Genomic DNA, 115343 nt, shown 5'->3' with positions numbered 1-115343 from the left:
AGTAAATGTTTTTGGAGTTGCTAATTTGACTCGCATTTGTTTGCCTTATTTGCTAAAAGGAAGCCATGTAGTTACCATAAGTTCAATGGGAGGGATTCAGGGAAGTTTAAAATTCGCTGGACTGTCAGCTTATAGTTCCAGTAAAGGAGCGGTAATTACCTTGTCAGAATTGCTGGCTGAAGAATATAAAGAACGTGGAATCTCATTTAATGTTTTGGCTTTAGGTTCCGTTCAAACTGAAATGTTAACTGAAGCTTTTCCCGGTTATCAAGCTCCAATATCTGCAAGTGAAATGGCGGATTATATTTTTAATTTTACGCTGACGGGAAATAAATATTTCAACGGGAAAGTGTTGCAAGTATCTTCTACCAATCCTTAACTTAGAGTTGTAAAATTTAAGTTATGAGCGAAACACTTTCAAGATATTTACCGGAACATGCCGTAAAGCCCGTTTTCGAACTTATTGTTGCTAATCAAGTGCATCTTAAGATTGTCAACGAAAGACAGACGCGTCATGGCGATTATCGAAAAGGGTTGAGTGGAAAACATGAAATCACGGTCAATTCAAACCTAAATAAATACAAGTTTCTAATTACGCTGATTCATGAAATTTCGCATTTGGTTGCGTTTGAAAAATTCGGCAGAAATATTAAACCTCATGGTAACGAGTGGAAATATTCATTTCAAAGGTTGATGATTCCTTATATTCGGCCAGAAATTTTCCCGAATCACTTGTTGCCTTTGTTGGCGCGACATTTCAAAAATCCAACTGCCAGCAGCGATACTGATGCTACTTTAGCTTTGGCATTGAAACAATTTGATCAACAAAATGATAAAAATTATGTTTTTGAGATTCCTTATGGCAGTGTTTTTCGAATCCAAAATGGAAAGATTTTTAAGAAAATAGCTGTAAGAACCAAGCGTTTTGAATGTCTAGAAATAAGTTCGGGGAAAACGTATTTATTCAATCCTAATGCTGAGGTGGAGTTATTGAAAACCAGTTAAATTGACAGATGTTTTACTCTTTTAAGTACGCTTCACGTACTTTTTTGAATAAATTAGAAGAATAAACAAAGTCAACTACTGCTTGATTGTCTGTTCTGAAAATTTCTTCTTTAGTCCCTTCCCAAGCTTTTAAGCCGTCTTTTAGGAATAATATTTTCTCACCAATTTCCATCACGGAGTTCATATCATGCGTATTGATAACAGTGGTGATGTTATACTCTTCCGTAATTTCTTTGATAAGATTATCAATTAATATGGCTGTATTTGGATCTAAACCTGAGTTTGGTTCGTCACAAAACAGATATTTTGGGTTGTTTACAATCGCACGGGCAATCGCCACACGTTTTTGCATTCCTCCAGAAATTTGTGATGGTAATTTTTTATGTGCCTCCGTAAGATTCACTCTTTTTAAAACAAAGTCTACACGCTGCTGAATTTTTTTGTTATTGTCACGGGTAAACATTTTTAATGGAAAGCCTACGTTTTCGGCTACAGTCATAGAATCAAACAACGCGCTTCCCTGAAAAACCATTCCTATTTCAGTTCGTAATTCTCGTTTTTCATCTGCATTTAAGTCGCAATATACTCTTCCGTCAAATGAGATAGTTCCAGATTCTGGTTGATGAATACCAAGAAGACTTTTTAGTAGAACAGTTTTACCAGATCCACTTTGTCCAATAATTAAATTTGTTTTACCCGTTTCAAAAACTGTCGAAACACCTTTAAGAATTTTAACGCTGCCAAATGATTTTTCTACGTTTTTTACTTCTATCATTACGTTAATAGTAATTGAGTTAATATATAATTCATCAAAATAATGGTCACTGATGTCCAAACAAAGGAAACCGTACTTGCTTTTCCTACTTCAAGTGCACCACCTTTCATGTAATAGCCATGAAATGATGGAATTGTAGCCAAAAGCAAGGCAAAGATGAAGGTCTTTATAAAAGCATAAGCGATATGAAAGGGTAGAAAATCTCTTTGAATTCCATCGACAAACTCTGCACCACTTCCGAAACCGCCATATACACTAGCAATATATCCCCCAAGAATACCTAGAAACATAGCGATGCCAATAAGAAACGGATATAATAATAATGCCATTATTTTAGGGAAAACAAGATAGTTTAGAGAATTAACTCCCATAACTTCCAATGCATCGATTTGTTCCGTTACTCTCATTGTGCCAATGCTTGAGGTAATAAAAGAACCCATTTTCCCTGCCATTACAATAGAAATAAAGGTAGGTGCAAACTCTAATATTATAGATTGTCTTGTTGCAAAACCAATTAGGTATTTTGGTATTAACGGATTGGTTAAGTTTAACGCGGTTTGTATAGCAACAACTCCACCTACGAAGAAAGAAATAAAGGCTACAATACCTAAAGAACCAATTATTAAATCGTCGATTTCCTTAAAAATTAAATTTTTCATAACGGACCATTTGGTCTGTTTATTGAAAATTTCTTTCAGCATTAAGCAGTATCTTCCTATCTGCGTTATATATCTTATGAGCATCATAGTTTTTGAAATATTGGCTAAATTACGAAAATACTTAGCAGTTAAAAGTTTTCAATCAGGCGTTTTCTTTAGAAAAGTTTTTCTTTCATTTTCTTTAAACGGTATTTCCTTATGAATTTTGCTTGTTCTGGAGTTACCAATAAGGGGGTTTTAGCAGATTTTGCTTTTACGAAACCTTTTATGTAATCCAAAAACAGAAAAGGCTTTCTCTTCATCATTGCCAGTTTTGCCGAAGCAATTGATGTGATTAAAAATCCGTAGCCTAAGGTATAAAATGCTTCGCCTTGTTTGTAACGAGCGATTTTATTATAATTAGCTCCAGTTGGTTTTAAATGTTTTACGATTAAGGAAGCATCAGTAACGACTTTCCAACCATAAAATTTAGATAGCAATTCGTCAACAGTGTCCCAGCCCATTGCAGGTTTTAAGTTTCCTATTTGTTGAAAACACGCTTTTCTATAAGCTTTGAATGCGCCTCTGATATGGTCTTTGTCGGTGAGATTTTCCAGAATCCATTCGCCATTTTTTTCAATGTAAGCAAATCCGCCAGCCATTCCTATTGTAGCATCCTTTTTGAAAATGTTTAAAACAGTTTCAAAGTAATTTGTGGGTAAAATTAAGTCAGCATCCAATTTTACAATGATGTCATAATTTTCATCTAGTGTTTCGAAGCCTTTGTGAAAAGCTTGAATGACTTTACTTCCTGGCAAATGAATTGCTTCGGAGGTTTTGTTTACCAAAGTGATAAACGGATTTTCTTTGGCGAAAGCCGTTACAATTTCGGCTGTTTTATCAGTAGAATTATCATTGACAACAACTACTTTTTTAGGTAAAACGGTTTGTGAAATCAAAGAATTTAATGTCAACGCAATAAACGTTTCCTCGTTATGAGCCGGAATAACAATGTAGTACTCCATTATTTTATTTTTTCAGCGTAAACGATATAATATCTATTGGTGAACTTTCTCAGTAGAGGACGAAGTCCAAATTTCTTAACTGGATTTGTCCATTTTTCTCTGTCTATAATTTTCCATCCTGTTTTCTCTAAAAGCCAATCTAATTGCCAATCTTCAAACTCATGGTAATGTCTGTCCCACATATCTGTCTTGTTTCTATAGGCCGGTGAAAACCATAAACGCATGGGAATAGATATAAAAAGTTTGTCTGATTTTATTTCTTTTAAAATAGTGTACGGATTAAGCAAATGTTCAAAAATTTCGAAGGCAGTAACTATATCTGTTTTTACTGATTGAAATACAATTTGATTAATGTCTAAGTCTTCTCCGGTCGTGTTTTTAACTGAAAATCCTTCCTCTATCATTATTTTAGAAAAGGGATTTTGTACGCCTAAATCTAATATGGTATCTGAAGTTGAAATGTGTTTTTTTAGAAACTCTAAAGTATGTTTGAATCTTTTATTTGGAAACGTTTTTTCGTACATTTTTTTATTTTTTAACAACAAAGACGCAAAGGTACAAAGATATGGTTCTTTTTTGCAGAATTTTTAGCCCGGATAATAACGAGAAAGCCCACGACTCAAAGAATGTAGTTTTTATTAGCTTAAAAAAGCGACTGAAAGAAGCTCTTTTTAAGGTTTAGAAAAGCACATTTTTTGAGTGTGGACTTGAAATGTATAGCTGGATTAGCTTCAAATAAATTAATATCTGTAAACAAATGCGTTAACATTCATTCCTGCTCCAACGGAGGCAAAAAGTAGAATATCTCCTTTTTGTATCGATTGATTTTCAATTTCTCCTCGTATTAACAAGTCGAAAAGAGTAGGTACGGTTGCAACACTGCTGTTTCCCAGTTCATGAATACTCATAGGCATGATATCTTGAGGAACTGGTCTGTCATGTAATTTATAAAAACGTTGAATGATAGCTTCATCCATTTTCTCATTGGCTTGATGGATAAGAATTTTTTTAACTTCGTCTATCTTAACACCGCTTTTATCAAGACAACTCTTCATTGCTGCCGGTACTGTATTTAATGCAAATTCATAGATTTTGCGTCCGTACATTTTTATGTATCGGGTGTCTGGATCTAAATCTGCATTATACGATTTTCCAAAGAATAAATAATTGGCTTCGTCGTTCGCGTATGTGCCACTTTCGTAGGAAAGCATGCCGGTTTCATCGTCAGAAGCTTCAATTATAGCGGCTCCAGCTCCGTCAGAATAAATCATAGAGTCTCTGTCATGACTGTCAACTACTCTCGACAATGTTTCAGAACCAATCACCAGACAGCGTTTTGCCATCCCGGATGTGATAAAAGCATTTGCTTGAAGAACGCCTTCTATCCAACCTGGACATCCAAAAAGGATGTCGTAAGCGACACATTTTGGATTTTTTATTTGTAATCTATTCTTTACGCGAGTCGCTAAGCTGGGAAGCATATCAGATTGAATTGTTCCGTGTTTAACATCGCCAAAGTTGTGTGCAAAGATGATATAGTCTATAGTTTCAGAATCTATTGCTGCATTTTCTATTGCCTTTTGAGAAGCAAAAAAAGCTAAATCAGATGAATTGAAATGATCTTCGGCATAACGCCTGTGTTCAATTCCTGTTATTCCTTTAAATTTATTGATGATAACTTCGTTAGGATATCCAAATGCAGTTCCATCTTCATTTAAAAAAACATGTTCGCCAAAGTCTGTATTGCTTATTTTTTTCTCAGGAATATAACTTCCTATTCCAGTTATTTTTATTTTCATCGGGTTAGTTTTCCAAAAATTCATGCTAATTTAAACATAAAAAAACAATTACACTCACAATATTTACTATGCGTGCATATAATTATGAAATAGTAATTTATTGGCAAAAATATTAATTATTTTATTAGGAATTGCAAAAAAAGATGCGATATTTATTTCTTAATTGTTGCGATTTATAAAATGGATATTTTTATGAAAATGAGTTAAACCTTTTTTTAAAGTTTGGATATTTTTTTAAATGCAAAAAAAATGTCCCGATTTCTCGAGACATTTCTTTTGAGTTAATTTTAAAATTAGTTTTCCATGTAGGCTTCAATTGGAGCACAAGAACAAACTAAGTTTCTGTCTCCATAAGCATCGTCAGCACGACGAACAGTTGGCCAAAATTTATTTTCAGCAATATAGTCTAACGGGAACGCGGCTTGTTCTCTAGTGTAAGGGAAATTCCAAACATCAGTGGTAAGCATTGCTAAAGTATGAGGAGAATTTTTCAAAACGTTATTGCTATCATCAGCAGTACTGGCTTCAATTTCTTTACGAATTGAAATCATTGCATCACAAAAACGGTCTAGTTCTTCTAAGTTTTCACTTTCTGTCGGTTCAATCATTAAAGTTCCTGCAACGGGGAAAGAAACAGTAGGAGCGTGGAAGCCATAATCCATCAAACGTTTTGCGATATCTGTCACTTCAATTCCTTTTTGTTTGAAAGGACGACATTCTAAAATCATCTCGTGTGCCGCACGACCCATTTCTCCCGAATACAAAGTGTCGTAATGACCGTTTAATTTTTCTTTGATGTAGTTTGCATTTAAGATTGCATATTCGGTAGATTGTTTTAAACCTTCAGCACCTAACATACAGATGTAACCGTAAGAAATCAAACAAACTAAAGCAGAACCCCAAGGTGCCGCCGAAATAGCTGTGATGGCATTGTCACCGCCAGTTGCAATTACAGGATTGGTTGGCAAAAATGGTACTAGTTGTGGAGCAACACATATCGGTCCAACTCCTGGTCCACCACCACCGTGAGGAATAGCGAATGTTTTGTGTAAGTTTAAGTGGCAAACGTCAGCACCGATGGTTGCAGGATTTGTTAATCCTACTTGTGCATTCATATTGGCACCATCCATGTAAACTTGTCCACCGTTATCGTGAATCAATTGGGTGATTTCTTTAATAGCACTTTCAAAAACACCGTGAGTCGATGGATACGTTACCATTAAACAAGAAAGATTATCTGCGTGTAAAATTGCTTTTTCACGTAAATCTTCTACATCAATGTTTCCATTTTCTAATGTTTTGGTAACAATAACTTTCATTCCTGCCATAGCAGCTGAAGCCGGATTTGTTCCGTGAGCCGATGATGGAATTAAAGCAATGTTTCTATGGTGATCTCCTCTTGACTGGTGGTACGCGCGAATTACCATTAATCCGGCATACTCGCCTTGCGCACCGGAGTTAGGTTGTAACGTTGTTCCTGCAAAACCTGTAATAACATTTAATTGTTGTTCCAGTTTAGCCAACATTTCTTGGTATCCTTGTGCTTGATCAAGCGGCGCAAATGGGTGAATATTATTCCATTGCGCATTACTTAATGGCAACATTTCTGATGCAGCATTCAATTTCATAGTACAAGATCCCAGCGAAATCATAGAGTGATTCAAAGCCAAATCTTTTCGTTCTAACATTTTGATGTAACGCATCAAAGCGGTTTCCGAATGGTATTTGTTGAAAACATCATGTTGTAAGAAAGTGGATGTTCTGTTTGTGTTTTCTGGAAAATGATTGGTTTCCGATAAACTTTTAATTGTTGTTGCTTGAGTCGCTTTTGCGGTAGCAAAAACGGAAACAATTTTATTTAAATCAGCAATACTTGTCGTTTCATTCAAAGAAATAGAAACGGTATTTTTATCAATATAATAAAAGTTAATTTCGTTTTGTTCAGCAATCTCTTTTACTTTTTTGGCATCAGCCTTGATAACTATGGTGTCAAAGAAAGCAGTATTGATTTGTTGTAAACCTAATTTTTCTAATGCGTTTGCCAAAGTTGCAGCAGATGCATGAACCTTGTCAGCGATATATTGCAATCCTTTTGGACCATGATAAACCGCATACATTCCAGCCATAACTGACAATAAAACTTGCGCAGTACAAATATTTGAAGTCGCTTTGTCACGTTTGATATGTTGTTCACGAGTTTGCAATGCCATACGCAATGCACGGTTTCCATTTGTATCAACGGTTACTCCGATGATTCTTCCCGGCATGCTTCTTTTGTACTCATCTTTCGTAGCAAAATATGCCGCGTGCGGTCCACCATAACCTAACGGAATTCCAAAACGTTGTGTAGTTCCAAGAACTACTGCAGCGCCCATTTCTCCAGGAGGAGTCAGTTTTACCAAACTTAAAATATCAGCAGCAACAGCTACCTTTATTTCATTTTCTGTCGCTTTAGCTATAAAACAAGCATAATCATGAACTTGCCCAAATTTTCCTGGATATTGAAGGATTGCTCCGAAAAATTCAGTTGAAAAGTCGAACTCTTCATGGTTTCCAATTATTAATTCAACACCAATGGGAGTGGAACGGGTTTGTAAAACCGATAAGGTTTGTGGTAAAATTTCTTCTGAAACAAAGAATTTACAAACATTAGCTTTCTTTTGATCACGAGATCTTACGTCGAATAATAATGCCATTGCTTCCGCAGCAGCAGTTCCTTCGTCTAACAAAGAAGCATTGGCAATTTCCATTCCCGTTAATTCGATAACCATAGTTTGGAAATTCAAAATCGCTTCCAGACGACCTTGAGCAATTTCAGCTTGATAAGGTGTGTAAGCAGTATACCATCCCGGGTTTTCAAAAACATTTCTTTGAATAACCGCAGGAATAATTGCTTGATTGTATCCCAAACCAATATAAGATTGGAACATTTTGTTTTTATTTCCTAGTTTTTGAATATGATTTGCAAATTCATATTCAGTCATTGCAGGTTCTAAATCTAAGTCTGATTTCAAGCGAATGTCACTTGGAATAGTTTCGAAAATCAATTGATCCAGCGTTTCCGCGCCAATTGTTTTCAACATATGTTGTAGGTCGTTTTCTCTTGGGCCTATGTGTCTTAAAGCAAAAGCATCTGTTTTCATACAAAAATATAGGTGTTGTTTTTTAGTGGTGCAAAATTAAGTATTATTAATAATTTAAAAGGTGTTTTGTGGCGCCTATTTTGTCAATTTTTCAACTAAATGATGTATTTGTTCACAATTGACTAATTTTGTTTAATGAAGATTTTTAAACAAATATTTAATTTTTACATAGATAGTAGCATACACGTTGCTTTATCCTGTTATTTCTTGGTTAGGATGACGCAACATATGTTCCACATTTCTTTTGACGAAGCAATCGCTAATTTTGTTTTTTTCGGAACAATTGTAGGATATAATTTTGTAAAATATGATGCTTTGGCCAGAGCCAAAAAACTGCAAATGCGAATGGAATTAAAAATAATTGCATTATTTAGTTTTTGTTCTTTTCTGCTGGTTGGCTATTATTTTTTTCAATTGCATCGGATTACTCAAATTGTTGCGGTTGCTTTTTTGAGTATCACTTTGTTGTATACGCTTCCGTTTTTTCCTAATAGAAAGAATGCCAGAAACTGGGCAGGCGTAAAAATTTATATAGTGGCTTTGTGTTGGGTTGGAGTGACTTTAGGATTGCCTATTTTGAATGCAGAAATTGCTATTACTTCCGATTTTTATTTAAAATGCATCCAGCGATTCCTCTTAATTTTTGTCTTGGTTTTGATATTCGAAATTATTGATTTAGCAAATGATGATCCTCATTTGAAAACTGTTCCACAACAAATAGGAATCAAGCGAACTAAATTATTGGGGATATTACTCTTGATTCCGTTTTATTTTCTTGAATTTTTAAAAAGTAATTTCGATGAAAAACAGCTAATCATCAATTTGATTTTAGTTGCTTTAATTTCCTTATTTCTGCTTTTCGCCAATGAAAAACGTTCTAAATATTACACTTCTTTTTGGGTGGAAAGTGTGCCTATTATTTGGTGGTTATTACTTATTAGTTTCTAAAAATAGTATTTTAAAAAAAATGGTATTACTTCTTTTCTAATAAAATTCTCAATGTTTTATTTCTCAATAAGAAAATTAAACATTTGATTTTTTAAAAATAAATAATCAAATACTTTTCCAAATACCCCAAAAGGGACTTCGTAATATAATTTGTCTTTCATGACTGTCAGCCCATTTTTTTCTGTGAAAAAATGTTCATGTCGAAAAGATTTAAAATGTCCTTCTTCCCTTTCGTCAACAAAATAGTCATACAGATTCATCGCCGTTATTCTGCTTTTATGTTTTAAATAAACGCCAAAATGTTTGACTCGCCAAGTGACGGTCTCATTAAAATCAATCCGGAGGTTATTCCGTCAATTGTTGTTTCGTGATAAGTCAAAAACACATTGACGTGGCGCGTTTATTCTTGTGATAATTTTTATTACAGTCATTAAAATTAGATTTTTCTTTTGTCTTCAATGGTGATCTTCGAGCCAATAGCCAGAAAGACTGATGTTGGTTTTAATTCTTTAATGAACGCAAATTCCGGTCCGTAAACAGTCTCAAAATCTATTTCAGATTTATTGTTGATGACTTCAAGTTGCTTCCATCTCGGATGGGTAACTTGGTATTCAAAAGTTTCATTTTCGTTGATTTTGGTGTAACCAAAGTAATGCTCAGTTATAAACTCTGCTTCAGAGTCTACCTCAATCGCAATGGGATTTTTATTGGTTTCTACATGGATGGTGTTCCAATTGCCTTTTACTTTCCACTGATATATAAATTCCCGTGAGTTTTCATTCACTTTTAAAAGACGTTTCATGGGTAAAGTTTGATAATGCTCATTGTAGAATGTATTTGCTACAAATGATATAGCATATTTTGGAACAATTTCGCTGATAAAAACCGCGCCTCTTTTCCAAAATCCATTCTCAAAGCGTCTCACATAAAACCTAAGATTTACTTCTTCAAAATCAGAATGAAAAGGAATTTTCATTCCTAAAACTCGAACATTTTCGAATAAAAAACCAATAAAGCTCACATAACATTTGCCGTTGAACAAATCTATTTCGGTTCCTTGTGGAACGTATTTTTGTAATATTTCAGGATTAACTTCATAATTAATCATCGCTAAATTATTCCATTCGGCTTTTAAGAAACTCATAATTTGATTGAATTAGGTAGTAAAAAGAAAACCCGAAGTAAGTAAACTTCGGGTTCTAAATAGTTGTTATTTAAATTAATCCTGCTCTCTTTAACAAAGCGTCTGGGGAAGGTTCTTGCCCTCTAAAGCGTTTGTATAATAGCATAGGCTGTTCAGTTCCACCTTTTGAAAGTACATTTTCTTTAAATTTTGTCGCCACCTCTTTATTGAAAATTCCTTTTTCCTGAAAATAAGCAAAAGCATCAGCATCTAGAACTTCAGCCCATTTATAACTGTAATATCCAGAAGAATATCCACCTTGAAAAATGTGTGAAAATGAAACGCTCATGCAATTTTCGGCCACATCAGGATATAAAGTAGTATTTTCGAAAACTGCTTTTTCAAAAGCTTTTACATCCGTAATTCCGTTTGGATTGTTACTATGAAAAGCCATATCCAATAATCCAAAACTGATTTGACGCAAGGTTGCCATCCCTTCTTGGAAACTGGCGCTTTCTTTGATTTTCTCCACATATTCCTGCGGAATAATTTCTCCCGTTTGATAATGATTGGCAAATAAAGCTAAGGCTTCTGGTTCATAACACCAATTTTCCATAATCTGGCTTGGCAATTCTACAAAATCCCAATACACTGAAGTTCCTGATAAACTAGGATAAGTTGTATTGGCTAACATGCCGTGTAAACCGTGGCCAAATTCATGAAACAAAGTCGTTACTTCATTAAATGTCAATAAAGATGGTTTGGTTTCTGTTGGTTTGGTAAAATTACAAACATTAGAAATATGTGGTCTTTCGTTTATACCATCTTTAATATATTGTGATTTAAAAGAGGTCATCCAAGCACCATTTCGTTTGCCTTTTCTTGGAAAAAAATCAGCATAGAAAATAGCAACTAATTGATTGTTTTCATCTTTTACTTCGTAAGTCGTAACTTCGTCATGGTATTTATCGATGTCGAAAATTTCAGTAAACGTTATGCCGTATAATTTCTGAGCAACTGTAAATGCTCCATTCAAAACTTTTTCTAATTGAAAATACGGCTTTAGTTTTTCATCGTCTAAATTGAATAATTTTTGTTTCAATTTTTCAGAATAATAAGCGCCGTCCCATTTTTCTATATGGTCAATACCGTCAAGTTCTTTTGCGAAAGCAGTAAGTTCAGCAAATTCTCTTTCGGCTGCAGGTTTTGCTTTAATTAATAAATCATCCAAAAAGGATTTTACTTTCTCTGGATTTTGTGCCATTCTTTCTTCCAAAACAAAATGAGAATGAGTCTCGTAGCCGAGTAAATTAGCTCTTTCATGACGCAATTTGGCAATTTTTAACACATTTTCCTGATTGTCGAATTTATTGTTCTTGAATGCTTTTTTTCCTGCTGCAATGGCAATTTCTTTTCGCAGTTCTCTATTATCAGCATAAGTTACAAAAGGTATGTAACTTGGAAAATCCAACGTAAAAATCCAACCTTCTATATTCTTAGATTTAGCCAATGATTTAGCAGCTTCTGTCGTTCCTTCTGGTAATCCTTTTAAATCGGCTTCGTCTACAATAATTAATTCATAATTATTGGTTTCGGCCAGAACATTTTCACCGTAAGTCAGTTTCAGTTTGGCTAATTCAGTATCAATTTCGCGTAAGTGTATTTTTTTATCTTCAGAAAGTAAAGCTCCGTTTCTAGAGAAATTTTTAAATTTTTTATCTAATAATGTAGCTTGTTCAGGCGTTAAAGTCAAACTGTCTCTTTGCTCAAAAACTGATTTTACCTTTTTGAATAAATTTGCGTTCAAAGTAATATCATTGCTGAATTCTGTTAACAATGGTGAAACTTCTTGAGCGATTTTCTGCATTTCGTCTGAGGTTTCTGCCGAGTTCAAATTGAAGAATATACTGGATAAACGGTCTAGTGCATTTCCGGAAAAATCCAAAGTTTCTATAGTGTTAAAGAAAGTCGGGGACTCTGGGTTAGTTACAATTGCATCAATTTCGGCTTTTGCGGCTGTAATATTTTCAATAAAAGAGGGCTTGTAATCTTCCAATTTTACTTGTGAAAATGGTGCGGTATCGTATTTAGTCTTGAAATGTTGAGTAAGAATTTTCATTGTATAGTCGTTAATTGTCATTAATTGAAATGTAATAATTTCAATATACAAATGTAGGGATTTATTAAAAAAAAAGGTGGTTTTTAAAAGGATTGGTCAACTGTTAAACTTTATAAAACATCAGTGTGTCTTGTGGTTAAAAAGACCTACATTGTAAAAAAAGGTGGGTTAGTAAGCCGTTTAATTATAATAATGTTAATAAATTAAGTGCGATATGAAATATCAAGTTACAATAAAAAGTGCCTTTAGTGTAGATGAAATTGAAGACTATTGGACCAATGAAGATTATATAAGATTACTAGAAAAATTCGATTATCCAGATGCTGACGGCGATACAACCAGTTTAAAAGAGTTATTGTTTATGGCAATTTCTGATTTTGAACCTAAAGAAGCAGCTGTAATCGTATTGACTTATAAATTATCGGAACAATTGAATGAAGGACAAATTCAACAGATTTCTAATGACATGTTTTTAGATAAAGTTTGTGAAGAATATCCTGAAATCGGTTTGCATTCGAAACTGTTTCACGTTAATCAATTGCTTTTTAAGGCGTATAATGGAAAATTCCCTAATGCTAAAGCTACTATTATAAAATGTAGTTTCGTTACTTTGGAGGATGAAAACGTAAATGAGTTGACAAAGGAAGACGTCTTGAAGCTGTTAAGCGACGGATTATCTGAAAGTACTCTTATCAAGAGATTGTTTGATCAGGCGATGACTCAAGATGCTCCATTTCCAGAAGCAGAGGATATACTTTGGGATTTATCAACAACGGATAATGTCAATTATACTATTGTCACATCTGAATATTGGTTAAACAGAAATGATATTTTAGCTTCAGAATTTGAGGGTTTTTTAGAAGTTGTAGCGGAAGCAGAGTAAAATATTCAAGTGTAAAAAGAGAATTTTTAACTTGAGTTGTGAGAAATTTACAAAAAAATTCAAACACAAATTACACGTATTTACACGAACAGATTTGTGTAAATACGTGTAATTTGTGTTTTTTTTATTTTTGGATGCTTTCTGAAGCGATTATTACTGCTTCTTTCAATCCTGTTTTATACAATATGATTCGGTCGAGTACTGCTTTGCTGTGACTTCCAATAATTTGAGCGGCAAGAATTCCAGCATTTTTCGCTCCGTTTAATGCTACTGTCGCTACAGGAACGCCTCCAGGCATTTGAAGAATAGACAAAATACTGTCCCAACCATCAATAGAATTACTTGATTTTACCGGAACACCAATTACTGGAAGAGGTGACAAGGAAGCTACCATTCCGGGTAAATGTGCTGCACCGCCAGCACCGGCAATAATAACAGTAATCCCGCGATGATGTGCGTTTTTACTGAAATCAAATAGTTTTTCGGGAGTTCTGTGCGCAGAAACAATGTCAACTTCTGTTTCTATGTCAAATGCTTTTAAGATGTCTATCGCTTCTTGCATTACCGGCATATCAGATATGCTTCCCATTATTACGGCTACTTTCATTATTTTTTATTTAAAGATTACTTCGTCCGTTCGCATTACGGCTCGGGTGAAAAATTTAAAGATTGAAAAATTATTTAAAACGCTATTTAGCTTATTGCAATTTTTAAATCATTAAATCTTTTAATTATTCAATTTGTCACTGATTACTCTAATCGTATTCTTCACATCTTCAGCAATTCTTCGGGCTTCGCTAATGTTTTCATTTATTATAGTAACATGTCCCATTTTTCTAAAGGGACGCGTTTGTTTCTTTCCGTAAATGTGTGGCGTAACACCGTCCCATCCTAATATTTTTTCTATATTTTCATATATGACATTACCTGAAAAACCTTCTTCGCCAACCAAATTTACCATTATTCCAGCCACTTTACTATCCGTTTTTCCAAGCGGTAAATCAAGAATGGCGCGCAAATGGTTTTCAAATTGTGAAGTATAGCTGGCTTCAATTGAATAATGACCTGAATTGTGGGGGCGAGGAGCGACTTCGTTAACTATGACTTCGTCGTCTTCAGTTTGAAACATTTCAACGGCCAATAATCCTACATGATTGAATTTTTCGGAAACGGTTAAGGCAATTGCTCTTGCTTTCTCGGAAACTTTATCATCAATTCTGGCTGGGCAAATCACATATTCTACTTGGTTTGCTTCCGGATGAAATTCCATTTCAACCACAGGATATGTTTTTATATCGCCCGATGGATTGCGACAAACAATAACTGCTAATTCATTTTTGAACGGAATCATTTCTTCAGCAATGCATTCTACATTGGCTAAATTATCTAAGTCGGAGATTTGTCTAATGACTTTAACGCCATTTCCGTCATAGCCAAATTCCGTACATTTCCATACAAAAGGTAATTTTAGTTTAGAATCGAGAATATCAACAACTACGCTTTTTAAATTTGGAAATCGCTTGTAATTTGCAGTTGGTATACTATGTTGTATATAAAAATCTTTTTGAATCCCTTTATTTTGAATAAGTTTCAGTGTTTTAGGAGAAGGATAAACTTTCAATCCTTCATCTTCTAGTTTTGCTAAAGCTTCGAGATTAACCAGCTCGATTTCAAAAGTCAAAACATCAACTAGTTTTCCAAAATTGTAAACGGTCTCAAAATTCATTAAGTCGCCTTTGAAAAAATGGTCACAGGCTATTTTGCAAGGTGCCTCATCACTTGGATCAAGTACATAAGTTTGTATGTCGAATTTTCGGGTGTCATATAACAGCATTTTGCCCAGTTGTCCGCCACCGAGAATCCCCAGTTTAAAATCAGAAGAAAAATAATTCATCGTTGTATAGAAATTTGTCTGTAAAATTGATAATGCAAAGATACTTTTAAATGAGTAATAATAAAACAATACGAGTTGTAAAATAGTGATGTGGGTACGTCAGCATTACAAATATTATCTTCTCACAATTACTTTTTTTGAAAAATTACCGTTGGTGGTCTCAATTTTTAAATTATAAAACCCGGTTGATAGATTTTCAACATTTATTGAAAACTGAGGATTACTCAAAGGATTTTTATATTTTCCAATAAATTTGCCATCTATCGCGTAAATGGAAACTGAATAAATGTCATTGTTATTTGGTGAATTAATGGTAATTAGTTCCGAGGTTGGATTTGGATAAACAATAACATCGTAACTATTTTTGAATTCATTAACGGAAAGTAATTTATCAGAAAAACACGAAGAATTAGTTGCGTATTCAGTTTTTATTAAATCGGCTATTTTGTTATTTGTAAAGCCTGTATTTGTAGTTCGATTATAGAAAGTCAAGTCTAATGTTTGGTTGCTTGCTCCAAACCAATCTTGAAGAATTGTACTAAAAACTCTTCTGTTGTCGTGCTGTACAGTACGAACTTGATAATTATTTGCTAGTACGGCTTCGGATAAATTGATATTAATCCCGGAGATTCCGGGATTTATGGCGCTTCCAAAAACAAACATTGGGGCAATTTCTCCATGATCTGTGCCTAAGTTTGCGTTTTCTCCCGCTTTTCTGCCAAATTCTGAGAAGGTAACTGCCACAACATCATTTGCCATGTTTTGATTGTTCAAGTCCGTGATGAAAGTTGTAATGGCTTCTGATATTTGAGTCAAGAGAGTGGCATGATTACCTAAATGGGCTGTGTTGTTTGCCGCTACCTGCATGTCATGCGTATCAAATCCGCCTACTTTTACTAAATAGACTTTGGTCTGAAGACCGCCAGAAATAAATCGTGCCACTGTTTTTAATTGATTGGATAAACTAGTATTAGGATAGGTTAAAGTATTAGTCCCTGAATTAAAGGAACTCGATATGGTTTGAGCGTACGAATTTGCGGAAGTGTCATTGTTGATAATGTACTGAATAAGACCTCCATACTCTGAATCTGGTATATTTGCAGGCGGTTCCCCGCCCAAACCATTCACTACAGAATAAAATCCTGATAAATCCTGGCCACTAATGTTCAAAGACATTCCGTGCTCAACTTCCCCATGAAAACCGAGTGAATTATCATTGCTGCCGAGTTGAATTCCTAAAGGAAAGTTGGAGTTTAAAAAATCTGTATAATAATTCTCAAGAAAACGACCTGTCCATCCACTATCAAAATTATTATTGGCCATAGTGCCATCTCCTCCTGTTAGCCATAAATCAGTTGATTTAAAATGAGATTTGTCCTGGGATGGATAACCGACGCCTTGAATAACCCTCATGAACCCTTTGTCATAGAGAGATTTAAATCCCGTGAGAGAAGGATGTAGTCCTACTTGATCCGTTAACGCCAAAGTTGAATCAAGATTAATAATACCATTTGTCATCCCAATATTATTAAGTTTAATATTCGGTCGCAATGTAGCATAGGTGTCATATTGATTGATGGGTACGATGGTGTTTAATCCATCGTTAGCCCCAGCTAATTGAATTAAGACAATTTTTTTTGAGCTAGAGTTTGGGCATGTGGTCATGCCTGCTGAATTAAAAAGAGCAAAAACCTCAGTAGGCAATAATGATAGTGCGCTAGCTGTTGAGGTCAATTTAATGAAATTTCTTCTTTTCATAATATGTCTTGTTATTAATAAATAAAATAAACTAAAACAGTCGAGATTCGGGGTCTCTTAATACCTTGGTCGCTAATTTTTTTCTGAATAGTGTAAAATAATAGAGATTTAAGTTCTCTAAAATATTTTGATTTAAATGGGAATTTTAAATAAACTAGAACATTTGAGATTCGGGAGCTCTTAATATCTTGGTTACTAATAACTTTAATCGGGATTCTACAACTGTGCTGCTATTGGTACTGATAAAAGTATTCCAGGCTTCAGTCCAGGAATAATTATTGAGGCCCTGAAGGAGAAAAGAATTCATAAAATAGTTAATACGATCAGTATTGGCTTCCTGAGCAAAAAGGGCATTGCATAACTCAGTAGTTACTGCAATAGGGTCTGAAGGGTTTGATACAATTCCAGTTTTTTTTAATACGTCTGAAATGTTTATTTTTGCAACAATATTATTATTACCTGTAATCCTGTTTGTTCCATCAAGTAATGATTCTCCTAATCTGTATTTTGCTATTAAAGTAGAGGACGAAATCCAAATTTTATCATAATCAGGAGCCTGATAATAGGCAGCATGTCCAGCTACGTTTTCAGGATTAAATAATCCCATGTTGGATTTTGTTAGAAATGTATTATAAACAAAATCATTCCAAAAAGGACCGTAAAATTCTAAAGGTTTAGTTGAAGGATTTGGTAGGACGGCTTGTAAATAAGTGCATAATTCGGATAATTGCTGAATGGGAGATTTTATTATTCCTCCAATAGTCTCATCAGTTGACTTACTGTCATCTAAATCATAAAAATGTTGGCTTTCTAATAATTTTCTAATAATCGGAACAATTTCATAGCCATTGTCATAAAGATTTTGTGCCAAAGGATTTATAATGTCATTTTCAACCTCGAGGGAGATGTTGCTTTTTACAAAGTAGGTATATATCTTTCTACAAATATTTTTGGCTGTTGCCGGTTGGTTGAAAACCATTTCAATGTAATTGTCTAATTCTGTATCCATCGAGGCAGCGTCAGTCGCTGAATTGATTATTTTGCTGTTAAATGCGCCACTAAAGGATTTAGAACTGGTGTTGTGATCGGAGTATTGATTGTAGCCTCTTGGGATTCCGGTTTCAGTGTCAATTAGGGTTCGGTCATATTTTCTTTTAAATCCAGTTAATACTCTTGCGGCCTGCACAATATCAGATTCTGTATAGTTTGTGTAATTTCCAGGTGCAATTTGAACTCCTTTGCCAATGGTAAATAATTCTAGAAACTCACGTGCGTAATTTTCATTCGGAGAGCCTTTTACATTTGAAGAGTTGTTCAAAAAGCAAAGCATCGAATTATTAAGTGTCATTTTTTTTGCTAACTTTTTGTAATTCCCATAAGAATAAAATAAAAGCAAACGTATGTAGTCATAAAATTCGGTTGAAGATCCAAATACATCCGTATTTTTTATAACGGTAAATCGAGTGGAAAGAAAATGAGAAAGTTTGAATTTAAGTGTGGGAGTATTAATAGCATTGTACCACCACCAGCCGGTTACTATCGTTGCTTTTCCACCTTGATTAGCAAAGGAGGTTGCTAAATTTGTAGATTCTGTCCAAAAACCGTCTGGTGCAGATGTTGGTGTAGGGTCATAAGGAAGACTCAGTAGGGGTGGATTATCAATCAATAATAAATCTAAAGCTTGGTTTGAATTTAATTTAGCGTATTGGTCTATCAAAGCCTTGGTGTACACAAATGTGGCTCTTCGCAACAAGTGCTTAGCGTTTTTTACACCTAAAACTGTAGTATTTGGATTTAGTGAAGCCATAATTGTACGATTTTCATTATCCTCTACTTAAATTTAGCTATAAATAAATTTGATACAATATTTTTTCGATTAACAGATTACAATACTCGTTTAACTGTTTGTTTTTTAGAAAAGTATATATTTTTTTTAAGATTTTTAATCTAAGTTTTATAATTGTGTTATTAGGATAATTAGCGCATTCGATAGAACACATACAAAATAATGTCCATTTATCAATTGTCAAATTCGAATTCTGTATCTTTGTACATTATTTTAAACACGAAAATAATGATACAACTTAACGATAAACAATTTGTTCCGTTTATTTCCGCTAAAGAAATTGATTTTGCCATTGCTAAAATGGTTGCACAAATCGAAGATGATTTTGCTGATGAAACACCCGTATTTGTAGGTGTTTTGAACGGTGCTTTTATGGTCGTTTCTGATTTTATGAAACTTTATAAAAAACCTTGCGAAGTATCTTTTATAAAAATGGCTTCTTATGAAGGGACTTCTTCAACAGAAGAGGTTAAGCAATTAATTGGGTTGAATCAAGATTTAACGGGCCGTACAGTTATAATAATAGAGGATATTGTCGATACCGGTAATACTTTGGTAGAACTGAAGGCATTATTCAAAAAACAAAATGTTAAGCATTTTAAAATAGCCACTCTTTTCTTTAAACCAGAAGCATACACAAAAGACATCAAAATAGATTATGTTGGAATCAGAATTCCAAATAAATTTATCGTAGGATTCGGATTGGATTATGATGGTTTAGGAAGAAATTTACCGGAAGTATATAAATTGAAAGAATAACTACACAACAACATGACTAACATTGTTTTATTTGGAAAACCAGGAGCTGGTAAAGGAACTCAAGCCGAGTTTTTGAAAAAAAAATACAAATTAACACACATATCCACTGGAGATGTATTTCGCTATAATTTAAAAAACGATACGGAACTTGGCAAACAAGCAAGAGTTTATATGGATGCGGGTGATTTAGTACCGGATGAACTGACTACTAAAATGCTTATCGATGAGGTAAACAAACATCCGGAAACAAACGGAATTTTGTTTGACGGGTATCCGAGAACAATTTCGCAGGCTGAAGCTTTAGATGCTTTTCTAGCTACAATTGGATCCAAAGTTGCTGCAACAATTGCACTCGAAGCGGATGATGAAATCTTAATCCAAAGATTATTGGAAAGAGGAAAAACAAGCGGTAGAATAGACGATCAAGATGAAGAAAAAATCAGAAATCGCTATCAGGAATACAATGAGAAAACGGCTCCTTTAATGGAATATTACCAGGGGCAAGGCAAATTTCATTCCGTAAGCGGAATAGGTTCAATTGCTGAAATTACAGAAAGAGTAAGTAAAGTGATTGATAATTTATAGGAGCAGTTCCAGCTGTACATTACAAGTCCTCGCTCAAAAAAAATATTTTTCTAAGTCATATAAGGAGCTTCCTATGTTAGCTCTTTTATGGCAAGAAAAAACGACTTTTATCTGTGGGCTTTTCATTGCCATCTGGGCTAAAATCCAAGTTGTCGATTAATGAAAGCAAAGAGTGAAAAAATAAATTTTGATACATAAACGAATCAACTAAAAAATTGGAAATAGTAATAATATTTTTTCTAATACTGTTAAATGGCGTTTTCTCTATGTCTGAAATTGCATTGATTTCAGCACGAAAGAATAGATTAGAGACAGCAGCAAAAAAAGGAAATAAAAGCGCTAAAGTTGCATTAGATTTAGCAAATTCGCCTAATAAATTTTTGTCAACAGTACAAATAGGAATTACTCTGATCGGAATTCTTACCGGTATTTACAGTGGTGATAAAATAACTAAGGATGTTGAAGCATTTATAATAGGGTTTGAAATGATGAAACCATATGCACATTCTGTTTCTGTAGGTTTAGTCGTTGTGATTCTGACTTTTTTCTCCTTAGTATTGGGAGAATTACTGCCTAAAAGAATTGGATTAAATCACCCCGAATCCATTGCTAAAGCTGTGGCATTACCCATGAAAATTGTTTCGATTGTTACCGCGCCATTTATTTGGTTGTTAACTCATTCAACGGATTTCTTATTGAATATTTTACAAATAAAACCCACTGCTGATGGTAAAGTAACCGAGGAAGAAATAAAAGCGATTATCAAGGAAGGTACGGAAGGGGGAGAAGTACAGGAAATAGAACAAGATATAGTGGAACGTGTTTTTCATATTGGGGATAGAAAAATAAATTCTTTAATGACCCATAGAAAATCAGTAATGTTTTTGCCATTACATTCGAATAAGGAACAAGTTAAAGATTTTATGCTTAAAGAATTGCATTCTATTTATCCTGTATATGGGGATAACTATGATGATATTGTAGGCGTTGTAAACCTGAAAAATATTTTTGCTCATTTCGAAAATAAAAATTTCAATCTGGCAGATATAATGACGGAAGCTCCTTTTATGATGGAGCAAACGACCGCTTATAGAGCTCTTGAAAACTTCAAAAAAACAGGTATTCATTACGCATTTGTTTCTGATGAATATGGTGTTTTTCAAGGTGTAATTACTTTGAATGATATTCTTGAAGCTTTAGTAGGTGATGCCTCTGATTTTTATAAGGATGATTTTCAATTAATTGAAAGAGAGGATGGAACCTGGTTAGTAGATGGTCATTATTCATTACACGATTTTTTAACCTATTTTGAGTTGGATGAATTGATAAATGATTATGAAGTTACCACGGTCAGCGGATTAATAATGACAGAACTCTCGCATATCCCAAAACAGGGTGAAAAATTGATTTGGCAAAAATTTCAGTTAGAAGTTATTGATATGGATGGCGTTAAGATTGATAAAGTAATGGTGAAATCATTACAAATGTAAAAATAATTTATAGGATTGAAGAACTCAAAATGAGTACTGAATATTATAGTTGAAAAATTGAATATTAGAAAAGATGACAGAAGGGAATTTTGTAGATTACGTTAAAATATATGTTTCTTCCGGAAAAGGAGGAAAAGGATCTACGCATTTGCATAGAGAAAAATTTATTGAAAAAGGTGGGCCAGATGGAGGAGATGGAGGTCGCGGTGGACATGTTTATTTAGTTGGGAACAAAGGTCTTTGGACCTTGTTTCATCTCAAATTTGCGCGACATATTAAAGCAGGTAACGGCGGTGATGGTAGTGGTGACAGAAGTACAGGTGCGGATGGGGACGATAAATTTATCGAAGTGCCATTAGGAACTGTTGTAAAAGATAAAGAAACTGGAGAAATCTTGTTCGAAATCACCGACGATGGTGAAAAACAAATACTTTCTCGTGGTGGGAAAGGCGGTTTAGGAAACTGGCATTTTAGAAGTTCAACTAATCAAACACCAAGATATTCACAACCTGGATTGCCTGGAGCTGAGATGGATGTGATTTTAGAATTGAAAGTACTTGCTGATGTAGGTTTAGTAGGTTTTCCTAATGCGGGAAAATCAACTCTATTATCGGTGTTGACTTCAGCTAAACCAAAAATTGCGGATTATCCGTTTACCACATTAAAACCAAATCTTGGTATTGTTGCGTACAGAGATTTTCAATCCTTTGTGATTGCAGATATTCCTGGGATTATCGAAGGTGCTGCTGAAGGAAAAGGATTAGGACATTATTTCTTGCGTCACATTGAACGTAATTCAACTTTGTTGTTTTTAGTCCCCGTTGACACTCCTGATATCAAAGCAGAATATGATATTTTAGTTAATGAATTGACGAAATACAATCCAGAGATGCTTGATAAAGAACGTTTATTGGTGATTTCAAAATGCGATATGCTCGATGATGGGTTGAAAGCAGAATTAAAAGTGGAATTAGACGTCGCCTTTAAAGATGTTCCGTACATGTTTATCTCCTCTGTTGCCCAACAAGGATTAACAGAATTGAAAGACAAGTTATGGAAAATGTTGAATGACTAACACTTTATAATTTTATACTAAAAGGTGCTCTGAAAAGAGCACCTTTTATTTTTTATAATTCAGTTAGGATCATAAGTATCAAATAAAAACTGCAAGGTTTCGGGGATATTATTGGCTTGTATCTTCGGGTATTTTATGTGGGAATCAAGCCAATTTTCTATCATCAAATAAAAATCATCGCCCACATCATAAAGGACTGGTACACCCATTTTTTTCAGAGCCGCTGCATTGCATTCTTGTTCATAGTGCTGACGAATAGGTATAGAAAGTATTTTTTTTTCCAAATATAATGCCTCAGCTGGCGTTTCAAATCCTCCACCAGTTATGATTCCTTCACAATTTATGAGGCTTTTATTGAAGTAATCTTGATTTACGGGAAAATACGTTATGTTTTTAATAGTATGTTTAATTTGCACATCATTCAAAAACCAATGAAAAGAATAATTAGGCAGTTTATGGAATGCTTTTTCTAAACATTCTTTTTCAAAAGAAGGCAAATAAACGGTAATGTGACCTTCGTTTTTAGGTACCGCATTTACAATTTCATCTTTGATAATTGGCGGTAATATAAAGGAGTCGTATTTGTTAAAATGCAATCCAATATATTGAGGAGAGGGCGCATAATGTTTGAGAATCATTTCTCCCATAATACTTTTTTTTTCTGGTCTGGGAGTCAAAGGGGATAAAAAACTGGCTTGATGGCCAAATTGAAGCGAATGCACTTTTTGTAATTTACAAGCCAAAGAGGTAATCGAATCAAAATCATTAATGACCACATCATAGTTTTTCATTGGCAAAGAATTTGCGTCTTTATAGATTTGTTTTGGTTTAATATTTTTGGCAATATCCCAATAATTTAAGCCACCGCATTTACTGTAATGTAAGCTACAACCATTGCTTTTGAATTTTATAGGCAAGTTGACATCCAGACTGGCATTATTGCCACTCATAAAAAAATCAACTTCACCAAATTTTTGTAGATAAGGGTATAATTGAATCGCTCTGCTGATATGTCCATTACCTGTTGCTTGAATAGCATAAAATATTTTCATTACTTTATATTTATATTTTAAGGATGCTTGTTGTTTTTTGAATGTGCTTTTAGGAAAGAATTTTGTAAACAATATCATGAACTATTTTTTCCTCTAGGGTATCATGGTCTTTGTAATGCTGTGCTTTATACTGATAGAGGCTCCACTTTTCTTTTTTGTATTCTAAGGCGGTGAGGTTTTCAACCCAATCACCACTGTTTAAATACATAACTTTTCCGTGTTCGTTTTGGACTTCCTTCATTTGAGGTTTGTGAATATGTCCGCAAATCACATAACTGTATTTTTTTTGAATTGCTATTTCTGCGGCGGTTGTTTCAAAATTGGATACAAATGAAACTGCTTTCTTGACACTATCTTTAATCATTTTTGAATAGCTTCTTTTCTCCTTTCCTAAAAGCACTAAAAACCAGTTAATCAAACTGTTAATTAAAATCAATAAATCATATCCTTTTCCACCTAGTTTGGCTAATATTTTAGCGTAGCCTTTCGTAGAGGAATCAAATACATCTCCATGGAAAATCCAGGTTTTCTTTCCGTCTAAATCCAGAATTAGTTTATCAGCCAATTCAAAATTCCCTAAAATAAAATCAGAGTATTTCCGTAGGGCTTCATCGTGATTACCGGTAATATATATAACGCGGGTTCCTTGATTAGACATTTTTATAATTTGTCTCAAGACATTCATGTGAGAAGCTGGGAAATAGCTTTTGGTGAAACTCCACATATCAATGATGTCTCCATTTAAAACCAAAATTTTTGGTTGAATAGATTTTAAATATTGCAGTAATTCTTTGGCATGACATCCATATGTGCCAAGGTGTATATCACTTATGACCACCAGCGGAATTTTTCGTTTCCTTTTCATAATTAGTTTTTACTAAAGTAATTCCTGTATGTTAGGAAAACGTTTCAGGATTATTATCATATCTTTTTATTTTGTTGTTTGTATAAGTAGAACAAAATATGTTTATTGCTTTAAAATTTTCTTATTTTTGAAAGATGAAAAAAACAGTGTCTTTCTTTTTATTACTTCCTTTGATGATTGTGGCTCAATCCAATTTCGATAAGGGGGAAAAACTATTCAAAGAAGAAAAATTTGATCAAGCACGACCTATATTTGAAAATTTTCTAAAAAGTAATCCATCTAATCTTAAAACCATTGAGTATCTGGGAGATATTGCAGGACGAAATAAATCTTGGGATACAGCGATTGGTTATTATAAAAAACTAAAACAACTCAAGCCTTTAGAAGCCAATTATTATTATAAATATGGGGGTGTTCTTGGAATGAAAGCTATAAATGGCAATAAATTTAAAGCTTTGGGAATGATTGATGAAGTTAAAGGATCTTTTGAAAAAGCAATAATGCTGAATCCAAAGCATATTGAGGCACGTTGGGCATTAATTGAGTTGTATATGCAACTGCCGGGAATCGTTGGTGGAAGCCAGTCTAAAGCCATTAAGTATTCTAATGAATTAATGAAACTTTCACTAGTAGATGGATATCTGTCAAGGGGTCATATTGATGAGTATTTTAGAAGGTATACTGCAGCCGAAGTACAATTTAAAAAAGCAATAGCCATAAGCGGTTCAAAAATGAGCTATCAAAAATTGGCTAATTTGTACAAAAACAAAATGAATGAGCCTGAAAAAGCTAGATTAGTTTTGGAAGAATATAAAAATAAAAAAGGATAATAGGTCAAAAATCTAATTTTGACTTTTTCGAATACAACAACTATAAACCATAAACTAAAATGCGTACACATTTTATAGCGATCGGTGGCAGTGCCATGCACAATCTCGCCTTAGCGTTGCACAATAAAGGATATCAAGTTACAGGAAGTGATGATGCTATTTTTGAACCATCAAAATCAAGATTAGATAAAAAAGGGATTTTACCTTCAGAATTGGGTTGGTTCCCTGAAAAAATAACATCTGGTATCGAAGCAGTAATTCTAGGTATGCATGCTAAAGCTGATAATCCAGAGTTGTTGAAAGCACAAGAATTAGGATTGAAAATATATTCCTATCCTGAATTTCTTTACGAACAATCCAAAAACAAAACACGGGTCGTTATAGGTGGTTCTCACGGAAAAACAACCATAACTTCAATGATTCTTCATGTGATGCATTACCATAATATAGCAGTCGATTATATGGTTGGAGCGCAATTGGAAGGATTCGATACCATGGTGCATCTTACAGAGGAAAATGATTTTATCGTTTTAGAAGGGGATGAATATTTGTCTTCACCAATAGACAGAAGACCAAAGTTTCATTTGTACCAACCGAATATTGCTTTAATTTCTGGTATTGCTTGGGATCATATCAATGTTTTTCCTACGTATGAAAATTATGTGGAACAGTTTGAAATTTTTATTGGTAAAATTACCGATGGTGGGATTTTGGTTTACAACGAAGAGGACTCTGAAGTAAAACGTGTTGCCGAAGCTGCAACTAATCCAATCCGAAAATTAGCCTATCATACTCCAAACTATACCGTGAATGATGGCGTTACGCTTCTCGAAACGCCTGAAGGCGATATGCCCATAGAAGTTTTTGGAGCACATAATCTAAATAATTTGGCTGGAGCCAAATGGATTTGCCAAAATATGGGCGTTGATGAAGCCGATTTTTACGAAGCAATTGCAAGTTTTAAAGGCGCATCAAAACGATTAGAAAAAATCGCTGAAAGTAAAACTAAAGTGGCGTATAAAGATTTTGCCCATTCACCAAGTAAAGTGGCGGCAACTACAAAAGCTGTAAAAGAGCAATATCCAAATAGAACTTTAGTGGCTTGTTTAGAGTTACATACTTATAGCAGCTTGAATGCTGAGTTTTTAAAAGAATATGAAGGCGCATTAGAGTATGCCGATAAAGCAGTTGTTTTCTATTCACCAGATGCAGTAAAAATTAAGCAGCTGGAAGAAGTGACTTATGAACAAATAGCAAATGCATTCAATAGAAAAGATTTAATCATTTATACAAATCCAAAAGATTTTAAAGACTATTTGTTTAATCTTAATCTTGAGAATTCAGCTTTATTATTGATGAGCTCCGGAAATTATGGAGGATTGAATTTTGATGAAGTAAAAGAATTGGTACAATAGTAAAGTAGAATGAAGGATAAAATAAAAAGTATTAAAACTACCAGCGAAAATTCAGATTTTATTACTCTCATCGCTGCATTAGATAAAAGTTTAGGGGAACGTTATCCAGAATTAAAAACAAATTATTGGGGAAATAATATTCTAGCATTAAATCCGAATGTTGTGCTTATTTATTTCGAAGATAAGCCTGTAGCTTGCGGTTGTTTTAAAAAATATGATGAAAATACAATTGAATTAAAGCGTATGTTCGTTTCTCCTGAAGCAAGAGGGATGGGGTTTGCCCAAAAAATAGTAAAGGAACTGGAACTTTGGGCGCATGAGTTAGGGTTTTCTTACTCTGTATTGGAAACGTTGTATAAACAAAATGAAGCTGTGGGTTTGTATCAAAAGGTAGGTTATACTATTATTGAAAACTATCCACCTTACGTAGGTTTAGAAAATAGCATTTGCATGAAAAAACAAATTTAACAGATAAGCCTATGCCTGAAAATTCTTTTTTTCCAATCACCAATTGGTCCGAAGACGACAAACCACGAGAAAAACTGATGTTAAAAGGTAAAAGTGTCTTGAGTGATGCGGAACTAATTGCTATTTTGATTGGTTCTGGAAGTCGCAATGAATCAGCAGTTGATTTGAGCAAACGGATTTTAGGGAGTGTCAATAATAATCTAAATGCGTTAGGGAAATTATCTATTTCTCAATTGACAAATTTTAAAGGAATAGGAGAGGCGAAAGCTATTTCAATAATTGCAGCTTTAGAACTAGGTAGACGAAGAAGGGCAGAAGATGCTGTTGAATTGACAAAAATTACTTCCAGTAAAACTATTTTTGAAATCATGCAGCCTATTATTGGTGAATTGCCACACGAGGAATTTTGGATTGTGTATTTGAATAACTCAAATAAGGTTATTTCAAAATCACAATTGAGTAAAGGTGGAATAACTGGAACCTTGGTTGATGTGCGATTAGTTTTTAAAACAGCACTTGAAATGGGGGCAACAGGATTAATATTATGTCACAACCATCCTTCAGGAACTTTAATTCCCAGTGATGCCGACAAACAAATTACACGGAAGCTGAAATTAGCTGGAGATAGTTTAGAAATAAAAGTTTTAGATCATCTTATTGTGACAGAAACTAGTTATTATAGTTTTGTTGATGAAGGAATATTTTAGAAATAAAAAATGAAACATACCATTATAAAAGACGTTTTCTTTGATTTAGATCATACACTTTGGGATTTTGATAAGAATTCTGAATTAACGTTTGAGACTATTTTCAATAGAAGTCATCCAACAATTGAAACCGCAGCATTCATTGAAAAATATGTGCCAATAAATCAGGCGTGCTGGAAATTGTATCAATATGATAAAATTACTCATGCGGAATTGCGTTACAATCGACTGAAGCATTCTTTTGATGAATTGAATTATACTATTTCCGATGAACAGATTGAAGATATTGCTCAAGAGTACATTCAGCGATTACCGGAGAATAATCATCTTTTTGACGGGACTTTGGAGGTTTTGGAGTATTTAAATCAAAAATATAAACTGCATATTATTACCAATGGTTTTGCTGAGGTGCAGTTTAAAAAAATAAGGAATTCCAATATTGGTAGTTATTTCCAAACGATTACCAATTCTGAAATGGCCGGAGTCAAAAAACCAAATCCTATTATTTTCGAATATGCCCTTGATTTGGCCAAAGCCAAAAAAGAAAGTAGTGTTATGATTGGAGATTGCATTGAAGCGGATGTTCAAGGAGCTCTTAATGCAGGGTTAGATGCAATTTTTTTTAATGTAAGCAGCCTAAAAGTGGAACAAAATATTAAACAAGTCAATTATTTATTAGAGTTAAAAAAATATTTATAAATTATGAAATCGCTATGATTCCAAAAAACACAATCATAAATAAAGACGATATCATATTCCATTAAAAAAACACATATGAAAACAAGATTCCTATTCCTAGTAGTATTAATTTCAAGTTACTGTTTTGCGCAATCTTTAAATGATTATAAGACGGTGCTTATTCCATTAAAATTTGACTTCACTAAAACAGATAATCAATATAGACTGGCAACTTTATCTAAGTTTAATTTAAATAAGGCGGGTTTTCAAGCATATTATGACAATGAACAATTGCCAAAAGAAAATAATGACAGGTGTAGTTTGTTGTATTTTGACGTTGTAAAAGAAAAATCATTTTTAACAACCAAAGTCTATATTACTTTTAAGAATTGTGATAGAAAAATTATTTTTAAATCGGATATTGGTACAAGTAAAGAAAAAGATTATCAACTTGCTTATACCGAAGCATTGAATAAGGCTTTTGTATCTGTTTATGCCTTGCAATATAAATATAATAATGGGGGTTCAATGGTAGTTTCCGGACCAGATGTGCAAAATGTCTCTAAAGGAATAACCGAAGTTGGTGCGACGTCAGAGCCTGTAAAGCAAGTTGTAATATCACGGAATACAATTGTCGTTAGTTCGAAAGTGCTGTATGCACAACCTACAACTACAGGTTTTCAATTAATAGATAGTACGCCAAAAGTGATGATGAAAGTGTATAATACTTCTAGAAAAGATTCTTTCATTGCAACAAAAGGGAATACACAAGGTGTTTTAATTGCAATTGGTAATCAGTGGTTTTTTGAATATTACCTAAATGACATATTAATTTCTGAAAAAGTAGATGTTAAATTTTAGATTTTAATATCCATATTTATTCTTCCAACGGTTTTTCAGGAATTCCCGAATGGTGTTTTCTCGTGAGTTGTTGCCAGGATTGTAAATAGGTTTGTTGCTTAGTTCGTTTGGCAGAAATTCCTGTTCCGCAAAATTGTTGGCAAAATCGTGGGAATATTTATACTCTTCGCCATAGCCTAATTCTTTCATTAATTTGGTCGGAGCATTGCGCAAATGGATTGGAACAGGCAAATCGCCTGTTTGTTTCACTAATTGTTGTGCGGTTCCAATTGCCAAGTAAGAAGCATTGCTTTTTGGAGAAGTCGCTAAGTAAATAGCACATTGACTTAATATAATTCTGCTTTCAGGATATCCAATAGTTGAAACAGCCTGAAATGCATTATTGGCCATAATAAAAGCGGTAGGATTTGCATTTCCTATATCTTCACTAGATAGAATAAGCATTCGGCGTGCTATAAATTTTACATCCTCGCCACCTTCAATCATTCTTGCTAACCAATATACCGCACCATTTGGATCACTTCCCCGAATTGATTTTATAAAAGCGGAAACAATATCATAATGCTGTTCACCACTTTTATCATACAAAACGGTGTTTTGCTGCACCAATTGAAAAACCCGATCGTTGGTGATTGTAATTTCAGCTTCATCAGAGGCGTTTACGACAAGTTCAAAAATATTTAATAGCTTTCGTCCATCGCCGCCAGAAAGTCGCAGCAGCGCTTCCGTTTCTTTAAGTTTAATATTTTTTGTTCTTAAAAAAGTATCTGTTTTGATAGCACGTTGCAATAAGGATTCCAAATCAGCTTTTGTAAAAGCATTTAAAACATAAACTTGACAGCGTGAAAGTAATGCAGGTATAACTTCAAAACTCGGATTTTCGGTTGTAGCTCCTATTAATGTAATCCAACCTTTTTCTACGGCAGCTAATAAAGAATCTTGTTGTGATTTGCTAAAACGATGAATTTCATCTATAAATAGAATAGGATTTTTCGCGGTAAAAAGACCACCACTTTGTTTTGCTTTTTCGATAACCTCACGAATATCTTTAACACCAGAATTTATGGCACTCAAAATATAAAAAGGACGTTTTGACTCTTGCGCAATAATTTGTGCCAAAGTCGTCTTTCCCGTTCCTGGTGGTCCCCAGAAAATCAAGGAAGGAATAATTCCTTTCGCAATTTGTTGTGTCAGTGAGCCGCTTGGTCCTACCAAATGGGATTGACTTATGTAGTCTTGTAATTTTTGTGGTCGAATGCGTTCTGCTAATGGTGCTTCCATTTGTTTTTTAAATCTGAAATCTAATTAGTTAATCTTCAATCATAAATTTAAATTAACTTGGGTAAAATTACTATTTTTTTTGGAGCTATTCCAGCTGTGCACTGTATCTTTTTATCTCGTCCAAAAAACGAGATAAAAAGGATGCCGTTTCCATCTGGGCTAGGGATTTGTGATTTATATTTAAAAATAGTTTTAGTGACAAAATAGCATAAAATTACTTTTGGATAAATTATTGTCTTGTTTTTAAAAACTAAATGACCAAAATGGATAAACATTTTAAATTTACTAATTCAGTTGTAGGATTACCACTTTTTTTTGTGGTTTTTCTTTGGGTTATCTATTGGATCGAAATTCGATTTGATTTTGATTTTGCGCAGAATGGAATTTTTCCAAGAACATTTTCAGGTTTGCAAGGTATTTTATTTAGTCCATTCATTCATTCTGACATGAATCATCTTTATAATAATTCGCTACCATTACTAGTCTTATTAGCTGCTTTGCAATTTTTTTATGCTAATCAGTCCGTCAAAGTTATAGGATTGGGAATTTTACTTTCCGGAATGATTACTTGGGTTATTGGGAGGGAGAATTACCATATTGGTGCGAGTGGTTTGATATATGTTTTGGTTAGTTTTATTTTCTTCAAAGGGATTCAGACAAAATATTACCGTTTGGTCGCGTTGTCTCTTGCCGTAATTGTCGTTTATGGTGGTTTAGTTTGGTATGTATTTCCAAGTCCTGAGATTTCAGGTGGAAAAGCTATTTCTTGGGAAGGTCATTTGGCTGGATTTTTAACGGGTTTTATCTTGTCTTTATTTTATAAAACACCGGAGTATAGAAAGTTAATTAAATACGATTGGGAAAATCCAGATTTTGATTCTTCAGAAGATAAATTTATGCAACGTTTTGATGCCAATGGAAATTTTGTAAATCTTCCTCCTTCTGAAGAAGCAGAGGATTTGTCAAGCTATTATTCTTCTGATTTTCCGGTGGATTATAAAATAATTTTAAACAATAAAAACGAATCAAAACCGGAGTCATGATTCGTTTTTATTTATTCGTTTAGTCTCCTTTCCATTTGAGAAGGGCTGGAGATGAGATTAACTTCTTTGTCTTACCGCCTCATACAAGAATGCGCCACAAGCAACCGATACATTTAAAGAACCAATCGTTCCAAACATTGGTAGTTTTGCTTTTTCATCTACAATTTTAAGTACAGATGGATTTACACCACGATCCTCTGATCCCATAATGATTGCTACAGGTTCGTTTAATGAGATGTCATATATATTTTGATTTGTTTTTTCAGTGGCAGCTACTGTTTTAATTCCGCTTGCTTGCAAAAGAAAAATTGCGTCTTTAATATGTTCTACTTTACAAATTGGAATATTAAAAACGGCTCCGGCGGATGTTTTTACAGTATCTCCGTTTACTGGTGCTGAACCTGCTTTTTGAACAATGATACCATTTACACCTGTACATTCAGCGGTTCTAATTATAGCTCCAAAATTACGGGCGTCAGATATTTGATCTAAGATTAAAAACAAAGGTTTTTTACCATTTTCAATTACAGATTCTATCAAAGACTCTAAATCAAAAAAGGAGATAGGGGAGATTGTCGCTACAGCACCTTGATGATTATTTGGGGTAAGTCGATTTAATTTTTCAACAGGAACGTAAGAGAAGTTAATATTACCTCGCTTCATTACTTTCATCAAATCTTTCATCAGTTCGCTGCTCGCTTCCTTTTGAATATAGACTTTGTCTACTGTTGCGCCTGCTTGTATAGCTTCAATTATTGCTCTTATCCCGAATATTTGGTGTTCTTTTTCCATGGCGCAAATATACAAAAAAAAACCACCCCAAAAAATGGGATGGTTTTTTAAAAATTTTATTCTGGGATAATTAAAATTTATCCCAGAATATTTTTGATGTTAATTTATCTCCACCTGTAACTGTTGCAGCAGCAGCTGTAACATTTGTTGAATTAACAGTAGCTTCACCTGCAGGATAAGTTAATCTTGTAGGAACAGATTTGATATCGTTATATGTTGTAGCAGGAGCAAGTAATACTGGAAAATCTAATCTTCTCCATGAATTCCATGCTTCGAAACCTCTATTATATAAAGCGATCCAAGCTTGTTCTCCAATACTTTTTTTCCATGCTGCAGTTGATGTTCCGTTGTAAGGATTAGCAATTAAATATGCCGTTGCGTCAACGGCTGCTACACCCCAATTATCCATAGAGGCAGTAACAGCGCTATTGTAGTGTGTAGCTGCTACCCCAGCGGCAGCAATACCTCTTGCGGCAGCTTCGGCAAGTAAAAATTCTTGTTCACTGTATGTAAGTAAAGTTCCTGGAAAAGAGGGAGCTAAAATGGTACTATTAATTGTAGAAAAATTAGTGTAACTATTAGATGAACCGTATATTCCTCCTTTGTACAAAGTTGTACCAGGTGCAAATGTGAAATATTTAGCTCTTCTAGGATCGTTTAATGCATTTAATTTATCAGCAAATGTATCAGCGATTACAAAATCTTTTCTTCCACTTGCAACTATGTCTGCATATAATGGGTTTGCATTAGGTTGCGCACCTAAGTAATTCAAATTCGCATCATCACTACTACTTGTCATAATTCCTGCGTTAATTGCAGCGGTAGCTTGCGCAGAGGCGTACGCCGCATCTACATCCGACATGTTGATAGCAAGTCTTAATCTAAGAGTATTTGCAAATTTCTTCCATTTTGTTGCATTTCCATTATAGATTAAATCAGCAGAACCAAAGCTAGCTTCTGAGGTATTTAAAGCAGCTTGAGCGGCAGCTAATCTAGCAATAAGATCTTTGTATATCGTCTGTGCATCATCGTATTTAGGTAGTGGGTGTCCTTCGATATCTAAAGCTTCAGAATAAGGGACGTTACCAAAACTGTCTACTAGAACACTAAAAGTGTAAGCATTCATAATTTCAATAATTGCTTTTTTATTAGCCACAATGGCAGCTTCACTTGCGCCAGCAGTCACAACTTTGTTTAGTAACACATTAGACTCTTTAAAATCTCTAAGAACATCTCTGTAAAGAGTATTAAAGTGACTGTCAGGAATAGGTCTTGTGGTCAGATTGTACTGACTTTCATCTGGATAAGTTGTTTCTGTCCAGTGTTGTACTAACATTCTGAAAACGTTTCTGTTTACAGATGCGTTTACCATTTGGTCTACTAAAGTTTTTTGAGCATTTGTAAATAAAAACTCAGGTTTAGCAGAAGTTGGATTTTTTGTATCTGTATTTAGTCCAGTTATATCATCAGTACATGATACGGTTAGGGCTAAAAACGAGATTAATAAAATTATTTTTTTCATAATTTAAAATTTAAATGTTACGTTAACACCAACATTTCTTGTCGTTGGTAAAGAACCTATTGAATATCCTGCTGATGAAGCATTAGCACTTAATCCACTTTCTGGATCTGCATAAGGAAGATTTTTATCTATTATCCATAAATTTGAACCTACTATGCTAAATTTCATTTCTTGAAGATTCATTCTTGAAACTAGCGTAGTTGGTAAAGTGTAAGTAATATTTACCTCTCTTAGCTTAATGAAAGATGCATCATATACGAAAGCTTTGTTTGGAGCTCTTCTATAACCCGATACATTACCGTATTGGTTTGGAGATGGCGTTCTTACGGTGTTAGGAGCACCAGCAGCAGTAACACCTGGTAAGATAACACCACCACCATTGGCGATTGTATTTCTAATTGGGTTACCTAATTCATTATTTCCTGCAGTAACGTCATATAAACCGGTAGCTAAACCATACGATTGGTCAAGAGAAAATATGTCCCCTCCTTTTTTCATGTCAATTAAGAATCCGAATGAAAGGTTTTTGTAAGTAAATTTGTTACGAATACCGCCTAACCAATCAGGATTAACATCACCAATTATGTTGTTGGCAGTTTGATTTAGTACATATCTACCATTAGCGCCAACTATTTTTTCTCCGTTTAAGTACGTGAAGTCAGTACCTCTAAGTACACCAAAAGGTAGCCCCACAGCAGCGTTAAGAGTTACACCACCTTGAAAAGAATTTAATCTTAAGTTTTCAATATTCTCAGCTAACTTAGTAACTTTATTTTTGTTTGTAGACCAGTTTACAAAAATATCCCAAGCGAAATCTTTTGTTTTAAAAGGCGTAACGTTAAATTGAACCTCTAAACCTTTGTTTTCTACAGTTGCTGCATTAATATATCTTGCACTATTACCTGTAGCAGTTGAAAAAGGAACTTCGAAAGCTTCTCCGTTATTTACGTTTTTGTAAGCACTTACTTCAAAGCCAAGTCTTCTGTCTAAAAATTGCATTTCTAAACCAATTTCTGTAGTATTTGATATCACTGGTTTTAAGTTTGGATTGTTTTTAGTACTTCTAACAGAGTATTGTTGATTAGAACCAAAAGGGTCGTTCTTAACATAAGTATCTACTAAAGCTAATCCTGACGTACCCAAGGGGCTTTCAGAATATCCTGCTCTAATTTTACCAAAACTCAACCATGGCTGATCAATATGTTTAGTAAAAACATAACTTCCAGAAGCAGATAAAGTCCAGATTGCATTATTTCCAACTGGTAAGTTAGAAAAAGCATCTCTTCTTGCCGTTGCATCTACGAAAAAGAAGTCTTTGAATCCTAAAGATGCTGATCCATAGTAACTGTTAACTCCTTGGTTAATTTCCGATTCCAAAGGGAAAGGAACAGTTTGAACGGAGTTTGATAAACTGAACAAGTCTGGTACGATAAGACCTCCCTGTGTAGAATTTAATGTAGAAATAACTCTGGTTCTTACTGCTGTACCTCCAAGAAGACCAGTAAGATTAAAACTTTCAGAAAGGTCTTTTTTGAATGTTAATATAAAATCATAATTTTGTTCAGAAAAAGATCTTTGATATTTTTGATATCCAGATGTTTCATCTAATCGGTTGATACCAAACTGACCAGCGATCGATCCAAATGCTCTTCTTTCTTCGCGTAGTTCGCTATAAGAATCCGTAGATATTTTTGCTGTAGCAGTTACCCAGTCAGCAATTTTGTAATCCAATTTAGAGTATCCGATAAAACGGTTTCTTTCGTCAGATTGAAAGTTTTTATTTCTGATGAAATAAGGATTGTCCCAGTAAATTTGAGTTAAGTCAGATGGGTCAGTAAAGTTCCAGTTGATATTTTGTCCACCAGATCTTTCGTAAACTTGTTTCAATTCTTGAACGTCTACGTTTGTTTGCCACCACTGACGGAAATTTGACATAATGTTTTCATTGTATCCTGTTGAGTTTCTACCCACAGTGTTCTGAGCATTATAATTGGCAAAAACACTAGCGGTTAATTTATCAGTGAACTTATGATTAATTTTAGCACTAATACTATTCTTTTTCATATCACTGTTAGGAAGAATACCTGTTTGTTTTGAGTTAGTGTAATTCAATACAAAGTTAGTAGTGTCATTTCCATCTTCTATCGAAACAGAGTTGTTAAATGATGTCCCTGTTTGGAAGAATGTTGTTGGGTCATTTTTAGCGGCTACCCAAGGAGTAGCTTTACCATAACTATCAGAATAAGGAGTGAACGCGTTCCAATTGTAAACCATTAATTTTGGATCGAATGCAGCACCGTAAGAAGCGTCTTCTGATGTGGGAACAACTAAATCAGGAATACCATCTCCATTTATATCTCTTTCTAAGAAATATCCAGAAGCGTCTTCATAATAAGGGCCGTAACCTGCTCCGTATTTATCTTGATATTTAACGAAAGTAGATTTGTCAATCGTGCTTCCAACAAATTCAGAAGAAACGGTGATTCCCATTCCTTTTTTTGCTCTACCTTTTTTTGTTGTAATCATTACAACACCATTACCACCTAAATAACCGTAAAGTGCAGAAGCTGCTGCTCCTTTTAATATGTTTACACTTTCGATGTCTTCGGGATTGATATCCATTGCAGCATTACCATAATCATACGTTCCGCCTGCTCCTGAAGCTTGGTTTCCTGTACCACCAGTTACTAACGAGTTGTTGATTGGCATTCCGTCAACAACAATTAGCATTTCATTACTTCCGCTTAAACTTTTAACTCCTCTGGATACGATACTGGATGAACCACCAAAGTTGTTGTTTCTTTTGATATTAACACCTGCCACTTTTCCGGAAAGTTCGTTAATGAAATTCCCACTTCCTGCACCTGCATTTAAGTCTTCTGCTTTAACTTCTTGTGTGGCATATCCAAGAGATTTTTTTTCTCTTTTAATTCCTAAAGCTGTTACAACAACGCCTTCAAGTTCTAATGCGTCGCTCGCTAATTTAATATTAACATTTGCAGAACTTGCTACTCTTTCTTGGGTTTTCATCCCAATGTAGCTAAAAAGTAAGACTTGGCTTGGTGATGCTTTGATAGAGTATTTTCCATCAAAATCAGTTTGTGTTCCAGATTTAGTTCCTTTTACTAATACGCTCACACCTGGTAAAGGTAATCCTGCATTGTCGGAAACAGTTCCTGAAACGGCTCTTTCTTGCGCAAAAGTTAGTTGCGCCATAAGTACTATTAATAGTACTAAGAATCCATTGAACTTTAGTTTCATTTTTAAATATTTTGAATTAGTTAGACAAAAATCTTAATAATTTGTTAACTTTCCTAACATTTGAAATGATTTTTTATGTATGCATTCAAAATTTAACATTATAACATATGTGAACAATAGTGTTATAAAAATTTATTTTTTGATTTTTTGTGTTTCCATTTGCTAAAGCTAATTTCAGAAAGCCATTTTTTGTTTGTAGTCCCAGTCCCAGTCCCAGTCCTAAAAGTTCGTTTTTTTGGTTATTTTTATCTGATAATGTTTTGTCTTTATAGATGGCGTAATCTATGATGGAATGTATGTATAAACTTGGAGAAAGTATATAGCGGTATTCTGTTAAAAATGATGTTAATAAATGTCCTTGTAAGCTGTTTTCTTCAAAACCTCTTATGGAATTAATGCCGCCAAAGCGGAATAGTTCATTTGTTATATATTTGTCGCTTTGTAAAAAGTAATTTTGGGTCTTTAATTGAATGCTGTTTTTTTGATCTAAATAAAAATTATGTGATGCTAGCAGATCAATATAGAATTGCTTGTTTAGTCCGATTTCTTCAGATTGGTTGTTTCGATTCCTTTTTCCAAATCCTAGATTAAGTGATATAAAGGATTTTTTTGTAAAGAATGAACTGGCATTGTCCTTTTTTATGTATTCAAAATTTAAAGTTGCAAATGAATTTTTGTAGTCGCTTAATTGTGTGTTGTTGGTGTTTTGAATATCGCTGGATTCAGTGGATTGGTATCCTAGGTAAATTCTAGTATTGTAAGTAATGAAGTAGCCTAAATCAATTGCTGTTTTTGTGTTTTGGAAGGTGCTATCTTGTTTGAAAATGTTAATTTGCGCTTTCAAGCCTATCGGACTTTTAAATAAATAGGGTAATTCAAGACTAGTCTTAAATGCTCTTTGTTTCTTTCCGTCATTTTTCCAATAAAGAGAAAATAGTTCTCCGGTATGTAAGGTGTTTTCTAGAGTTATATCCAAATAGCCATTGAATGTTATGTTTTTGTTCTCGTTGTTGGAAAAACCAATAAATCCGTCAAAAACATTTGACTTTCTTTTTTCAAGATAAACATAAGCTTTGGTGGTGTCTGTCGTGAATAAAATTTCCGGATATTTAATCTGTTTTACAAATCCAAATTTTTCGAAATCATTACGAATTTGTTGAAGGATTTCTTTGTTGAAAGTTTTGTTAAGGTATTTTTTGTTTATTTGTTCTAAATAACCTTTTGGAAAGTTAGTTTTTCTTTCGTTTTCTGTAGTTTTAATGATGATTGAGTTCAGTGTTCTTTGTTTGTCTGTTTGAAAAATTAGATCTGCAAAAATTATCCCTTTTTTATTTTGTATGTTTTGTAGTTTTAATTTTGCTAAAGAATATCCTTTTTGTTCTAATTTGAATGTTGTGTTAGTCAAAAAAGCTTCCGTTTCTTCATATGGAATGACGATCGTGTCTGTTTTTTTGTTAGTTGTGATCAATTGCTTTAATTCAATATTTCTACCTATATATAGATGTATGTATTTTATTCTTTTACCTAATCTTAATTTTGAGATATAAATAGAATCCTCTGCTTTTGTGTTTTCTAGTATGAGGTTTTCAATGTATCCTATTTTCAACAGCTTTTCAGATACGCCATTTATCTCCTCATTTAAGGATTTTAAATTTTTGTGTTTTGAAATGTAATTTAAAGAATCAATAGTTTTTGTTTCGGAGTTGGAACTTCCAATTATGTGTAAGTGATAATTTTGAGCAGAACAACTCAATCCAAAATTTAAAAACAGAAAAAAAATAAGTAAAGATTTCAAATGAATATATGTTTTAATAAAAGTACTGTAAATATCTATGGTTTGTAATATAAATCAAATGAGAAAATAATCTTATTGAAAATTAATAGTTTAACGTTTGTAGAGTGAAAAATATTTTCTACATTTGCAACCCCGTAAAAAGCGGGAATTTAATATAATAAGAAATTTTTAGTATTAATTATGCCAACAATTCAACAATTAGTAAGAACAGGAAGAACTCAGATAACTAAGAAGAGTAAATCGGTTGCTTTAGATTCTTGTCCTCAAAGAAGAGGGGTTTGTACGCGTGTTTACACTACAACACCAAAAAAACCAAACTCTGCAATGCGTAAAGTAGCGCGTGTACGTTTGACAAATGGTAATGAAGTGAATGCTTACATCCCTGGTGAAGGACACAATTTACAAGAGCACTCGATAGTATTAGTTAGGGGTGGAAGGGTAAAAGATTTACCAGGAGTTAGATATCACATCGTTCGTGGTGCGCTTGATACGTCAGGAGTAGCAGGAAGAACGCAAAGAAGATCTAAGTACGGAGCAAAACGCCCAAAAGAAGCAAAAAAGTAATTTAAAAAGTTATTTCTTGTAGAGATGTGATTCGTCGCAATTCTATAGGTATGACATTTTATTAAAAAAAAGACATGAGAAAAAGAGCGGCAAAGAAAAGACCACTTTTACCAGATCCAAGGTTTAATGACCAACTGGTAACACGTTTTGTGAACAACCTAATGTGGGATGGAAAAAAATCGACAGCGTTTAAAGTATTTTATGATGCGATTGACATCATTGAGTCTAAAAAACAAGATGCAGAGAAACCATCATTAGAAATTTGGAAAGATGCGTTAACCAATGTTATGCCTCACGTAGAAGTACGTAGTCGTAGAGTAGGTGGAGCGACATTCCAAATTCCAATGCAAATTCGTCCAGATAGAAAGATTTCTATGGCGATGAAATGGTTAATTCTTTATTCTAGAAGAAGAAACGAAAAATCTATGGCTCAAAGGTTAGCTTCAGAATGTTTAGCTGCGGCTAAAGAAGAAGGTGCTGCCGTTAAGAAAAGAATGGATACTCACAAAATGGCAGAAGCTAATAAAGCATTCTCTCACTTTAGATTTTAATTCATAAGAAATGGCTAGAGATCTAAAATACACAAGAAATATTGGAATTGCTGCTCACATTGATGCTGGTAAAACAACAACAACGGAGCGTATATTATTCTATACAGGTAAATCACACAAAATAGGTGAAGTACACGATGGTGCTGCAACTATGGACTGGATGGCGCAAGAGCAAGAAAGAGGTATTACAATTACTTCTGCTGCTACTACTTGTGAATGGAATTTCCCTACTACACAAGGAGTGCCTTTACCGGAAACATTACCGTATCACTTTAATATTATTGATACCCCAGGACACGTTGATTTTACTGTTGAAGTAAATCGTTCATTACGTGTACTTGATGGTTTAGTTTTCTTGTTTAGTGCTGTTGATGGTGTTGAGCCTCAATCAGAGACTAACTGGAGACTTGCAGATCAATATAGAGTACCCCGTATTGGATTCGTTAACAAAATGGACCGTCAAGGTTCTAACTTTTTGATGGTTTGTCAGCAAGTTAGAGATATGTTGAAATCTAATGCAGTTGCTATTACTTTGCCAATTGGTGAAGAAAACGACTTCAAAGGGGTGGTTGATTTAGTTAAAAATCAAGCTATTGTATGGCATGAAGAAGGTTTGGGTGCGACGTATGATATTGTGCCTATTCCTGAAGATATGATTGCAGAAGTGAAAGAATACCGATCAATTCTTATTGAAGCAGTTGCTGATTATGATGAGAATTTGTTGGAAAAATTCATGGAAGATGAAGATTCTATTACGGAGGAAGAAATCAATACTGCTTTAAGAGCTGCTACTATGGATATGGCTATCATTCCGATGATTGCTGGTTCTTCTTTCAAAAACAAAGGAGTTCAATTTATGTTAGATGCAGTATGTAAGTATTTGCCATCTCCAATGGATAAAGAAGGTATCGAAGGGATTCATCCTGATGATGCTGATTTATTAGAAGAAGATCAAACTAAAATTTTACGTAAGCCTGATGTTAAAGAGCCATTCGCAGCTTTAGCATTTAAAATTGCTACTGACCCATTCGTAGGTCGTTTAGCTTTCTTCCGTGCTTATTCAGGACGTTTAGATGCAGGTTCTTATGTGTTGAACACTCGTTCAGGAAACAAAGAAAGAATTTCTCGTATCTATCAAATGCATGCTAACAAACAAAACCCAATCGATTATATCGAAGCAGGTGATATTGGAGCAGCAGTAGGATTTAAAGATATTAAAACTGGAGATACATTGTGTGATGAAAAACACCCGATTATTCTTGAGTCAATGAAATTTCCTGCGCCGGTAATTGGTATTGCAATTGAGCCTAAAACTAAAGCTGACGTAGATAAAATGGGTATGGCTTTGGCTAAATTAGCTGAGGAGGATCCAACATTTACTGTTAGAACGGATGAAGCTTCAGGTCAAACGATTATATCAGGTATGGGTGAACTTCACTTAGATATCTTGGTAGATCGTATGAAACGTGAATTTAAAGTTGAAGTGAATCAAGGGGAGCCTCAAGTTGAATACAAAGAAGCTTTTACAAGAAGTGCAACTCATAGAGAAACATATAAAAAACAATCAGGTGGTCGTGGTAAATTCGGTGATATCGTATTTAAACTAGAGCCAGCAGATGAAGTTGATGGAAAAGTTCCAAAAGGATTACAATTTGTTAATGCTGTAAAAGGTGGTAACGTTCCTAAAGAATATATTCCATCTGTGGAAAAAGGTTTCAGAGAAGCCATGAAAACCGGCCCATTAGCAGGTTATCAAGTAGACAGTTTGAAAGTAACTTTAACAGACGGATCTTTTCACCCTGTCGATTCTGATGCGCTGTCTTTTGAGTTAGCTGCCAGAATGGGGTACAGAGAAGTTGCTAAGGCTGCAGGTGCTGTAATTCTTGAGCCAATCATGAAAATGGAAGTTATTACACCAGAAGAAAACATGGGAGATATCGTAGGTGATATTAACCGTCGTAGAGGTCAGGTAAATGATATGGGTGACAGAGCTGGTGCTAAAACCATTAAAGCAGATGTGCCATTGTCTGAAATGTTTGGATATGTTACTACGTTAAGAACGCTTTCATCAGGTAGAGCAACATCTACAATGGAATTTTCGCACTACGCAGAAACTCCTGCTAATATTTCAGAAGCAGTAATCAAAAAAGCAAAAGGAAACGCTTAATCTTTAAGAAAATGAGTCAAAAAATCAGAATAAAACTAAAATCTTACGATCACATGTTGGTAGACAAGTCTGCTGAGAAGATTGTAAAAACGGTTAAGAGTACCGGTGCAGTAGTAACAGGACCAATTCCATTACCAACTCACAAAAAACTTTTCACTGTATTACGTTCTCCACACGTTAACAAAAAAGCAAGAGAGCAATTTGAAGTAATGTCATACAAGAGATTAATTGACATTTATTCATCATCATCTAAAACTATTGATGCTTTGATGAAACTTGAATTGCCTAGCGGAGTTGAAGTAGAGATCAAAGTTTAAGTAGTTTAAGAGTAAAAAGGACGCTGTTTTTAATCGAAAATTATTTTTTTGGTTTGTGTGTAAATAAGTTATACATTTGCACCCACTAAAAAAATAGGATTCGGTTAAAAGCTGCGTTCTATATTTATATTTAATAATTAATAATTAATAATTATGTCTGGGTTAATTGGTAGAAAAATCGGCATGACTAGCATTTTCGACGAGAACGGGAAGAATATTCCTTGTACAGTAATCGAAGCTGGACCATGCGTTGTTACCCAAGTCAGAACCAAAGGTGTTGACGGGTACGAAGCGTTGCAACTTGGTTTCGATGACAAAAACGAGAAACATTCCACAAAAGCGGCTTTAGGTCACTTTAAAAAGGCGGGAACTGTAGCTAAGAAAAAAGTCGTTGAATTCCGAGATTTCGCAACAGAACAAAATTTAGGAGATCTTATAGATGTTTCTATTTTTGCTGAAGGAGAATTTGTAGATGTACAAGGTTTATCTAAAGGTAAAGGTTTTCAAGGGGTTGTAAAACGTCACGGTTTTGGTGGTGTTGGTCAAGCAACTCACGGTCAACACAACCGTTTAAGAGCACCGGGTTCTGTAGGAGCTTCTTCTTATCCATCTAGAGTGTTCAAAGGAATGCGTATGGCTGGACGTATGGGAGGAGATAATGTAAAAGTTCAAAACCTTAGAGTTTTAAAAGTAGTTGCTGAAAAGAACCTACTTGTTATTAAAGGATGTGTTCCTGGAAGTAACAACTCTTATGTAATCATTCAGAAGTAATGGAAGCAAAAGTATTAGATTTCAACGGAAAAGATACTGGAAGAAAAGTTCAACTTTCTGATTCAGTATTTGGTATAGAGCCAAACAATCACGCAGTATACCTTGATGTAAAGCAGTATCTTGCTAATCAAAGACAAGGGACGCACAAAGCTAAAGAAAGAGCCGAAGTAGCGGGAAGTACACGTAAGATTAAAAAACAAAAAGGAACTGGTACTGCTCGTGCGGGTAGTGCAAAGAATCCATTGTTTAAAGGTGGTGGAACAGTTTTCGGACCAAGACCAAGAAGTTATTCATTCAAATTGAATAAAAGCTTGAAGCGTTTGGCAAGAAAATCTGCTTTCTCAATTAAAGCAAAAGAATCGAATATTATCGTTCTTGCAGACTTTGAATTTGAAACGCCAAACACTAAAAATTTCATCAACGTTTTGAAAGCTTTAGAGTTAGAAAATAAAAAATCCCTGTTTGTCTTGGGTGATACAAATAAAAATGTATATTTGTCGTCACGCAATTTAAAAGGCTCTAGCGTAGTAAGCAGCTTAGAATTAAGTACTTACGCTATATTAAACGCTAATAATTTAGTGCTTTTAGAGAGTTCTTTGGAGATAATTGAAGAAAATTTAAGTAAATAATAGGATATGAGCATCATAATTAAGCCTATAGTAACGGAGAAAGTAACCAAAGAAAGTGAAGTTTTAAACCGCTTCGGATTTGTTGTTGACAAAAAAGCAAACAAAGTGCAAATTAAGAAAGCTGTTGAAGCTGCTTATGGAGTAACTGTTTTGAGTGTTAACACAATGAACGTAAGGCCGGATAGAACTACTAAATACACTAAAAGTGGTTTAATCAGTGGAAAGACTAATGCAATTAAAAAAGCAATTGTTCAAGTACAAGAAGGAGAAACAATTGATTTTTACAACAATATCTAAGATAAAATGTCAGTAAGAAAATTAAAACCTATTACCCCAGGTCAGCGATTTAGAGTTGTGAATGGTTATGACGCCATTACAACTGATAAGCCGGAACGCTCTTTGATAGCGCCGATAAAAAACTCTGGTGGTAGAAATAGTCAAGGAAAGATGACCATGCGTTATACGGGTGGTGGTCACAAGCAGAGATATCGTATCATTGATTTTAAACGTACCAAAGAAGGAATTCCTGCGACGGTTAAATCAATTGAATATGATCCAAATCGTACTGCATTTATCGCTTTGTTGGCGTATGCTGATGGAGAGAAAACATATGTTATTGCTCAAAACGGATTGAAAGTTGGTCAGAAATTAGTTTCTGGTCCGGAATCTCAACCTGAAATTGGTAATACATTGCCTTTAAGTAGAATCCCATTAGGAACTGTTATTTCTTGTATCGAATTGAGACCAGGTCAAGGGGCGGTAATCGCTCGTTCTGCTGGAACATTTGCTCAATTGATGGCAAGAGATGGAAAATATGCTACAATCAAAATGCCTTCTGGGGAAACAAGATTAATCTTGTTGACGTGTTCGGCTACAATTGGAGCGGTTTCTAATTCAGACCACCAATTAGTTGTATCTGGTAAAGCAGGTAGAACAAGATGGTTAGGAAGAAGACCTAGAACAAGACCTGTTGCAATGAACCCTGTCGATCACCCAATGGGTGGTGGTGAAGGACGTTCTTCTGGTGGACATCCACGTTCAAGAAATGGAATACCAGCTAAAGGTTATAGAACTCGTTCTAAGAAAAACCCGAGTAACAAGTATATCGTAGAACGTAGAAAGAAATAATAAGATATGGCACGTTCATTAAAAAAAGGACCTTTCGTTCATTATAAGTTAGACAAGAAAGTTCAGGAAAACATCGCAGGTGGAAATAAAGGAGTGGTTAAGACATGGTCTAGAGCTTCTATGATTACTCCAGACTTTGTTGGACAAACTATCGCAGTTCATAACGGTCGTCAATTTGTACCAGTTTACGTAACAGAAAACATGGTAGGTCACAAATTAGGAGAATTCTCACCAACTAGATCTTTTAGAGGTCATGCTGGAGCAAAAAATAAAGGTAAAAAATAAGAAGCAATGGGAGTTCGTAAAAGAGAAACAGCAGATGCGAGAAAAGAGGCTAATAAGTCTATTGCTTTCGCAAAATTGAATAACTGCCCTACTTCACCTAGAAAAATGCGCTTAGTAGCGGACTTGGTAAGAGGTCAGAAGGTAGAAAGAGCACTAAACATCTTAAGATTTAGTTCTAAAGAAGCTTCAAGAAAATTAGAAAAATTGGTTTTATCTGTAATTGCCAACTGGCAAGCAAAAAACCCTGATGCTAATATGGAAGAAGCAGGTTTATTTGTTAAAACGATTACAGTAGATGGTGGTATGATGTTGAAAAGACTTCGTCCAGCTCCACAGGGTCGTGCGCACAGAATAAGAAAACGTTCTAATCACGTAACAATCGTGCTTGGATCTATTAATAACACACAAGCAATTTAATACAAGATGGGACAAAAGACAAATCCAATTGGAAATAGACTTGGTATCATCAGAGGATGGGACTCAAACTGGTATGGTGGAAATGATTACGGTGATAAGCTTGCCGAAGATCACAAAATCAGAAAGTATATCCATGCTCGTTTATCAAAAGCTAGTGTATCAAAAGTAATCATTGAGAGAACTTTGAAACTTGTAACCGTTACTATCACTACTGCTAGACCTGGTATCATTATCGGAAAAGGTGGACAAGAGGTAGACAAGTTAAAAGAAGAACTTAAGAAAATTACTGACAAAGAGGTTCAAATCAACATCTTTGAAATTAAAAGACCTGAACTTGACGCGTATCTAGTTGCTACAAGCATCTGTCGTCAAATCGAAAGCAGAATTTCTTACAGACGTGCAATCAAAATGGCTATTGCTGCTTCTATGCGTATGAACGCAGAAGGTATCAAAGTTTTGATTTCTGGTCGTTTGAATGGCGCTGAGATGGCTCGTTCAGAAGGTTTCAAAGAAGGTAGAGTTCCTCTATCAACTTTCAGAGCTGATATTGATTATGCACTTGCTGAGGCGCATACTACTTATGGTAGAATGGGTATCAAAGTGTGGATCATGAAAGGTGAAGTTTATGGAAAGAGAGATCTTTCTCCGCTTGCAGGAATGGATAAAAAACAATCCGGAACTGGTGGTGGTAAAGGTGGCGATTCTCCGAGAGGAGATAGAAAGCCTTTTAATAAAGGTGGAAAACCAGACGCTCGTAAAAGAAAGTAAATTTTTAAACTAAAGAAAAATGTTACAGCCTAAAAGAACAAAATACCGTAAGGTACAAAAGGGTAAAATGAAAGGAAATTCTCAAAGAGGACATGAACTTTCTAATGGAATGTTTGGTATTAAATCTGTACATGAAGATGGAATGTTCTTAACCTCTCGTCAAATCGAGGCTGCGCGTATTGCTGCAACTCGTTTTATGAAAAGAGAAGGACAATTATGGATCAAAATATTTCCAGACAAACCTATCACTAAGAAGCCTCTTGAGGTACGTATGGGTAAAGGTAAAGGTGCAGTTGAGTATTGGGCTGCCGTTGTTAAACCCGGAAGAATTATGTTCGAAGTTGGAGGAGTTCCTTTGTCAGTTGCAAAAGAGGCATTACGTCTTGCGGCACAAAAGCTTCCAGTAAAAACTAAATTCGTCGTTGCTAGAGATTTCGAAGCATAATTTATATTATATTATGAAACAATCAGAAATAAAAGATCTTTCTGCAGCGGAGTTGCAAGAAAAGCTTAGCCAGACTAAGAAAACATATGCTGATCTAAAAATGGCTCACGCTATTTCGCCAATTGAGAACCCACTTCAAATTAGAAGTGTAAGAAGAACAGTTGCTAGATTAGCTACAGAACTTACTAAAAGAGAGTTACAATAACTGTATTCTGCTGAAAGATGGAAGAAAAAAGAAATTTAAGAAAAGAAAGAGTTGGTGTTGTTACTTCGGACAAAATGGATAAATCTATTGTTGTTGCAGAAGTAAGAAAAGTAAAACACCCATTATACGGTAAGTTCGTGTTGAAAACTAAAAAGTATCACGCACACGACGAAAAGAACGACTGTAACGTTGGAGATACTGTAAGGATTAGCGAAACGCGTCCTTTAAGTAAAACTAAATGTTGGAGGTTAGTTGAAATCCTAGAAAGAGCTAAATAATTATGGTACAACAAGAATCAAGACTAAAAGTAGCAGATAACACTGGAGCAAAGGAAGTTTTAACTATCCGTGTTTTAGGAGGTACCAAAAGAAGGTATGCCTCTGTTGGTGACAAGATTGTAGTTTCTATCAAAGATACTGCTCCAAACGGAAGCGTTAAAAAAGGAGCTGTTTCAACTGCAGTTGTTGTACGTACCAAAAAAGAAGTGAGAAGAGCCGATGGTTCATACATTAGATTTGATGACAACGCATGTGTGTTATTGAATGCTGCTGGTGAAATGAGAGGAACTCGTGTTTTTGGTCCGGTAGCAAGAGAACTTCGTGAAAAACAATTCATGAAAATTGTATCATTAGCACCAGAAGTGCTTTAATTCGTTTTTAAGATGATAAAGCTAAAAATAAAATCAGGTGACATCGTAAGAGTAATTGCTGGAGACCATAAAGGTGCTGAAGGTAAAGTATTACGTGTTTACCGTGAGAAAAACAAAGCGATTGTTGAAGGTGTAAATATGGTTTCAAAACACACGAAACCTAGTGCAAAAAGCCCTCAAGGTGGTATCGTGAAGAAAGAAGCTTCTATACAAATATCTAACATCTCTTTAATTGATCCTAAAACTAAGGAAACAACTAGAGTTGGTATTAGAGTAGAAGGAGATAAGAAAGTAAGATTTTCAAAAAAATCTAATCAAGTACTATAGTAATGGCATATATACCTAGACTAAAAGAAGAATATAAGAGCAGAGTAATTGCTGCTCTTAAAGAGGAATTCGGATACGTAAACGTAATGCAAGTTCCAAAATTGGACAAAATCGTTTTAAGTAAAGGAGTTGGTGCAGCTGTATCTGATAAAAAACTAATTGACTATGCAGTTGATGAGTTGACAAAGATCACTGGACAGAAAGCAGTATCTACTATTTCAAAGAAAGACGTTGCGTCATTCAAATTGAGAAAAGGGATGCCTATTGGAGCAAAAGTTACTTTGCGTGGAGAAAGAATGTATGAGTTTTTAGATAGACTTATTACTTCAGCTTTACCACGTGTAAGAGATTTCGGTGGTATTAAAGCTACTGGTTTTGACGGAAGAGGAAATTACAACCTTGGAGTTTTGGAACAAATCATTTTCCCAGAAATTGATATTGACAAAGTAAACAAAATTTCAGGTATGGATATCTCTTTTGTAACTACTGCAAAAACAGATAAAGAAGCAAAGTCTCTATTGACAGAATTAGGATTACCTTTTAAAAAGAATTAAGACATGGCTAAAGAATCAATGAAAGCCCGCGAGGTTAAAAGAGAAAAAACGGTAGCAAAGTATGCTGAGAAAAGAAAAGCTTTGTTAGAAGCTGGAGATTTCGTAGGTTTGCAAAAGTTACCAAAAAATGCTTCGCCAGTTCGTTTGCACAATCGTTGTAAATTAACAGGTAGACCTAGAGGGTATATGCGTCAATTTGGTCTTTCACGTGTTACATTTCGTGAAATGGCAAATAACGGATTGATACCTGGTGTTAAAAAAGCATCTTGGTAAGACGTAATTTATTACGTCCTGATACAGACTTAACGAACGTTTTGTCTGTATCATAAACATTTATAAATTGGTTTCAGGTTCGATAAATAGTTTATCGAAAACCAAAACCGCAAATTGATACATATGTATACAGATCCTATTGCCGATTATTTGACAAGAGTTCGTAACGCTGTGGCTGCAAACCACAAAGTTGTCGAAATTCCTGCATCTAATCTAAAAAAAGAAATAACAAAGATCTTATTTGATCAAGGTTATATCTTGAGTTACAAATTTGAAGACAACGCTGTTCAGGGGTCTATCAAGATTGCTTTGAAGTATGATAAAGATACTAAAGAGTCAGTAATTAAAGATATCCAAAGAATTAGTAAACCAGGTTTACGTAAATATTCAAGTTCTTCAACTATTCCTAGAATTCTTAACGGATTAGGAATTGCTATTGTTTCTACATCAAAAGGTTTGATGACAGGAAAGAAAGCCAAACAATTAAATGTTGGTGGTGAAGTAATTTGTTACGTATACTAATTTAAAGACTATATAAGATGTCAAGAATAGGTAAAAGTCCGGTTGTAATCCCTGCTGGTGTAACTGTTGAAGTTGCAAATGGTATAATTACTGTAAAAGGAAAAAATGGTCAACTAACTCAGGAGTTTTCGGACGTTACTGTTACGGTTGAAGACGGTCAAGTTCAAGTAGATAGATCGTCTGATCACAAAGACCAAAGAGCAAAACACGGTTTGTACAGATCTTTAATCAATAACATGATTATCGGTGTAACAGATGGTTTTACTAAATCATTAGAATTGGTTGGGGTTGGTTATAGAGCTTCAAATCAAGGACAAAAATTAGATTTAGCACTTGGTTATTCTCACAATATAGTTTTAGAAATTGCTTCAGAAGTTGTTTTGGAAACGATATCTGAAAAAGGTAAAAACCCGATTGTGAAATTAACATCAATAGACAAACAACTTTTAGGTCAAGTAGCTGCGAAAATTAGAGGTTTCCGTAAGCCAGAACCGTACAAAGGGAAAGGTGTTAAATATGTAGGGGAAGTAGTAAGAAGAAAAGCAGGTAAATCAGCTTAAAAAATAAGATTATGTCATTAACAAAACCTGAAAGAAGACAACGAATTAGATTCAGAATTAGAAAAACAATTAGTGGTACTGCTACTAATCCAAGACTATCTGTATTTAGAAGTAACAAAGAAATTTATGCTCAACTTATTGATGACGTAAACGGTGTTACTATATTGGCGGCTTCTTCAAGAGAAAAAGAAATAGGTAACGGTACGAATATTGAAGTTGCTACAGCAGTTGGGAAATTAGTTGCTGAAAAAGCAATAAAAGCTGGGATAGAGGTAGTAACTTTCGATAGAGGAGGTTATTTGTATCACGGTCGTATTAAATCATTAGCGGAAGGCGCGAGAGCGGCTGGACTTAAATTCTAATATAGTATGTCTAATAGTAAATACAAGAATGTAGAGCTAGTAAAGCCAAGTGGTCTTGAATTAAAAGATCGTCTGGTAAGTGTTAATCGTGTTACTAAGGTTACAAAGGGAGGTAGAGCTTTTGGTTTTTCTGCTATTGTAGTCGTAGGTGATGAAAATGGAGTTGTTGGTCACGGATTAGGAAAATCTAAAGATGTTTCTGAAGCAATTGCGAAAGCAGTGGAAGATGCAAAGAAAAATTTAGTAAAAATTCCTTTGAATGGTCAATCAGTTCCTCACGAACAAAAAGGTAAATTTGGTGGTGCACGTGTATTTTTAATTCCGGCCTCTCATGGTACAGGAGTTATTGCTGGTGGAGCTGTTCGTTCAGTTCTTGAATCAGTAGGTATTCATGATGTATTATCTAAATCTCAAGGATCTTCAAATCCTCACAACGTAGTGAAAGCAACTTTTGATGCTTTATTACAAATGAGAAGTGCTTATACTGTTGCAAAACAAAGAGGTGTTTCTTTAGAAAAAGTTTTTAAAGGTTAATTCAAGGAAATTATGGCTAAATTATTAGTAAAACAAGTTAGAAGCAAAATCAACTGCCCTCTTACTCAAAAAAGAGGTTTGGAAGCTTTAGGTCTACGTAAAATGGGACAAATTGTAGAGCATGATTCAAATCCTACAATCCTTGGGATGATAAATAAAGTTAAACACTTAGTTTCTGTTGAAGAAACTAAATAACAAATACTGTTATGAATTTAAGTAATTTACAACCTGCTGAAGGTTCTACACACAATCAAAATAAAAGATTAGGTAGAGGAGAAGGTTCTGGAAAAGGTGGTACTTCTGCAAGAGGTCACAAAGGAGCAAAATCTCGTTCTGGTTACTCTAAAAAGATTGGTTTTGAAGGTGGGCAAATGCCACTTCAAAGACGTGTACCTAAGTTCGGTTTTACAAACATCAATCGTAAAGATTACGAAGGTGTTAATCTAGACACACTTCAATTATTGGTTGACAATGGTGTGATTAAAGATACTGTTGATATGACAGTTTATGTTGCTAATCGTTTGGCTACCAAAAATGAAATTGTTAAGATTTTAGGTAGAGGTGAATTGACAGCAAAATTAAAAGTAACCGCTCACAAATTTACTGCTACTGCAAAAGCTGCGATTGAAGCTGCTGGTGGAGAAGCCGTAACCATGTAATTTTTCAATTAGTATGAAGAAATTTATTGAATCAATAAGTAATGTTTGGAAAATCGAGGAGCTAAAAAATAGAATCTTAATCACGTTAGGACTTCTTTTAGTTTATCGTTTTGGGGCACACGTTACACTTCCTGGAATTGATGCAACTCAATTAAACAGTTTAGCTGGTCAAACCAAAAATGGTATTGGATCTATTTTAGATATGTTTACCGGAGGTGCGTTCTCTAAAGCTTCAGTTTTTGCTTTAGGTATAATGCCATATATTTCTGCATCTATTGTTGTTCAGTTGATGGGAATTGCGATTCCATATTTGCAAAAGCTTCAAAGTGATGGAGAAAGTGGCAGAAAGAAGATTAATCAAATTACCCGTTGGTTAACAATAGGTATTACTTTAGTTCAAGGTCCAACGTATATTTATAATTTGTACAGAACCTTACCTAGTAGTGCTTTTTTGTTAGGATTTAATTCATTTGAATTTTTATTTTCTTCAGTAGTGATTCTTGTTACAGGGACAATATTTGCCATGTGGTTAGGAGAAAAAATTACTGATAAAGGTATTGGAAACGGAATATCGTTGTTGATTATGGTTGGTATCTTGGCGAGATTGCCTCAAGCTTTTATACAGGAATTCACAACTAGAGTTACTAACAATAATGGTGGGCCAATGTTATTGGTTATCGAAATTATTATTTGGCTTTTAGTTATTATTGCTTGTGTATTACTAGTAATGGCGATCAGAAAAATACCGGTGCAGTATGCTCGTCGTACAACTTCAGGGGATTACGAACAGGATTTAATGGGTGGAAATAGACAGTGGATTCCATTGAAGCTTAATGCTTCGGGTGTTATGCCTATTATATTTGCTCAGGCCATTATGTTTATTCCAGCTGCAGTGGCGGGCTTATCAAAATCAGATGCATCACAAACAATTGTTGGCGCTTTTAGTAACATGTTCGGATTCTGGTATAATTTTGTATTTGCAACTTTGATAGTTGTATTTACTTTCTTTTATACGGCAATTACGGTTCCTACTAACAAAATGTCTGATGATTTAAAGAGAAGTGGTGGTTTTATTCCTGGTGTTAGACCTGGAGTTGAAACTTCTGATTATCTTGACAAAGTGATGTCTTTAATAACTTTTCCAGGATCTTTATTTCTTGCTCTGATAGCTGTGTTCCCAGCAATTGTTGTGAGTCTGATGGATGTTCAGCAATCTTGGGCAATGTTTTTTGGAGGTACTTCATTAATAATTATGGTTGGTGTTGCCATAGATACAATTCAACAAATTAATTCATACTTGTTAAACAAACATTATGATGGTTTAATGAAAAGTGGTAAAAATAGAAAAGCAGTAGCTTAACTTATGGCAAAACAATCAGCAATAGAACAAGACGGATCAATCATTGAAGCATTATCAAATGCAATGTTCCGTGTAGAGTTAGAGAATGGACATATTGTAATCGCCCACATATCTGGAAAAATGCGTATGCATTACATCAAATTATTACCTGGTGATAAAGTGAAACTAGAAATGAGCCCTTACGATTTGTCAAAAGCAAGAATTACTTATAGATATTAAAGGATATTCAAAATGAAAGTTAGAGCTTCAGTAAAAAAGAGAAGTCCCGAGTGCAAAATTGTGCGAAGAAAAGGGAGATTGTACGTAATAAACAAAAAGAATCCTAGATTTAAACAAAGACAAGGATAATTATGGCAAGAATAGCAGGGGTAGATATCCCGAAAAATAAGAGAGGTGTTATAGCACTTACCTACATCTTTGGATTAGGAAATAGTAGAGCTATTGAGATTTTAGAAAAAGCTCAAGTTAGCCAAGATAAAAAAGTTCAAGATTGGAATGATGACGAGATCGGAGCAATTCGTGAAGCAGTATCAGCATTTAAAATTGAAGGAGAATTACGTTCTGAGGTTTCTTTAAACATCAAACGTTTAATGGATATTGGTTGTTACAGAGGTATCCGTCATAGAACTGGTCTTCCTTTAAGAGGGCAAAGAACTAAAAATAACTCTAGAACAAGAAAAGGTAAAAGAAAAACTGTTGCTAACAAGAAAAAAGCAACTAAATAATAAGTAATATGGCTAAAGCAACTGCAAAAAAACGTAAAGTTATCGTTGAATCAACGGGAGAGGCTCATATTTCTGCTACCTTCAATAACATCATCATTTCTTTGACAAACAAAAAAGGTGAAGTTATTTCTTGGTCTTCAGCTGGTAAAATGGGTTTTAGAGGTTCTAAAAAGAACACTCCATACGCAGCCCAAATGGCAGCAGAAGATTGTAGTAAAGTAGCTCTTGAGGCAGGACTTAAAAAAGTAAAAGTTTATGTAAAAGGACCAGGAAACGGACGTGAGTCTGCTATTCGTTCTTTGCATAATGGTGGAATTGAAGTTACAGAGATTATCGATGTTACTCCAATGCCTCATAATGGATGTCGTCCTCCTAAAAGACGTAGAGTTTAATACTCAAAATATTTTTAGTATAACCTAGATAGAATATCGATTATCGAAGGATAAGACCTGAATTCATAATCTCTATCTTAAACAATTTAAAATGGCAAGATATACTGGTCCAAGTACAAGAATCGCTCGTAAATTTGGTGAGGCAATTTTCGGAGACGATAAAGCTTTCGAGAAAAGAAATTATCCACCCGGACAACACGGGATGGCAAAAAAAAGAGGTAAAAAGTCTGAATTTGCTATCCAGTTAATGGAGAAACAAAAAGCTAAATATTCTTACGGAATTTTAGAAAAACAATTCAGAGGTTTATTCAAAAAAGCATCAGCTACTAAAGGTGTTACTGGTGAAGTTCTTTTGCAATTATGTGAAGCAAGATTAGATAACGTTGTTTTTAGAATGGGTATTGCTCCTTCTAGAAGAGGTGCTAGACAACTTGTTTCTCACAGACACGTTACTGTTAATGGTGATGTTGTAAATATTGCTTCATACCACCTTAAACCTGGTGATAAAGTTGCAGTTCGTGAAAAATCTAAATCTTTAGAAGCTATCGAACGTTCTTTATCTAATTCAAGTCATGTTTATGAATGGATTACTTGGAATAACGATATCAAAGAAGGTACTTTCGTTTCTGTACCTGCGAGACTTCAAATCCCAGAAAACATTAAAGAACAATTAATCGTAGAGTTGTACAACAAATAATAATTGACTTAGTCGAAATTTATGGCAATATTTAATTTTCAGAAGCCCGATAAAGTTATCATGATCGATTCAACCGATTTTGAAGGTAAATTTGAATTCAGACCTTTAGAACCTGGTTACGGATTGACTGTTGGTAATGCACTTAGAAGAGTTTTGCTTTCAGCATTAGAAGGTTATGCAATTACATCTGTTCGCATTGAAGGTGTAGATCATGAATTTTCTACTATTCCAGGAGTTGTTGAAGACGTTACCGAAATTATCCTTAATCTTAAACAAGTGCGTTTCAAACGTCAAATTGAAGATATCGATAATGAAGCAGTTACTATTTCTGTTTCTGGTAAAGATCAATTAACAGCTGGTGATTTTCAAAAATTCATTTCAGGTTTCCAAGTTTTGAATCCAGAACTAGTTATCTGTAATTTAGATAGTAAAATCAAACTGAACTTCGATTTAACCATCGAAAAAGGTAGAGGATATGTTCCTGCTGAAGAGAACAAAAAACAGAATGCTGCAATAGGAACTATTTTTACGGATTCTATTTTTACTCCGGTAAAAAACGTAAAATACGCAATTGAAAACTTCCGTGTAGAGCAAAAAACGGATTATGAAAAATTAGTTTTTGAAATAAAAACGGATGGTTCTATTAATCCAAAAGATGCACTTACTGAAGCTGCGAAAGTTTTAATTCACCATTTCATGTTGTTCTCTGACGAAAGAATTACACTCGAGGCTGACGAAATTGCACAAACAGAATCATATGATGAAGAGTCATTACATATGAGACAATTGCTTAAAACTAAGCTTGTTGACATGGATTTATCTGTAAGAGCATTAAATTGTTTGAAAGCGGCTGAAGTTGATACACTTGGTGATTTAGTATCGTTCAATAAAAATGACCTAATGAAATTCCGTAATTTTGGTAAAAAATCTTTAACTGAACTTGATGAACTTGTTGCAGTTAAAAATTTGAACTTCGGTATGGATTTAGCAAAATACAAACTAGATAAAGAATAATCTAAGCCGGAAGGTTTAAATTTACATAGCAATGAGACACGGAAAAAAATTCAATCACTTAAGCAGACAGACTGCACATAGGAAATCTATGTTAGCTAATATGGCTTGTTCTCTTATCGAGCACAAACGTATTAACACTACTGTCGCTAAAGCAAAAGCGCTTAAACAATTCGTTGAGCCTTTAATAACAAAATCAAAACAAGATACGACTCACAATCGTCGTATCGTTTTTGCTTACTTACGTAGCAAATATGCTGTAACTGATTTATTCAGAGACGTAGCCGCTAAGGTAGGTGACCGTCCAGGTGGATACACTCGTATCATTAAAGTTGGAAATCGTTTAGGAGATAATGCTGATATGGCAATGATCGAACTGGTAGATTTCAATGAACTTTACAATGGTGGTAAAAAAGAAGTTAAAAAAGTGAAAAGCCGTCGTGGTGGAAAAGCAAAGAAAGCAGATGAGGCTACTGAAGCTCCAGCTGCTGAAACTGAAACTACAACTGACGCTGCTGAATAATTATGAAAATAATCATTCAATAAAAATCAAGGATAAGCTATTAGTAGTTTATCCTTTTTTTTTGATTTTTTAGGAGCAGTGTATTATATTCTTATAAGAATATTTGACCTGCTTTTCGCTATGTCTTTTTTCTTATTTTTTCTTTATCAGAATTTTAAAAAAAAGGATGCCGCTCCAATCAGGGCTATTTAGTATTTTTGTTTTTCATAGGAAAGTTCAAAAAAATATAATCGAGTCTTCAAAACTTATATTTCTTTTAATCCTTGCATCCATTGGTTTAAAGAATTAAATTTGTACAATATTTAACTACACATGAAATATACAACACGACAAAAAGCAATTCTTCTATTAAGTGACGGCACCATATTCCACGGAAAATCTATTGGAATCAGTGGGACTACTTTTGGAGAAGTTTGTTTTAACACAGGAATGACAGGGTACCAAGAAATATTCACTGATCCATCTTATTTCGGTCAATTAATGGTGGCTACTAATGCCCATATAGGGAATTATGGAGTAAATGAGCTAGAAGTTGAATCAGATAGCATTAAAATTGCTGGTTTAGTTTGTAAAAATTTTAGCTTTAATTATTCGCGTGAAGGAGCTTCAGGGAGTTTAGAAGACTATTTTATTAAACAAAACCTTATCTGCATCTCTGATGTAGATACACGTGCTTTGGTGAGCTATATTCGTGACAACGGCGCTATGAATGCTGTGATTTGTACAGATGAAACCACAATTGAAGAATTGAGAGATTTACTGGCAAAAGTTCCAGACATGAAAGGTTTGGAATTAGCTTCTAAAGTATCTACTAAGGAGCCTTATTTTTATGGGGAAGAAAATGCAACCTATAAAATCTCAGCTCTTGACTTAGGAATTAAAACGAATATTCTTCGTAACCTTGCCAAAAGAGATTGTTATATCAAGGTTTTTCCTTTTGATTCAAGTTATCAAGACTTAGCTGCGTTTAATCCAGATGGATATTTTTTATCTAATGGTCCTGGTGATCCGGAGCCTCTTTCTGGAGCAATTCAGATAGCTAAAGAAATTTTGGAGAATAATAAACCTTTATTTGGGATTTGTCTCGGGCACCAAGTAATTGGATTAGCAAATGGTATTTCAACGTATAAGATGTTTAACGGACATAGAGGAATCAACCATCCCGTGAAAAATTTAATTACTGGAAAAGGCGAAGTTACTTCTCAAAATCATGGTTTTGCAGTAAATAAAGAAGAATTGGACAATCATCCAGATTTAGAGATTACACATCTTCATCTCAATGATGGAACTGTAGCAGGAATGCGTATGAAAAACAAAAATTGTTTCTCTGTTCAATATCATCCTGAAGCAAGTCCTGGTCCTCACGATTCTTCTTACTTATTTGATCAATTCATTGAAAATATTAAGAGGTAAGATTTTGTTACGGTTATTCTATAAAATATAGAAATTTAAAACATTAAGGGTTTGATTTTTTAATTAAAGTCAAATCCTTTTTTTTTATTTAGCAATATAATGTTACATTCCAAAACGATAGGTTTCTGGGATTTGATTTCTTTGTCGTTGAATTTAGGTTGGATGTAATGCACTTGTTTCATCTAGGAAAATAAATGCATCATATTTTTTTGGTAAAATTGTAGGAACATAATTTCCAAATCTTTCATGTTCTGGATTACAAACAACTCCTATTGCACGATGACCAATATAGGACGATAGACATTTCTCCTCTTTTATTCATTAATAATAATCTGTTTTGTCCATTGCTTGCAAGATGAAAAGTTTGTTCCCAACTTCCTTCAACTGCTTCGGGAACTTTTATTTTTCGCATGGAATCGCTCCATTCTCTACCGGCAACACACTTTCTTTGTACGATGCAGATGCTACTGCAACAACTCCGTCAGTTGAATGTTGCTCTCTTAATCGTTGTCCTATATTACCCATTCCGTAGGATGCCATATCTGTAGCGCGTGTATCACCGATATGAGTGTTATGTTCGCAAACTATTATTTTCGAGTCCTTTCCATGGAATTTCATCAGTCGTTCTATAATGGAAACCATGTGCTCATCACAAATATTCCAAGAGGCGGAACCTCATTTTATCATAGCGGGATACTATTTTTTGGCGTTTCTTGCATTGAATGCATTTTGTTCTGTGCTTAAAATATTTTCAGCATTATGACTGTAATTTGGAACATTTCTTACTATTTCGGTAAGCATATGCAGGGTTTCTTTTTTAGATAATTCCGGAACATAGGATTAGGCGCGAGCATTGGTTAGTTCTGGTCTTTGCCATAAGGTTCAAAACATTTCATGACAATTTTTGCTATCGCTAGTGCTTGTGGATCATTTTTTTCTAAATAGTGAATAATGGAATTCATAGATTGTCTAAAACTGCATACTTCTAGCCCATAAAACCCGATTCTTTTGTCGGACGGAAGATCTATTTTGTAACCTTTTTGCCAATCTATAAATACTGCTATTTCCCAATTTGCCCATTTCCATGTTGTCCATCTTTTAAATTCATTTAGAACGGTGTAAACATCGGTTCCCGAATTTAGATATCCTTTTGTAAAACGATTCAATCGGTAGCAGTCCGGCCAATCACCTTTAACTCCTGCAAAAGAAAATCTTTTTTCCTGAATTAGCCTTTGTGTAATTTTAGCGCTCTATGTATAGTATGCGTGCGTTTCATATGAGGCGTTGTCTATAAGGACATATTTTGCATCTCCAATATAATTCATAAGTGGGTCAAGATCTGCGAGATTATCCATCGGAGTAGCTGTTTTCTTTAACAATTCTATAATTTCACTAGAATTGGTTAAATTGTTAAGGTTTTTAAAAGTTCTCATCCTATTTTTATTTTTTTTAATTAGTAGAGTGAATAGTTGAAATTTTTAAAAAGAAAGTTACGATATATCTTCTTTAGTGTTCTTTACATAGTATAAAATAAAGTTAGTCTATATTATTGATAATAAGGTAATTTCGGTTTTGTTTGAGACTTTATAATAATTTTTATTAATTAGAGATTGCAAATGATGGGTTGTGGTGAAAGCGTAATATTTTTTTTATTTTTAGCATAATTGAATAAAAAAATAGCAGATAATGTAAAAATAAATTATTGATACAGTCTAAATGTTTTGTTTGTCAAATAATTATAACGTTTTCGTTAATAACATTCGTTTTTTTCATAAAATCATTCGAAAAGATAGAATATATTTGTATTTTAAAATTTAAACTTTAGTATTATGAGTATAATTATCAAAATTCACGCAAGACAAATTTTTGATTCAAGAGGAAATCCTACAATAGAAGTAGATGTAATTACAGATAATGGTGTTTTAGGAAGAGCTGCTGTTCCGTCTGGAGCTTCAACTGGAGAGCATGAAGCAGTTGAATTACGCGATGGAGGAAAGGCATTTCTTGGAAAAGGCGTTTTGAATGCAGTGAAGAATGTTAATACCGTAATTTCTGAAGAGCTTTTAGGAGTTTCAGTTTTCGAACAAAATGTTATCGATCAAATGATGATTGATTTAGACGGGACACCTAATAAATCTAATTTAGGAGCAAATGCTATTTTAGGCGTTTCTTTAGCTGTTGCAAAAGCGGCTGCTAATGAATTAGGATTGCCTTTATACCGATATGTAGGTGGCGTTTCTGCTAATACATTGCCGGTTCCAATGATGAATATCATCAATGGTGGTTCTCACTCTGATGCACCTATTGCGTTTCAAGAATTTATGATTTTCCCTGTGAAAGCAAAATCTTTTTCTGAAGCAATGCAAATGGGAACAGAAATTTTTCACAGTTTAAAAAAAGTGTTACACGATAGAGGTCTTTCGACTGCTGTTGGTGATGAAGGTGGTTTTGCACCAAATCTTCCTGGAGGAACGGAAGATGCTTTAGATACTATCAAAAAAGCAGTTGAAAGTGCTGGGTATACTTTTGGAGATGAAATCATGATCGCTTTGGATTGTGCTGCAGCGGAATTTTATGTTAATGGTAAATACGATTACACTAAATTTGAAGGAGAAACGGGTAAGATTAGATCTTCTGCAGAGCAAGTTGATTATTTAGCAGAATTAGCAGCTAAATATCCAATCATTTCTATCGAAGATGGGATGGACGAGAATGACTGGGATGGATGGAAATTACTTACTGACAAAATTGGAGATAAAGTTCAGTTAGTGGGAGATGATTTATTCGTTACAAATGTAAAACGTTTGTCAACTGGTATTGAAAAAGGTATTGCTAATTCTATTCTTATAAAAGTGAACCAAATTGGAACTTTAACAGAAACTATCGCAGCAGTAAATATGGCCAAAAATGCGGGTTATACTTCAGTAATGTCACACCGTTCTGGAGAAACTGAAGATAATACAATTGCCGATTTAGCAGTAGCTCTAAATTGCGGTCAAATTAAAACAGGTTCGGCTTCTCGATCAGATCGTATGGCTAAATACAATCAATTATTAAGAATTGAGGAAGAATTAGGAAATACAGCGTATTTTCCGGGTTTAAATGCTTTTAAAATAAAATAATCTCGTATTTTTTTTTATCAAAAGCCATTCATGAAAATTGAATGGCTTTTTTAATATTTAACATATTGATTGGACTATTCTCTTTTTATTTAGTCTTAAATTCCCTAGATTTGGTAAATTATTATTTAAAAAAGTTTATTTCAATTATATTATGTCAAAAACAGCAATATTAGAGGTCAATGGTGAGAAATTTGAACTGCCTATTATCGTAGGAAGTGAGAGTGAAGCTGCTATTGATATTAGCAAATTACGTGATTTATCAGGAGTAATAACTCTTGATCCAGGTTACAAAAATTCAGGTTCATGTACCAGCGAAATCACTTTCCTAGATGGTGAACTTGGAATCCTACGTTACAGAGGGTATTCAATTGAGGATTTAGCCGGAAAAGGGCACTTTCTTGAAGTATCCTATTTAGTTATTTTTGGAGAATTGCCAACTGCAGCGCAACTGGAGCATTTTGAAACAAATATTAGAAAATACACTTTGGTCAATGAGGAAATGAAAAACATCATCGATGGTTTTCCTAAAACGGCTCATCCTATGGGTGTTTTAGCTGCTTTGACAAGTGCTTTGACAGCATTTAACCCAAAGTCGGTTAATGTTGAAAATGAAAAAGAAATGTACGAAGCGGTTTGTAAGACTATGGGTAAATTCCTAGTGATTGCTACTTGGACATACAGAAAAACGATGGGCTATCCTTTGAACTATTACGATAATACTAAAGGGTATGTGGAGAATTTTATGCGTTTAATGTTTGAATTGCCAACTGAACCATACAAAGCAAATCAAGTGGTAATCGACGCTTTGGATAAATTGTTTATTCTTCATGCCGATCACGAGCAAAACTGTTCGACTTCGACAGTTAGAATGGTAGGTTCTTCTCATGCAGGTTTGTTTGCTTCAATTTCTGCTGGAGTTTCCGCACTTTGGGGGCCTTTACATGGTGGAGCTAATCAAGCGGTACTTGAAATGTTAGAAGAAATTCACAGAACTGGTGGAGATGCTGATAAATATTTAGATAAAGCTAAAGACAAAAATGATCCTTTCCGATTAATGGGTTTTGGTCATAGAGTTTATAAAAATTTCGATCCAAGAGCAAAAATTATAAAAAAGGCGGCAGACGAAGTTTTAGCTACTTTAGGTGTTGATGATCCAATTCTTGCTATTGCAAAAAAATTAGAGGAATCAGCACTTGTTGATGAGTATTTTGTGTCAAGAAAACTATATCCAAACGTAGATTTCTACTCTGGAATCATATACAGAGCATTAGGAATTCCTACTGATATGTTTACCGTAATGTTTGCAATAGGTCGTTTACCTGGATGGATCGCACAATGGAAAGAAATGCGTGAAAACAAAGAGCCTATTGGAAGACCGAGACAAATTTACACAGGTCATCCTTTGAGAGATTTTAAAACATCGGATAAAAGATAAATTCAATTTAAAAAGCTTCACTAATTTGTGAAGCTTTTTTTATATTTGTGAAAATCAAAAAAGATGCTTGAGTTAAATATAAAGAACGAAACTTCTGGACTACGGGCTGTAGTTCTGGGGACTGCTTTACTTAATGGCCCAACCCCTACAGCTATAGAAGCTTATGATCCAAAATCTTTAGAGCATATATTGGAGGGGACTTATCCGCTTGAGCAAGATATGGTTAATGAAATGGAAGCGTTTGATAAGGTATTGAAAAAATACGATGTAACTGTTTTTCGACCTGAGATGATTGAGAATTACAATCAAATATTCACTAGAGATATTGGTTTTGTAATTGATGATATATTTGTTAAATCAAATATTTTACCCGAAAGAGAAAGAGAGTTAGATGCTATCAAATATATAATTGACCAAATTGATCCTAGAAAAGTGGTCCGTCCACCAGAGGAGGTGCATATAGAAGGCGGTGATGTGGTATTGTGGAATAATTATATCTTTATGGGGACCTATAAAGGAAGTGATTATAAAGACTACATTACGGCAAGAACAAATGTTCAGGGCGTACAGTATATCAAAGATTTATTCCCAAATAAAATTGTCAAAGAATTCGATTTGGTCAAATCAAAAATGGAAGCCAGAGATAATGCCTTACATCTTGATTGTTGTTTTCAACCTATTGGGAAGGATAAAGGAATTATTTACAAAAGTGGATTTCGTGAAGAGGCCGATTATTTATTTCTTGTGAACCTTTTTGGAAAAGAAAACTTATTTCACATCACTCGAGAAGAAATGTATGATATGAATTCGAATGTTTTTTCTATTGATACTGATGTAGTGGTTTCTGAAAAAAACTTTACCAGATTAAATAATTGGCTCCGTGGTAATGGTTTTGTAGTTGAAGAAATTCCATATGCCGAAATTGCCAAACAGGAAGGATTATTAAGATGTTCTACCTTGCCTTTAATTAGAGAATAATTTCGTAGAGACGCACCGTAGAGACGCACTGCAGTGCGCTTCTACTGTGCGTCTCTACAATAATAAAATAATAAAAAATATATGAAACAAACAACAAATTCCATATTGATGATTCGCCCGGTAGCGTTTCGAATGAACGAGCAAACGGCTGTAAATAACTATTATCAAAAAGTTTTAGACGGACTTTTGCCAGCGACGGTCAATGCAAAAGCACAACAAGAATTTGATGCTTTTGTGGATAAATTGAGAGCTGTAGGTGTTGAAGTAACTGTTGTTGACGATACTATAAATCCAGATACGCCAGATAGCATTTTCCCAAACAATTGGATTTCCTTTCACGAGAATGGTGATGTGGCGTTATATCCAATGTTTGCCGAAAATCGTCGCGAGGAAAGACGGGAAGAGATTTTGGATATGCTGGAAGACAACGATTTTGTAATTAATAATATTGTGGATTACACTTCAGCGGAGGAAGACGGATTTTTCTTGGAAGGAACCGGAAGTTTGCTTCTGGACAGAGTCAACAATAAAGCCTATTGTGCGTTATCACCTCGAGCAGATGAAGAATTATTCATAGAATTCTGTGAAGATTTTGATTATGCACCAGTAATTTTTGAAGCATATCACACTGTTGATGGAGAGCGAAAATTAATTTACCATACAAATGTGATGATGTGTTTGGGAGAAACGTTTGCTGTGATTTGTTCGGATTGTATAGATGACAAAAAAGAGCGTAAAATGGTTTTGGATAATCTGAAAGAGAATGGGAAAGAGATCGTCCTGATTACGGAAGCTCAGGTTAATAACTTTGCAGGGAATATGCTTGAAGTTCGTGGTGCAAATGACAAAAGGTATTTGGTTATGAGTACATCGGCATATCAAAGTTTAACGCCAAAACAAATTACACAGTTAGAAAAACATGCTGAAATATTAAGTTCAAGTTTAGATACTATAGAGGCTTGCGGTGGAGGAAGTGCGAGATGCATGATGGCAGAAATTTTCTTGCCTAAAAATTAATTTATTTTTTATAATCTGACATGGTTCTCCGCCTTGTCAGATTATAATTTTTTTTATCTATGTTAAATTCCCTTTAATTATATTGATAATTGCACTTACAATATATTGAATTCCAATGGCAATTACAATAAATCCTATAATTCTTGAAATAGCAACAATTCCAGAAGCTCCTAGTATTTTTGCTAAATAATGTGCACTTCTAAGAATGATAAAAATGGCAACTGCAATGGCTAGAATGGCAATTGAGGATATTATAATGTCGCTGGTTGAGTTGTGTTCCTGGTAAAATGCAATAAGTAAAGAAATAGATCCAGGGCCAGCAAGCATAGGAATTGCGAGTGGAGTCAATGCAATGTCATTTCTTTTTTGAGCATCGGTCTCTATTTTTTTGTTAATCCCTCTTTTTTTATTGAATTTTCCTGAAAGCAATGAAAATCCAGAACTTACAATGATTATTCCTCCCGCAATTCGCAGTGCGTCAATGCTGATTCCAAAAAATATGAGGACATATTGACCTATAAAAAAAGAGATTATTAGTATGGCAAATACATTTATAGCCGTCCATAACGAAATTCTGGAACGTTCTTGTTTGGTATCATTTTGTGTGAGTCCAACAAATATGGGAACAGTGCCAATAGGGTTTAAAACCGAAAAAAGAGCTACGAAAAGATAAATGAATAGATCCATATTGTTATATGTTAGATAGCAAAAATACTCTTTTTTTAAATTTCTTCTTCTTATTAATGTTAGGATATTGTTTTTATAAGTGTCGCAACAAAACCTTAAAATTGCCAAACGCTTCGTCCTTTTTGATTACTTTTGCACCATATAATTATGTAAAATGATAAAAAATAAAAAAACGTTGGTTCTTGGAGCTTCAACAAAACCAGCTAGGTATGCTTTTATGGCAATTGAAAAATTGGTCGAAAAAGGGCATTCCGTTCTCGCCATTGGTCAAAATGCAGGGGAAGTGGCAGGAATTAAAATCCAGACTAAAGCAATTCCACTAAAAAACATCGATACAGTCACACTATATCTTAATCCCTCCCGTCAACGCGATTATTATAATTTTATCGTTGAAGCAAAACCAAAACGTGTGATTTTTAATCCAGGTACAGAGAACCCGGAGTTTTATCAGTTGTTAAAATTAAATGACATAAAAGTAGAGATAGCTTGTACATTGGTTTTGTTGGCAACAAATCAATATTAGTTGTTAGGAGCTAATCCTGCTATCCATTTCAATCTTCGATAAAAAACAGTATTTTTCTAAATGTAAAAAGGAGCTTCCGTTGGTCGCTCTTTTTTTATTAGAAAAAATTACCGTTTTTTATTAAAGAATTTCCATTTCTATCAGGGCTAGAAAGCCAATAAATTTGAGATTTAAAAAGATATTTCCGTAAAATATTTTAAAATCGCGTTTCTTCTATCGCAGGTTTACTAATCATTAACAATCCAAGAAAAGTAATAAGTCCGTTGACGATAATTAGTTCATTATCGAAAATATATCCAAAAAATAACACTTTTGAATTTTCGCTGATAAAGAAAGTCAGCGCTGGTGATAGCAAACATATTAATGGCACCAGTTTGTCTTTAACGGTTTTCGTTTTTACAAATAATCCGAAACAGTACAATCCCAAAAGCGGGCCATACGTATAGGACGCAACTCTGAAAATCATTCCTACTACAGAACTGTCATTAATAGAATTAAAAAATACAATAACAAGAAACATTAAAAACGAAAAACCGATATGAACAAAATGTCTGGTTCGCACGATGTTTGGTTTGTTTAAATTTTCGATTTTATCCATTCCTAAAAAATCGACACAAAACGAAGTAGTAAGTGCTGTTAATGCGGAATCAGTGGTAGCAAATGTGGCGGCTGTTAAACCTAACAAGAAAACTATCGAAGGAATCAAAGTCAGATGATGAAAAGCAATTTCTGGAAAAAGTAAATCCGTTCTTGGTTTTCCAGTTATTAAATCGGTTGGGACTTCTATCCCGTTTTTATTGGCATAGATATAAAGTAATGCTCCTACGCTTAGAAAAAAGATATTGATAAGAACAAATATCCCTGTAAAAGTAAACATGTTTTTCTGTGCTTCACCAATATTCTTGCAACTTAAATTTTTCTGCATTAAATCCTGATCCAGTCCAACCATGGCGATGGTGACAAACATTCCACCCAGAATTTGTTTTACAAAATGAAATTTACTCGATACAAAATCGTCAAAAAAGAATGTTTTAGAGTAATTGCTGTTTTTTACTTCCTCAAAAGCTTGAAAAATATTCAGGTTCAAGCTGCTACAAATAAAGAAAATAGTCAAGAAGACCGAAGTGACTAAGAAGAAAGTTTGTAAAGTATCTGTAATGATAATCGTTTTTAAACCACCACGATAGGTATAAGCGAATATAAGTGCGAGGGAAATCAAAACCGTTACAGCAAACGGGATTCCATAATAATCAAAAACATAACGTTGTAAAACAATAACTACCAGATACAACCTAAACGAAGAACCAATTGTACGGCTAATCAGAAAAATCGTTGCTGCGGTTTTATAGGAATAAGTTCCTAATCGACGTTCTATATAACCATAAATGGAGGTCAAGTTCATTCGGTAGTATAAAGGGAGCAAAACCTTAGCAATTATTATGAATCCAACTGCATTACCCAACACAAACTGAAAATACTTGAATTGTTCACCGTTTGGTGAGCCCACTTCGCCAGGAACCGAAATAAATGTCACACCGGAAAGTGCCGTTCCAATCATTCCAAAGGCGACCAAATACCATTTTGAGTTTTTATTGGCTTTAAAAAAAGCATCATTTCCACTGTCTTTTTTACTTATAGCGTGGGAAATGTAAAATAGGATTCCGAAATAAATGGATACTAATAAGAGTATGGTGCTTGGAGTCATTTTTTGAGTTTAAAGTGACCAAAATACGATTTTTTGTTTAACGGATTAACCGTTTTATTCTTTTAACCATTTAACTAAAAAACAGATTGAACAAATTACTACATTTGCTTTTATGGAATTTTCTTCGAAATTAATAGAAAAAGCAGTCAATGAAATGTCTCAATTACCTGGGATTGGTAAAAGAACAGCACTGCGATTAGTACTGCATTTATTGAAACAACCTAAGGAACAAACGGGTTTTTTAGCGCAGGCAATAGTGACTATGCGCGAAGATATCAAGTATTGTGAAAGTTGTCATAATATCTCAGACAGTACGCTTTGTGAAATTTGTGCAAATAAAAACAGGAACCATCAAATTATATGTATTGTTGAGGATATCCGGGATGTGATGGCTATAGAAAACACAGGTCAATTTAGAGGGATTTATCATGTTTTAGGAGGTAAAATTTCACCAATAGACGGAGTGGGTCCCAGCCAGCTAAATATTACTACGCTTGTTGAAAAAGTAAAATCAGGAACTGTAAATGAAATAATTTTTGCCTTAAGTTCAACTATGGAAGGCGATACGACCAATTTTTATATCTACAAACAAATTGGTGATAATGAAATAATTATATCAACAATTGCAAGAGGAATTTCGGTAGGAGATGAATTAGAATATGCTGATGAAGTTACCTTGGGAAGAAGTATATTGCATAGAGTCCCTTTCGAAAAGTCTTTTAAAAGTAATTAATCCATTTTAAAAATTACGATTCTTTTTAAATAGTAAATGAAAACCTATATTTGTCGTTAAAAATATTTAAATGAGCAAGTCAATACTCTATTTGTTGCTATGTATTAGTGTTTTATTTTCTTCGTGTATCCCAACACAGGACTTAATTTATCTTCAAAAAAAGGATAATTCAAGTGATGAAATGTCTATTTCAGCTGTCGAATCAAAACCATATAGATTGCAAACGAATGATGTTTTGAGCATCACGATTAAAGCAATTGATCCTAAGTTAGTGGCGATATTTAGTACCACTAATCAAGCGGAAGCAGGTAAGTCAGAAACGGGGTTGTATTTTGATGGCTTTACTGTGGATGATCATGGTACTATCAGAATACCTGTATTAGGAGAGTTAACTGTGATTGGTTATACTGTAGAGGAAATAAGAGTTAGAATTGAGAAACAATTATTAGCGGAGTATTTTAATAAGGAAGCAAATATCTTCGTTACCGTAAAATTAGCAGGTTTCAGGTATACCATCAACGGAGAAATAGGAAGTACGGGAACAAAAACTTTATTTCAAGAACATGTAAATGTAATGGAAGCGATTGCAAATGCTGGGGATATTACAATCACAGGAAATAGAAAAGCAGTTACAATCATGAGAAAAACACCTACAGGAGTTCTAATGCATGATATTGATCTTACCGATATTAATGTAATGAATTCCCCGTATTTTTATTTACAACCTAATGATTATATTTATATAAAACCTCTCAAACAAAAAACTTGGGGAACCGGAAAAACAGGAATAGAATCCTTGGGAACAATCATTACATTGTTTTCATTGGCAACAACAACCTTCTTTTTACTATTTAGAAATTAAAATATATTTCAAAAAATGTTAGACATAAAAGATTTTTCAATTTTTGAAGACCAAGTAAGTTTTGACTTTAAAGGATTTTTAATAAAAATTGGAAGTTATTGGAAATGGTTTTTAATCAGTCTTTTAATCACCTTCACAATTGCTTATCAAGTTAATATCCGTAAACAAAAAATTTATGGGATGGAGACGCTTATTTCTGTAAAAGAAGAAACAAATCCACTGTTTACCTCTACGACCAGTCTGGTTTTTAACTGGGGTGGAACATCCGATCAGGTTCAAACCATTTCAACTACATTACAGTCCAGATCGCATAATGAATTAGTTGTCGATAAATTACAATATTATATTAGTTATCTAGTTCAAGGGAAATATAATGTGGAAGATGCCTATGGTGCAGTTCCTTTTTATGTAAACATTGATAAATCAAAAGGCCAGACAGCAGGAAATCTTATTGGTATTAAATTTGTGAGCGAAAATGTGTATGAGATCAGAATTCCTTTTGCAAGCCAGAATGTTTCTTTAATATCGTATTCGAATAATTCTTATAGTAATACAGCGGTTGAACCTGGGGATTTTGTCAAAAGATATAAGGTAGGTGAGCAAGTATCGTTGCCTTTTTTAAATTGGAAGTTACAGATAAAAGATAATCCTGGTTTTTACAAAGGGAACGAATATTTTGTTCAGTTTAATGATTTTGATGCGACTGTTTCCAATTATCGAGGAATAAATGTCAAGTCAGATGACAAGGGTAGTTCTATAATTACGCTAGGAATGCAAGGACCCAATAAAGCAAGAATGGTCGAGTATTTGAATGCGACTGTAAAAATGCTAATAAAAAGACAATTAGACAGTAAAAATCAATTTGCAACTAATACTATTGCATTTATCGATAGTACGCTAGTAGCTATGGAATCTCAACTTAAGGAAACTGGAAATGAGCTAAAAACTTTTAGGAAAGACAAAAAAATTTACGATATAGAAGCGGGTGGTGAAAAGTTTTCTGATAAAATTCTAGAGTTTGATGTCAAGAAAGACGAGGTGACGCGTAAGATGGCGTATTACAATTCTTTAAAATCGTATTTAAAAAATAGTGTAGATTATTCTAAGCTTCCGGCGCCATCAGTAGCGGGTATTGATGATCCTAATGTTGTAATGAATGTGTCAAAATTGATTGGCCTTTCTGCCCAAAGATCTGAGATGGCCTATGCGGTGAAAAGTGATAAGATATTTAAAGATTTTGACAATCAGATGGAGGCGGTCAAAAATGTGCTGTTAGAAAATATTTCTACAGCAAAAGCTTCTTTACAAGGTGATTTAGCCGTTGTAAGCAGCAAAATTAATGAAACAGAAAGTACTATTAAACAACTTCCGGATGACCAACAGGAGTTGATTAAGATTAAAAGAAAATATGATTTAAGTGATAATATTTATAGCACTTTTCTTCAAAAAAGAAGTGAAGCTGATATTGTTAAAGCAGCTAATTTATCGGATATTCATTTTATAGATCCTGCAAAGGATATAGGCGGAGGACTTATCGGTCCAAAAACATCAGTTAATTATGTTTTAGCATTATTCTTGGGAACACTCTTTCCGTTGCTTTTTGTATTTATAATTTTCTTTATCAATAATTCTATTCAAAACACGGAGGATATAAGTAAATTAACAAAAATTCCTTTGATTGGAGTTATTGGGCTAAGTAAAGAATTAAGTAATTTGGCGGTATTTGACAAACCAAAATCTGCTTTGTCAGAATCTTTTAGAGCAGTTCGTTCTTCACTTCAGTTTTTATATAAACAACAACATCTAGATGGTGCGAAGACTCTTATGATTACATCCTCGGTGAGTGGTGAAGGCAAAACATTTTGCTCTCTAAATATTGCAACCGTATTTGCACTTAGCGGGAAAAAGACAGTTGTCATTGGTCTTGATTTGAGAAAACCTAAACTGTTTGCTGAATTTAATTTAACTAATGAAGTGGGGGTTGTAAATTATTTAATTAATCAAAAAACGGTTGACGAAATTATAAATCCTACACAAATTCCTTTTCTGGATGTTATTCTTTCCGGACCAGTTCCTCCCAATCCGGCAGAGATGATCATGAGTGAAAGAATGAAGGATTTAATGGAAGAATTAAAGAAAAAATACGATTATATTATATTAGATACGCCGCCGGTTGGACTGGTATCTGACACTTTAGAATTAGCACAATATTGTGATGTAACCTTATATATAGTAAGACAGAATTTCACAAAAAAAGAAATGATTACACTATTAAATAATAGGGTTAAACGGGGAGAGTTAAATAATACCAGTATTATTTTGAATGGGTTTGAGAATAAAGCTAAATATGGAGCTGGCTACGGGTACGGCTATGGCTATGGCTACGGCTACGGAACGTACTCAAATGGATATCATGAGGAGGACAGACCAAAAACGATCTATGAACGAATACTTAAAATAGTGCGTCCAAGAGTTTCTAAGTAATTGGATTTTTTAAATTAAGAAAAGATGGAAAATGATATGAAAAATACGGTATTAATTACAGGTGGAGCTGGATTTATAGGCTCTAATCTTTGTGAATATTTTTTATCTAAGGGACATAAAGTTGTTTGTTTTGATAATTTTGCAACGGGATACCGACACAATCTTAAAGATTTTATAAACAATGCAAATTTTCTTTTAATTGAAGGGGATATACGTAATGCTACCGATTGTCAAAATGCTGTAAAGGGCATTGATTATGTTTTGCATCAGGCAGCTTTGGGATCTGTGCCTCGGTCCATCAATGATCCAATTACGACCAACGATGTAAATGTTTCGGGTTTTTTGAATATGTTAGTTGCTAGTAGGGATGCTAATGTGAAACGATTTATTTATGCTGCAAGTTCATCTACTTATGGGGATTCGGTGGGACTGCCAAAAGTAGAAGAGGTGATTGGAAAACCACTTTCTCCGTATGCAATTACAAAATATGTAAACGAGCTGTATGCAGAGATTTTTAGCAAAACGTACGGAATGGAAACGATAGGCTTGCGTTATTTTAATGTTTTTGGACGAAAACAGGATCCTAACGGAGCCTATGCCGCTGTTATTCCAAAATTTGTGATGCAATTAATGCAATTAGAAAGCCCTCAAATTAATGGTGATGGAAACTATTCCCGTGATTTTACTTATATTGATAATGTTATTCAAATGAATGAATTAGCCATGTTAACAAAAAATGTGGCAGCAGTTAATACGGTTTATAATACCGCTTATGGTGATAGGAATACGTTAAATGACTTAGTGGGTTATTTGAAACAATTTTTAACTAAGTATGATGAAAGAATTGCCAATGTTGAAGTAGGGTATGGACCTAATCGAGCAGGAGATATTCCTCATTCTTTGGCGAGTATAGCCAAAGCGAAAGAATTATTGGGGTATGATCCAAAGTTCTCTTTGCAGGAAGGACTAAAAGAAGCGGTAGATTGGTACTGGAAGAACCTTAGATAAAAGTGCGAAAATAGATAAAATTGAAGAAATGAAAATTACTAAAATATGTTGCATTGGTGCGGGATACGTTGGAGGTCCAACCATGGCAGTTATTGCGCAAAAATGCCCTGAAATTCAGGTAACTGTCGTTGATTTAAATGAAGACCGTATTGCCGCTTGGAATGATGAGAATATCGATAATATTCCTATTTATGAGCCAGGTTTGGATAAAGTTGTTGCCGAGGCCAGAGGGAGGAACTTATTTTTCTCTACTGATGTTGAAAAGGCGATTGACGAAGCCCAGGTAATTTTTATTTCGGTGAACACGCCTACTAAAACCTACGGAAAAGGAAAAGGGATGGCAGCGGATTTAAAATATATTGAATTGTGCGCTAGACAAATTGCTAGAGTAGCAAAAGATAATAAGATTGTGGTGGAGAAATCAACCCTTCCGGTACGAACGGCTGAGGCAATCAAAAGTATCTTGGATAATACAGGGAATGGCGTTCAGTTTCAGATTCTTTCCAACCCTGAGTTTCTTGCTGAAGGAACCGCGGTCGAGGATTTATTAAACCCGGATCGGATTTTAATAGGGGGGGATTCTACCCCAGAAGGGCAAAATGCAATTCAGGCATTGGTTGCCGTATACTCTAACTGGGTTTCTGCGGATAGAATATTAACTACGAATGTATGGTCATCGGAATTGTCAAAACTGACTGCGAATGCTTTCTTAGCCCAAAGAATTTCATCGATCAATGCGATGTCTGAGCTTTGCGAAAAAACGGGAGCAGATGTAAATGAAGTAGCGAAAGCTATTGGAATGGACAGTAGAATTGGATCAAAATTCCTGAAAGCATCTGTTGGCTTTGGAGGTTCTTGTTTTCAAAAAGACATTCTTAATTTAGTTTACATAGCAAAATCCTATGGATTAAATGAAGTGGCTAATTATTGGGAACAAGTAATCATCATGAATGATCATCAAAAAAGACGTTTTTCTAACAATATTGTACAAACGTTATACAACACCGTTGCGGATAAAAAAATTACCTTTTTTGGCTGGGCTTTCAAAAAAGATACTAATGACACCAGGGAATCAGCAGCGATTTATGTTGCGGATGATTTGATTAACGAAAACGCAAAAATTGCGGTTTACGATCCAAAAGTGTCCAAGGAAAAAGTTCTGGCAGATTTGGATTATTTAGAAACAAGAGCAGCTTCAATTAATGCAACTAATGTATTGTCATTTGATAATCCGTATGATGCCTGCGCAAATTCACATGCCATAGCGCTACTTACGGAATGGGATGAATTTGTTCAATATGATTGGCAAAAAATATATGATTCGATGCAAAAACCAGCTTTTGTATTTGATGGAAGAAACATCTTGAATGGTCCGGCGCTAGAAGCCATTGGTTTTATCTATCAAGGTATTGGTTCCTAAATGAAGATCGTATAATTCTTTGGATGGAATTAAATACGGATTATATTTAACAGTTGAATAAAAAAATATTTCAATACAAAACGCAAGATGAATTGGTATGTAGTTTATACAAAACCTAAATGGGAGAGAAAAGTAGCAGAGCAATTAGGAAAAATTGGAATCGAATGCTACTGCCCATTAATAACGGTAGTACGGCAATGGTCTGACAGGAAGAAAAAGATAGAGGTTCCTTTATTCAATTCTTATGTCTTTGTGCAGTTAGCAGAATCAGACCGGAATTTAGTATTTCAGTCTACAGGTGCTGTACGTTATTTATTTTGGTTAGGAAAACCAGCAATCGTCAAAGAGGAAGAGATTGATGTGATAAAGAAGTGGCTTCATACTCCAGATTCATATGACGTTTCCTTAACTGCGATTCAGGTTGGTGATTCTATAGAGCTAGAGTCAGGACCATTTTCGAAACAGAAAGCTATTGTGCAAGAAGTAAATAAAACACATTATATTCTTGTTTTAGAAACCTTAGGCTGTGTTTTGAAGATGAAGTTAAAGTAAATGATAATATTTAGATAGTTTAAAAATGATTTACGGTACGTTTTTATATCGTTGCATTTTTTTAACTGATAAAAAAATATAAAAATTAGATGAAAAAAATATTAATTACCGGTGGAGCCGGGTTTATTGGGTCTCATGTTGTCAGACTTTTTGTTACAAAATATAGCGACTATCAAATTTATAACCTGGATGCGCTTACGTATGCAGGGAATTTAGAAAATCTTGTGGACATTGAAAATGCTCCTAATTATACCTTTTTAAAAGGGGATATTACCGACGAAAGTTTTATCAGTAATTTGTTTGAAAAATATCAGTTTGACGGAGTAATTCATCTTGCTGCTGAATCCCATGTTGACCGATCCATAGAAGATCCTATGGCATTTGTAAAAACGAACGTGATAGGGACTGTTAATTTGCTCAATGCTGCCAGAAAGCTATGGGCTAAAAATACAGAAGGAAAACGGTTCTATCATATTAGTACCGATGAGGTGTATGGTTCTTTGGGAGCAGAGGGTTTGTTTACGGAGACTACTTCGTACGACCCTAATTCTCCGTATTCAGCTTCAAAGGCGAGTTCAGATCATTTTGTAAGAGCTTACGGAGAAACGTATGGTTTGCCTTATGTACTGACAAACTGTTCTAATAACTATGGACCGAATCATTTTCCAGAAAAATTAATTCCATTATTCATTAACAATATTATTACTAATAAAGCATTGCCGGTTTATGGTGACGGAAATTATACCCGTGATTGGTTGTTTGTTGTAGATCACGCCAGAGCAATAGACTTGGTTTTCCATGAAGGAATAAATCAGGAGACTTATAATATTGGAGGATTTAATGAATGGAAAAATATTGACTTAGTGCAATTATTATGCTCGATTATGGATGATAAGTTGGAGCGAGTTGCAGGTGAATCTGCAAAATTGATCACTTATGTCAAAGACAGACCGGGGCATGATTTGCGTTATGCTATTGATGCAAATAAAATAAACGCAACATTAGGGTGGAAACCTTCAGTGACTTTTGAGCAGGGATTAGAAATTACGGTGAATTGGTATCTGAACAATACGGATTGGTTGCATAATGTAACTACGGGGGAATATGCGACTTATTATAAAAAACAGTATTTGAAGTAGGATTTTTATTATTTCTATTATTAATCTTAAGTAATGGCTAAAATTCAATGTCGTGTTTTAATAAAGCACTAAATGTATTTGCCACAGATTAATTCGCCATTTAATTTTAATAATCTTTTTAATCCTTCTAATCAGGGGCAAAAATTCTTTTTAATAATTGCGACAACAGATCTTTCTTGCTACTTATATATCCCACATTATTAATACTAATTTAAAAATAAAATAGGTAAAACAACGGGTTATCGCTATTAACCTCATTCGGAGTTATTTTGTTAAAAAGGAGCTTGTTACTAATTTGTTTGGTTTTATTTCTAAAATCCATCAGAACTGGGACGAACTGACGTTTTGAATAATCCAATGGCTTTTTTAGCGATATACCATTACGTTTAATTGAAAAATGAAATTAATAGGAAATTATTTTAGTTAAATCTTTTCATTAGTTTAGAAAAGTAAGAGGAAATTTATTTGTGATTCTTATTCTATTCAAACATCAAAGTCACCTATTCAGGTGATTTTTTTGTTAATATTAAATAGTATGGAATTCCTTACGTACTGTTTACTAGTGTATTGCGTATTTTATTTTTCTATTTGCCAGTGTGTTAGTAGATGGAGGAGTAAATAGTACTAAAAGAAGTGACATATTCTAACTATATTTGCGCACAAAAAAAAAATTGTTTTCAACTCATTCCTGTGAGTTTGAAGCGCGTAGCGGTTCACTGTAATTAACATTCGTTTATTATAATTGGTTTATAAAATGAGTTCAATCCTAAAAATAGCGGTAATAGGTCTGGGTTATGTGGGTTTACCATTGGCGCGTTTATTAGCAACCAAGCATGCTGTTATAGGATTTGATATCAATCAATCCAGAGTTTCTTCCTTAAAATCAGGTACTGATACAACTTTTGAAGTCAGCGATGCTGTATTGCAAAAAGTACTGCGCGATAAACCCGGCGATGCTATTGGTTTGTATTGTACCAGCCTTTTAACGGATATTGCTGACTGTAATTATTACATTGTAACCGTCCCAACACCGGTTGATAAAAATAATCGTCCTGATTTAACTCCTTTGTACAAGTCAAGTGAAGCAATAGGATCTGTTTTGAAAAAGGGGGATATTGTCATTTACGAATCGACCGTTTATCCTGGTGTCACGGAGGAAGAGTGTGTACCGGTGTTGGAAAGAGTTTCCGGACTACAATTTAATGTAGATTTCTTTGCTGGCTATTCCCCGGAGCGAATTAATCCCGGAGATAAAGAACATACCGTAGAGAAGATTTTGAAAGTGACTTCGGGTTCAACGCCCGAGATCGGAATTAAAGTCAATGAACTATATAAAAGTGTCATAACTGCAGGAACGCATTTGGCACCATCAATAAAAGTAGCCGAAGCCGCCAAAGTAATTGAAAACTCACAACGTGATATCAACATAGCATTTGTAAATGAATTGGCCAAAATATTTAATTTAATGAATATTGACACCCATGCTGTTTTAGAAGCCGCAAGTACTAAATGGAATTTCCTTCCTTTTAAGCCTGGATTAGTTGGTGGACATTGCATTGGGGTCGATCCGTATTATTTGGCGCAGCGCGCCCAAGAATTTGGGTATCATCCCGAAATTATTTTGGCAGGACGACGACTGAATGACAGTATGGGGGAATATGTTGCTTCGCAAGTGGTTAAAGGAATGATAAAAAAAGGAATTTCAGTGAATGGCGCCACGCTCTTAATGCTTGGAATTACTTTCAAAGAAAACTGCCCTGATGTTCGCAATACCAAAATTGTGGATGTCATTGCTGCTTTAACGGATTATGGAATCACCGTAACCATCTACGATCCCATGGCTAACCCTGTTGAGGTCAAACGGGAGTATCGTTTGGAAACTACTAATGTGTTACCCATCCAAAAATTTGATGCCGTTGTTTTAGGCGTTGCACACCATCAATTTCTCAATCTTGATATTTCGAAACTACAAAATGATAGCAGTTTGTTATATGATGTGAAGGGGGTTTTGAGTAGTGGTGTAGATGGGAGGCTGTAATAAAAAAATAAAAACACATCTCTAACCCCTCTCAAGAGGGGAAAGCATTCAAATAACTAATGTTGTGGATGGTAGGTTGTAAAAATATTTAGAAAATAATTACCTTACATAAAATAATTATGAAAATAGGGATAACATTCAGTGCATTCGATCTGCTTCATGCCGGACATATAAAAATGCTGGAAGATGCTAAAAGACAGTGTGATTATTTAATTGCTGCTTTGCAAACAGATCCTACCCTTGACCGTCCTGAAAAGAACAGACCTACCCAATCGGTTGTGGAACGTTACATTCAACTGAAGGGTTGTAAACATGTAGATGAAATAGTCCCTTATGCAACGGAGCAGGATTTGGAGGATATTTTACGCTCTTTCAAAATTGATGTACGAATTATCGGGGATGAATACAAAGATAAAAATTTTACCGGGCGCAGTTATTGTGAAGAAAAAGGAATAGCATTTCATTTTAATACCCGGGACCATCGTTTTTCGAGCAGCAGTCTTCGCAGAGAGGTTATGGAAAAGGAAAACAATAAGAATATACTTTAGGTCTAATCATTGATCGTCCATCGTCTGAAGAAAATCGGATAGCGAACAACGAATAACGAATTCAAAATGGAAAATAAAAAATCAATTATACACGTCATTCTTACCGGAGGAGTAGGAAGCAGGTTGTGGCCCTTGTCACGCAAAAGCCAGCCTAAACAATATTTAGATATTTTTGACGGTAAGTCGCTGTTTGAAATGACCGTGGATCGCAATCGCAATATTGCGGATAAGGTGATGGTTGTCGGGAATATTGACAATTGTCATTTGAGCAGAAATATTTTAGAAAAAACAAGTACGGAGTATATTGATATCATAGAGTCAACACCAAGAAATACGGCTGCAGCCATAGCATTTGCTGCTTTTGCCGCTGATCCGGACGATATTTTGATAGTAACACCATCAGACCATATTATTGGCGATATGGCAGAATATGAAAAGGGGATCCAAGAAGCCATCGACAAGGCCTCTCAAGGCTCCATTGTTACTTTTGGGATTGTACCTACGAAACCGGAAACGGGATATGGGTATATCGAACGCAAAGGAGATGATGTGATTTCTTTTAGAGAAAAACCCAACCAGGTTTCGGCGCGAGATTTTATAGCCAAAGGAAATTTTCTTTGGAACAGTGGTATGTTTTGTTTTAAAGCAGGCGTTTTGTTGGAAGAATTGAAAGCTTTTCATCCTGAAGTATATGAGAAATCAAAATTGGTTTGGGAAAGTAATAGCAATGGGAATTTAGATTTAGCACTTTCTATGGATATTCCTTCCATCAGTATTGATTATGCGGTGATGGAGCGAAGTAAGAAAATAAAAGTGGTATCCTCTAAATTTGCCTGGTCTGATTTGGGTTCTTTCGAATCCGTGTATGATTATTTAGTTACCATAGGTCATGTTGTGGATGAAAACGGGAATATGGTTATTGGCACTGCCAATTACACTGCTTTTATAGGAGTAAAAGATACTATTTTCGTTTATACGCCTACGGCCAATCTAATTTTGAAAAAGGAATTTTCACAAGATGTCAAAAGTGTGTATAATGCGCTTGAAAGAGATAATTCGGATTTATTGAATTAACCTTTACTGTCGTTTGTCATCTCGACGAAAGGAGAGATCACATAATTAGCTGGGTAATCTTAGTACAGCTGATTTTTGAAGACATTTTTTCTTTTGTCTTGATACAAAAGAAACAAAAAATCAAGCCTGAAAATAAAAAGCTTGAAAACTACCTCGAAGTTCCGCTCCATGCCCCGAGCCTTTCGTACTGCGGACTCAACTCGCGGAGCACTGCCACTTCACTTATTCGTTGTTTTCCTATACTTTTTATTTAAGGGCGGTTATAGAATAAGGATATCAAAAATTGAAAACATGAACAAAGACACTAAAATATATATTGCGGGGCATAACGGTATGGTGGGTAGTGCTATCTGGCGTACGCTGACTGCTAAAGGTTATACGAATCTGATAGGAGCTTCCAGCAAGGAATTGGATCTGAGGAATCAGCAAGCAGTTAAGGATTTTTTTGCTACTGAAAAACCGGATGTGCTTATTGACGCTGCTGCGAAAGTGGGCGGGATATTGGCCAACAATAATTTTCCGTACCAGTTCTTGATGGAAAATATGCAAATCCAAAATAATCTAATCGATACCGCATTACAGTCCGGTGTGGAGAAGTTTATTTTTCTGGGGAGTTCTTGTATCTATCCAAAATTGGCGCCTCAACCCTTGAAGGAAGAATACCTGCTTACCGGTCCTTTGGAACCCACCAATGAATGGTACGCTATCGCCAAAATCACCGGGGTTAAAGCCTGTGAAGCGATCAGAAAGCAGTTTAATAAAGATTATGTGAGTCTGATGCCAACTAATTTATACGGTACACATGATAATTTCGATTTAACTTCTTCACACGTTTTACCTGCCATGATGCGAAAATTTCATGAGGCCAAAGAAAATAATCATGCTCCTGTAACCCTTTGGGGCAGCGGAACACCTATGAGAGAATTTCTTTTTGTGGATGATATGGCTCAGGCCGTTGTTTTTGCTTTAGAGAATAAACTGCCAGATTATTTGTATAACGTAGGTACAGGAGAAGATTTGACCATTAGACATTTGGCTGAAACGATACAAAAAATCACAGGGCATCAAGGAGAAATTATTTGGGATGCCAGCAAACCGGATGGTACCCCAAGAAAATTAATGGATATATCCAAAATGCATGCTTTGGGATGGAAACATCAGGTGCAATTGGAAGAAGGAATACAGAAAACGTATGACTGGTTTGTAGCCAATATACAAAACGTAAAAAAAATAACATTAATTAGCAAATAGTTTCAAATATAAACATCCAGCTAATCCCCGATCCAGAGGAGTTAAAGGTGTGTTTTTCTAGCGGACGATCAAGACAAAAATATGGACAATACGATACAAAAAGTAGCACTAGTTACAGGAATTACAGGTCAAGACGGATCTTATCTGGCAGAGTTATTATTAGAAAAAGGATATCTGGTTCACGGTGTGAAACGCCGCGCTTCTTCTTTTAATACGCAACGCATTGATCATATCTATCAAGATCAGCATGAAGTACATGTTAATTTTAAATTGCATTATGGCGATTTGACGGACTCCACTAACATCATACGAATCATTCAGGAAGTACAGCCTGATGAAATCTATAATTTAGGTGCAATGTCACATGTAAAGGTTTCTTTTGATTCACCTGAATATGTAGCTAATGTGGACGGAATAGGAACTTTAAGAATCCTGGAAGCAGTTCGGATATTAGGGTTGTGTAAAAAAACCAGAGTATACCAAGCTTCCACTTCTGAATTGTATGGCGGATTAGCAGAGAATAAAAATGCACAAGGTTTTTATGACGAAAACTCACCATTTTACCCCCGTTCTCCGTATGGAGTGGCTAAGATTTATGCTTTTTGGATTACTAAAAACTACCGTGAGGCGTATGATATGTTTGCTTGTAACGGAATCCTTTTTAATCATGAATCGCCAAGACGTGGTGAGACTTTTGTTACCCGTAAAATTACGATGGCCACTGCTGCCATTGCAAAAGGAAAGCAAGAGTGTCTTTTTCTAGGAAATTTAAATTCGCAAAGAGATTGGGGACATGCCAAAGATTATGTTGAAGCGATGTGGCGTATTTTACAGCAAGATGTAGCGGAAGACTATATAATTGCAACGGGTGTTACCACTTATATTAGAGATTTTGTTCGTATGGCGTTTGCTGAGGTTGGTGTGGAACTAGCATTTGAAGGAGAAAATGAAAATGAAATCGCTAAAGTAGCCGCTTGTAACAATCCGTTGTATCAGTTGGAAATAGGTACCGTAGTGGTGCGCGTAGATCCGGAGTATTACCGTCCAACAGAAGTAGATTTATTGATTGGTGACCCTACTAAATCTAAAACACAATTAGGTTGGAAACCGCAATATGATCTAGCGGCTTTGGTTAAAGAGATGGTAGCAAGTGATTTGAAATTGTATTAGTTTAAAAACCGTATTTCAAAGGTCTTGGCTATGCTACTTTGAATTATTTCGAGTAAAACAATTATTTAAAAAGCGAATAAAGGTTTATTGATAGTATACCTAAAAAATTAACATGAAAATATTAGTTACAGGGGCGGCAGGCTTCATTGGATTTCACACAGTAAATCAATTTATCGACGAGGGGCATGAAGTTGTTGGCTTGGATAATATCAATGATTATTATTCTCCACAATTAAAATACCAACGTTTAAAAGAAGCGGGTATTGAAACCGATGAAATTAAGTGGTATAACCCAGTAATCAGTATGAAGAATGCTAGTTACAGTTTTGTTCGAATGAATTTGGAAGACAAGCAGCAGTTATTTAGTTTGTTTCAAAAAGAAAATTTTGATTTTGTTATTAATTTAGCTGCACAAGCAGGAGTGCGTTATTCAATTGAAAATCCCGATGTCTATATTCAATCTAATACAGTTGGTTTTCATTATTTATTAGAGGCCTGTAGATATTATCCAGTTAAGCATTTAGTTCATGCCTCATCATCTTCAGTATATGGAACCAATGCAAAAATACCTTTTTCAGAAGATGATAAGGTAGATACACCTGTTAGTTTATACGCCGCTACCAAAAAAAGTAATGAATTAATGGCGCATTCGTACAGTCATTTATATCAGATACCGATCACTTGTTTGCGTTTTTTTACTGTGTATGGACCTTGGGGTAGACCGGATATGGCTCCAATGCTTTTTGTTAAAGCTATTTTAGAAAACAAACCTATAAATGTTTTTAACAATGGTGAAATGTCAAGAGACTTTACATATGTTGGAGATATTGTACAAGGTATTTATTTAGCTTCTATGAAGGTTGAAAATAATTATAATGTACTTAATATAGGTAACGGATCTCCAGTTAATTTAATGCGTTTTATTGAAGTACTTGAAGATAAGATAGATCAAAAAGCCATAAAGAATTTTATGCCAATGCAAGCGGGTGATGTTAAAGCGACTTGGGCAAATATTGATAAATTATCGACTATTTATAATTACAAACCTAAAGTAAATATAGAAGAAGGTATCGGTGAGTTTATAAAATGGGTGAAGGAATACCCTGAGCTGATATAATTTTTTAGATTATTTGATATACAATATAAAAATTGAAAAAAAATTTATACGATTTTAAAAATTCTTTGAACGGTACAAAAACAAAGCAAATAATCGCATTGTATTTAGTTAATATCATAGGAATTCCTCTTGGAATTGTGACAAGTATGATATTGACAAATTACTTAGGCCCAAAGTTATTTGGTGATTATTCCTATTTGAATGGTATTTTTACCTTTGCTATGGTTATTTTTAATTTTGGCTTCCTGTATGCAGCAAATCGGGCATTAGTTTTAAATGATGACAGAGAAAAGGCTAAGGAGATTTATGGAAGTTCATTTATTTTGCTTTTACTTGTTTTTCTTTTAATGTCTGTTTGTTTAATTATTTTTGGTTATTTTGACAGTAATATCAATAATAAAGGTCTTTATGAAGTGTTTTTATATCTTATGCCTTTTGGTTGGATTTATCTATTAACAAATTACTTTGAAACATTATTTCAGGCAGACAATCGAATTAAGGCTTTAGTATTCATTCGATTTTATCCAAAAATTGGTTTTTTTTTATCAAGTTTGTTAATTTATTTTGTTTTTAGGAAGCTAGATATAAGTAAGTTATTAGTTGTTTATGTTTTTTATATCTTAACATTTCTGGTTGTTTATGCAGTAGCTTTATGGGAAATTAAACTTTCATTTAAAAATTTAAAACCTAACTTTAAGTCCTTGTGGCAGTATACTAAGAATTACGGTTTTGATGTATATATTGGAAGTTTGTTTGCTGTTGGTGTAGCTAATTTAGCGACTCTTATAATTAGTAATTATGATCCTTTAAATTCAAATGAGGGAGTTGGTTTTTTTAACCTTGCTCTGACCTTTACAGCTCCTTTAGCATTAATTCCCAATATAGTAGCGACAACACACTACAAAGAGTTTGCCGGTCTAGATAAAATTCCCTCTAAGTTATTTAAAACTACAATTCTTTTAACATTAGGTTCTTTAGTAGTGCTATGGGTATTTATAGGTCCTTTCATTGATATGTTTTATGGTAAACAATACCACTCTGCTATTGAGTTGACGCTTATAATAAGTTTGGGTATAGCGGCTCATGGAATGGCTGATTTTTTTAACCGCTATTTAGGAGCTCATGGTAAAGGAAAAATGCTGCGAAACAGCTCCGTTGTAGTGGGGATTAGTTTATTGATTACTAATTTTTTGTTTATACCTATTTGGCATGAAAAAGGAGCAGTATTTGCACGATTAATAAGCGGGATGGTTTACTTGTTGAATATGCTCTTTTACTATAAAAAATATACAAATTCAAAAAAATAACGACATTTAGGATTTGTATTTTAAATTGTATTAATGTTTTACGATTTTTTTGAAATTAAATAAAATGACAACAAAGATAAAAGCAGACTTATTTCGTTATGGCGGATTGAGTGGTAAAAAAGGTTTTTTAAAAGGATTGCGAATTCCCGGATTCCGATACTCTTATATTCTTAGAAAATTAGAAAATTGCAAAAAATATTCATTAAAATATTTTTTATTCGGTTATTTAAAACAAAAATACCAATTTAAGTATGGTATTCAGATTCCAGTTGGAACTCAAATTGGAGAGGGACTTTTCATTGGACATTATGGAACGATAATAATAAATGAAAATGTTAAAATTGGTAATAATTGCAATTTAGGGCATCTTGTTACTATCGGGCAAGCAAATAGAGGGAAATTTATGGGCTGTCCAACTATTGGAAATAATGTTTGGATTGGCGCTAGTTCAACAATAGTTGGGAAAATATTAATTGGGTCAAATGTTTTAATAGCACCAAATTCATTTGTCAATATTGATGTACCTTCAAATTCTTTAGTAATTGGTAATCCATGTAAGATTATAAATAAAGAAAACCCTTGTGAGGGTTATATTAATTATATTTTAGATGAAAGTATTAAATATAAGAAAAAATCTCTTGATACGAATAATTAACTTTCATTATCAATAATAAACCTAATTTTAAAAATGAGAATTTTATTTTGTGGTAAATCAGGTTATCCCAGTAGTAATAATGCAGCAATCAATCGATATTCTTCGATTGCCAAAGTTATGTCTTATGAAAATGATATAATCTTCATAAATAGAATACCACTTCTTGAAAATAATTGTGTTTATAACAAAACCGAATTCAAAGTAATTGCTGCAAGTTATCATAAATACAGACCTAAAAATTTTCTTAAAAGAAATTTCATAAAATTGTTTTCACCAATGTTTGAATTTGGAACAATTTGGAGTCTTAATAAAGAAAAAAAAATTGATTGGGTTAATGTTTATACTGATTACTTTGGTCTTTGCTTGTTTTATTTCATTCTTTCAAAGATATTTAGGTTTAAGACAATATTGCACTTCGTAGAAATTCGTTCAGAATTTAAAAATCAAAATTTATTCTTAAAGATAAATCACTTCTTATATGATAATTTTTCAATGTTTTTATTCGATCGTTATCTTCCAATTAGTCGTTTTTTAGATGAACATTTAAAAAATAAAAACTCAAATATCAAGGCATTAATTATACCTCCTATTTGTGATTTTGATTATTTTAAAAAAATAAACATTCCGAATGAATTTAATGAGACCTATTTTTTATATTGTGGTTCAACAGCTTATAGTGAAGTAATTGTTTTTATTATAGATTCTTTTGAGAAAGTGAGACAGGAGAAATCTGTTAACCTTTACCTAGTTCTTAACGGGATAGTACCAGATGAACTTAAAGTATTATTAGAACAGAAAAGAGAAAGAATAAAAGTATTTTCTAATTTAGATTATAATAAATTGATTGGTCTTTATAAAAGTGCTCTTGCGCTTTTGATACCACTTAGAGACACAGAACAAGATAAAGCCCGTTTTCCTCAAAAAATATGTGAATATATTGCTTCTGAAAAAATCATTATCTCTACAAATTATGGTGAAGTAAAGCATTATTTTGAAGATATGAATAACGCCCTAATCGCTGATGAGTATAATGAAGAAATTTATGCAAAAAAAATGGAATGGGTAGTTCATAATATTTCAAATTTGAATGAATTAGAGGGGGCAGCATACAAAACGGGTAAAAAATATTTTGATATAATATCTTACAAGGAATCTATTAATGATTTATTGAAAGGATAGGAATTGTTAGTAATAACATCATTAAATTTTTTAAACAATTTTAAAACACCTTCAAAAATAAAATCTTTTGCAAAAAAAAATAAAAACAAGTTTTTGGGATATTATTTCTATTGCGTTTCTTTTATTAATTGCAGGTTCAGCAACTATATTTGCGCGTTCGTTTCAAACTTGGGAAAACCCACTGGCATTAATAATTCCATTATTAATTTCTGTTCGATTTATTTATAAATATAAAGTAAGGTTTAGTAAAAACTTCAGCTCACTTATTTTCTTCTTTTTAATTTACTATTTCCTCTTAACATTAAAATTCGAAGAATTTCATTATAAATTCCTCATCATATATCCATTAAGTTTTTTTATTACTTATGCTGTTATTATGGCTTTTAAATTAAATTTTTTCATTATTTATGAAGAAGTTTTAAAGTACTTGTGTGGCATAGCACTGTTTTTTTGGAGTATACAGCTTTTTATACCAGAGCAATTGACTTTACTATTAAAAAGTCTTACTTTTTTAGAACCTTATAATGAAATTATTAAAGCTCAAATTGGGGTTTATACCGTTATTAACGAAGGAGCACTAGAAAGCTTTTTGACTAGAAATTCTGGTTTTGCATGGGAACCTGGCGCTTTTTCGGTGTTTATAAATTTTGCCATCTTTATAAATTTGATTCGAAATCAATTTAAATTAAAAAGAAACGGGGGGCTTTACCTATTAATTTTAACATTGATTTCAACCCAATCCACAACTGGATATTCAATATTCTTATTGATTGCTATTTTTTATTTTATTAATCTTAAAATGAAATCCGGATTTGTTTTCTTTATTCCTCTATTTATTGTAGGTGTTTTTTATCTTTTTAGTCTGCCTTTTATGTACGAAAAGATTGACCAACTCTTAAAAGAAAAAATAACTGACGTTGTTGATACTGGAGCTAAAGACTGGAATAATGATAAAATGATAGGTGCCCAACGATTTGTTTCTTTTCAAATAGATTTTGTAGATTTTTTAAACAATCCTATTCTCGGATATGGCGGCCACGATGAGGATATGTGGACAAAAAAATCTCATATTAATGTTGTCTCTATTTCAGGTATTGGTAAAATACTAGCTCGATTTGGTCTAGTTGGAACTTTGTTTTTTATTATTGTTCTGTACAGAAGTTCTGTTCAATTTTCTAAAGTTTTCAATTATAAAGGTAAGCTAATTTTATTTTTTCTAATTCTACAGGTTTCAATAAGTTATTCTTTGATAGAAAATCCAATTTTTTTATGCTTTTGGATGTTTTTTTATTTCCAGCCAAAAATTGAACCATTTAATAATTATCTAGAAAAGAAACAAATTAAAAAACGATACCACAATTTAATAATTAGTTGAGATTAAAACATGAGGATAGTTATAATAAATGATATGCTTTGGGGTGGTGGAAGAGAAAGAAGAATTGTACAATTGATCTCAGGGTTAAATGATGCGGGATACAATGATATTCACTTAATTCTACTGGATGACAGAATTGATTATGAGCAAGTTTATGATCTTGATGTATCAATTACGAAAATATTGAGATCTTCAAATAAAGATTTTTCAGTTTTTAAAAAATTATATTCTCTATTAAAAATAATAAAACCGGATATAGTAAATTCGTGGTCTTTTATGTCTACTTTTTACGCAGCACCAATAAGCTTAATTTTGAAAATTAAATGTGTTGGTTCTTATATTGTTGATTGTAACAACCCAAAATTGTTGTCTTTAAATTATTTTGCTAAACATATCGGTTTCCTCCTGTGCGAAAAAATTGTATCCAACTCGATGGCTGGACATATAAGCTATAAAACTCCAAAAGAGAAACAAATAGTAATCTATAATGGTTTTGATAAAAAGAGAATGGTGGATTTGAAATCGAAAACTGAACTTCTCAATGAATTTGGAATCAGCGTCAGTAATCGAATTATCTCTATGGCTGCTCGTTTTGATAAGCAAAAAGATTTTGACACATTTATTAAATCTTGTCAATTATTGAGAAAAAAAAGAAATGACTTCTATGCCTTTTGCATTGGACAAGGAGAATTATTGGATGAAACGAAAAACCGTTTGAATGAAAACGACAGTGCTTATATACAATTTACAGGTTTTAGAAATGATATAGAATCTTTTACTAATGCTTCGGATATTGGTATATTATGCACTAATCCAAACCATCATGGCGAAGGGATTTCTAACTCTATATTAGAATTCATGGCATTTTCAAAACCGGTTATAGCCACCATAGGTGGTGGGACTAATGAAATTATTGAGAACGGTAAAAATGGTTTTTTAATAGAGCCCTTTGACGCCGAAAACCTTGCTGGCAAAATGAATGTTTTACTCAACGACAATCAATTATTTAATGATATGTCAAGTTCTGCAAAAGAAACAGTAGATTATAAATTTGCTTTAGAAAGAATGACTGATGAATTTATTGAACTCTACAAAAAATCAGCTAAATGACTTCAGAGAAAATTAAAATTTGTTATGTTGTTTCGTCCTTGGCTAATGAAGGTCCGGTTAATGTAATGTACAATATTATAAATTTCATTGACTTATCCACTTTTAAGATAACAATTGTAACATTGGTTCCCGAGAAAGAACATTCCAGAATGGATGACTTCTTGAAATTGAATATTGAAGTTATTCAATTATGTAAGGAAACTTCATTAAAAGGAATGATAGGAAAAGTAATTTCTTTTAGAAAACTTATTAGAAAAATAAATCCAAAAATTATTCACTCGCATTGTCCCAGATCCTTAATTTATGCAAGTTTTTTATCGAAAAAGTATAAAAAAGTCTATACTGCTCATATTTTTCCTGGGATTCAACAAATTGCATTATATGGTAATTTGAAAGGAAAAATAGTAATAACGCTATCTAATTTTTTGATGATGCGAATGGATCTTCCCCTTGCTTGTTCAGAAAGTGTAAGTAAAGAATTTTTAGACAACTACGGTTGGAAAATAAAAGCAATTCCTAATGGTTGTTCCTTGGATGTTTGGCAAATGAATATCGATGAAAAGCTTAAAATAAGAAAATCTCTTGGGTTAAAAGAGGAAACAATATATTTTCTTTTTATTGGTAGATTTTCTGGTGAGAAAAAGCCTGATTTTTTAGTTGACGTATTTAAGAAATTAGATAATCCACAACTTGAATTGATTATGCTTGGTACTGGACCTTTATTTGATGATTTGAACAATAAAGAAAATACAAAAGTTAGGTTAGAAGGTTTTAAGACGAATATATTGCCTTACCTTAAAGCAAGCGATTATTATGTGTCTGCTTCTGAAACGGAAGGATTAGCAAACACACTGTTGGAAAGTATGTCTGTAGGTTTGCCACTGTTACTTTCAAATATCCCGTCTCACAAAGGAGTAATTTCTAATAGTGACAAAGAGATTGGTTTGCTCTTTGACAATAGTGATGAAGAAGATTTTGTAAAAAAAATAAATCATTTAATGTCTATACAACGGGTTACTCTCTCCGAAAATATTCTAAATGAATATGCGAGAAAATATACAGCTCAAACAATGGCTAAAAATCATGAAATGACTTATAAAACAATAATATAATCGATGAATAAAATTTTAGTTACTGGAGGGTCTGGATTTATTGGATCTAACCTTATTTCAAGTTTGATTGAAAACTCAGAAAATATAGTTTTAAATATAGATTTTAATGTACCGCAAATTGAAATTCAAAAATCTAATTGGTTAAACCTTGACATAAGGAATAAGGCGGACCTTAGAATGACTTTAGAACAATTTAATCCGGATGTTGTAATTCATCTTGCTGCAAAAACTGATTTAGGTGGCTCGAAAATTGAGGATTATTCAACAAATACTGTGGGTACACAGAACTTGGTGGAGGTTTTAAATGAAATCGACTTTAAAGGTAGAGCTGTTTTTGCCTCCTCTATGTATGTTTGTCAGCCCGGTTATACACCTAAGGACTATTACGATTATAAACCGCATACCATTTATGGGGAAAGTAAAGTGTTGAGCGAGAAAATTATTAAAGAAAAGAACCCTAATTATATATGGACAATAATAAGACCGACATCTATTTGGGGCCCTTATTTTGGAGAACCGTATAATCTTTTTTTTCAAATTGTACTTTCCCATAAATATTTTCACATGGGTAATAAAGCCTGTAAAAAAACGTATGGTTACATTGATAATTTTATATATCAATTGTTATCTATAATTAGTGCCGATAAAAATGAAATCAATAAGAATACATTTTATTTAGGAGATTATCAACCTTATGATATTACATCTTGGGCGAATGAGATAGGAGAATATAAGCAAATTAAAATACCTAATATTCCTTATTTTCTTTTTCAAATGGCAGGTTTTTTTGGGGATTGTTTGAAATTAGTTGGATTCAAATTCCCTATGACCAGTTTTAGATTGAGAAATATGACTACTGATAATGTTTTTGATTTATCTGAGATAAAAAAAATAGCGCCAGAATTACCAGTTACGAGAAAAGACGGAACGAAAACTACAGTTGACTGGATGGTTGATAATGAATTTAATAACCGAAAATAATGCGTGTTTCCGTAATTACAGTTTCTTACAATCGTAAAGTTACTATTTCAAAATCCATAGAAAGTGTTTTGGGGCAGGATTATCCTAATATTGAATATATTGTTATTGACGGTAATTCTACTGATGGTACCAAGGAGGTTATTCAATCCTATTCTGATAAAATTACAAGATATATATCTGAGCCAGACCTTGGTATGTATGATGCCATCAATAAAGGTTTGTCTATGGCAACAGGAGATATTATAGGTTTGATGCACTCAGATGATGAGTTTTACGATAAAACGGTTGTGTCTAAAATTGTTGCGGCTTTTAAAAGTGCACCCGATACCGATGGTCTATATGGGAATGGGATTTATATTTCCAATGATGCCGAAGAAAGAATCGTTCGGAATCGAATTGGAGGGCCCTACGATTTCAAAAAAATTAAATCTGGTTGGTTGCCCTTGCATCCCACTGTTTATCTTAAAAAATCTCTTATTGATAAATATGGTTCTTATAATTTAGATTTCAAGATTGCCTCCGATACGGAGTTCTTGTTACGCTACTTATTCAAATACAAAATTAATATGGTGTATCTGGATGAATACGTCGTAAAAATGAGAATGGGGGGGTTGAGTACCAACTACAAAAGAGCTTTTGAAGTACTCTATGAGGACCATCGAATTTATAAATACCACCATCTTTCACCAGTCCGGACTGTTTTTCTTAAAAAATTGAATGCTTTAGTTCAGTATATAAAAAAATAGAAATTCTTTTGCTATGTATATTATACAGCACAAATTACAATCGACTTAAAATAGTTTTTGATTAAATTTAAATTACTTATTCCATAAACACGTCAATTTTATATGTCGTTACTAAAAGACCTATCCGCTTACCGTTTTTCCCGTTATTTTAAACTTGGCTTCGTGCTCTGGGATCTGGTATTACTAAACGGAGCTATTATTCTCTCCTTTGTGATTCGCTATCAGAGTTTAGACCGGATGCATCTTAAGGAAGTCAGAACTATTTCTTTATTGTCTAACCTGCTTTGGGTTATACTGTTGCTCTATAAAGATGCTTACCGGATTATCCGCATTGAGCGGATTGAGAGCATTCTTATCCGCATGATTAAGCATATAATGATTCATGTATCTTTGATTGCTGTATTTGTGACTGTTTTGAAATATGTTGAGATTTCCCGTTTGCGTTTATTTTATTTTTATTTGACATTTTTTCTTTTTCTTTTTGTTTCACGTGTGCTTTTTATGAAACTTCTAAAATACATCCGAGGCGAAGGTTATAATTTTAAAAATGTAATTATTGTCGGGGCAAATGATGCTGGGGAGAACATGCGCAAGATACTGTCTAAAGATCTGACGTATGGGTATCGGATCCTTGGTTTTTTTGATGATAAAGTAGATCCATTTGCACCAATAGGAGCCCCTTTATTAGGAGGATTTGATGCTATTCAAGATTATATCAGCACGAACAATATTGATGAAATGTATATCGCGTTACATATTGATCGTATTAAAACAATTCATCAATTAACGGCCTTGTGCGAAAGGCACATGGTACGTATCAAGTTTATTCCTGATTTTCAGCAATACACCAAGTCCCGTAAGGTCGAAATCACTTTTTACGAAAATACGCCCGTACTAATGTTGCGCAAAGAGCCTTTGGAGGGGTCCCTTAATCGACTGTTAAAAAAAGCAGTTGATATGTGTTTTTCTCTTGGAGTAATGGTTTTGATTTTTCCCTGGCTGTTCCCTATACTGATCATATTAATCAAATTAGATTCTCCTGGACCGATTTTTTTTAGGCAAAAGCGCTCGGGTCGTGATAATAAAGAATTTTGGTGTTTGAAATTCCGAACGATGCGGATGAATTCGGCTGCAGATCATCTTCAGGCGACAGTCGGTGACAAAAGAGTCACCAGATTAGGCGCATTTATGCGCAGAACCAATATCGATGAATTGCCTCAGTTTTTTAATGTTTTTTGGGGTACTATGTCGGTCATCGGCCCCCGCCCACACATGTTAATTCATACCGAACAATACTCGGAATTAATCAATAATTATCTGGTGCGTCATTACGCGAAGCCTGGTATTTCTGGATGGGCGCAAGTAAACGGTTTTCGCGGAGAAACGAAAGAATTGATTGAAATGAAAGACCGTGTGGATTATGATATTTGGTATATTGAAAACTGGAGTCTCGTATTAGATATGAAAATTATTTATCTTACGGTTTTTAATGTGTTTAAGGGGGAGGAGAAAGCTTATTAGTGTTTAGTGGTCAGTTTTTAGTAATCAGTGGTCAGATTTCAGTCTCAATCTCAGTCTCAATCTCAGTCTTTTTTCCTACTGAAACTTTGGAAAAAAATTACTCCAACTTACGAAAATTACTATAAAAAAACTAAGGAGGCGCAGTATGCCGCTACTAAATTTTGCAATTTGAAATTGTTTTAGTTGCAGACAATCCGTAAATTATATAAAATTTAGTCTATTGATGTCTTTTTTATTTATTCTCAATAAAATTTTTAATTCCTATATTTGCAACCTTTAAAAATTTAAACCGTACAAGATCAGCATAAAGATAAATTTGCAAAAAAGACAAATGATAGTGTACAACCCGAGCTTTTGCGAACTGGCGAAGCAATTATATATGACCATTGAAAAACAATAAATGTCAACCTATGAAATATTTCTCCTTACTTCAAAAAACAATTTTGTTGTTTTTGGTATTGTTCCTTTTTTCTTGTGCTTCCCGAAAGGATGTAGTTTACTATCAGGATATCGATGAAATGGCTCCAGTAGGAAAGTCCACTTCCTATGAAATTAAGATGCAACCGGATGATTTGTTGATGATTATCGTTTCTGCCGAAGATCCGGAAATTGCCGCACCTTTTAATTTGAAATCGGTTAGTATGGTTAGCCCTTCCAAACAAGATTTAGTGCGCAGTCAGGAAACCATGCAATTGTATCTTATAGATGCCAATGGCTTTATCGAATTTCCTGTTTTAGGGAAACTAAAAGTAAGTGGATTAACCCGCTCTGAAGTTCTTCAACTGTTGCAGCAAAAAATAGCCGTCTATATTAAAAACCCAATTATTAACCTTCGCGTCATGAATTTTAAAGTTTCGGTGCAAGGTGAAGTGAATTTACCCGGTACCTATCCTGTGGCTTCGGATCGAATTACTTTGATTGAAGCGTTAACGATGGCTAAGGATTTGACTATTTACGGTAAAAGAAATAATATATTAGTTATACGAGAAATAGACGGTGTGAAGTCCTATAACAGGGTTGATATTACTAAAGCGGAGTTTATGAATTCCCCTTTTTACTATTTGGCTCAAAACGATGTGGTTTATGTAGAACCTATTAAAACTAAGATAAATGGCGCAGCCATAGGGTCTAATACCGGAGTGATTATTTCTATATCTTCTTTATTGATTACTTTGATTACCTTGATTATTACTACTACCAAATAAAATTTTGCATGGAAAACGACAACTTTGACGAAGATTATGAAAACGATTTTCAATTTAAAGAATTTTTAAATAAATATGCGATTCATTGGCAGTGGTTTGCTTTAGCTGTTAGTATCTGTCTGATTTTTGCTTTCGTGTATTTACGCTATACGATTCCACAGTATAAGGCTTCGACAACGATATTAGTAAAAGATGAAAAAAAGGGAGGTATGCTTTCTGAATTGTCTGCTTTTGCTGATTTGGGCATGGGCGGCGCTATGAAAAGTAATGTGGATAACGAAATTGAAATTTTGAAATCCAGAAGCTTGGTAGAAAGTACGGTAAGGAAACTCAATCTTAGAGCGCGAATATTTACAAGGGGAAATATTGTTGACAAAGAAATTTACAGTGATGCTCCAATTGAAGTGGATATCGTTAATAGAAAGGGCGTTTTTTATAAAAATAAAGTTGAATTTTCATTTTCGGAACTGACAGCCAACACCTTTGAATTGGAAGTTGAAAAAACGAATGATACCACCAAAATACTTTTAGGGAATAAAACTCAGTTTAAATTTGGTGAAAAAATTGGCACTGCCTATGGAACACTAGTTTTTAGGAAATCAAAATTTCATAATGCTTTTTCTAAGGATGCTATTCGTTCTTTGAAAGTGTCCATAACTCCGTTTGATGACGTAGTTGATAGTTTCAGAGGAAATCTTGAAATTACCTCTATCAGTAAAACAAGTAGTGTTGTAGAAATTTCTATCAAAGATCCAGTGGTAAGCAGAGCGGAAGATTTTTTGGATAACATGATTCAAATTTATAATGAAAACGCTGCAGCTGACAAGAATTTTATTTCTGAAAACACTTCTAAATTTATTGCTGAGCGATTGACCTTAATTACGCAGGAATTAGATGGTGTGGAGCAGGATGTGGAAAGTTTTAAAAAAGTCAATCAATTAACTGATATCGAATCCGAGGCGAAACTTTTTATTGAGGGATCGAATGAATATGATAAAAAAGGCGTAGAAACGGAGATTCAGCTAAATGTAGTATCCTCGATGTTGGACTTTATGAAAAAAAGTACTAATTCAGATTTACTGCCCAGCAATATTATTTCGGGTGAGGGCGATGCTTCTGGTTTAATCAGTTCGTACAACCAATTAGTTTTAGATAGAAACCGGATTCTGAAATCTGCCACGGTTGAAAATCCATCTGTGGTTAAAATGGATCAGCAAATTGCTTCTTTGAAATCTACGGTAGGGGCCAGTTTGCAACGATTAAAATCCACCCTGACCATTCAGAAAAGAGATTTAAATAGTAATGAGGGGATTTTGAATGCTAAGATTGGAAAAATTCCAGTTCAGGAGCGCCAGTTTAGAGTCATTGCGAGACAGCAAAAGGTGAAGGAAGAGCTCTATTTGTATTTATTACAAAAAAGAGAAGAAACTGCTATTTCTTTGTCGGCTACCGAGCCTAATGCCAGAGTCATTGATTCTGCCAAGGCTGGAAAAATGCCAATTGCGCCTAAGAAAAATATAATCTATTTAGGCGCCTTATTGCTAGGAATACTCATTCCTTTCGGCGTTATCTATACAGAGGATTTATTAGACACTAAAATTAAGAGTCGAATGGACCTGGATGGAAAAACGCTTATCCCGTTTATTGGGGATGTACCCACTTCTGATAATCCTTCGGAAGTTATAAAATCGGAGAGTAGGACGAGTTCTGCCGAAGCCTTGCGAATCATTCGAACTAATCTGGAATTTATGTTAAGTAAAGCCGAGGATGGTCAAGCCAAGACACTATTTTTAACTTCTACTTTTCCTAAAGAAGGTAAGACCTTTGTGTCCGCTAATCTTGCGGCAACATTTGCCTTGTCTGGAAAAAAAGTATTATTAATAGGTATGGATATCAGAAATCCAAGATTAGATGAATATTTTAATTTACCGGAACGAGGGTTTACGAATTATCTGTCCTCCAAAGATATGAAATTGGAGAGTCTTATCGTTAAATATGATGGATTTGAGGATTTTCATATTTTACCCGCAGGAGTAATACCACCCAATCCAGCAGAGCTATTAATGAGTAAAAAAGTAGATTCACTTTTTAACGAACTAAAAGCGCAGTATGATTATATTATTGTGGATACGGCCCCTGTAAGTTTAGTGACGGATACGCTACTTATTGCGAAGCATGCTGATTGTTTTATCTATGTTGCACGGGCCAACTTTTTAGAAAAACGGATGCTAACTATTCCAAACACGTTATACAAAGAGCAAAAGTTGCCTAATATGTGTCTACTTCTTAATGATACGGATTCGACGAAAGGGTATGGATATGGCTATGGCTATGGAGCAAAAGTTGTTAAAGAACCATGGTATAAAAAATTATTGAAAATGTAGGATATGCATTTTTGAATTTAAATAGGTTTTAAAGTTTACAGAATATTTTTATTTTGTAAACTTTTTTTTATTTAATGCTGTTATTTCTTATAGAATTCACGTTTTTTTGTCATTTAAAAGCAATTGTGATTACTTTCGCAAAAGGAAAGTAGGGCTAATTGTTCAGGACCCTGCCAGGAACCAAATAAGAGGGGTTTTTGTTTTATATTTCCTACCGAAACTATAGATTTTTCTATAATTTTACTCTAGCTTTGTACCTGTTTTTAAAAAAGAGTATGCCTGTTATGTGGCTTACTGTTGCGTAGCTATGCGGAGTTGATACTATTGAGGTTTGTTTTAGTAAATAGAGTTATAAATAGAATACGATACATAAATTGTAAATTTTAGATTAGACATGAGAAAAATACTTATTGCAGCGGTGTTTTTTATAGCACTTTTTCAATCCTCCACAGTACTAGCGCAAGATTTGTTGAAAAGTGCCGATTTGAGCACACTGAAAGTAGATTATTTGTCGGATAGTGATATTGCGAAAATAGGAAGCCAGCTGCAAACTAATAATCTGACTATTGAGCAAGCAGAACCTATGGCTTTGGCAAAAGGAATGCCTGCAAGCGAATTTGCTAAGTTGAAATTGCGTTTAGAGGGGAATTCAAATTCTACCGGTATTGATAAGAAAGACTATCAAAAATTGGAAGTAGAAGCGAAAGAGCTCACCAGGAAGCAAGAGAAAATTGTCAATACGAAAGTAAAAGATTCCGTTAATGCGCTGGTTTTTGGTTCGGAACTGTTTGATAATCCTACCTTAAATTTCGAACCTAATTTGAAATTAGCAACTCCTTTGAACTATGTCCTTGGACCAGGAGATGAATTGCAAATTAGTGTTTATGGCGTGCAAGAATTTAATGCCTCCGTTCCGGTAACCATGGAAGGGAAGGTAAATATCCAGTATGTAGGCCAGATTCCCGTTTCAGGAATGACCATAGAAGCGGCCACTCAAAAAATAAAAGGAGCTATTGCTAGGGTGTATAGTACAGTTGCATCAGGACAATCTCAAGTAGGTGTTAGTTTGAGTCGGATCAGAACGATTCGAGTTACGATCATTGGCAGTAAACAACCGGGTAATTATTCAATTTCCTCCTTAGCAACGGTTTATAATGCCTTATTTTTAGGGGGTGGTCCCGGAAAAAATGGAAGTTATAGAAATATTGAATTGTTAAGGGATAATAAAGTATATCGCAGTGTTGATATTTATCGTTTTTTGGTCAATGGTGACCAATCGGATAATGTGGGATTAAAGGATAATGACGTAATTCGAATTCCGGCCTACAATCAAAGGGTTACGGTCGAGGGACAAGTAAAACGTCCTGGTATTTTTGAAATGAAAAAAGGAGAGACATTTGCAGATTTATTGTCTTTTGCTTCAGGTTTTAACGAATTTGCTTATACTGCTTCGGTAAATGTATTACAAAAAACAGATAAAGAATTTAAAGTTCGAGATGTAAAATTCGCAGAATTTAATACTTATAAACCTTTATCCGGGGATGTCTTTAGAGTGACTAAAATTCTGAATCGTTTTGAAAACCGTATCAAAATTGACGGTGCCGTTTTTAGACCGGACACTTATTCTTTTTATGAAGGAATGCGTGTTTCCGATTTGATTGCAAAAGCGGAAGGTCTAAAAGAAGATGCATATAGCAACAGAGCGAGAATCATTCGATTAAAATCAGATTTGACAACGGAAATTGTCAATGTGAATTTGGTTAAAGCTTTGGAGGGAGATCTTGAAGCAGATGTTGCTTTGAAAAAAGAAGACATCGTAACGGTTTATTCTATTTTAGATTTTGTTGAAGAATATAAAATAACGATTGATGGTGAGATTAAAAAACCAGGGATTTATGACTACCATGAAAATTTAACTTTAAATGATCTATTGGTTCAAGCTGGTGGATTAACGGGATCTGCTTCAAAGAGAGTTGAGGTAGCAAGAATGATTCAATCGGAAGAAATAGACGATGCCAATCCGAATAAAGCAGAATTGTTTAATATCGAAATTACGGCTGATAACAATGAACAGTTAAAGAACTTTGATTTAAAACCTTTTGATGTGGTGAATATTCGTAAAATGGCAGTTTATGAAAAGCCAGAGATGGTAACCATAAGCGGTGCTGTTAATTATGCCGGAAAATATGTTTTGGCATCAAAAAAAGACAGAGTCTATGATATTGTGGAAAGAGCCGGAGGTTTGACTTCATTAGCGAATGTGGAAGGCGTTAAGATCAAAAGACCCATACAGGCCAAACAAATTGAAATGGTAGAAAGTGTCGATTTGAATCTGGGTAAAAAGGATAGTATACAAAAAAAACTGACCAAAAAATTAAAAGAAGATTTAAAATTTGCTACCATTCCAGTAGATTGGAAATCGATTGTTAAAAACCCAAAAGATAATACGAATGTAACTTTATTTCCTGGAGATGAAATAGAAGTGGCTACCTTCAATGAAGGTGTAAAAGTGACTGGTAATGTATTGTTGACTTCAGAAATTCCTTACGAAAAAAGAAGAGGATTTGGTTATTACTTAAGTGCCGTAGGTGGAGTAGATAACAGGGGTTGGAAAAAGAAAGCCTACATCATTTATCCAAACGGTAAGGCGGCTGTAACAAGTTCATTTTTATTTTTTAGATCCTACCCAAACGTTACCCCGGGTTCGCAAATCATTGTTCCGGAAAAACCTGAAGTTAAAAAGATGAGTACGGGTGAGTTTGTGAGTATAGCCGGTGTATTAGCGAGTTTGGCTGGGGTAATTATTGCGATACTTAGATAGTGATTAGTGTTCAGTTATTATTGATCAGTTTTCAATAGTAAGTCTTTAGTGGTCAGTGTTGGGAGTCCAGTTTACAGTAATCCTAACATTTAGCATATCATTTGGTTTTCGCTCAACCTTAAATAAAGACTAATTAAAAACCGAAAAGAGGTTTTTATATGTCAAAAAATAAATAAAATACAAGCTTAAAATCTTGATAAAATGAATAAACAAATACAGAACGACGAAATCTCGTTAAAAGAATTACTTATTAAAGTAAAAGAGTCGTATGTCTATTTGTTCTCGAAATGGAAAATAATTGTATTGGCAGGGATTATCGGAGCTGCTTTGGGATTGGCTTATTCGGTTGCTAAAAAGCCTACATATACCGCAACCTTGTCTTTTGCATTAGAGGATGAGAAATCAGGTGGGGGAGGATTAGGAAGTGCATTAGGCTTAGCAAGTTCCCTTGGTTTAGATCTTGGCGGCGGTGGCGGGAGTGTTTTTACAGGGTCCAATCTCACTGAGTTGTTCAAGTCACGTGCTATGGTAGAGCAGACATTATTGAGTCCAGTAACAAAAGACGACAAAATGATTTCTCTAGCAGAGATGTACATCCAAAATCAGGGATGGAGAGAAAAATGGAGAACTACACCTAAATTAGCAACCCTTCAGTTTTTGCCAGGCAGTAAGCGCACGTCTTATACCCGAGCCCATGACAGTGTTTTGGGGGTTATTTATGACAACCTCTCCAAAACAGGATTATCTGTTGCGCAGAAAGATAAAAAAATTGCAATTATCACTATAGATGTTGCATCTACCAATGAATTGTTTTCAAAATATTTTGCCGAGGCATTGGTAAAAGAAGTTTCTGATTTTTATGTGTCAACCAAAAGTAAAAAAGCCAGACTGAATATGGATATTCTAGAACGGCAAACCGATTCGATTCGTCGTGAATTGAATGGCGCCATCACCGGCGTGGCCGTTGCTAATGACAATACTTTTATGCTGAATCCTGCTCTCAATGTGCGTCGCGCACCATCAGCCCGCAGGCAAGTTGATGTGCAGGCAAACACTGCTATATTAACGGAGTTGGTGAAACAAACGGAATTAGCTAAAGTTACGTTGCGTAAAGAAACCCCATTAATTCAGGTTATCGATCGGCCGATTTTACCTTTGAGCAAGGAAAAATTTGGAAAGGCTAAAGGCATTATACTAGGCGGAATCTTAGCTGGTTTTTTTGTAATGTTAGTTTTAGTATTGAGAAGACTGATAAAAAACATATAAGCAGTTAAAAAAATAGTTATTTATCGGTGCAATCAGATTTAACAGATTTTGGTATAGTGTGTATTTTTGATTTCACAAAATTAGTTCATTTGCCTACAAGTATCCTATTTTCTCGACCTGATTATGTTAAAGAGGGCGTTGGCAGTTTGGCAGACGATTGTCATAAATTATATAAATAGCTAAAATAATCATTATAAAATGTTTGAAAATAAAGTTCTATTAATAACAGGCGGAACAGGCTCCTTTGGAAGTGCTGTTTTAAATCGTTTTTTACATACCGATCATTTTAAAGAAATACGTATTTTTTCACGTGATGAAAAAAAGCAAGATGACATGCGTAATTTTTATAAAAATGATAAAATTAAATATTTTATTGGTGATGTAAGAGATTACAATAGTATCCAGTATGCGATGCACGATGTTGACTATGTATTCCACGCAGCTGCATTAAAACAGGTACCATCTTGTGAATTTTTTCCTATGCAAGCTGTAAAAACCAATGTAGAAGGAACTCAAAATGTTATTCGTGCAGCAGCTTCCAATAAGGTTAATAAAGTGATTTGTTTATCAACCGATAAAGCAGCTTATCCAATCAACGCTATGGGGATCTCAAAAGCCATGATGGAAAAAGTAGCTATTGCAGAAGCGCGTAACTTAACCCATACCACGGTTTGTTTGACTCGATACGGAAACGTAATGGCCTCTCGTGGCTCCGTTATTCCATTATTTTTATCACAAATAAAAAAAGGTGAAGTGTTAACTATAACAGATCCTCATATGACCCGTTTTTTAATGTCATTGGAAGAAGCTGTGGAATTAGTGTTATTCGCCTTTGAACACGGAAACCCGGGTGATTTATTCGTCAATAAAGCTCCTGCTGCTACAATAGGTGATTTAGCTGAAGCTATCTGTCAATTAAAAAACGTAAAGAGCGAAATTAAAGTTATAGGAACCAGACATGGGGAAAAACTTTATGAAACTTTATGTACCCGTGAAGAAATGATGAAAGCTGAAGATATGGGTGATTTTTATCGTATCCCTTCTGATAACCGTGATTTAAATTATGCCAAATATTTCTCCGAAGGAAAAGAGATTCAACCAGAAATTGAAGATTATAACTCGCACAACACCAAACGCGAAGATGTTGAAGGAGTAAAAGTGCTGTTAAAAAAACTTGAACTGTTTCAAGAATAGATATAAAATGCTTACCACAATAATTGGAAATACTTTTGTAGATGAAAGAGGTACATTGTCATTTAATAATGAACTGGATCTTTCTGAAGTAAAACGCATGTACTTTATCGAGAATGCGCATTTATCTATACAAAGAGCATGGCAAGGCCATCAAATTGAAAAAAGATGGTTTGTTGCGGTTTCAGGTAAATTTTTGATAAAATTAGTAAAAATTGATAATTTTGAATGTCCGTCTGATGATCTAGAAGTCCTTTCGTTTGAGCTTGACTCCAAAACATTGGATACCTTGCCAGTTGAGGCTGGTTATGCTTCCTCTATTCAAGCTCTAGCAACCGATTCTAAATTAATGGTTTACTCCAATTATAAGATGGGAGAAGTGTTGGACAATTACAAATATAATCCTACTCAATGGAAATAAATATAAAGAAATTAAAAGTAGCAACCATATTAGGAACGCGACCTGAAATTATACGTTTAGCTGAATGTATCAAAAAATGTGATCAATATTTTAATCATATTTTGATTCATACCGGCCAAAATTACGATTTCGAATTAAACGAAATCTTTTTTGAAGATTTAGGTTTAAGAAAACCGGATTATTTTTTGAATGTTGCCGGAAATCATTTAGGAGAAACGATTGGAAACGTAATTTCAAAATCTTTTGAAATTTTATCACAAGAACTGCCTGACGCTTTATTGGTTTTAGGAGATACCAATAGTGTGTTGAGTACCATTGCGGCCAAACGATTGAAAATTCCGATTTTTCATATGGAAGCAGGTAACCGTTGTTTTGACCAAAATGTACCTGAAGAAATTAATCGTAAGATTTCGGATCATATCAGCGATATCAATTTAACTTACACAGAGAATAGCCGTCGCTATTTATTAAGCGAAGGTTTCCGAAAAGATCATGTTTTTGTTACTGGATCTCCTTTAAAAGAGGTCTTGTTAAAATATAAGGAACAAATTCTTAATAGTGACGTTGTTTCTCGCTTACAATTAAAAGATCAGCAGTATATTGTAGTGAGTGCGCACCGTGAAGAAAATATTGATTTGGATAATCATTTTGAAATATTAGCAGAATCTTTAAATCAAGTTGCTGAAAAATATCAGATGCCTGTTATCTTTTCAACACATCCCCGCACTAAGAATCGGATTGAAAAAAATAAAATTAAATTTCATCCGTTAATTTCGAATGTACCGCCTTTAGGCTTTTTTGATTACGTTAAGTTGCAAAAAAATGCTTTTGTTGTCCTTTCAGACAGTGGAACCATTAGTGAAGAATCAGCTATGATGGGGTTTCCGGCTGTCAGTATCCGAACAAGCACAGAAAGACCTGAAGCAATTGATGCAGGGACTATTGTGCTGGGAGGAATAACAACAGACAAAGTATTGAATGCTATTGAGATTTCAAGAGGCTTATTTGATGTAAACATAGCGTTACCTCGGGAATATGAGGTTACCAATACCTCTGCTCGTGTCATTAAAGCAATTCAAAGTTATACTTCAATTATCAACAAAGTAATTTGGGATAAATAATTTATCAAATGAAAAAAATATTAGTAATAGGTGTTAAAGGCATGGCAGGTCATATGCTTTACAATTATTTTACTGAAAGTAAATTATATGATGTTTATGGTTTAGCCAGGAATATTGAAAGTGGTTCCCAGTTATTTAACATAGATGTTTCGGATACAGCCCAATTACAGTCTTTGTTTGCAACGCATCAATTTGATTATGTGGTAAATTGTATCGGAATTTTAAATAATGATGCGGAAGATTTTCCTTCAAAAGCCATTTGGTTTAATAGTTATTTTCCCCATTATTTAGAAGAAATTACTAAAGATACAAAGACCAAAATAATTCACATCAGTACCGATTGTGTTTTTTCGGGTAAAGAAGGCGGATATACTGAAGATGACATCAAAAATGGAATCGGTTTTTATGCCCAGTCGAAGGCATTGGGAGAATTAACAAATGCCAAAGATGTAACAATACGTACCTCTATTATAGGACCGGAACTGAATCAAAATGGTATCGGTTTGTTTCATTGGTTTATGTCTCAATCAGATGAAGCCAAATTAAGTGGCTATACGAATGCTTTTTGGTCTGGCTTAACCACTTTAGAATTAGCAAAAATTGTATTGGAAATTATTGAACAAAACATTAACGGTCTAATTCAGGTAGCGCATTCTTCTAAAATAGATAAATATAATTTAATCTCGCTGTTTAATTCTATTTACAAAAATAGCAAAATTGCAATTGAACCTAACGGGAATTACCACGTTGATAAAAGTTTAGTGAGTATTCGAACTGATTTTGACTATCAAGTGCCTGACTATCAAAAGATGCTGGAAAGTCAAAAGGACTGGATTTTACAACATGCCACTATTTATTCTCACTATTTATAAAATTGTACTATGATTTCTGTAGTGACCGCTTATTTTAATCGCAGAAAGTTATTGATACGTACTTTAGACAGTATGAAAGCTAATTTTGGTACGATTGATTTTGAATTTATTGTTGTCGATGACTGCAGTGAGGAAAAAGAGCGCTTGGAAGATTTACAGCAAATTTATCCGTTTTTAAGAGTTATTCGTTTAGAAAAATCAGACAAATGGTACAGTAATCCCTGTATTCCATTTAATAAAGGTTTTGAAGCAGCGAAAGGAGATAAAATAATACTTCAAAATCCGGAATGTTATCACTTTGATAATATACTGGAATATGTAGATCAGCATCTTAAACGGAATGATTACTTAAGTTTCGGATGTTATTCTCTTGATAAAAAGAATACAGATAATGACGCCTTATTTTTTGACAGGGACGCCATAGCATCATTAATTGAAAATAATGCACATATCGTGCAGACCGATGGTGGTTTAGGCTGGTATAATCATTCCAGGTACCGTCCCAGTTCCTATCATTTTTGTACCGCAATGATGACTAGTGATTTGGTGGATTTAGGTGGTTTTGATCCCAGATATGCTTTAGGTCATGGATATGATGACGATGAGTTTATATTCAGGGTTCAGCAAAAGCGAATGCATATCAAGTTTGTTGATACCAAAAAAGTTATTCATCAAAATCATTATGTTAAGCAAGTTACTGTTGATGAACAAAGAGAAAAATACATAAATGTCAGAGCTGCGAGGAATAAAAGTATTTTCGCTAATCTAACGAAAAATTCGTTTAATTATAGGGCTAATTTTATAAGTATAGGCAGTCATCATCAATCTGATCAATCTTATGTAATTCAAATTGTTAAAAATCATTTGCTTAAGATTGCGTATGCCTTAAAAAGAAAATTTTAAATTATTTCCTACTTTCCCAATTTAATATCCGCAAATGGTGCCTTCTAAAAATAGAACCCTGCTAAAGAATATCGCCTCTTTAGGTGTTGTTCAAATAGTTAATTATATTTTTCCTCTTATTACGATACCCTATGTTTCGAGAATAATAGGCCCTGAAGGTTTTGGGATAATAAATTATATTACAGCCTTCGTTAGTTATTTTATTCTACTGATCAGTTATGGTTTTGATTTTACCGCCACAAGAAAGATAGCTGTTGATCCTGACAATTTAGAGATTCGCTCTAAAATTTTTTCTGAAGTCACCTGCGCCAGAGTATTATTGTTCATTGTATCCATAGTGGCTTTTCTTATATGCATTAGTATGATACCGCTTTTAAGTGATAACCTAATGCTTTCGCTGATGTTGTTTTTAAATGTTGTTTCTGCTCTTTTAACTCCGCAATATGTTTTTCAGGGCTTACAAAAATTGCCGGTATTAAGCTTTTTTACTCTAATAAAGGGTGTAGTCAATACAAGTCTAATTTTCCTTTTTGTGTCGAAAAACGAGGACTTACTATTGTATGCAACGATAGGTGTTTTTAGTAATTTTCTAATTAGTCTAATTTCGATTTTATATGTCATTTTTGTTATTAGAATTAAATTCAGGTTTTATTCGATAAAGCACACCCTGGGTATTTTAAAAGAGGTACGATTAGTTTTCTTTTCCTCAATCGTTTTTTCACTTTATACAACAACTAATATAATTATTTTAGGATTTTTTGCGGATACTAAAACCATCGGTTTTTATACGACTGCTGTCAGCTTCATAATTATAGTACAAAGTGTTGTAAATATTCCGCTTTCCTCTTCATTGTATCCTTATATCGGCAGGGCTTTTTCAGAAGGACAGGAACATGGTATTGCCAAATTAAGGAAGATTGTACCCCTAGTTTTTTATTTTACTGTTGCGGTTTGTCTCGGGATTTTAGTATTGGCTCCTTTTGTTGTTTTTTTTATATATGGAAAAAGTTTTGAAGGTTCTGTAATCAGTGTCCAGATCCTTAGTTTCCTTCCTTTGATTTCTGCCATGAGTAGTTTAATGGGAATACAAACGATGCTAAATTTAAGCATGGATAATTTGTTTTTAAAAATTACCAGCTTTGCCGCTTGTTTTAGTTTGGTTTTAAATTTAATATTGGGTTATTACTTCAGTTATATCGGAACCAGTATCAGTTATCTCTTTACAGAACTCTTAATATGTTTTTCCTTTTATTTTGTTTTACGAAACAAAGGTTTGAATTTATTTGATAAGGAAAGTTTTGAATTTAAAAATGTTCTATCACAAATTAAGAATATAAAAAATATGTAATTTGATTTTTTACTCACGGTAAGGAAACGGAAGAAGTAAAATTATGTTTTTTTTAAACTTTTTCTGAAATTGAAATTAGATAATTAATTGTTATACATGAGTACAACATACTATATAGGGCATTTCTCGGAAGGATTTAATGATGGGGGACAATCTCGAAATAAGGCTTTCAGACAGTATTATGCCAAAAATGATGCATTAATTGTACCTGTTTACAGCGCAAACCCCTTTGTCCGTTTTGTTAATTTGCTGCATGTCATAAAGATTATGTTGTTCTCTAAGGATGCTGTTTTCTTTATTCATCAAGGAACTCTTATGGTTTTATTTCCGATGCTTATTCTAAAATATAATTGGATACGAGCCCTTGTATTTAAATTAATTCAGCGCACCACGAATCGCAATGACGTAACGATTGAAGTTAACGATTTACCTTACGAGCAAGCTAAAGATTTAGAATTGTTTGTTGAAGAAACGCATCAAATTTTTCAAGATAAATTATATGCTTTAAAGCAGGCAAAATATATATTTGCCTCTCATGAAATGGGAAAATATATTGATGATAGCCATAAATTAAATTATAAGGTAATCATTAATGGCTCCAATAAAGTGCAAGATTTCTCCGGTGCCATAGAGCTGCATCCCTGTTTCAGTTCTACAGAAACAAAGTTTATTTATGCAGGCGGTTTGAATAAGGGCAGACAAATTGAGGCCTTAATTGCGACCTTCCGTAATAGAAAAGAAATTTTAATCCTTATCGGTGAGTGGGGTGAGTGGATGCTGGATAATAAGGTTTCCGATAACATTTTTTACTTAGGTAAATTTCAAGAAGACCATGCACATTATTTAACTTCTAAATGTGATATTGGAATAATACCGTATGACGAATCCAGATTTTATTATAACATTTGTTATCCTACTAAAGCCTCTTTTTATATCACCGCCGGTATTCCTTTTTTATCGACACCATTACTGGAATTAAAGAATGTTTTTCAAAAAAGTGGCATGGTCTATTTTGTTCCATTTAGAGATTGGAGCATTTTTATGGATAGTTTTGATCCTTCTGCTTTATCCGCAATTAAAGAGAAAATCGATTTTGAAAAACATAATTTCTACTGGGAAAAGTTATTGAATACATCTCCAGTTAATTAAGATATTTGATGATTTTTATTTTATTTTCAGCATTTTTTTTGTTTGCCTTAATTTCGTTTTTTTTGCCACAGGAAAGACTGTACAAAACTATATTATTTTTTGCTCTGGGATTAGTGCTTATCTTAATCGCTGGTTTTCGCAGTGATGAAGTAGTCCGGGATTATGTTAATTATGTCACCTATTTTCATGACCAGGATTTTTTAGTAGTTGAGCCTGCGTTTGTTGTAATCTCCAAGATCATCTATTCCCTTATAGGGCCATATCCCATTTATTTATTTTTGTCGTTTGCTATACTGGGTGTCAGCTTTAAATTAATCGCAATTAAGCAACTGACAGAATTATGGTTTTTGTCGTTAGTAATCTACTTATCTAATTTTTTTATTTTACATGAGATGACACAAATCAGGGCGGGGATAGCTTCAGCCTTTTTGTTATTATGTATCAAGCCTATCTATGAAAGAGATTTGAAAAGATTTTTGTTGTTTGCATTATTAGGATTTCTGTTTCATTATTCGGCTATTGTAATATTGCCTTTGTGGTTTTTAGGCATTAAAACGCGAAAAAAAGTATTATCGCTTTCCTTACCGATAGGATATTTAGTCTATTTTTCAAGAATAAATTTAATAACGACTATTCCGATATCAGTGATACAAACTAAAATTTCGATGTATCAAACCTTAATGGAATTGGGAAATGAAGAATCCATATTAATCAATGTTTTTAATTTTGTGTTCTTAGCCAAAATTTTAATATTTTATTTTTTACTTTCCAAATATAATCTCCTTCTTTCTTATAATAAATATACTCCAATTTTAATGAAAATTTATTGTATATCACTTATGTCATATCTGGTTTTGGCTGTACTGCCGCCAATAGCAACGAGAATTAATGAATTGTTGGCTGTGGTAGATATTATACTAATTCCTTTTATTTACTATGCTTTTAAGCCCGCATGGTTTTCTAAATCGCTCATCGTTTTTATTGGAATGTGTTTTTTGCTAATCAATTTATTTTATATAAAATTGATCGTATTTTAAGTTAAGCATTATTTTTAGAATAAGTGTTAATTAAAAAATAATAAGATGGTTGCTGCAGTTGTTGTTCTCTATAATCCAGAAACAAATATTGTCGATAATATAAGCAGTTATATTGATTTTGTCGAGAAAGTTTATATCGTAGATAATTCAAATTTTTCTAATGAAAGTTTGTTTCAGGCCCTACCATTAAAGGATAAGATAGAGTATGTTTTTAATAGAGGCAATCTAGGAATTGCAAAGGCTTTAAATATTGGATGTCAATTGGCTATTCAACAAGGTGTAAAATGGCTACTGACAATGGATCAGGATAGTAAATTTTTAAATTTAGATCGTACGATTATCAGTCAAATCTCTAAAATAGAAGGTGATAGAATTGCGCTTTATTATCCCACTTATCTGATTGAGGGTGTTGTTTATGATAAATATATTAAAGAAAATAATTCTCCTATCGTTGTAATGACTTCCGGAAATTTTATTAATCTAAATGTCTATAGATCAATTGGCGGATTTGAAGATAAACTATTCATTGATTATGTAGATATTGATTATTGTTTAAAAATAAAAGCTGCGGGTTATTCGATAGCCCTTCTGCGCGATGCTATTCTGGCTCATGAATTGGGTCATTCAAAGCACCTTACTTTTTTATCAATCAAGGCAATTGTAACCAACCATTCCAGTCTGCGCAGGTATTATATTACCCGAAACAGAATGTATGTATATAAAAAGCATAAAACTGTTTCAACTGTTTTTAGTCAAACAGAAAAGAGAATCTTTATAAATGATATTTTAAAAATAATTCTCTTCGAAGATGATAAGATTTTGAAATTTAAGAGTATCATAAAAGGATATTTAGATTACCGAAATAATAAGTTTGGCGTTTACATCAAATAAGAATTATTAATCCCTATTTTTTTATGATCTCAGTTTGTATAGCGACCTACAATGGTGAAAAATATATAGAAGAACAGCTCTTTTCAATATTAAATCAGCTTGGTATGGATGACGAGATTATAATTTCAGATGATTGCTCTACAGACAACACTATAGAAGTCATTAAAAAATTGTCAGATTCAAGAATAAAACTATTTTTTAATGAAGAAAAAGGATATACCAGTAACTTCGAGAATGCGCTTAAACAAGTAAGCGGTGATATTGTATTTATCAGTGACCAAGATGATATCTGGGATCCCAATAAAGTTCGTGTTTGTTTGGAAGAACTTCAATTTGTAGACCTAGTTGTGTCTGATTGTAAGCTCATTAATAGCAGTAATGAAGTAATCTCAGATTCCTATTTTAAATTGCGAAGTGTAAAAAAAAGCAGTTGGGGAAATCTTGTTAAATTTAGCTATCTGGGCTGTTGTTTGGCTTTTCGTTCCGAAATTTTAAAAAAGGCGCTTCCGTTTCCTTCTAACCGACAATTTTGCACCCATGATAATTGGTTGTTTTTGGTGGGATCCTTTCTTTTTAAGCATAAAGTATTAGAGGATACACTTATTTATTACAGAAGACATGATGGGAATGTTTCGACCGGTGGATTAATTTCGGCAACATCAAGGTGGTTCAAAATTAAATATAGAATTTATTTGTGCTTTTTTTTAATCAAAAGATCATTACTTAATTAAAAATATATAATGAAAATATCAATAATTACGGTTGTTTACAACAATGAGAAAACTATTAAGGAAGCGATTCAATCAGTTCTTTCGCAAACCTATGGCGACATTGAATATGTCATTATAGACGGAAAATCCAAAGATAATACTGTCAATTTAATAAATGATTACAAAGAAAACCTTGGTTATTTCATTTCTGAACAAGATAAAGGTTTGTATGATGCCATGAACAAAGGGATTCTTGCCTGTACAGGAGATGTAATAGGCATATTAAATTCAGATGATTTGTACCAAGACTCCGAAGTTATCGCAGCTGTTATGGAAGAATTTATTAATGATGGCGAGTTAGATATCCTGTATGGAAATTTAGTTTATGTAAAGAGTGATGATACCAATAAAGTGGTCCGAAATTGGAAATCAAAAAGCTATTACAATAGTTTTTTTGAAAATGCAAACGTGCCACCACATCCGGCCTTGTTTGTTAGGAATACCGTATACAAAAAAGTAGGATTATTTGATTTGCAGTACAAATTGGCTGCCGATTATGAATTAATGTTAAGAATGTTTAAAAAACACCAATTTAAGTCTAAATATTTTAATAGGTTGATTATTAAAATGAGACTTGGAGGCGCTACAAACCAAAGTTTTACGAACATAGTTGTTCAAAATAAAGAAGTACTTAAAGCTTGGAAAAATAATGATTTGCAAGCTCCACTTTATCTAATGCCTTTAAGAATATTTAAGCGTTTAGCTCAATTTATTTAGTTGATTACCCTATAAATGAAAATATTAGTAACAGGTGCAAATGGTTTTTTAGGAAAATCAATAGTAAAAGAATTGTCAAAAGACAATACTCTTTGTAGTTTGTCCAGGTCTTCCGGAGATTACAAGATTTCTTTAGATAATGAAATTCCTGTTTTCAATCAAAAATTTGATTTGGTTATTCATGCTGCCGGTAAAGCTCATGCTATTCCAAATGGGAGGGCTGAGAATAAACAATTTTTTGATGTGAATGTTTCGGGCACCCGAAATTTATTACAAGGATTAGAAAACACGGGTTTGCCGGAACAATTTATTTTTATTAGTTCCGTTTCGGTTTATGGTCAAGAAAGTGGTATCCAAATTAACGAAGAGCATCCTTTAGAAGCTAAAGATTCTTATGGATTAAGTAAGATAGAAGCAGAGCAACTCGTTTTAAAATGGTGTGAACAACACCATGTGGTTTGCACTATTTTGCGTCTGCCTCTGTTGGTTGGTGAAAATCCACCCGGTAATTTGGGTTCTATGTTAAGAGCTATGGACAATGGATATTATTTTAATATCGGTGGAGGGAAAGCCAAAAAAAGTATGGTGTTGGTTCAAGATGTTGCTTCTTTTATTCCAAATGTTGCATTTACAGGGGGTATATATAATCTTACGGATGGTTGTCATCCCAGTTTTGAGGAATTAAGTTCAACGATTTTAATTCATAGAAATAGAAATAAGGCCAATAATATTCCTTTGATTATTGCAAATTTAATAGGGTATGTAGGCGATTTACTGGGAGATAAAGCTCCTCTAAATTCTTTAAAAATAAAAAAAATCACTTCCGATTTAACGTTTGATGATTCTAAAGTGAGGAAGTTATTAAACTGGCATCCTGAATCAGTTGTTGACTATTTAAAAAGAAGTACTATTTAGTATTATGGATGATTCGATTTATATCCACAGTTTTAAAATATATATATATTATGACCATTGAAAAAACATTTATACAAGATTTAGTAATTATAACTCCGAGAATTTTTGAAGACTCGCGCGGGTATTTTTTTGAAGCCTACAATCAAACTCAATTTCATGAAAATGGGATGCCCTATCAATTTATACAAGACAATCAGTCTTTCTCCAAACGCGGGGTGATTCGGGGATTGCATTTGCAGATTAATCCTTTTGCCCAAGCCAAATTAGTACGGGTGTTAGAAGGAGAAATCCTTGATGTGGCGGTCGATTTACGAAAAAAGTCATCTACTTATGGACAGCATTTTAGTGTGGTTTTAAGTGCCGATAATAAAAAACAATTGATGGTTCCCCACGGTTTTGCCCATGGTTTCTCCGTTTTGAGTGAAACGGCTTCGGTGCTATACAAAGTAGATCAATTGTATCATAAAGAAAGCGAAAGAGGGATTCGGTATGATGATCCTACTTTGGCCATTGATTGGCAAGTGAGTCCTGATGAAGTAATTGTTTCTGAAAAGGATTTGGTTTTGCCGAGTTTTGAGGATATTGATTGGGAGTTTTAAGTGGTGAGAAGTGAGTGGTGAGAAATAGTGATAGTGAGGAGTGAGAAGTGTCTTTTGATCCTTCGGCAACGCTCAAGATGACAATGAAAGGGGAGAAGTGAAAGATTTTTGGCGATTAAAGAAAAAACATTTAAATTGAACTGAATTATGGAAGAAGATATTCGATGGAAACAACGTTTTGGAAATTATCTGAAAGCACTGGGACAGTTGCAGAAATTCATAGCGAAAGGTAATTTGAATGAATTGGAAGAACAAGGGCTGATTCAAGCTTTTGAATTTACACATGAGTTGGCTTGGAATGTAATGAAAGATTATTTTGAATACCAGGGAAATACGACTATCACGGGGTCTAGAGACGCTACAAGAGAAGCCTTCCAAAAAGGATTGATTCAGGATGGGGACAATGCATGGAAATGATAAAAAGTAGAAACCAATCTACGCATACTTATAACGAAAGTACAGCAAACGATATTAGAGACAGAATATTAAATTATTATTACGATTTGTTTGTCTCTTTTAAAGAAAAAATGAAAGAATTTTAGAATGATACAATTTGGCTTAAAACAGGAAGATATAGACAAAATAAATGATGTCTTTGCAAGCTATGAAGGAATTGATAGCGTTGTTATTTATGGTTCTAGAGCTAAAGCTAACTTTAAAGTAGGTTCTGATATTGATTTGACAATCATCGAGAATTCATTAACTTTTCCGGAGTTTTTGGAAATAGAGAATACATTAGATGATTTATTACTGCCTTATAAAATAGATTTGTCTCTAAAACGAAAAATATCAAATATCGATTTGCTTTCGCATATTGATAGCGCTGGGAAATTGTTTTACAAAAGAGGAAATAGTCCAGAGTGACGATCGATTCCATTTAAGATTGCTTAAAGTCTTAAAAAATGTTTTATTGTTTAAAAATTTACCGTTTAAAGTTGTCAATTAGATTAGGAGTTAATTTTAATCATTAAGTTTGAAAGCCAGATTAGCAAGGTAAATTTCTGAAGCTTTAGCTAAAAAATAAAGTTAGTTTGTAGATCAGTCGGTTTATTAAATATAAAAGGGTAACCGAAATCTTTTATGCCAAATGTTTTTGGCGTTGAAAAAATAAAAATGAAAAAAATACTAGTTACCGGTGCCAAAGGACAATTGGGTTCTGAACTGATGGTATTGTCTAAAAACTACCCTCAGTTCGAATGGATTTTTGCAGACAGAACGCAAGTTTCCTTGGATAATTTGTCGATTTTACAAATTCAAGTAGAGGCAATTTCTCCAAATATTATTTTGAATTGTGGTGCCTATACTGCCGTTGATAAAGCGGAAACAGAACACGAATTAGCGGATATTGTTAATCATTCGGCTGTTGGGATTATTGCCCAATATGCAGAAGATCATTCTGTAAAACTAATTCATATTTCCACCGATTATGTTTTTGACGGGACATCAGCTTTCGCATTGAGCGAGGAGGCCCTAACGCAACCTGTAAATGTGTATGGAGCAACCAAAAGAGCGGGAGAGTTAGCTTGTTTGAAAGCAAATCCCGATGCAATTATCATCAGAACTTCATGGGTGTATAGCAGATTTGGAAACAATTTTGTGAAAACCATGCAGCGATTATTGCTAGAACGAGATACGATCAGTGTGGTCAACGATCAGATTGGATCCCCAACGTATGCTGCCGATTTGGCTCAGGCCATGATGACTATTGTAACAGCACCAGAGTGGATTGCCGGAATCTATAATTATTCGAATGAAGGAGAAATCAGCTGGTATGACTTTGTTCTGGCAATCCAGGAAATTGATGGGTATAGTTGTGAAGTGAAAGGGATTCTCTCATCGGCTTATCCAACTCCTGCCAAACGTCCTGCGTATTCTTTATTGGATAAAACAAAAATTAAGCGGGTGTATGGTATTAGTGTGCCGGATTACAAGGAAAGTCTGAAAAAGAGTTTGAAGTTTAATAGTTTAGTTTAAAGTCGAAAGTGATATGATTCTCGTTTAAACCCGGCCCCAAAGAAAGCTGAAAATCTAGCACTTAATTATAAATAGAATTATTACCCCGGCCCTAAAGGGGAGCGGAAATAAATTTACGAGTAGTCCATTAAATGATAATTACAAAATATAAAATATAAATGAAAGGAATTATATTAGCTGGAGGTTCTGGAACCCGTTTGCATCCGTTAACGCTTGCAATGAGCAAACAAATGATGCCGGTTTATGATAAACCGATGATTTATTATCCATTGTCCACTTTGATGATGGCAGGAATCAACGAAATATTAATTATTTCGACGCCACATGATTTACCCCATTTCAAAAAATTATTAGGGGATGGATCGTCAATAGGTTGTCAATTCAGTTATGCGGAGCAAGCTATTCCTAATGGTTTGGCTCAGGCTTTTGTTATTGGAGAAAAATTCATTGGTGAAGACAGCGTAGCATTAGTTTTAGGCGATAATATTTTCTTTGGGTCCAATATGGATGAGTTGTTGCGTTCCAATACTAATCCGAAGGGTGGGGTTGTTTTTGCTTATCATGTTTCGGATCCGGAACGCTACGGTGTTGTTGAGTTTGATGTCAATTTCAAAGCACTTTCTATTGAAGAAAAACCTTTGGAACCCAAATCAAATTATGCGGTACC

117 protein-coding genes and 2 pseudogenes (2 of these 119 running past the window's edge) are annotated in these 115343 nt (G+C 34.0%); 96 read left to right on the top strand and 23 right to left on the bottom strand.

Going from position 1 to position 115343, the window contains the following annotated elements; translation table 11 throughout:
* Positions 1-379: the 3' portion of an SDR family NAD(P)-dependent oxidoreductase gene (locus ACFX5D_RS09090; protein ID WP_379857882.1), read on the top strand. 299 nt of this gene lie to the left of the window's left edge; the window shows 379 of its 678 coding nt (coding positions 300-678); the start codon falls outside the window, past its left edge; its stop codon occupies positions 377-379.
* Positions 380-402: 23 nt separating this feature from the next.
* The gene (locus tag ACFX5D_RS09085; protein ID WP_379857881.1) at positions 403-1005 is read left to right on the top strand and encodes a SprT-like domain-containing protein; all 603 of its coding nucleotides are present in this window, start codon (positions 403-405) and stop codon (positions 1003-1005) included.
* 13 nt (positions 1006-1018) lie between these two features.
* Here ACFX5D_RS09085 and ACFX5D_RS09080 read toward each other — a convergent pair whose 3' ends face one another.
* From ACFX5D_RS09080 to gcvP, 6 genes are all read right to left on the bottom strand, one after another.
* Positions 1019-1780: an ABC transporter ATP-binding protein gene (locus ACFX5D_RS09080; RefSeq protein ID WP_379857880.1), complete on the bottom strand. Its 762-nt coding sequence runs from the start codon at positions 1778-1780 to the stop codon at positions 1019-1021.
* On the bottom strand, positions 1780-2526 hold the full coding sequence (locus tag ACFX5D_RS09075) for an MlaE family ABC transporter permease (RefSeq protein WP_104000055.1): 747 nt from the start codon (positions 2524-2526) through the stop codon (positions 1780-1782). Before ACFX5D_RS09075 ends, ACFX5D_RS09080 begins: the two co-directional genes overlap by 1 nt.
* A 68-nt stretch (positions 2527-2594) precedes the next feature.
* Positions 2595-3443, bottom strand: a complete 849-nt coding sequence (locus ACFX5D_RS09070) for a glycosyltransferase family 2 protein (RefSeq protein WP_379857879.1) — start codon at positions 3441-3443, stop codon at positions 2595-2597.
* Entirely contained in the window at positions 3443-3967 is a 525-nt protein-coding gene (locus tag ACFX5D_RS09065; protein WP_379857878.1) for a methyltransferase domain-containing protein, read from the bottom strand. The genes ACFX5D_RS09070 and ACFX5D_RS09065 overlap by 1 nt, the downstream gene beginning before the upstream one ends.
* A gap of 216 nt (positions 3968-4183) precedes the next feature.
* Positions 4184-5242, bottom strand: coding sequence for a 3-oxoacyl-ACP synthase III family protein (locus ACFX5D_RS09060; protein WP_379857911.1), 1059 nt, complete (start codon positions 5240-5242; stop codon positions 4184-4186).
* 293 nt (positions 5243-5535) lie between these two features.
* Entirely contained in the window at positions 5536-8385 is a 2850-nt protein-coding gene (gene gcvP / locus ACFX5D_RS09055) for an aminomethyl-transferring glycine dehydrogenase (protein WP_379857877.1), read from the bottom strand.
* A gap of 135 nt (positions 8386-8520) precedes the next feature.
* On the opposite strand from gcvP, the gene ACFX5D_RS09050 reads away from it, so the two are divergent.
* Positions 8521-9333 (top strand): UbiA prenyltransferase family protein, encoded by an 813-nt coding sequence (locus ACFX5D_RS09050; protein WP_379857876.1) that lies wholly within the window; start codon positions 8521-8523, stop codon positions 9331-9333.
* Between the two features lie 436 nt (positions 9334-9769).
* On the opposite strand, the gene ACFX5D_RS09045 is transcribed toward ACFX5D_RS09050, so the two are convergent.
* Complete coding sequence (locus ACFX5D_RS09045) at positions 9770-10477, bottom strand: YqjF family protein (protein WP_379857875.1); 708 nt, start codon at positions 10475-10477, stop codon at positions 9770-9772.
* Positions 10478-10547: 70 nt separating this feature from the next.
* Positions 10548-12575, bottom strand: coding sequence for a M3 family metallopeptidase (locus ACFX5D_RS09040; protein WP_379857874.1), 2028 nt, complete (start codon positions 12573-12575; stop codon positions 10548-10550).
* A gap of 214 nt (positions 12576-12789) precedes the next feature.
* Between ACFX5D_RS09040 and ACFX5D_RS09035 the strand changes: the two genes are divergently transcribed.
* Positions 12790-13458, top strand: a complete 669-nt coding sequence (locus ACFX5D_RS09035) for a hypothetical protein (protein ID WP_379857873.1) — start codon at positions 12790-12792, stop codon at positions 13456-13458.
* Positions 13459-13582: 124 nt separating this feature from the next.
* On the opposite strand, the gene purE is transcribed toward ACFX5D_RS09035, so the two are convergent.
* The 4 genes from purE to ACFX5D_RS09015 all read right to left on the bottom strand — a co-directional run bounded on the left by purE (position 13583) and on the right by ACFX5D_RS09015 (position 18917).
* Positions 13583-14068 (bottom strand): 5-(carboxyamino)imidazole ribonucleotide mutase, encoded by a 486-nt coding sequence (gene purE, locus ACFX5D_RS09030; RefSeq protein WP_379857910.1) that lies wholly within the window; start codon positions 14066-14068, stop codon positions 13583-13585.
* A gap of 117 nt (positions 14069-14185) precedes the next feature.
* Positions 14186-15352 carry a 5-(carboxyamino)imidazole ribonucleotide synthase gene (locus tag ACFX5D_RS09025; protein ID WP_379857872.1) on the bottom strand — a complete coding sequence of 389 codons (1167 nt, stop codon included), beginning with the start codon at positions 15350-15352 and terminating at the stop codon, positions 14186-14188.
* Between the two features lie 114 nt (positions 15353-15466).
* A complete protein-coding gene (locus ACFX5D_RS09020) occupies positions 15467-17110 on the bottom strand; it encodes a DUF1501 domain-containing protein (protein ID WP_379857871.1) in 1644 nt (547 codons plus the stop codon).
* Positions 17111-17264: 154 nt separating this feature from the next.
* A complete protein-coding gene (locus tag ACFX5D_RS09015) occupies positions 17265-18917 on the bottom strand; it encodes a DUF1800 domain-containing protein (RefSeq protein WP_379857870.1) in 1653 nt (550 codons plus the stop codon).
* Between the two features lie 267 nt (positions 18918-19184).
* On the opposite strand from ACFX5D_RS09015, the gene hpt reads away from it, so the two are divergent.
* From hpt to obgE, 4 genes are all read left to right on the top strand, one after another.
* Positions 19185-19715 (top strand): hypoxanthine phosphoribosyltransferase, encoded by a 531-nt coding sequence (gene hpt / locus ACFX5D_RS09010; RefSeq protein WP_379857869.1) that lies wholly within the window; start codon positions 19185-19187, stop codon positions 19713-19715.
* A gap of 12 nt (positions 19716-19727) precedes the next feature.
* The gene (locus tag ACFX5D_RS09005) at positions 19728-20300 is read left to right on the top strand and encodes an adenylate kinase (RefSeq protein WP_379857868.1); all 573 of its coding nucleotides are present in this window, start codon (positions 19728-19730) and stop codon (positions 20298-20300) included.
* 215 nt (positions 20301-20515) lie between these two features.
* On the top strand, positions 20516-21790 hold the full coding sequence (locus tag ACFX5D_RS09000) for a hemolysin family protein (RefSeq protein WP_379857867.1): 1275 nt from the start codon (positions 20516-20518) through the stop codon (positions 21788-21790).
* A gap of 73 nt (positions 21791-21863) precedes the next feature.
* Positions 21864-22865, top strand: coding sequence for a GTPase ObgE (obgE, locus tag ACFX5D_RS08995; protein ID WP_379857866.1), 1002 nt, complete (start codon positions 21864-21866; stop codon positions 22863-22865).
* A 59-nt stretch (positions 22866-22924) separates the two neighbouring features.
* Here obgE and ACFX5D_RS08990 read toward each other — a convergent pair whose 3' ends face one another.
* Together ACFX5D_RS08990 and ACFX5D_RS08985 are read right to left on the bottom strand one after the other, a co-directional pair.
* The gene (locus ACFX5D_RS08990; RefSeq protein WP_379857865.1) at positions 22925-23917 is read right to left on the bottom strand and encodes a glycosyltransferase family protein; all 993 of its coding nucleotides are present in this window, start codon (positions 23915-23917) and stop codon (positions 22925-22927) included.
* Positions 23918-23966: 49 nt separating this feature from the next.
* A complete protein-coding gene (locus tag ACFX5D_RS08985; RefSeq protein ID WP_379857864.1) occupies positions 23967-24782 on the bottom strand; it encodes a UDP-2,3-diacylglucosamine diphosphatase in 816 nt (271 codons plus the stop codon).
* Positions 24783-24916: 134 nt separating this feature from the next.
* Between ACFX5D_RS08985 and ACFX5D_RS08980 the strand changes: the two genes are divergently transcribed.
* The 6 genes from ACFX5D_RS08980 (at position 24917) to ACFX5D_RS08955 (ending at position 29741) form a co-directional block, all read left to right on the top strand.
* Complete coding sequence (locus ACFX5D_RS08980) at positions 24917-25612, top strand: tetratricopeptide repeat protein (RefSeq protein ID WP_379857863.1); 696 nt, start codon at positions 24917-24919, stop codon at positions 25610-25612.
* Positions 25613-25671: 59 nt separating this feature from the next.
* Positions 25672-27027, top strand: a complete 1356-nt coding sequence (locus ACFX5D_RS08975) for a UDP-N-acetylmuramate--L-alanine ligase (RefSeq protein ID WP_379857862.1) — start codon at positions 25672-25674, stop codon at positions 27025-27027.
* A 9-nt stretch (positions 27028-27036) separates the two neighbouring features.
* The gene (locus ACFX5D_RS08970; protein WP_379857861.1) at positions 27037-27495 is read left to right on the top strand and encodes a GNAT family N-acetyltransferase; all 459 of its coding nucleotides are present in this window, start codon (positions 27037-27039) and stop codon (positions 27493-27495) included.
* Between the two features lie 11 nt (positions 27496-27506).
* Positions 27507-28202 (top strand): RadC family protein, encoded by a 696-nt coding sequence (gene radC / locus ACFX5D_RS08965; RefSeq protein ID WP_379857860.1) that lies wholly within the window; start codon positions 27507-27509, stop codon positions 28200-28202.
* A gap of 9 nt (positions 28203-28211) precedes the next feature.
* Positions 28212-28901, top strand: a complete 690-nt coding sequence (locus tag ACFX5D_RS08960) for a YjjG family noncanonical pyrimidine nucleotidase (protein WP_379857859.1) — start codon at positions 28212-28214, stop codon at positions 28899-28901.
* Between the two features lie 75 nt (positions 28902-28976).
* On the top strand, positions 28977-29741 hold the full coding sequence (locus ACFX5D_RS08955) for a hypothetical protein (protein ID WP_379857858.1): 765 nt from the start codon (positions 28977-28979) through the stop codon (positions 29739-29741).
* A gap of 3 nt (positions 29742-29744) precedes the next feature.
* On the opposite strand, the gene ACFX5D_RS08950 is transcribed toward ACFX5D_RS08955, so the two are convergent.
* The gene (locus ACFX5D_RS08950; RefSeq protein ID WP_379857857.1) at positions 29745-31022 is read right to left on the bottom strand and encodes a replication-associated recombination protein A; all 1278 of its coding nucleotides are present in this window, start codon (positions 31020-31022) and stop codon (positions 29745-29747) included.
* 263 nt (positions 31023-31285) lie between these two features.
* Between ACFX5D_RS08950 and ACFX5D_RS08945 the strand changes: the two genes are divergently transcribed.
* Complete coding sequence (locus ACFX5D_RS08945) at positions 31286-32065, top strand: rhomboid family intramembrane serine protease (RefSeq protein ID WP_379857856.1); 780 nt, start codon at positions 31286-31288, stop codon at positions 32063-32065.
* Positions 32066-32122: 57 nt separating this feature from the next.
* Here the strand turns inward: ACFX5D_RS08945 and rlmB are convergent, their stop codons facing one another.
* From rlmB to ACFX5D_RS08925, 4 genes are all read right to left on the bottom strand, one after another.
* Positions 32123-32857: a 23S rRNA (guanosine(2251)-2'-O)-methyltransferase RlmB gene (rlmB, locus tag ACFX5D_RS08940; protein WP_379857855.1), complete on the bottom strand. Its 735-nt coding sequence runs from the start codon at positions 32855-32857 to the stop codon at positions 32123-32125.
* A 70-nt stretch (positions 32858-32927) separates the two neighbouring features.
* Positions 32928-34379, bottom strand: coding sequence for a SusD/RagB family nutrient-binding outer membrane lipoprotein (locus ACFX5D_RS08935; protein WP_379857854.1), 1452 nt, complete (start codon positions 34377-34379; stop codon positions 32928-32930).
* 3 nt (positions 34380-34382) lie between these two features.
* Positions 34383-37640, bottom strand: coding sequence for a SusC/RagA family TonB-linked outer membrane protein (locus ACFX5D_RS08930; protein ID WP_379857853.1), 3258 nt, complete (start codon positions 37638-37640; stop codon positions 34383-34385).
* Positions 37641-37725: 85 nt separating this feature from the next.
* Positions 37726-39435, bottom strand: a complete 1710-nt coding sequence (locus ACFX5D_RS08925; RefSeq protein ID WP_379857852.1) for a BamA/TamA family outer membrane protein — start codon at positions 39433-39435, stop codon at positions 37726-37728.
* A 180-nt stretch (positions 39436-39615) separates the two neighbouring features.
* On the opposite strand from ACFX5D_RS08925, the gene rpsL reads away from it, so the two are divergent.
* The 33 genes from rpsL to carA all read left to right on the top strand — a co-directional run bounded on the left by rpsL (position 39616) and on the right by carA (position 58243).
* Positions 39616-39999 carry a 30S ribosomal protein S12 gene (gene rpsL, locus ACFX5D_RS08920; protein ID WP_007136570.1) on the top strand — a complete coding sequence of 128 codons (384 nt, stop codon included), beginning with the start codon at positions 39616-39618 and terminating at the stop codon, positions 39997-39999.
* Between the two features lie 74 nt (positions 40000-40073).
* Positions 40074-40550: a 30S ribosomal protein S7 gene (gene rpsG, locus ACFX5D_RS08915; RefSeq protein ID WP_035668130.1), complete on the top strand. Its 477-nt coding sequence runs from the start codon at positions 40074-40076 to the stop codon at positions 40548-40550.
* Positions 40551-40560: 10 nt separating this feature from the next.
* On the top strand, positions 40561-42717 hold the full coding sequence (fusA, locus tag ACFX5D_RS08910) for an elongation factor G (RefSeq protein ID WP_379857851.1): 2157 nt from the start codon (positions 40561-40563) through the stop codon (positions 42715-42717).
* A gap of 11 nt (positions 42718-42728) precedes the next feature.
* On the top strand, positions 42729-43034 hold the full coding sequence (gene rpsJ, locus ACFX5D_RS08905; protein WP_011963470.1) for a 30S ribosomal protein S10: 306 nt from the start codon (positions 42729-42731) through the stop codon (positions 43032-43034).
* A gap of 153 nt (positions 43035-43187) precedes the next feature.
* The gene (gene rplC / locus ACFX5D_RS08900; protein ID WP_379857850.1) at positions 43188-43805 is read left to right on the top strand and encodes a 50S ribosomal protein L3; all 618 of its coding nucleotides are present in this window, start codon (positions 43188-43190) and stop codon (positions 43803-43805) included.
* Positions 43805-44434, top strand: a complete 630-nt coding sequence (gene rplD, locus ACFX5D_RS08895; protein ID WP_113666973.1) for a 50S ribosomal protein L4 — start codon at positions 43805-43807, stop codon at positions 44432-44434. Before rplC ends, rplD begins: the two co-directional genes overlap by 1 nt.
* Before the next feature lie 6 nt (positions 44435-44440).
* Positions 44441-44731: a 50S ribosomal protein L23 gene (rplW, locus tag ACFX5D_RS08890; RefSeq protein ID WP_104000023.1), complete on the top strand. Its 291-nt coding sequence runs from the start codon at positions 44441-44443 to the stop codon at positions 44729-44731.
* Between the two features lie 6 nt (positions 44732-44737).
* Complete coding sequence (gene rplB / locus ACFX5D_RS08885) at positions 44738-45562, top strand: 50S ribosomal protein L2 (protein ID WP_059114053.1); 825 nt, start codon at positions 44738-44740, stop codon at positions 45560-45562.
* A 6-nt stretch (positions 45563-45568) separates the two neighbouring features.
* The gene (gene rpsS / locus ACFX5D_RS08880) at positions 45569-45847 is read left to right on the top strand and encodes a 30S ribosomal protein S19 (RefSeq protein WP_007136562.1); all 279 of its coding nucleotides are present in this window, start codon (positions 45569-45571) and stop codon (positions 45845-45847) included.
* A gap of 6 nt (positions 45848-45853) precedes the next feature.
* Positions 45854-46264, top strand: coding sequence for a 50S ribosomal protein L22 (rplV, locus tag ACFX5D_RS08875; protein ID WP_007136561.1), 411 nt, complete (start codon positions 45854-45856; stop codon positions 46262-46264).
* Between the two features lie 6 nt (positions 46265-46270).
* Positions 46271-47032, top strand: coding sequence for a 30S ribosomal protein S3 (gene rpsC, locus ACFX5D_RS08870; RefSeq protein ID WP_073210367.1), 762 nt, complete (start codon positions 46271-46273; stop codon positions 47030-47032).
* Between the two features lie 19 nt (positions 47033-47051).
* The gene (gene rplP / locus ACFX5D_RS08865; RefSeq protein ID WP_007803637.1) at positions 47052-47477 is read left to right on the top strand and encodes a 50S ribosomal protein L16; all 426 of its coding nucleotides are present in this window, start codon (positions 47052-47054) and stop codon (positions 47475-47477) included.
* A gap of 13 nt (positions 47478-47490) precedes the next feature.
* Complete coding sequence (rpmC, locus tag ACFX5D_RS08860) at positions 47491-47682, top strand: 50S ribosomal protein L29 (RefSeq protein ID WP_047774317.1); 192 nt, start codon at positions 47491-47493, stop codon at positions 47680-47682.
* Between the two features lie 17 nt (positions 47683-47699).
* Positions 47700-47960, top strand: a complete 261-nt coding sequence (gene rpsQ, locus ACFX5D_RS08855) for a 30S ribosomal protein S17 (protein ID WP_091203665.1) — start codon at positions 47700-47702, stop codon at positions 47958-47960.
* A gap of 2 nt (positions 47961-47962) precedes the next feature.
* Positions 47963-48331: a 50S ribosomal protein L14 gene (gene rplN, locus ACFX5D_RS08850; protein WP_026717863.1), complete on the top strand. Its 369-nt coding sequence runs from the start codon at positions 47963-47965 to the stop codon at positions 48329-48331.
* 12 nt (positions 48332-48343) lie between these two features.
* On the top strand, positions 48344-48658 hold the full coding sequence (gene rplX / locus ACFX5D_RS08845) for a 50S ribosomal protein L24 (RefSeq protein ID WP_035668111.1): 315 nt from the start codon (positions 48344-48346) through the stop codon (positions 48656-48658).
* Between the two features lie 2 nt (positions 48659-48660).
* On the top strand, positions 48661-49212 hold the full coding sequence (gene rplE, locus ACFX5D_RS08840; protein WP_379852344.1) for a 50S ribosomal protein L5: 552 nt from the start codon (positions 48661-48663) through the stop codon (positions 49210-49212).
* Positions 49213-49215: 3 nt separating this feature from the next.
* Entirely contained in the window at positions 49216-49485 is a 270-nt protein-coding gene (gene rpsN / locus ACFX5D_RS08835; protein WP_007136553.1) for a 30S ribosomal protein S14, read from the top strand.
* A 123-nt stretch (positions 49486-49608) separates the two neighbouring features.
* Entirely contained in the window at positions 49609-50007 is a 399-nt protein-coding gene (gene rpsH, locus ACFX5D_RS08830; RefSeq protein WP_066081018.1) for a 30S ribosomal protein S8, read from the top strand.
* Positions 50008-50024: 17 nt separating this feature from the next.
* Positions 50025-50567 carry a 50S ribosomal protein L6 gene (rplF, locus tag ACFX5D_RS08825; protein WP_379857849.1) on the top strand — a complete coding sequence of 181 codons (543 nt, stop codon included), beginning with the start codon at positions 50025-50027 and terminating at the stop codon, positions 50565-50567.
* Positions 50568-50578: 11 nt separating this feature from the next.
* Positions 50579-50929 (top strand): 50S ribosomal protein L18, encoded by a 351-nt coding sequence (rplR, locus tag ACFX5D_RS08820; RefSeq protein ID WP_073210377.1) that lies wholly within the window; start codon positions 50579-50581, stop codon positions 50927-50929.
* 6 nt (positions 50930-50935) lie between these two features.
* A complete protein-coding gene (gene rpsE / locus ACFX5D_RS08815) occupies positions 50936-51463 on the top strand; it encodes a 30S ribosomal protein S5 (RefSeq protein ID WP_035668102.1) in 528 nt (175 codons plus the stop codon).
* 12 nt (positions 51464-51475) lie between these two features.
* Entirely contained in the window at positions 51476-51658 is a 183-nt protein-coding gene (rpmD, locus tag ACFX5D_RS08810) for a 50S ribosomal protein L30 (RefSeq protein WP_073210382.1), read from the top strand.
* Positions 51659-51669: 11 nt separating this feature from the next.
* Positions 51670-52122, top strand: coding sequence for a 50S ribosomal protein L15 (gene rplO, locus ACFX5D_RS08805; protein ID WP_066081007.1), 453 nt, complete (start codon positions 51670-51672; stop codon positions 52120-52122).
* Between the two features lie 13 nt (positions 52123-52135).
* Positions 52136-53482, top strand: coding sequence for a preprotein translocase subunit SecY (gene secY / locus ACFX5D_RS08800; RefSeq protein WP_379857848.1), 1347 nt, complete (start codon positions 52136-52138; stop codon positions 53480-53482).
* Positions 53483-53485: 3 nt separating this feature from the next.
* Positions 53486-53701 (top strand): translation initiation factor IF-1, encoded by a 216-nt coding sequence (infA, locus tag ACFX5D_RS08795; RefSeq protein WP_007136545.1) that lies wholly within the window; start codon positions 53486-53488, stop codon positions 53699-53701.
* Positions 53702-53713: 12 nt separating this feature from the next.
* Entirely contained in the window at positions 53714-53830 is a 117-nt protein-coding gene (gene ykgO, locus ACFX5D_RS08790) for a type B 50S ribosomal protein L36 (protein WP_008992256.1), read from the top strand.
* A 2-nt stretch (positions 53831-53832) separates the two neighbouring features.
* Positions 53833-54207, top strand: coding sequence for a 30S ribosomal protein S13 (rpsM, locus tag ACFX5D_RS08785; protein ID WP_073210387.1), 375 nt, complete (start codon positions 53833-53835; stop codon positions 54205-54207).
* Between the two features lie 8 nt (positions 54208-54215).
* Positions 54216-54599, top strand: a complete 384-nt coding sequence (rpsK, locus tag ACFX5D_RS08780; RefSeq protein WP_024981527.1) for a 30S ribosomal protein S11 — start codon at positions 54216-54218, stop codon at positions 54597-54599.
* Between the two features lie 91 nt (positions 54600-54690).
* Positions 54691-55296 (top strand): 30S ribosomal protein S4, encoded by a 606-nt coding sequence (gene rpsD, locus ACFX5D_RS08775; RefSeq protein WP_073210389.1) that lies wholly within the window; start codon positions 54691-54693, stop codon positions 55294-55296.
* A 21-nt stretch (positions 55297-55317) separates the two neighbouring features.
* Entirely contained in the window at positions 55318-56310 is a 993-nt protein-coding gene (locus ACFX5D_RS08770) for a DNA-directed RNA polymerase subunit alpha (RefSeq protein ID WP_073210391.1), read from the top strand.
* A gap of 31 nt (positions 56311-56341) precedes the next feature.
* Positions 56342-56830: a 50S ribosomal protein L17 gene (rplQ, locus tag ACFX5D_RS08765; RefSeq protein ID WP_379857847.1), complete on the top strand. Its 489-nt coding sequence runs from the start codon at positions 56342-56344 to the stop codon at positions 56828-56830.
* Positions 56831-57142: 312 nt separating this feature from the next.
* Positions 57143-58243 (top strand): glutamine-hydrolyzing carbamoyl-phosphate synthase small subunit, encoded by a 1101-nt coding sequence (gene carA, locus ACFX5D_RS08760; protein ID WP_379857846.1) that lies wholly within the window; start codon positions 57143-57145, stop codon positions 58241-58243.
* Between the two features lie 153 nt (positions 58244-58396).
* On the opposite strand, the pseudogene ACFX5D_RS08755 reads toward carA, so the two are convergent.
* A pseudogene (locus tag ACFX5D_RS08755) lies at positions 58397-58900 on the bottom strand (erythromycin esterase family protein).
* 200 nt (positions 58901-59100) lie between these two features.
* Positions 59101-59469 carry an erythromycin esterase family protein gene (locus ACFX5D_RS08750; protein WP_379857909.1) on the bottom strand — a complete coding sequence of 123 codons (369 nt, stop codon included), beginning with the start codon at positions 59467-59469 and terminating at the stop codon, positions 59101-59103.
* A 603-nt stretch (positions 59470-60072) separates the two neighbouring features.
* On the opposite strand from ACFX5D_RS08750, the gene eno reads away from it, so the two are divergent.
* The 4 genes from eno (at position 60073) to ctlX (ending at position 64795) form a co-directional block, all read left to right on the top strand.
* Complete coding sequence (gene eno, locus ACFX5D_RS08745) at positions 60073-61365, top strand: phosphopyruvate hydratase (RefSeq protein WP_379852341.1); 1293 nt, start codon at positions 60073-60075, stop codon at positions 61363-61365.
* A gap of 151 nt (positions 61366-61516) precedes the next feature.
* The gene (locus ACFX5D_RS08740) at positions 61517-62800 is read left to right on the top strand and encodes a citrate synthase (RefSeq protein ID WP_379852340.1); all 1284 of its coding nucleotides are present in this window, start codon (positions 61517-61519) and stop codon (positions 62798-62800) included.
* Between the two features lie 63 nt (positions 62801-62863).
* Positions 62864-63778, top strand: a complete 915-nt coding sequence (locus ACFX5D_RS08735) for a dimethylarginine dimethylaminohydrolase family protein (protein ID WP_379857845.1) — start codon at positions 62864-62866, stop codon at positions 63776-63778.
* An 81-nt stretch (positions 63779-63859) separates the two neighbouring features.
* Positions 63860-64795: a citrulline utilization hydrolase CtlX gene (gene ctlX, locus ACFX5D_RS08730; protein ID WP_379857844.1), complete on the top strand. Its 936-nt coding sequence runs from the start codon at positions 63860-63862 to the stop codon at positions 64793-64795.
* A 57-nt stretch (positions 64796-64852) separates the two neighbouring features.
* Here the strand turns inward: ctlX and ACFX5D_RS08725 are convergent, their stop codons facing one another.
* Complete coding sequence (locus tag ACFX5D_RS08725; RefSeq protein WP_379857843.1) at positions 64853-65482, bottom strand: MarC family NAAT transporter; 630 nt, start codon at positions 65480-65482, stop codon at positions 64853-64855.
* A 157-nt stretch (positions 65483-65639) separates the two neighbouring features.
* Between ACFX5D_RS08725 and ACFX5D_RS08720 the strand changes: the two genes are divergently transcribed.
* Positions 65640-66005 (top strand): CoA-binding protein, encoded by a 366-nt coding sequence (locus ACFX5D_RS08720; RefSeq protein ID WP_379857908.1) that lies wholly within the window; start codon positions 65640-65642, stop codon positions 66003-66005.
* 196 nt (positions 66006-66201) lie between these two features.
* Here the strand turns inward: ACFX5D_RS08720 and ACFX5D_RS08715 are convergent, their stop codons facing one another.
* Positions 66202-67710, bottom strand: coding sequence for a sodium:solute symporter (locus tag ACFX5D_RS08715; protein ID WP_379857842.1), 1509 nt, complete (start codon positions 67708-67710; stop codon positions 66202-66204).
* Positions 67711-67822: 112 nt separating this feature from the next.
* Here ACFX5D_RS08715 and recR point away from each other — a divergent pair, with 112 nt between their 5' ends.
* From recR to rfbA, 43 genes and pseudogenes are all read left to right on the top strand, one after another.
* Positions 67823-68443: a recombination mediator RecR gene (gene recR / locus ACFX5D_RS08710; protein ID WP_379857841.1), complete on the top strand. Its 621-nt coding sequence runs from the start codon at positions 67823-67825 to the stop codon at positions 68441-68443.
* 70 nt (positions 68444-68513) lie between these two features.
* Positions 68514-69305, top strand: coding sequence for a polysaccharide biosynthesis/export family protein (locus ACFX5D_RS08705; protein WP_379857840.1), 792 nt, complete (start codon positions 68514-68516; stop codon positions 69303-69305).
* Positions 69306-69320: 15 nt separating this feature from the next.
* Positions 69321-71789 (top strand): polysaccharide biosynthesis tyrosine autokinase, encoded by a 2469-nt coding sequence (locus tag ACFX5D_RS08700; RefSeq protein ID WP_379857839.1) that lies wholly within the window; start codon positions 69321-69323, stop codon positions 71787-71789.
* A gap of 24 nt (positions 71790-71813) precedes the next feature.
* Positions 71814-72797, top strand: coding sequence for an SDR family oxidoreductase (locus tag ACFX5D_RS08695; RefSeq protein ID WP_379857838.1), 984 nt, complete (start codon positions 71814-71816; stop codon positions 72795-72797).
* Positions 72798-72825: 28 nt separating this feature from the next.
* The gene (locus tag ACFX5D_RS08690) at positions 72826-74217 is read left to right on the top strand and encodes a nucleotide sugar dehydrogenase (protein ID WP_379857837.1); all 1392 of its coding nucleotides are present in this window, start codon (positions 72826-72828) and stop codon (positions 74215-74217) included.
* Positions 74218-74304: 87 nt separating this feature from the next.
* A complete protein-coding gene (locus ACFX5D_RS08685; protein WP_379857836.1) occupies positions 74305-74769 on the top strand; it encodes a UpxY family transcription antiterminator in 465 nt (154 codons plus the stop codon).
* 89 nt (positions 74770-74858) lie between these two features.
* Positions 74859-75908: a dTDP-glucose 4,6-dehydratase gene (rfbB, locus tag ACFX5D_RS08680; RefSeq protein ID WP_379857835.1), complete on the top strand. Its 1050-nt coding sequence runs from the start codon at positions 74859-74861 to the stop codon at positions 75906-75908.
* A gap of 754 nt (positions 75909-76662) precedes the next feature.
* Positions 76663-77946 carry a nucleotide sugar dehydrogenase gene (locus tag ACFX5D_RS08675; protein ID WP_379857834.1) on the top strand — a complete coding sequence of 428 codons (1284 nt, stop codon included), beginning with the start codon at positions 76663-76665 and terminating at the stop codon, positions 77944-77946.
* Positions 77947-78065: 119 nt separating this feature from the next.
* Positions 78066-78494 (top strand): adenylyltransferase/cytidyltransferase family protein, encoded by a 429-nt coding sequence (locus ACFX5D_RS08670; protein WP_131480843.1) that lies wholly within the window; start codon positions 78066-78068, stop codon positions 78492-78494.
* Between the two features lie 66 nt (positions 78495-78560).
* Entirely contained in the window at positions 78561-79568 is a 1008-nt protein-coding gene (locus tag ACFX5D_RS08665; RefSeq protein ID WP_379857833.1) for a mannose-1-phosphate guanylyltransferase, read from the top strand.
* A 291-nt stretch (positions 79569-79859) separates the two neighbouring features.
* Complete coding sequence (locus ACFX5D_RS08660; protein WP_379857832.1) at positions 79860-80819, top strand: GDP-L-fucose synthase family protein; 960 nt, start codon at positions 79860-79862, stop codon at positions 80817-80819.
* A gap of 81 nt (positions 80820-80900) precedes the next feature.
* Positions 80901-81989, top strand: coding sequence for a GDP-mannose 4,6-dehydratase (gmd, locus tag ACFX5D_RS08655; RefSeq protein WP_379857831.1), 1089 nt, complete (start codon positions 80901-80903; stop codon positions 81987-81989).
* A gap of 112 nt (positions 81990-82101) precedes the next feature.
* The gene (locus ACFX5D_RS08650) at positions 82102-83106 is read left to right on the top strand and encodes an NAD-dependent epimerase/dehydratase family protein (protein WP_379857830.1); all 1005 of its coding nucleotides are present in this window, start codon (positions 82102-82104) and stop codon (positions 83104-83106) included.
* 32 nt (positions 83107-83138) lie between these two features.
* On the top strand, positions 83139-84413 hold the full coding sequence (locus tag ACFX5D_RS08645; RefSeq protein ID WP_379857829.1) for an oligosaccharide flippase family protein: 1275 nt from the start codon (positions 83139-83141) through the stop codon (positions 84411-84413).
* Positions 84414-84477: 64 nt separating this feature from the next.
* Positions 84478-85068 carry a serine O-acetyltransferase gene (locus ACFX5D_RS08640; RefSeq protein ID WP_379857828.1) on the top strand — a complete coding sequence of 197 codons (591 nt, stop codon included), beginning with the start codon at positions 84478-84480 and terminating at the stop codon, positions 85066-85068.
* Positions 85069-85101: 33 nt separating this feature from the next.
* Positions 85102-86247, top strand: a complete 1146-nt coding sequence (locus tag ACFX5D_RS08635) for a glycosyltransferase (RefSeq protein ID WP_379857827.1) — start codon at positions 85102-85104, stop codon at positions 86245-86247.
* 67 nt (positions 86248-86314) lie between these two features.
* Positions 86315-87622 (top strand): O-antigen ligase family protein, encoded by a 1308-nt coding sequence (locus ACFX5D_RS08630; RefSeq protein ID WP_379857826.1) that lies wholly within the window; start codon positions 86315-86317, stop codon positions 87620-87622.
* Positions 87623-87631: 9 nt separating this feature from the next.
* On the top strand, positions 87632-88732 hold the full coding sequence (locus ACFX5D_RS08625) for a glycosyltransferase family 4 protein (protein ID WP_379857825.1): 1101 nt from the start codon (positions 87632-87634) through the stop codon (positions 88730-88732).
* Positions 88729-89844: a glycosyltransferase gene (locus tag ACFX5D_RS08620; RefSeq protein WP_379857824.1), complete on the top strand. Its 1116-nt coding sequence runs from the start codon at positions 88729-88731 to the stop codon at positions 89842-89844. Before ACFX5D_RS08625 ends, ACFX5D_RS08620 begins: the two co-directional genes overlap by 4 nt.
* A gap of 3 nt (positions 89845-89847) precedes the next feature.
* Complete coding sequence (locus ACFX5D_RS08615; protein WP_379857823.1) at positions 89848-90825, top strand: NAD-dependent epimerase/dehydratase family protein; 978 nt, start codon at positions 89848-89850, stop codon at positions 90823-90825.
* The gene (locus tag ACFX5D_RS08610) at positions 90825-91571 is read left to right on the top strand and encodes a glycosyltransferase family 2 protein (protein WP_379857822.1); all 747 of its coding nucleotides are present in this window, start codon (positions 90825-90827) and stop codon (positions 91569-91571) included. Before ACFX5D_RS08615 ends, ACFX5D_RS08610 begins: the two co-directional genes overlap by 1 nt.
* A gap of 102 nt (positions 91572-91673) precedes the next feature.
* On the top strand, positions 91674-93092 hold the full coding sequence (locus tag ACFX5D_RS08605) for an undecaprenyl-phosphate glucose phosphotransferase (protein WP_379857821.1): 1419 nt from the start codon (positions 91674-91676) through the stop codon (positions 93090-93092).
* Between the two features lie 410 nt (positions 93093-93502).
* Positions 93503-94297 (top strand): polysaccharide biosynthesis/export family protein, encoded by a 795-nt coding sequence (locus ACFX5D_RS08600; RefSeq protein ID WP_379857820.1) that lies wholly within the window; start codon positions 93503-93505, stop codon positions 94295-94297.
* Between the two features lie 8 nt (positions 94298-94305).
* Positions 94306-96681 carry a GumC family protein gene (locus tag ACFX5D_RS08595; protein WP_379857819.1) on the top strand — a complete coding sequence of 792 codons (2376 nt, stop codon included), beginning with the start codon at positions 94306-94308 and terminating at the stop codon, positions 96679-96681.
* A gap of 394 nt (positions 96682-97075) precedes the next feature.
* Positions 97076-99502: an SLBB domain-containing protein gene (locus ACFX5D_RS08590; RefSeq protein WP_379857818.1), complete on the top strand. Its 2427-nt coding sequence runs from the start codon at positions 97076-97078 to the stop codon at positions 99500-99502.
* 201 nt (positions 99503-99703) lie between these two features.
* Positions 99704-100768 (top strand): Wzz/FepE/Etk N-terminal domain-containing protein, encoded by a 1065-nt coding sequence (locus ACFX5D_RS08585; RefSeq protein ID WP_379857817.1) that lies wholly within the window; start codon positions 99704-99706, stop codon positions 100766-100768.
* A 198-nt stretch (positions 100769-100966) separates the two neighbouring features.
* Entirely contained in the window at positions 100967-101962 is a 996-nt protein-coding gene (locus tag ACFX5D_RS08580; protein WP_379857816.1) for a polysaccharide biosynthesis protein, read from the top strand.
* 7 nt (positions 101963-101969) lie between these two features.
* Positions 101970-102380 carry a cupin domain-containing protein gene (locus ACFX5D_RS08575; protein WP_379857815.1) on the top strand — a complete coding sequence of 137 codons (411 nt, stop codon included), beginning with the start codon at positions 101970-101972 and terminating at the stop codon, positions 102378-102380.
* Positions 102371-103501, top strand: a complete 1131-nt coding sequence (gene wecB, locus ACFX5D_RS08570; protein WP_379857814.1) for a non-hydrolyzing UDP-N-acetylglucosamine 2-epimerase — start codon at positions 102371-102373, stop codon at positions 103499-103501. The genes ACFX5D_RS08575 and wecB overlap by 10 nt, the downstream gene beginning before the upstream one ends.
* 8 nt (positions 103502-103509) lie before the next feature.
* Positions 103510-104373, top strand: a complete 864-nt coding sequence (locus ACFX5D_RS08565) for a dTDP-4-dehydrorhamnose reductase family protein (protein ID WP_379857813.1) — start codon at positions 103510-103512, stop codon at positions 104371-104373.
* Positions 104374-104382: 9 nt separating this feature from the next.
* Positions 104383-105276: a glycosyltransferase family 2 protein gene (locus ACFX5D_RS08560; protein ID WP_379857812.1), complete on the top strand. Its 894-nt coding sequence runs from the start codon at positions 104383-104385 to the stop codon at positions 105274-105276.
* Between the two features lie 34 nt (positions 105277-105310).
* Positions 105311-106624 (top strand): oligosaccharide flippase family protein, encoded by a 1314-nt coding sequence (locus ACFX5D_RS08555; protein WP_379857811.1) that lies wholly within the window; start codon positions 105311-105313, stop codon positions 106622-106624.
* 96 nt (positions 106625-106720) lie between these two features.
* Complete coding sequence (locus tag ACFX5D_RS08550) at positions 106721-107773, top strand: glycosyltransferase family protein (protein WP_379857810.1); 1053 nt, start codon at positions 106721-106723, stop codon at positions 107771-107773.
* Between the two features lie 8 nt (positions 107774-107781).
* Positions 107782-108810, top strand: a complete 1029-nt coding sequence (locus tag ACFX5D_RS08545; RefSeq protein ID WP_379857809.1) for an EpsG family protein — start codon at positions 107782-107784, stop codon at positions 108808-108810.
* A 45-nt stretch (positions 108811-108855) separates the two neighbouring features.
* Complete coding sequence (locus ACFX5D_RS08540) at positions 108856-109701, top strand: glycosyltransferase family 2 protein (protein ID WP_379857808.1); 846 nt, start codon at positions 108856-108858, stop codon at positions 109699-109701.
* 23 nt (positions 109702-109724) lie between these two features.
* Positions 109725-110432: a glycosyltransferase family 2 protein gene (locus ACFX5D_RS08535; protein ID WP_379857807.1), complete on the top strand. Its 708-nt coding sequence runs from the start codon at positions 109725-109727 to the stop codon at positions 110430-110432.
* Between the two features lie 9 nt (positions 110433-110441).
* Positions 110442-111188 carry a glycosyltransferase family 2 protein gene (locus ACFX5D_RS08530; protein ID WP_379857806.1) on the top strand — a complete coding sequence of 249 codons (747 nt, stop codon included), beginning with the start codon at positions 110442-110444 and terminating at the stop codon, positions 111186-111188.
* Between the two features lie 15 nt (positions 111189-111203).
* On the top strand, positions 111204-112103 hold the full coding sequence (locus ACFX5D_RS08525; protein WP_379857805.1) for an NAD-dependent epimerase/dehydratase family protein: 900 nt from the start codon (positions 111204-111206) through the stop codon (positions 112101-112103).
* A 50-nt stretch (positions 112104-112153) separates the two neighbouring features.
* Entirely contained in the window at positions 112154-112702 is a 549-nt protein-coding gene (gene rfbC, locus ACFX5D_RS08520; RefSeq protein WP_379857804.1) for a dTDP-4-dehydrorhamnose 3,5-epimerase, read from the top strand.
* A 147-nt stretch (positions 112703-112849) separates the two neighbouring features.
* Positions 112850-113244, top strand: a pseudogene (locus ACFX5D_RS08515) (nucleotidyltransferase substrate binding protein).
* 1 nt (position 113245) lies between these two features.
* Positions 113246-113566, top strand: a complete 321-nt coding sequence (locus ACFX5D_RS08510) for a nucleotidyltransferase domain-containing protein (RefSeq protein ID WP_379857803.1) — start codon at positions 113246-113248, stop codon at positions 113564-113566.
* Positions 113567-113815: 249 nt separating this feature from the next.
* Positions 113816-114676, top strand: a complete 861-nt coding sequence (gene rfbD / locus ACFX5D_RS08505; protein WP_379857802.1) for a dTDP-4-dehydrorhamnose reductase — start codon at positions 113816-113818, stop codon at positions 114674-114676.
* A 158-nt stretch (positions 114677-114834) separates the two neighbouring features.
* On the top strand, positions 114835-115343 hold the 5' portion of the coding sequence (gene rfbA, locus ACFX5D_RS08500; protein WP_379857801.1) for a glucose-1-phosphate thymidylyltransferase RfbA. 361 nt of this gene lie beyond the right edge of the window; 509 of the gene's 870 nt are visible here — the first part of the coding sequence; the start codon lies at positions 114835-114837; its stop codon lies off the right edge, out of view.

Source organism: Flavobacterium fructosi (assembly GCF_042787335.1).
Taxonomy (GTDB): Bacteria; Bacteroidota; Bacteroidia; order Flavobacteriales; family Flavobacteriaceae; genus Flavobacterium; species Flavobacterium fructosi.
This window is presented reverse-complemented; position numbering and strand designations above follow the sequence as displayed.

Coding starts and splice junctions, on each gene's coding strand:
- ACFX5D_RS08610 (WP_379857822.1), top strand. CDS start 90,825: ATGCGTGTTTCCGTAATTACAGTTTCTTACAATCGTAAAGTTACTATT.
- fusA (WP_379857851.1), top strand. CDS start 40,561: ATGGCTAGAGATCTAAAATACACAAGAAATATTGGAATTGCTGCTCAC.
- ACFX5D_RS08595 (WP_379857819.1), top strand. CDS start 94,306: ATGGAAAACGACAACTTTGACGAAGATTATGAAAACGATTTTCAATTT.
- rpsJ (WP_011963470.1), top strand. CDS start 42,729: ATGAGTCAAAAAATCAGAATAAAACTAAAATCTTACGATCACATGTTG.
- rplD (WP_113666973.1), top strand. CDS start 43,805: ATGGAAGCAAAAGTATTAGATTTCAACGGAAAAGATACTGGAAGAAAA.
- ACFX5D_RS08990 (WP_379857865.1), bottom strand. CDS start 23,917: ATGAAAATATTTTATGCTATTCAAGCAACAGGTAATGGACATATCAGC.
- ACFX5D_RS09025 (WP_379857872.1), bottom strand. CDS start 15,352: ATGAATTATTTTTCTTCTGATTTTAAACTGGGGATTCTCGGTGGCGGA.
- ACFX5D_RS08945 (WP_379857856.1), top strand. CDS start 31,286: ATGGATAAACATTTTAAATTTACTAATTCAGTTGTAGGATTACCACTT.
- ACFX5D_RS08660 (WP_379857832.1), top strand. CDS start 79,860: ATGAACAAAGACACTAAAATATATATTGCGGGGCATAACGGTATGGTG.
- ACFX5D_RS08685 (WP_379857836.1), top strand. CDS start 74,305: ATGAATTGGTATGTAGTTTATACAAAACCTAAATGGGAGAGAAAAGTA.
- rpsL (WP_007136570.1), top strand. CDS start 39,616: ATGCCAACAATTCAACAATTAGTAAGAACAGGAAGAACTCAGATAACT.
- ACFX5D_RS09020 (WP_379857871.1), bottom strand. CDS start 17,110: ATGAAAAGAAGAAATTTCATTAAATTGACCTCAACAGCTAGCGCACTA.
- gcvP (WP_379857877.1), bottom strand. CDS start 8,385: ATGAAAACAGATGCTTTTGCTTTAAGACACATAGGCCCAAGAGAAAAC.
- secY (WP_379857848.1), top strand. CDS start 52,136: ATGAAGAAATTTATTGAATCAATAAGTAATGTTTGGAAAATCGAGGAG.
- rpsS (WP_007136562.1), top strand. CDS start 45,569: ATGGCACGTTCATTAAAAAAAGGACCTTTCGTTCATTATAAGTTAGAC.
- ACFX5D_RS08735 (WP_379857845.1), top strand. CDS start 62,864: ATGCTTGAGTTAAATATAAAGAACGAAACTTCTGGACTACGGGCTGTA.
- rpsK (WP_024981527.1), top strand. CDS start 54,216: ATGGCTAAAGCAACTGCAAAAAAACGTAAAGTTATCGTTGAATCAACG.
- rplX (WP_035668111.1), top strand. CDS start 48,344: ATGATAAAGCTAAAAATAAAATCAGGTGACATCGTAAGAGTAATTGCT.
- rplN (WP_026717863.1), top strand. CDS start 47,963: ATGGTACAACAAGAATCAAGACTAAAAGTAGCAGATAACACTGGAGCA.
- rfbB (WP_379857835.1), top strand. CDS start 74,859: ATGAAAAAAATATTAATTACCGGTGGAGCCGGGTTTATTGGGTCTCAT.
- ACFX5D_RS08690 (WP_379857837.1), top strand. CDS start 72,826: ATGAAAATTACTAAAATATGTTGCATTGGTGCGGGATACGTTGGAGGT.
- infA (WP_007136545.1), top strand. CDS start 53,486: ATGGCAAAACAATCAGCAATAGAACAAGACGGATCAATCATTGAAGCA.
- ACFX5D_RS09050 (WP_379857876.1), top strand. CDS start 8,521: ATGAAGATTTTTAAACAAATATTTAATTTTTACATAGATAGTAGCATA.
- ACFX5D_RS08770 (WP_073210391.1), top strand. CDS start 55,318: ATGGCAATATTTAATTTTCAGAAGCCCGATAAAGTTATCATGATCGAT.
- ACFX5D_RS09060 (WP_379857911.1), bottom strand. CDS start 5,242: ATGAAAATAAAAATAACTGGAATAGGAAGTTATATTCCTGAGAAAAAA.
- ACFX5D_RS08670 (WP_131480843.1), top strand. CDS start 78,066: ATGAAAATAGGGATAACATTCAGTGCATTCGATCTGCTTCATGCCGGA.
- ACFX5D_RS08700 (WP_379857839.1), top strand. CDS start 69,321: ATGTTAGACATAAAAGATTTTTCAATTTTTGAAGACCAAGTAAGTTTT.
- ACFX5D_RS09075 (WP_104000055.1), bottom strand. CDS start 2,526: ATGATGCTCATAAGATATATAACGCAGATAGGAAGATACTGCTTAATG.
- rpsG (WP_035668130.1), top strand. CDS start 40,074: ATGAGAAAAAGAGCGGCAAAGAAAAGACCACTTTTACCAGATCCAAGG.
- rpsM (WP_073210387.1), top strand. CDS start 53,833: ATGGCAAGAATAGCAGGGGTAGATATCCCGAAAAATAAGAGAGGTGTT.
- ACFX5D_RS08560 (WP_379857812.1), top strand. CDS start 104,383: ATGATTTCTGTAGTGACCGCTTATTTTAATCGCAGAAAGTTATTGATA.
- ACFX5D_RS08640 (WP_379857828.1), top strand. CDS start 84,478: ATGACAACAAAGATAAAAGCAGACTTATTTCGTTATGGCGGATTGAGT.
- rpsD (WP_073210389.1), top strand. CDS start 54,691: ATGGCAAGATATACTGGTCCAAGTACAAGAATCGCTCGTAAATTTGGT.
- rfbD (WP_379857802.1), top strand. CDS start 113,816: ATGAAAAAAATACTAGTTACCGGTGCCAAAGGACAATTGGGTTCTGAA.
- rpsN (WP_007136553.1), top strand. CDS start 49,216: ATGGCTAAAGAATCAATGAAAGCCCGCGAGGTTAAAAGAGAAAAAACG.
- rplO (WP_066081007.1), top strand. CDS start 51,670: ATGAATTTAAGTAATTTACAACCTGCTGAAGGTTCTACACACAATCAA.
- rpsC (WP_073210367.1), top strand. CDS start 46,271: ATGGGACAAAAGACAAATCCAATTGGAAATAGACTTGGTATCATCAGA.
- ACFX5D_RS08545 (WP_379857809.1), top strand. CDS start 107,782: ATGATTTTTATTTTATTTTCAGCATTTTTTTTGTTTGCCTTAATTTCG.
- rplE (WP_379852344.1), top strand. CDS start 48,661: ATGGCATATATACCTAGACTAAAAGAAGAATATAAGAGCAGAGTAATT.
- rfbC (WP_379857804.1), top strand. CDS start 112,154: ATGACCATTGAAAAAACATTTATACAAGATTTAGTAATTATAACTCCG.
- ACFX5D_RS08725 (WP_379857843.1), bottom strand. CDS start 65,482: ATGGATCTATTCATTTATCTTTTCGTAGCTCTTTTTTCGGTTTTAAAC.
- ACFX5D_RS08625 (WP_379857825.1), top strand. CDS start 87,632: ATGAGGATAGTTATAATAAATGATATGCTTTGGGGTGGTGGAAGAGAA.
- ACFX5D_RS09005 (WP_379857868.1), top strand. CDS start 19,728: ATGACTAACATTGTTTTATTTGGAAAACCAGGAGCTGGTAAAGGAACT.
- ACFX5D_RS08960 (WP_379857859.1), top strand. CDS start 28,212: ATGAAACATACCATTATAAAAGACGTTTTCTTTGATTTAGATCATACA.
- rplB (WP_059114053.1), top strand. CDS start 44,738: ATGTCAGTAAGAAAATTAAAACCTATTACCCCAGGTCAGCGATTTAGA.
- ACFX5D_RS08715 (WP_379857842.1), bottom strand. CDS start 67,710: ATGACTCCAAGCACCATACTCTTATTAGTATCCATTTATTTCGGAATC.
- rplF (WP_379857849.1), top strand. CDS start 50,025: ATGTCAAGAATAGGTAAAAGTCCGGTTGTAATCCCTGCTGGTGTAACT.
- ACFX5D_RS09035 (WP_379857873.1), top strand. CDS start 12,790: ATGAAATATCAAGTTACAATAAAAAGTGCCTTTAGTGTAGATGAAATT.
- ACFX5D_RS08740 (WP_379852340.1), top strand. CDS start 61,517: ATGTCAAAAACAGCAATATTAGAGGTCAATGGTGAGAAATTTGAACTG.
- gmd (WP_379857831.1), top strand. CDS start 80,901: ATGGACAATACGATACAAAAAGTAGCACTAGTTACAGGAATTACAGGT.
- rplC (WP_379857850.1), top strand. CDS start 43,188: ATGTCTGGGTTAATTGGTAGAAAAATCGGCATGACTAGCATTTTCGAC.
- carA (WP_379857846.1), top strand. CDS start 57,143: ATGAAATATACAACACGACAAAAAGCAATTCTTCTATTAAGTGACGGC.
- ACFX5D_RS09080 (WP_379857880.1), bottom strand. CDS start 1,780: ATGATAGAAGTAAAAAACGTAGAAAAATCATTTGGCAGCGTTAAAATT.
- rplV (WP_007136561.1), top strand. CDS start 45,854: ATGGGAGTTCGTAAAAGAGAAACAGCAGATGCGAGAAAAGAGGCTAAT.
- ykgO (WP_008992256.1), top strand. CDS start 53,714: ATGAAAGTTAGAGCTTCAGTAAAAAAGAGAAGTCCCGAGTGCAAAATT.
- ACFX5D_RS08575 (WP_379857815.1), top strand. CDS start 101,970: ATGCTTACCACAATAATTGGAAATACTTTTGTAGATGAAAGAGGTACA.
- ACFX5D_RS08970 (WP_379857861.1), top strand. CDS start 27,037: ATGAAGGATAAAATAAAAAGTATTAAAACTACCAGCGAAAATTCAGAT.
- ACFX5D_RS08600 (WP_379857820.1), top strand. CDS start 93,503: ATGAAATATTTCTCCTTACTTCAAAAAACAATTTTGTTGTTTTTGGTA.
- ACFX5D_RS08580 (WP_379857816.1), top strand. CDS start 100,967: ATGTTTGAAAATAAAGTTCTATTAATAACAGGCGGAACAGGCTCCTTT.
- ACFX5D_RS08590 (WP_379857818.1), top strand. CDS start 97,076: ATGAGAAAAATACTTATTGCAGCGGTGTTTTTTATAGCACTTTTTCAA.
- ACFX5D_RS09065 (WP_379857878.1), bottom strand. CDS start 3,967: ATGTACGAAAAAACGTTTCCAAATAAAAGATTCAAACATACTTTAGAG.
- ACFX5D_RS08705 (WP_379857840.1), top strand. CDS start 68,514: ATGAGCAAGTCAATACTCTATTTGTTGCTATGTATTAGTGTTTTATTT.
- ACFX5D_RS08985 (WP_379857864.1), bottom strand. CDS start 24,782: ATGAAAAGGAAACGAAAAATTCCGCTGGTGGTCATAAGTGATATACAC.
- rlmB (WP_379857855.1), bottom strand. CDS start 32,857: ATGGAAAAAGAACACCAAATATTCGGGATAAGAGCAATAATTGAAGCT.
- hpt (WP_379857869.1), top strand. CDS start 19,185: ATGATACAACTTAACGATAAACAATTTGTTCCGTTTATTTCCGCTAAA.
- ACFX5D_RS08525 (WP_379857805.1), top strand. CDS start 111,204: ATGAAAATATTAGTAACAGGTGCAAATGGTTTTTTAGGAAAATCAATA.
- ACFX5D_RS08650 (WP_379857830.1), top strand. CDS start 82,102: ATGAAAATATTAGTTACAGGGGCGGCAGGCTTCATTGGATTTCACACA.
- rplQ (WP_379857847.1), top strand. CDS start 56,342: ATGAGACACGGAAAAAAATTCAATCACTTAAGCAGACAGACTGCACAT.
- rpmD (WP_073210382.1), top strand. CDS start 51,476: ATGGCTAAATTATTAGTAAAACAAGTTAGAAGCAAAATCAACTGCCCT.
- ACFX5D_RS09045 (WP_379857875.1), bottom strand. CDS start 10,477: ATGAGTTTCTTAAAAGCCGAATGGAATAATTTAGCGATGATTAATTAT.
- ACFX5D_RS08535 (WP_379857807.1), top strand. CDS start 109,725: ATGATCTCAGTTTGTATAGCGACCTACAATGGTGAAAAATATATAGAA.
- rpmC (WP_047774317.1), top strand. CDS start 47,491: ATGAAACAATCAGAAATAAAAGATCTTTCTGCAGCGGAGTTGCAAGAA.
- ACFX5D_RS08615 (WP_379857823.1), top strand. CDS start 89,848: ATGAATAAAATTTTAGTTACTGGAGGGTCTGGATTTATTGGATCTAAC.
- radC (WP_379857860.1), top strand. CDS start 27,507: ATGCCTGAAAATTCTTTTTTTCCAATCACCAATTGGTCCGAAGACGAC.
- ACFX5D_RS08550 (WP_379857810.1), top strand. CDS start 106,721: ATGAGTACAACATACTATATAGGGCATTTCTCGGAAGGATTTAATGAT.
- ACFX5D_RS08675 (WP_379857834.1), top strand. CDS start 76,663: ATGAGTTCAATCCTAAAAATAGCGGTAATAGGTCTGGGTTATGTGGGT.
- wecB (WP_379857814.1), top strand. CDS start 102,371: ATGGAAATAAATATAAAGAAATTAAAAGTAGCAACCATATTAGGAACG.
- recR (WP_379857841.1), top strand. CDS start 67,823: ATGGAATTTTCTTCGAAATTAATAGAAAAAGCAGTCAATGAAATGTCT.
- ACFX5D_RS08665 (WP_379857833.1), top strand. CDS start 78,561: ATGGAAAATAAAAAATCAATTATACACGTCATTCTTACCGGAGGAGTA.
- ACFX5D_RS08565 (WP_379857813.1), top strand. CDS start 103,510: ATGAAAAAAATATTAGTAATAGGTGTTAAAGGCATGGCAGGTCATATG.
- ACFX5D_RS08950 (WP_379857857.1), bottom strand. CDS start 31,022: ATGGAAGCACCATTAGCAGAACGCATTCGACCACAAAAATTACAAGAC.
- ACFX5D_RS08930 (WP_379857853.1), bottom strand. CDS start 37,640: ATGAAACTAAAGTTCAATGGATTCTTAGTACTATTAATAGTACTTATG.
- rpsE (WP_035668102.1), top strand. CDS start 50,936: ATGTCTAATAGTAAATACAAGAATGTAGAGCTAGTAAAGCCAAGTGGT.
- ACFX5D_RS08540 (WP_379857808.1), top strand. CDS start 108,856: ATGGTTGCTGCAGTTGTTGTTCTCTATAATCCAGAAACAAATATTGTC.
- eno (WP_379852341.1), top strand. CDS start 60,073: ATGAGTATAATTATCAAAATTCACGCAAGACAAATTTTTGATTCAAGA.
- ACFX5D_RS09015 (WP_379857870.1), bottom strand. CDS start 18,917: ATGGCTTCACTAAATCCAAATACTACAGTTTTAGGTGTAAAAAACGCT.
- ACFX5D_RS08585 (WP_379857817.1), top strand. CDS start 99,704: ATGAATAAACAAATACAGAACGACGAAATCTCGTTAAAAGAATTACTT.
- ACFX5D_RS08935 (WP_379857854.1), bottom strand. CDS start 34,379: ATGAAAAAAATAATTTTATTAATCTCGTTTTTAGCCCTAACCGTATCA.
- ACFX5D_RS08980 (WP_379857863.1), top strand. CDS start 24,917: ATGAAAAAAACAGTGTCTTTCTTTTTATTACTTCCTTTGATGATTGTG.
- ACFX5D_RS08620 (WP_379857824.1), top strand. CDS start 88,729: ATGACTTCAGAGAAAATTAAAATTTGTTATGTTGTTTCGTCCTTGGCT.
- ACFX5D_RS08635 (WP_379857827.1), top strand. CDS start 85,102: ATGAGAATTTTATTTTGTGGTAAATCAGGTTATCCCAGTAGTAATAAT.
- ctlX (WP_379857844.1), top strand. CDS start 63,860: ATGAAACAAACAACAAATTCCATATTGATGATTCGCCCGGTAGCGTTT.
- rpsQ (WP_091203665.1), top strand. CDS start 47,700: ATGGAAGAAAAAAGAAATTTAAGAAAAGAAAGAGTTGGTGTTGTTACT.
- ACFX5D_RS08975 (WP_379857862.1), top strand. CDS start 25,672: ATGCGTACACATTTTATAGCGATCGGTGGCAGTGCCATGCACAATCTC.
- ACFX5D_RS08530 (WP_379857806.1), top strand. CDS start 110,442: ATGAAAATATCAATAATTACGGTTGTTTACAACAATGAGAAAACTATT.
- ACFX5D_RS08605 (WP_379857821.1), top strand. CDS start 91,674: ATGTCGTTACTAAAAGACCTATCCGCTTACCGTTTTTCCCGTTATTTT.
- ACFX5D_RS09040 (WP_379857874.1), bottom strand. CDS start 12,575: ATGAAAATTCTTACTCAACATTTCAAGACTAAATACGATACCGCACCA.
- ACFX5D_RS09070 (WP_379857879.1), bottom strand. CDS start 3,443: ATGGAGTACTACATTGTTATTCCGGCTCATAACGAGGAAACGTTTATT.
- rpsH (WP_066081018.1), top strand. CDS start 49,609: ATGTATACAGATCCTATTGCCGATTATTTGACAAGAGTTCGTAACGCT.
- rplW (WP_104000023.1), top strand. CDS start 44,441: ATGAGCATCATAATTAAGCCTATAGTAACGGAGAAAGTAACCAAAGAA.
- ACFX5D_RS08695 (WP_379857838.1), top strand. CDS start 71,814: ATGGAAAATGATATGAAAAATACGGTATTAATTACAGGTGGAGCTGGA.
- obgE (WP_379857866.1), top strand. CDS start 21,864: ATGACAGAAGGGAATTTTGTAGATTACGTTAAAATATATGTTTCTTCC.
- rplR (WP_073210377.1), top strand. CDS start 50,579: ATGTCATTAACAAAACCTGAAAGAAGACAACGAATTAGATTCAGAATT.
- ACFX5D_RS08510 (WP_379857803.1), top strand. CDS start 113,246: ATGATACAATTTGGCTTAAAACAGGAAGATATAGACAAAATAAATGAT.
- ACFX5D_RS08955 (WP_379857858.1), top strand. CDS start 28,977: ATGAAAACAAGATTCCTATTCCTAGTAGTATTAATTTCAAGTTACTGT.
- ACFX5D_RS09085 (WP_379857881.1), top strand. CDS start 403: ATGAGCGAAACACTTTCAAGATATTTACCGGAACATGCCGTAAAGCCC.
- rplP (WP_007803637.1), top strand. CDS start 47,052: ATGTTACAGCCTAAAAGAACAAAATACCGTAAGGTACAAAAGGGTAAA.
- ACFX5D_RS08555 (WP_379857811.1), top strand. CDS start 105,311: ATGGTGCCTTCTAAAAATAGAACCCTGCTAAAGAATATCGCCTCTTTA.